This is a genomic window from Pandoraea sp. NPDC090278, from assembly GCF_044772185.1.
Taxonomy (GTDB): domain Bacteria; phylum Pseudomonadota; class Gammaproteobacteria; order Burkholderiales; family Burkholderiaceae; genus Pandoraea.
Window position 1 is genome coordinate 517,431 of the sequence record NZ_JBIVYJ010000005.1, and the last position, 99,271, is coordinate 616,701.

The following is a 99,271-nucleotide window of genomic DNA, read 5'->3' on the forward strand; positions in this document are numbered from 1 at the left end:
CGGCCGTGCAGTACTCGCTGCAAAGCGTCGATCTGTACGTCGGCTACCGTTACCTGAACGCCAAGGCCATCCACCTCTCGGCTCTGAACAAGAGCCCGGTGGAAGCGTCGAGCTACTACTGGATCGGCTCCACGTGGCACGCGACGCCGGCGCTCGACCTGTCGGCCACGGCCATGTACCAGGACTTCTACGGCACGAACCGCGACCCGCTGTCGTTCCAGGTCAGCGCCGACTACAGCTTCTCGAAGCGTACGGACGTCTACGTCAACATGGGCTACGTCGTGAACCGCAACGGCTCCGACCTCGGTCTGAACGGCTTCGGCACCAACGTCATCGCTGGCAAGAACCAGTTCGGTACGATGGCCGGTATCAAGCACACGTTCTGATGACGAGCGACGCTCTGCCTTCGCCGCAAGGCGTCGCAGTGTCGCTGCGCGCGCTGCACCAGACTTTCGGTGCAGCGCGCGTGCTCGACGGCATCGACATCGATGTCCCGGCCGGCACCACGACCGCTTTGCTCGGCCCCTCCGGATGCGGCAAGAGCACACTGCTCAAACTGCTCGCCGGTCTGCTCGCCCCCACTGGGGGCGAAATCCGTTTCGACGACACCGTTGTCGCCAGCGCCCGCGTCTGCCACGCCCCCGAACTGCGCTCGCTCGGCATGGTCTTTCAGGACTACGCCCTGTGGCCGCACATGAGCGTGGCCGCCAACGTGGCGTTCCCGCTGGAAATGCGCGGGGTGAAACGCACGGAGCGTGTCGAACGCGTCGAAGAAGCCCTCACGCTCGTCGGTCTTGCCGGTCTGGGCGCCCGCCGCCCGCAGGCGCTCTCCGGCGGCCAGCAGCAGCGCGTTGCGCTCGCGCGCGCCATCGTCTCGGCCCCGCGTCTGCTGCTGTTCGACGAACCGCTATCCAACCTCGACCGCGATCTGCGCACGCGTTTGTGCGCCGATATCGGCGCGCTGCTCTCGCGTCTTGGCACCACCGCCGTCTACGTCACCCATGACCGCGAAGAAGCCGAGGCGCTGGCCGACCAGATCGTGATCCTCGCCCACGGGCGCGTTGACAAACGTATTACGAGGTAGCCCATAATGCTCCACCGCAAAATTATCGCGACACTCACCATGGCCTTTGCTGCAAGCGTTGGCGTTCAACACGCGCACGCGCTGACCGTCTATACCGCCGGCCCCGGCAACCTCAGCAAGAAGCTCGCTGCAGGTTTCGAGAAGAAGACCGGCATCAAAGTCGATGTATTTCAAGCCACGACCGGCAAGGTGATGGCGCGCATCGAAGCCGAACAGGCCAACCCGCGCGCCGACGTCCTCATCTCGGCCTCGTGGGACACCGCGCAGGATCTCGAAAAGCGCGGCTGGCTCGCCCCCTTCCAGAGTGCCAACGCCTCGCGCGTGCCGGCCCCGTTCAAGACGACGCATTACGTCGCGCAAGGCCTCTCCGCGCTCGGCATCGTCTGGAACGCCAAGTCGGGCACGCCGGAACCGCATGACTGGCGCGATCTGACCAAGCCCGCGTATCGCAATCTCGTGACGATGCCGGACCCGGCCCTCTCGGGTGCGTCCGCCGACCTGCTGCTGGGTCTGCAAGCGCGTCTGGGCGGCGAAGCGTGGAAGCTCTTCGACGATCTGAAGCAAAACGGCATGGTCGTGTCCGGCCCCAACGCTCAGGCGCTCAACCCGGTGCTGCAAGGCGCGAAGGCCGCCGTGTTCGGCGCGGTCGACTACGTCGCGTATGCCGCCGCTGCACAGGGCGAAGCCGTGAAGGTGATTTTCCCGACGAGCGGCACGGTCATCGCGCCGCGTCCGATGATGATTCTGAACACGTCGAAGCAGCAGAACGAAGCGCGTCAGTTCATCGATTACGTGCTCTCGGAGGAAGGCCAGCAGATGGTGGCCGAAGCGTGGCTGATTCCGGCGCGCGAAGACATCGCCATCAAGCGTGCGTCGTTCAAGGATCTGCGTCTGCTGCCGCAAGGCGACGCGCAATCGTCGAGCGCCTCGCGCGCCGAGGTCCTGGCACGTTTCGCCAAACTTAACGGCCAGCACTAACGGTGAAATCGCTCCGACTACTGCCCACGGCGACCGTTGCAGCACTCGCCGTCGTGGTGGCGTTGCCGGTCGCGTTCGTTCTGTTACAGGCGGTCTTTCCGCATCTCGCGCAGGGATCGTTCGCCGATCCCTTCTCCGCTGTCTGGCCCACGCTGTCGCATGACAGCACGCTGCCGCTCGTCACCAATACGCTGAGACTCGGCGTGTCGGTGGCGCTCGGCACGGCGCTGGTCGGCGGCGCGCTAGGTGCGGTGCGCGGCCTGTTTCACGTACCGGGCGCGCGGCTCTGGGATCTGTGCTTCCTCCTGCCGTTTCTCGTGCCGCCGTATCTCGCGGCGCTCGGATGGATGCTGTTGCTGCAAACGGGCGGATACGCTCAGCAGCTCACCGGCATGGACGCCGGACAGTTCTTGTTCTCGCTGCCGGGCCTCGTCTTCGTGATGACGCTCAACATCTTTCCCGTAGTCTACTTCGCGGTCTCTCGCGCGCTCGCGACCACCGGCTCGCGACTGGCAGACGTGGCCCGCGTGCATGGTGCGTCCGCGTGGCGCGCGTTCGCGCGGGTGACGTTGCCGCTCGCGCTGCCAGCGTTCGCGGCCAGCCTGTTGCTCGCGTTCACGATGGCTATCGAAGAGTTCGGTGCACCCGCTGCCCTCGGCGCGCGTGCCGGATTCTCTGTGCTCGTCACGTCCATCGAAGGCCGCTTCGCCGACTGGCCGATCGACTTGCCGGGCGCGTCGATTCTGTCGGTCGTGCTGGCGGTGCTCGCACTCCTCGCCTTCGTGTTGCAACACCGGCTCGCGGCGGGCAAGGACTTCGAGACGCAAACGGGCAAGCCCATCGCATCGCCTCCGCGCGAACTGGGTCGCTGGAAAGGTCTCGCGCTCTTCGGCTTCGCCTTCGTGGCGCTACTGGCGACCGTGGCACCGTTGTTCTCGATTCTTGCCACGGCGTTCTCGGGCACGCTCTCGGGCGGCCTGTCGCTCGCCAACCTGACGACGGCGCACTTCGCGGCGTTGCTCGGTCAAGGCGCGGAAGGGCTTGAGGCACTGGCGACGAGTCTGTCGCTGGCGCTGGGCACGTCGCTCGTCACGGGCGTGCTGGGCTTCCTGTGCGCGTGGTGTGTCGTGAAGTCGACGATGCGAGGTCGCGTGCTGATCGACGGCCTGTCGCTGCTGCCGCATGCCTTGCCGGGCATCGTCGTCGGCGTGGGCCTGATCCTCGCGTGGAACCTGCCGTTCTGGCCCGTCACGCCGTACAACACCTGGGGCATTCTGCTGCTGTCATACAGTTGCCTGCTGCTGCCGTATCCGGTGCGATACACGAGCGCGGCGCTGCGACAGACGGCGGCGTCGCTCGAAGCCGCTGCGCGCGTGCACGGCGCACCGGCGGGTGTCGCGCTGAGACGCATCACGCTACCGCTGGTGATGCCCGCGCTCGGCGCATCGCTGATGATCGTGTTTGCGATTGCGTCACGCGAACTCGTGACCTCGCTGCTGCTCGCACCGAGCGGCGTGCAGACGGTCTCGATCTTCGTATGGCGTCAGTTCGAACAGGGTTCCATCGGTCAAGGCATGGCGATGGGCGTCGTCTCGATGGCCGTGAGCGGCACGTTGCTCATGCTGGCGTCCCGTCTCGGAAACAAGCGCGAGCGCGCCGCCTGATCCTGACACGGCGGCGACCACCTTCACCTATATCAGGCACGGCTTCCAGCAATGGAAGCCGTTTTTTTTCGTCCCGAGACTGGCCAAAAGTCCGCCAAACCAAATGCTTCGGGCTCCGGCGCAAGCCTGCGCATTTCGTCGCGCGGCAGCCACAGGGTGCTGTGGCATACTCACGGCCACCTGCAGTCCAAATAAATAGAAGCAATATGGATCAAGAAGCTCGCTGCATCATCGGGGTCGACCTTGGCACGACGAACAGTCTTGTCGCAGTCTGGCGCAATGGCATCGCGGAACTCATACCCAACGCATTGGGTAGCGCACTGACACCTTCCTGTGTCAGCGTACTCGACGACGGCAGCATCATCGTCGGTGCGGCGGCCCGCGACCGACTCGAATCGCATCCGAAAGTCACTGCCGCCGTTTTCAAGCGCTATATGGGCACGTCGCGCACCACGCGCCTCGGTTCGCAGGCCTTCCGGCCGGAAGAGTTGTCCGCCTTCGTGCTCAAATCGCTCAAGGCAGATGCCGAAGCCTTCCTCGGTCACCCGGTGACGGAAGCCGTCATCACAGTGCCCGCCTATTTCAACGATGCGCAGCGCAAAGCCACCCGCGCGGCCGCCGAACTGGCGGGACTGCAAGTGGCTGGCCTGCTCAACGAACCGACGGCCGCAGCGCTCGCGTACGGCCTGCACGAGAAGAACGAAAGCGGCTTTCTCGTGTTCGATCTGGGCGGCGGCACGTTCGACGTATCGGTGCTCGAACTCTTCGAAGGCGTCATGGAAGTACGCGCGACCGCTGGCGATAACCTGCTCGGCGGCGAAGACTTCGTCGACGCCCTGCTGTTCGCCTTTGGCGAGGCCAGCGGACTGATCGCCGACCTGCGCGCCGACAAGCCCGCGTCGTACGAAAAGTCGCTCGAAGTCTGGCCCGAATCGCTGCTCGTCGAACTCCGCCCTCAGGCGGAGCGCGTGAAGCGCTCGCTCACCGATAACGCGAGCGTGTCCATGCAGTGCGAATGGGCGGGAAAGACCTACCAGTGGGACGCCTCGCAAGACGCCTTTGCCGAGCGTTGCGAGCCGCTGCTCGCCCGACTGCGCGCCCCGGTCGAGACGTCATTGCGCGATGCGCGCATCCGCCCCTCGTCACTCAATGCCATCGTTCTGGCCGGTGGCGCCACGCGCATGCCGATGGTGCGTCGGCTGGTCAGCCTGATGTTCGGCCGCTTCCCCAACATCGAACTCGATCCCGATACCGTCGTCGCGCTCGGGGCTGCGGTGCAAGGCGGTCTCAAGGCACGCGACGCCGCGCTCTCCGAGATCGTCATGACGGATGTCGCGCCGTACTCAATGGGCATCGACACCGCTATCGAAGTGCGCCCGGGACATTTCTCGTACGGTCACTACATCCCGCTTATCGAACGCAACACCACCGTCCCGGCGAGCTACGTGAAAACGCTGGTGCCGCTGCAAGACGGTCAACGTGAAATCGAATTGCGCGTGTTTCAGGGCGAGGCTCGCCACGTACAACACAACATCCTGCTCGGCAAAGTCAACGTACCGCTGCCCAAGCAGGTGACGCGCGACACGGGGCAAGTGGATGTGCGCTTCACGTACGACGTGAACGGCATTCTCGAAGTCGAAGCGAAGGTGCTCGCCACCGGTCAGACCCATCGCCTCGTGATCGAAGAAAACCCTGGCGTGCTGACGGCCGACGAAATCCGCGAACGACTCGACGCGCTCTCGCGCATCAAGATTCACCCGCGCGATCAGTCCGAGAATCAGGCACTGATCTCGCGCGGCGAACGCCTCTACCTACAGGCGCGCGGCGACATGCGGGCGGCAATCGACAATGCGCTCACCCATTTCCAGGCAGCGCTCGAGACGCAGGACGAAGCACGCATTCGTGAGGTCCGCCCTCAGATCGCCAGCCTGCTGGATCGGATCGACCACGACGTCTGGCAATAGGTGTTCTCGGCAGCACAGCTAGCGAAGGCCCTGCGGGGCCAACCGTTCATCGCCATTCCAAGCTTCCTAACGACATGACGCATCCGATCCCCTTCGCCGCGTGGTGGCAAGCGTTGCAGATTGAGCAGACCACCGATGTCGCGCTGATCCGGCGCGCCTACGCCGCCCGGTTAAAGCAAGTCCGTCCCGAGGACGACCCGGAAGGCTTCCAGCGCCTGCGCGGTGGCTATGAAGCCGCGCTTGAGTGGGCGCGCAGTCAGGCACGCGAGGCCCCCGTAGTCGAGGCAGTCGATGCTGTCGAGGCCGTCGATAGGGTCACCCAGCCGGACAGCGCCGCATCGTCCCTTGCCGACACCGCAAGTCCTGCCAGCCCACGTGAATCGGCAGACGCCGTCAGCGACGAGCCCGCCGAGCCGGGAACCGAGGCCTCCCCCGCCATCGACATCGTCCAGCAAGCGTTCGTCGCCTTCGACGGCTGGCTGCGCAGCTTGCCGGAAGAGGTCTGGCAGTACGACCGAAAGACGATCGGTCAACTCGCGCAGGGTAACGATTCGCGCGTGGTGGACTCGTTCGCGGAAGTACGGGCAACACCCGCCTTCGTGCAGTTGGAATTTGCAGAGGCGTTCGAATACCACGCCATGCGCTTCGCGGCCCATCAGGGCAGCGCACCGGCCATCCGGATGGCGCTCGCCGACCTTTACGGCTGGGCGGAAGACTACCGCTCGGCGAGCCGCTTCGGACAGGACCTGGCCAACGAGGCGCTCTGGCGAACGACCGTCGACAATATGTTCGCGAAGTTCGTCCACAGCCGCAGGCATTCCTCGGCAGCGGGCTTGCTGCTGGATGGCAAACGTCCGTTGCCGACGTGGCGCATCATGGACAACGGTGCGCTCGCGGACATGCGCAAGACGCTGATCAGTCTCGATGGCGAGCTACGTGCCATGCGCGATCAGGCGTTCGAGCCGGAGTTGCTCGACGCGTGGCGGGCCGCCGTGCAGCGCCCGCGCGTCACGCAGGCGTGGATCGCTTATATCGCTGCGTTCGCCATCGTGATCACCACGCTCTTCGGCGTGCGCATTGCCACGACGCCCGACAGCGAACTGCTCGCTTACATGCGATCCCTGTCCGATGGCATGGCTGTGGCGTTGATCGTGGGTTACTGCGTCACGGTCAGCGCCGTACTCGGGGGCATCACCCTTTGGGTCACCTACCGATACGGCCCACAGATCGACAGACACCTTCGGAAGCTCCGGGAAGGCTGGAACGCCAACGTCGGCCAGCGGCTCTGGTTCCACTTCGGGTGGTATGGCGTGGCAACGCTCACCGGCGTGCTGTCTATTACCGGAATCGGCGGCACTGAGCTGGGCACCCCCACTGCCGTCGTGGCGCTCTCGCTCATCGGCGCAATATGGGCCGTGGTCGCGTCCTTCCCACTCTTCGCCCAAAACCTGCTGGGCATCGTGGGCATCCTGTTCTTCTACACGGTCGCGACGACAACGGTCTGGGTCAGTCTCGTGGGCCGTCTCGACAACTGGGAGATGCTCAACTGCACCACGATGGCGTTAGGCGCGGTGCGTCTGCTGCCGTACGTGCACGAGCGGCTGCGCCAGAAGCACGAGAACGCGCTGGCGGGGGTGCTTGCGGTGGTCATCGCCATCGGCATTGCCGGGGTCTTCATGGGTGACTCGCTGGGCTGGACGATGCCGACATGGCTTCAGGTCAGCGTCTGGCTCTGGTGCGCCATCGTCAATCTGCTGATCACCATCTTCTTTGCCTCACGGGTGCATCACTGGGCCCTGTTGTACTTGTTCTGGGTCGTGCCCGGCACCGGGATCGCGTTGACGTCGAAACTCGTGCCGCCCTACTACGCCATGATTGTCGGCGTGGTCCTCGTCGCGCTCGTGACGCTGCTGCTGGAAATGTGGCGCGTGTGGATGGCGAAGCCGGTCACGCGTCGCGCACCGACGTCCTGACCGGTCGGACAGAAGGGGCGCGCTGCCGGTAGCCGGTCAGCGCGTCCCTTTTTCATTTCATGCGGGACAAACCGCTATCGACTTAACGACGCCAGCGCAGCGGCCGACGCAACGGGTGCCGTTGCGGCCCCGTCGCCATCCACACCGGCCCCGCGCCGACCATTGATGCGGGAGCATCGGACATCGCAGCCGCCTCGTCCGCTTCGTCCTTGTCGACGGTCTTGCTCGTGTCGATGAACAGCGCGGCGATAACGCCCGTGCCGAGCAACACCGCCGAAATGGCGAACGGCACGTTGTAGCTGCCGCTCGTCTCGATCAGGTAGCCGAACGCCACCGGCGAGATCATGCCAGCCAGCCCGAAGCCGGTGTTCATCATGCCGCCCGCCGTGCCCGCATACTTGCCCGCGATATCGAGCGGCAACGTCCAGAGCACAGGATTCGTGATTTCGAGGAAGAAGAACGACGCCGAGAGCAGGAACACCGCCACCATCGGGTCGGACACCATCGTCATCGGCAACAGGAACGCCAGCGAGCCGCCCATGCCGACAACCAGCACCGACACACGAGCGAAACGCAAGCGTCCCGTCGCCTTGTAGAGCTTGTCGGACACCACACCGCCCAACGTGTCCCCGACCACCCCGGCGAGCAGCGGCAGCGCCGTGAACAAGGCCAGTTGCTTGAGATCGAAGCCCTGCGACTCGCGCAGATACGACGGCATCCACGTCAGATACACCCACAGCAGCCAGCCGTAGCAGAAGTCGACGAACGTCACGAGCCACATGCGTCGAATGAGCTTGCGCCACGGCGTCGACGCACGCTTGGCCCGTTCACAATCCCCCGGTCGGTAGCCGATCTCGGCGGCCTCCTCGGGCGTAACGCGTCGGTGTTGCTCAGGCGTGTTGGTGAACACCTTCATGTAGAGCGCGGTCCAGATCAAGCTCACCACACCCAGCACGATGAACGCCTCACGCCAGCCGAACGCCACCACGATGGCGAGCACGACCGGCGGCGTAATCGCCCCGCCCAGACGCGCAAAGCTGTGCGTAATGCCCTGTGCAAAGCCGCGCTCGCCAACGGGCATCCAGTAGGTGAAGGCGCGCGTTGCCGTCGGGAACGCACCGCCCTCCCCGATGCCCAGCAGGAAGCGCAACGCCACGAGCGCCGCGATACTGCCCGCAAAGCCGGTCGCCAGCGTCGCCACGCCCCAGATGAGCGAAAGCACCGTCAGTACGAGCTTGGGCCCGTAGCGGTCCGCCAGCCATCCGCCGAAGATCTGCATTGCGGCATACGGATAGGCGAAGGCAGAGAACACGAGTCCCAGTTGCACCGTCGTCAGTCCCATCTCCTGTCGGATGAAGGGGCCCGCGACGGCAATGTTGACGCGATCGATGTACGAGATGAAATACATCAGGCACATGACCGCAAGAATGATGTGGCGCGTTTTCACGCGACCGGTACGCTTGTCCATGTTGTCTCCTATGTATTTACGTCGCACACGTCATGCGCATGCGATCGTGTCCTGCACCCGGGAAGCGATGGCCGCCTCGGGTCGTTACTGTTGCAGCAGTTTGAGTCGTTGCACCTTGCCCGACGGGCCACGCGGCAACTCGGTGACGAAGCGGAACTCCTTCGGGGTCTTGTAGCGACCAAGCGTTTGCAGACAGTGCTCGCGCAACGCCTGCACGTCGGCAGACGCGCGCTGGGCGTCGCCTGGTTCGCGCAGCACTACGAACGCCACGATCTCCTGTCCGTAGGCCGGGTCGGGCACGCCGACGGCAGCCGCCTCCAGCACATCGGGATGCCGCAGCAGCGCCTCGTCGATCTCGCGCGGCGCGATGTTCTCGCCGCCTTTGATGATCAGTTCCTTGGCGCGTCCGGTGATGTAGAAGTACCCGTCGCTGTCGCGATGACCGAGATCGCCGGTGCGCAACCAGCCATCGGCCGTGAATGCGTCGGCAGTCTCGTCCGGACGTTTGTAGTAACCGCGCATGATCTGCGCGCCACGCAGCACCAGTTCGCCGGTCTCGCCAGCATCGGCTTGCGAGCCGTCGCGACGTATTACTCGCGCATCACCGCCCGAGGGCAGTCCCACACTGCCGATGCGGCGCAAGTGCGCATCGAACGGATTGCTGAAGACGGGCGCGGCGGTCTCCGTCATCCCCATCGTCTCGATGATGCCGATGCCGAAGCGCGCCTCGAACGCCCGATGATGGTCGGCGGGTAACGCCGCCGATGCACTGCGGCAAAAACGCAGCCCGGCCAGCGCAGCGCGCGCCGGGGCGTCGCCTTCGAGCAGGTAGGCGACGATGGTCGGCACGACGTTGATCCATGAGCACCGCGTGGCCGTGACGTCGCGCCAGAACGTGCTCGCAGAGAAGCGCGGCGCCATCACGACCGAGCCGCCGTGGAACAGCGGCGTCAGCAACGTCACCACCAGACCATTGATGTGATACAGCGGTAGCGAGGCCAGCACGCGGTCCTCATGCGTGAGCCGATGCTCGGCGCTGATGAACGCAGCGTTGGCAAGCAGGCTCCCATGCGTGAGCAGCACGCCCTTGGGCACCCCTGTCGTTCCCGACGTGTACATGAGCAGCGCGACTTCGGCCAACATCGACGACGCTGGCGAGGCCAGCGACGGTACCGCCGCCATCGACGGGATCTCAGGCAGAGCCGTGGCATCGGGCGACGTGCACACCAGCGCCACCGCCCGCGTCATCCCCTGTTCGCGTGCGGCGTCCACCGCTTGCGTGAGCGCTGGCAGCATCGTCTCGGAGACAAAGATCAGCCGCGTGTCCGAGTGCTCGACGATGTATTGCAACTGCGTCGGCTGACAAAGCAGATTGATAGGATTGACGATCAGGCCGCTGTACATCGCAGCGAGGATCATGCGTGCCGACTGCGGACCGTTGCCCATGCACACGGACACAATGTCGCCCGCGCGCAGGCCAGCCGCTGCAAACCGCCTCGACAGCTCCTGGCAATCGTCACGCAACGCACGGAAGGTCAGCGGAACGGCATCGCCGTTTTCATCTCCATCGGTCAGCGCCAGCAAGTACGGACGTTCGCCGTGCGTGTCCGCCTGCCGCTCAATCAGATCACGCAACGTACTTGCGTTCGCGACGAGCGATTCATGCGCTGCGGCAAGGGCAGCGGAGACGGGGTTCATGGGCGCGTTCATCGTCCGAATCTCCCGAAATAGTCGGCGAGCAGATCGTCGGCCTCGGGCACTTCGGCGGCGATGGGATAGGCCACGCGCGTGACGTTGAGGTATTGGCGGTAGCCGAGGTTGTCGGTGAAGTTGTTCCGGCCCCAAGTGCCGCAGCCCATCGACAGCGAGAACGGCAGACCGTTGTCGAAATTCCCGCCGGTGGCGAAGCAGTGCGCCTGATTCACGATCACGCGCGCGACCGGCAACGTCTCACCCAGTTGCAAGGCTTGCGCCCTGTCGGCGCCATGCAGGCCGACCGAGTGACCCGCGCCCATGTAGCGGTAGATGTTCGAGACGAGCGACACGGCATCGTCGAAGTCGCGGGCACGATAGACCGTCAGCACCGGCGAGAGCTTTTCACCCGAGAACGGGTAATCCGAGCCGGTGCCCGACTCCTCGACCATCAGGAATTTGGGATGCTGAGCCGCGACGTCTTCGAGTCCGGCCAGACGCGCAATCCGCTCCGCCGACTTGGCCGTGCAAGCGCCGGAGAGCTTGCCGTCCACCCACATGACGTGTGCCAGCGCCTGCTTCTGGTCCGCGCTCAGCAAGACGCCACCGGCGGCGTGTAATGCATCGATCATCGCGTCGTAAACCCGGCTTTCGATCACGACACTGTTCTCCGACGAACAACTTGTCGCGTTGTCGAACGTCTTCGAGCGGGCGATCTTGACGGCGGCATCCGGCAGATCGGCGCTCTGTGTGACGATCGACGCGACGTTGCCCGCGCCGACGCCGAACGCCGGTGTGCCGCTCGTGTAAGCCATGCGCACGTTCGCCTGCGAGCCGGTCGCCACGATCAGGTCGGCCTGACGCATGAGCGCCGCCGTAGCGGCCTTGCTGATCGGCTCCGGCAGCATCTGTACGAGATCCGGCGAGAGACCCGCTTTGACGAGTTCTGCATGCACAAAGCGCAGCAGCAACGCGCACGCGCTGTAGCCCTTGGGCGACGGCGCAACGATCACCGCATTGCCACACTTAAGCGCATTGACGATCTTGTTTGCCGGTGTCGCAGCCGGATTGGTCGACGGCGTGATCGCAGCCACCACGCCCACCGGACGCGCGATCTCGACAATGCCCTTGCTCGCATCCTCGGCAATCACGCCGTGCGTCTTGCGGCCGTGCAGATCGCGCAGCAGGCCGAGCGTCTTGCGGAAGTTCTTCTGAATCTTGTCGTCGACGTTGCCCAGCCCGGTGTCGTGCACCGCCAGTTCGGCGAGTTGGCGGTTGCGCGCCGGTTCCATGATCGCCCACGCCGCCGCGCTCGCCGCCGTGTCCAGCGCCTGCTGTCCGGCAGCGGCGAAGTCGCGTTGCGCGGCCCTTGCCCGCGCGATGAGCTGCGCAACCTGTGCCTCGACGTCGGCCGTATCGTTGCTCGCGTGCGGCGCTGACGTGCGAGCGTCCGACGGCGGAACGACAGCTCCGAGAGCCCGTGAATTCATGAGACGCCTCCTGATGGTTTTCGATTGGGTTCGCGTAACCAATCTAGCCAACACACGACGCGTCGCCGGTCTCAAATTCCCGGTCAAGCCGGACACCTTCGGAGGGTGTAAAGGGTGGGTCGAAATTCGGGACCGCATAAGTCCGCAAAAGTAATCAAACCGATGCAGAATTGCGGTAACGGGCGAGAGAATGAGAGAACAACGACAAGACTTCGCCACAGGCAACGTCAGATTGCCGAGGGGGACATAGCAACACTCAGGAGACGACATGGCCGCATCGAATCAATCGAACGCCGCCGCAGTGCGCGCGTTTCGCGTGCTCGAGACCCTCGCCGACGCAGGCGGTCCGCTATCGATGATGGATCTCGTGAACGCGCTTGGACTGCCCAAGCAAACGGTGCATCGCATCCTCACGCAGTTGAAGGATGCATGGCTGATCACCCGCAGCGACGACGACCGGCGCTACGAATGCTCGCCACGCGTGCGCGCACTGGCCATCAATGTGTTGATGCAGACGGGGCCTGCTGCAGCGCGTCATGGTTTGCTGGAGCAACTCGTCGCGCGCATCGGCGAGACGTGCAACCTGACGATGCTCTCGGGCAACGATGTGATCTACGTGGACCGTGTGGAGACGGAGTGGCCGCTACGCATGCATTTGCAGCCCGGCTCGCACGTCCCGCTGCACTGTTCGGCGAGCGGCAAGCTGCTGTTGAGTTTCCTGCCGAAGGAACGTCGCGAACATCTGATCGACACACTGCCGTTGCGCCGTTTTTCCGACCAGACGTTCACCGACCGCGGCGCATTGCGCGCCGAGCTGCAACAGACGCGGCGTCGCAAGATGGGCATCAACAATCAGGAGCATTTGCAGGGGCTGATCGCAATTGCCGTGCCCGTCATGCTCAATCGCAACCGGGCGTGTGCCGCTATCGCTGTGCAGGCCCCCATCGGTCGGCTGACGCTCGACGACCTGCTGGCCTTCGAGCCCGAACTACGCTTCGCAGCAGAAGAGACCGCACGCACCTTCAAGCACTGAGCGGCCCTCGCTCGCCGCATGTCATCGCCCCGCCCTGCGCGTGGCGCGCTTCACCTTCCCTCCTGGCGACACCCGCGCGCACACCTGTCCATTATCTGAACAGGTGTCATGCCTGCGGACGCCCGTTCGCCCCCCGAAAAGTCCCCTCAATCGTCTAGATTCTTACGTTTCGAGACGCTGGCATCGAACTTGCTGATCCCTGTGGGCGACGACTTGAAAGTCGCGCCGCATTCCCCCTCGCACAGGTTGATTTCAACATCGTTATCACAAGGATGCCTATCGTGGACAAGATCGAACATCTCGAACGTCAGATCAAGGAACATCACGCGACGCTTGCACATCACCCGGTATTCCATTCCATCGAATCGATGCAAGGTTTGCAGACGTTCATGGAGTGGCACGTGTTTGCCGTCTGGGACTTCATGTCGCTGGTCAAGCGTCTGCAGGCCGACCTCACGACGATCACGCTGCCGTGGATCGCACCGCGCAATATTCATGCCGCCCGTCTGATCAACGAGATCGTGCTCGGCGAGGAATGCGACGAGACGCCGCAAGGCCCGATGAGCCACTTCGATCTGTACCTCGCCGCCATGCGCGACGTCGGCGCCGATACGCGCCAGATCGAGAAGCTGATCGACCTGCTCGTCAAGGGCCATAGCGTGAGCGCTGCGCTCGCCGCCGTCGACGCCCCCGCGCCGGTGCTGCGCTTCGTCAACTCGACGTTTGCGACCTGCTACGAAGGCAAGACGCATCAGGTGCTCGGCAACTTCTTCTACGGCCGGGAAAACGTGATTCCCGACATGTTCCGCACGCTGCTCGACGGCTGGCAGATCGATCCGAAGAGCGTGCCGCTGCTCACCTTCTATCTGGAGCGTCACATCGAAGTGGACTCCGGCGAACACGGTCCCGCTGCGCGCGCCATGATCGTCGAGGCCGCCAATAACGACGAGCGTCTGATGATCGAAGCGCTGGAAGCGGGCCTGCGCGCTATCGACGAGCGCCTGCGTCTGTGGGACGGGCTGCACGAACACATCGTGGCGTCGCAGAAGGAAGCCGTCGCTGCATAAATCGTTTGCGCGATTCGTTTGCGAGCACCTTTTTATGAGGCAGGACGGTCGGGGGACCGGAGGGGCGCGGCCGGCAGCACGTGCTGTCGGCCGCACGCGCCCCCTTACATCCTTACACCCCTCACCGCATGCCGCATGCGCTCCCATCCGAATCCTGAGTCGCAGGTCCTCTGCCGTCCCCCATATTCCGAGGCAACGCCATGTCATTGCAGAGTTACGTCAGCCACGCTGACCAATGGGAACAACGCGCCACGATCCGTTCCCGTCCGCGCCGCATCGTCGAAGACGACGACCTCAGCTACTACCCCGTCGAGCGTCAGCCGCTGTACGCCCACCCCGCCGTGATCGACGCCGGCCGCGAGGTGCAGGACTACATCCTGCTGCAAAGCTTCTACAAGTACATCAACGACGTCATCATCTTCGAGACGGAGATCGTGAACCGCACGGCGCTGGCTATCGCCAAGTCGCGCTTCCCGTTCGAGTTTCCGTTCGCGTGCCGCAGCGACGCCATGTCCGTGGTGATCGACGAGAACTACCACGCTTACGTGGCGATGGACTACCTCGACCAGGTCGAGCGCAGCACCGGCATCGGCCCCATCGAGCAAAACCGCGAGATCGAACTCTCGCGCGCCATTCCCCGCGCTATGGAATACGTGCCGCCGCAATACGCCGCCGGGATGGAATTGCTTGGCGTCGCGATCTCAGAGAACACGGTGACGGCCGAGGTTGCCGCCTTCTCGCGCGACACCACGCTCAAGCGCTCGGTCAAGGGGGTCATGGCCGACCATCTGGCCGACGAGGGCCGCCACTCGGTCTTCTGGATCAATCTGGTCAAGCTGTACTGGTCGGAGATCGACGAGACGGCGCGCATCGAACTCGGACGCGGCCTGCCGTTCTTCCTGCGCGAGTACCTCACCAACGAGTTGCAACTCGAATTCGACCGCCGCCTGATCGGCACGCTCGATCTGCCCGCCGCCACGCGCGAACAGATCGCGAAGGACATGGTCGGCGCATACCCGATCACCAACCAGCACCCGATGATCGTCAACATCCGCAAGTTCTTGAAGATGGCGGGGCTGCTCGAACACGAACCCACTCGCGCGGCCATCGCGCAATACCTGTGAGGAACGAGTCATGAGAGCGATTTCCTTCGCCATCGCGGGCAACAACCGCCTCGGCGCACGTCTGTTCGCCGCGCTCCACGACATGGGGCACGACGTGGTGCCGCTGTCGTACAGCAGCGGCCCGCTCACGGAGACGGCGGCGCAACTGGGCGCAAGCGTGCCTACGCCGGACAGTGGACCGCAGCGCGTCGAGTGGCGTATCGACTGCGGCGACGCCGCACCGGAAACCGCCTGTGCCGCCACGCACATCATGACGTTCCGTGCCAGCGCCCCGGCGCTTCCGCCGGTCACGTCCACACTCGCCTGGCAGTGGCACGGCCCGCGCGGCGAGGTCGACGTCGCGACTACCGCCTGCGCCTTCGACAACTTGCGCTGCGGCGCGGACATGGTCGCGCAGATCGATGCCGAGGCCGAAGCCATGCTCGTCGACATCGTCAGCCAGCTCGGTCGCGACGTTCTGACCACCGATGCGCTCGCGTCGCGCCCGGTGGCCGAGGATGCACCGGGGAGCGTGGTGCTCGACCTGCATCGCCTGTCCGGCTGGCATGCGACGAACGAGACGGTACGCGAGATGGCGTTGGAGCCGTCACTGCCCGAGATGATTTCACGTCGCGCGCTTGAGGCCCCGTCGGCCATCGCACTGCGCGATGCCAACGGCGACGTCAACTACCGCACCTTCGTCGCTGCATCGATGAAGCTCGCGCTCGACATCGCCGCGATGCTGCCCGTGCAATCGCCCGACGACCGTACCCCACAGGTCGTTGCAGTGCGACTGCCCAAGTCACGATTGCTGTACACCGCGATTCTCGGCGCCATCGGCGCGGGCGCGGCCTATGCGCCGCTCGACCCGTCGTTTCCTGCCGAACGCGTGCGCCAGATCGTCGAACAGAGCCGCGCGACGTGCCTGATCACCGATGACGATTTCGACGCGAGCGCGCTCGACGGGCTGAACGTCAGAATCATTCGTCTGCGCTCGCTCAATGTGGCAGACGTGAACATCGGCGTGACGGCATGGCCCGTCTCGCGCCTGCCCGACCGCGCGAGCCGCTGCGCCATCACGATCTTCACCTCCGGTTCGACGGGCGTGCCCAAGGGCGTGATGCTCACGCACCGCAACATCGTGCACTTCTGCCACTCGTATCGCGACTACATCGGGCTGGACGCCAGTTCGCGCGCGCTGCAGTTCTGCACGGTGGCGTTCGACGTCTCGCTGCTCGACATCTTCCCGACGTTCCTCGCCGGTGCCATACTGGTGATCCCGACCGAAGCCCAGCGACACGCGCTCGACGATCTGAGCGCGCTCATCGAGCGCGAAGCCGTGACACACGCGTTCCTGCCGCCCGCGCTGCTTGGCGTGATGCCGGATGCGCGATGGCCTGCGCTGCGGCATCTGCTCACCGGCGGTGACGTCTGTTTCCCGGAGACGATTGCCCGCTGGAGTCAGGGCCGCGAGTTCCACAACATCTTCGGCCCGGCGGAATGCACCGTCTTCGTCACCGTCGCGCGACTGAAGGCGGGCGACAGCAACCGGTTGATCGGGCGGCCGCTCGCGAACGTGCGCTGCTACGTGCTCACCGAGACCGGCGAACCGGCGTTGACGGGGGAAGCGGGCGAACTGTGCGTGGCCGGTGCCGGCGTAGCAGATGGCTATCTGCATCGTCCCGATCTGACGGAGCGCAGCTTCGTGCCCAACCCGTTTGCCGATCCGAACGGTAGGTGGCCATCGGCCCACGACGAACTGCTGTATCGCACGGGCGACATCGTGCAATGGGATGAGTACGGCGCGCTGCATTTCGTCGGACGCCGCGACGCGCAAGTCAAGATTCGCGGCTTCCGCGTAGAACTCGGCGAGATCGAATCGGCCGCACTCGCCACCGGCCAGTTCGGTCAGTGTGCGTGCGTGGTCGACGACCGCAAGCGCATCCGTGGCTTCGTCGCCCGCCCGCTGGCGGCATCGGTGACGGGCGATACGCTGCGCGACCTGCTCGTTGCCCGTCTGCCGGACTACATGGTGCCCTACGAGATCGTCGTGCTCGACGCACTGCCTGCCACCAACAACGGCAAGATCGACCGCAATGCGCTTGGCCGCATTCCGGCGCAGCGCGCACGTACGGAAGACGACACCGCCCAGGAACCGCTCACTGAGACGGAAACGAATCTGCGTGCCCTGTGGGCACGGCTGCTCGATCTGGAGCCGTTCGAAATCAACCGCGACGATTCGTTCTTCAACCTCGGTGGCCACTCGCTGCTGGTCTCGCGGCTCATGCTGGCAGTCAAGAAGGAGTTCGGCGGCAATGCACCGCTCGCCCGCTTCATGGAACGTCCGACCATCGGCGCGCTGGCGTCGCTGCTCTCAAACGACGACGTCAACAAGGGCGAGCGCATCCCGCAGCGGGTCTTCGACGACATGGTGCTGCCCGACGACATTCGTCCAGTCGACGGTCTGCGTCCCAATGCCGACAGCGCACGCGCCATTCTGCTCACAGGCGCGAACGGCTTCCTCGGCACCTTCATCGCGGCCGAGCTGATCGCGCAGACGTCCGCCACGATCCATTGCATGGTGCGGGCGGCGAGTCAGAAGGAAGGCGAAGCGCGTCTCGCGCAGGCGTTGCAGGCCAATGGGCTGGGCACGCTCGCCGGTCATCCACGTCTGAAAGTCGTGCTCGGCGATCTGGCGAAACCGCGACTCGGTGTATCGCCGGAGATGTGGCGAACGCTGGCGCACGACATCGATGCGATCTATCACAACGGTGCTCACGTCAATCACGTCTACGACTATCCGTATCTGTACGACGCGAACGTCGGTGCGACGCTCGAACTGTTGCGCCTTGCCTGTGAGTTCCGCAACAAGTCGATGCACTTCGTCTCGACGTTGTCTGCCGCGAGCGCTGTGAACGCCGACGGTCACGTGCTCGAGGAAGGCCCGGCCCGCAATGCGCCCGCCTTCGTGAACAACGGCTACAACGTGACGAAATGGGTCGCGGAGCATCTGGTGTGGGAGGCCGCCGAGCGCGGCGTCGACGCCACGATTCTGCGCCCCGGCAACATCACCGGGGTGTCCGGCACGGGGCTGTGTCAGCCGACGCGCAACCGGATCCTGCTGCTCGTCAAAGGCTCTCTGCAACTGGGTGCGGCCCCCGCCGGGGACACGGATTTCGACTTCACACCGGTCGACTTCCTGGCGCGCGCGATGGTCCGCTGCACGACCGACCCGCAGCGCGAGTTACGCGTCTTCCACCTCCAGAACCCGCAACCGCTGACGTGGGAAGACTACCTCGGCGCACTCGCCCGATGCGGGTATTCACTCGCCCTCGAAGAACCGGCGGACTGGCGCAATCGCCTGACGTCCATCGACGAGACCAACGCGCTGTTCGATGTGGTCGCGTTCTACCTGGACGACAGTCAGGAGGACATCGGCGACATGGCGCGCATTGCGCACCGGGAGTCGGCGCAAGCGCTTGCGCGTCTGGGGCTGGCGTATCCGCGCAAGGACGACGCTCTGCTCATGCATCACTTCGGCTATCTGATCGAAAGCGGTTTCCTGCCCGAGCCGGGCGGCAGCAATGCCCGGCGTACCGAAGCCAAGGCGAGTCAGGCGGGTAAGTCGGGTATGGCAGGCAAGTCCGACGAGAAAGAGACGGCCTCCGTCGCCTGATCGGCGTGTGTTGTCTCTCAGTTACTTGTTGCACCTTTTTTCGCGCAGTCCATTTTCTTCATCGAGGAGTTCATCATGCTGCAAAAAGTCCGCACCGAACTGCAACCCGACACGCTGATCCACAATCTCACGACGACTGTGCACGCCGGGGTAGCCGACCTGAATGCGTCTGCACGCGACGTGTGGAACATCGTCGGCCGCTTCGACGGCTACAACCGCTTCGTGACCGATCTCGAATACATCCAGATGACCGGCACGGCGACCGGCCCGCGCTCGCTGCGTCACAAGCACTTCACGGGGGGCGATCTGGTCGTCGAGCAACTCAACACGCGCAACGACGACGCCATGACCATGAGCTGGACGCTGATCTACACGACGTTCGACATCGGCAACATGTGGGCGTCGATGGAAGTGGTGCCGCGTGGCGACAAGGCGTGTACGGCGACGTATCGCATCGTCGGCGAAGCACGCTCCGGCAGCCCGAAGGACCAACCGGCGTTTGACGACTTCGCCGTCGGCTTCCTGAAGATGGCGATGGATAACCTGCGCAAGATGTTCAACGAGTAAAACGCGGGTTGCCCGGCATCGATCTCATCGATGGTATTGCGCCCTCACGGCTCGCGTCGTGAGGGCGTCCCACTTCTTCGTTGCGGACCGCACAATGGACAGACATCTCCCGCCCGCCGGTCGCTGGCAACTCGCGGCGCGCGCGCAACGCATGCAGCCGTCGGCGCTGCGTGAACTGCTCAAGGTCGCCGAGCGGCCTGACATCATCTCGTTCGCGGGCGGCCTGCCCTCGCCCTATGCGCTGCCGGTCGAACGGCTTCAGGCGTCGGTCGACCGGATCTTGCGGCGCGACGCCATCGGCGCGCTGCAATACGGGCCGTCCGAGGGCTATCTGCCGCTACGCGAGGCCATCGCCGCGCGGCTGACCCGGCAGGGCGCGGCGGTCAGTCCGTCTCAGGTGCTCATCACGACCGGCTCACAGCAGGCGCTCGATCTCGTCGCACGCGTGCTCGTCGATCCCGGCTCGCGTGTGCTGATCGAGACGCCCACCTATCTCGGCGCGGTGCAGGCGATCGCGCAGTACGAGCCCGCGTTCGAAGAGGTGGCGACGGACGCGGCAGGCCTGTTGCCCGAACGGCTCAACGAGACGTCGATGCGCAGTGCTCGCCTGCTCTACACGCAACCGAACTTCCAGAATCCCACAGGACGCACGCTCCCGCTCGACCGGCGCATGACGCTGGCGTCGCTGGCCATCCGTCACGGCTTACCGATCGTGGAGGACGACCCCTACGGCGAACTCGTCTACACCGGCACGACCCTGCCGTCGCTACTGTCGATGGCGCCCGACAACGTCGTACACCTCGGCTCGTTTTCGAAGGTCATTGCACCGGGCCTGCGCGTGGGCTACGTCGTCGCGCCGGAAGCGCTCATGATCAAGCTGTTGCAGGCGAAGCAGGCGAGCGACCTGCACACGACCGGCATCACGCAGCGGCTGGCGCATGCGCTGCTCACAGACGGCGAGTACGACACGCACCTCGAAGCCATTCGTCTGCGGTATCGGGCGCAATGTGCGCTTATGCTCAAGTGCCTCTCCGAGCATATGCCGGACGGCGTGAGCTGGACGCGCCCCGCAGGCGGCATGTTTCTGTGGGTGACGCTACCGCCCGACATCGACAGCGCGAGTCTGTTCGAAGACGCGTTGGCGCGCGGCGTGGCGTTCGTTCCAGGCGCGTCGTTCCACGCCGTCTCACCGAAGGCGAACACGATGCGGCTGACGTTCACGACCGCCACGCCCTCGCAGATCGAAACCGGGATTGCACGCCTGGCGCAGGCTATCGAGGCGCGGTTTCGCAAGACCGAAACCTGCCTCACGGTCTCCTAGGTTCCACTACACCGACACCGGCACTTCATGCGCAGGCTTGAAGTGCCGCGTCCGACGGCTCGAACAGTCCGATGTTCTGCGCCGTCTGAACAAAGCGCTGTACGCACGGGTTGCTGCTGGTCGCGCTCCATACCAATGCGACGTCGATATGCGGCGCATGCAGCAGCGGCACGAACTGCACATTCTCGGCGCGCGTGCTGCGCATCGAGCTGTGCACCAGCGCGACCCCGAGGCGCTGTCCGACCAGATTCACGATCGTCTGCTGGAAGTTCGTCTCCAGTCGAACACGCGGTGAAAAGCCCGCCTGGCGGCAGTGGTCCGTGATGGTGTTGTGGATGAACGGCGACGCTTCGCGCGGCGAGATGATGAAGGCATCGTCACGCAATTCGGCAACCGAAATGGCCGAGCGCGCCGCTAGCCGATGACTGGCGGGCAGCGCCGCCACCAACGGTTCGCGGAAGATGGTTTCCGTGCATAGCTCGTCGGATGCATCGGAGGAATACATGATGCCCACGTCCACCTTGCCGCAGCGAAGTTCGGCGGCGAGGTCCGTCGGAATCGATTCTTTGAGTTTGACCTCGATACGCGGAAACGCCGCAGCAAATGCCCGCGTGAGTACGGGAAGCACGCTGCATGCGACGGCGAACATGAAGCCCGCGCACAGCATGCCCGAGTCGCCGACTTCGGCGGCGCGTGCGTGAGAACGCGCCTGATCGAGCGTTGCGAGCACGGAGCGTGCGTCGCGATAGAAACGCTGTCCTGCCGCAGTGAGCGCCACGCTGCGCTGTGTGCGTTGAAACAACACGACCCCCAACTCCTCTTCGAGCATCGCGATCTGGCGCGACAGCGGTGGTTGCGAGATGTGCAGCAAATTCGCCGCACGCCCGAAGTGGAGTGTTTCAGCCAGTACTACGAAATAGCGAAGTTGCCTCAGTTCCATGGAGCCTTCCCCCTTAAAAGAACATCGGTTTCTATTCATAGCGAACCGGTATCAGTCATCGCATCATATGGTATTGGAGACCGCTCGCGAATCGAACTATGCTTGGTCTTGCTTTATGGAGCACCCCCCACGGCATTCGCCATGATGCGATACCGCGCCGCCAAACGCAGCGCCCGCCAATTCCAATAAAGTCAATGAGAGACGCTATGTACGCCCACGATCCGCTGGACCGTTCAAACGCAAACTTTCAGTACTCCTCCCGGCCAACGATTGACCGGCTCTGCGGCAGCGATCCCTCCATGCTGGCCACCCTCGCGCGTGCCAGACTGCTCATCGATCGCCAGCTTCCCATTCTGATTCTCGGAGAAACCGGTACCGGCAAGGAGTACCTCTCACGCGCCCTGCATGACTACAGCGCACGCCGTCAGGCGAGCATGGTGTCGGTCAACTGCGGCTCGATTCCCGAAAACCTTATCGAAAGCGAATTGTTCGGATACCAACGCGGCGCTTTCTCCGGCGCCCTCAATACCGGCATGAAGGGCAAGGTCGTACAGGCCGATGGTGGCACGTTGTTCCTCGACGAAATCGGCGATATGCCTTTCGCACAGCAGACACGTTTGCTGCGCGTACTCTCCGAGCGGGAAGTCACGCCCATCGGCGCGTCCGCGCCGGTTCCCGTCGACCTGCAACTCATTTGTGCGACGCACCAGAATCTCGAATCCCGCGTGCAGACGGGGGCGTTTCGCGAAGACCTCTATTACCGAGTAGCCGTCGGCATCGTGCATCTGCCGCCGCTACGTCTGCGACAGGACCGCAGTTGGCTGCTCGACGCAATGATCGTCGCCGAATCTCACGGCAAAGCCAGTTTCGAATCCCTCGATCGCGAGACGCGTGAACTACTGCTGTCCTATGCGTGGCCGGGCAATCTGCGTCAGATGCGCGCGGCCGTTCAGTACGCTTGTGCAGTCAGGAGCGGCGACACGATCCGTGTGTCCGACCTGCCAGCGAATCTGCTGCAAAGTGCGATGGCTCCGGCCATTGCACCGGCGATGGCACCGGCAGCCGTCTCGCCGGGCGCGCCTGGGCCATCGGGGCCTGCTGGCAACATCCAGATCGCACCGCTCGCGTCGCTGTCGGCCATCGCCAACGGCGAGCGCGAGATCATTATTCGAGTGCTGTCGTCGCGACGCTGGAATATCTCCGCCGCCTCACGCGAACTCGGCATTTGCCGCACGTCGCTCTATCGCAAACTGCGTGAACTGCATATTCCTCATGTGCGCGATATGGGCAGCGACGTGCTGCTCGGACCGGATCGCTGAAATACACCGCTATGCACCGCTACGCCGGATCCGCCAACAGCGCCATCATGGCGGTCGGCTTGTAGCGGTTTCCGGAAGTCGCGTTCGCGCCGAAATGCGCTTCGAGCACGCGCACCATGCCCGGGTCGAGATGTACACTCGCCGCCCCAAGGTTCTCCTCAAGACGGCTGATGCGACGCGTGCCCGGAATCGGCACGACGTCGTCGCTGCGTGTGAGCAGCCAGGCCAGCGCCAGTTGTGCGGGCGTCACGCCGATTTGCGCCGCATAGCCCGCGAGGGTCTGTGCGAGCTTCACGTTGGCATCGTAATTCTCGCCTTGCAGACGCGGGTCCGACGTGCGGCGCGAGTCGCCTTCCGGAAAATCTTCGGCGCGCCGCGCGGTGCCCGTCAGAAAGCCACGCCCGAGCGGTCCGAACGGCACGAGTCCGATACCCAGCTCACGCAGGCAAGGCAGAATCGACGCCTCGATATCGCGATGCCAGAGCGAGTATTCGCTTTGCAACGCACTGACCGGATGCACGGCGTGTGCGCGACGGATCGTGCGCTCGCTGGCCTCCGAAAGTCCGAAGTAACGCACCTTGCCCGACTTGACGAGGTCGCCGACGGCACCCGCCACGTCTTCGATCGGCACATTGGGATCGACGCGGTGCTGATACAACAGATCGATGTAGTCCGTGCCGAGTCGCGACAGGCTGGCGTCGACCACTTCCCGGATATGCTCCGGTCGGCTGTCGGCCCCCGTGACCGCACCGTTTTCGAAGCGAAATCCGAACTTCGTCGCAATGATCGCCTTCTCGCGACGGCCCTTGAGTACGCGACCGAGAAGACGCTCGTTTTCGAACGGGCCATACACTTCCGCCGTATCGAAGAAGTTGCAACCGAGCGCAAGTGCCCGTTCCAGCACGCGAACCGATTCAGCCTCGTCGGAAGGCCCATAGGCGTAGTGCATGCCCATGCAACCCAGCCCAATGGCGGGGACTTCCAGCCCCTGTTTCCCCAACCGGCGTGTTGGCAGCATTGTCGAACTCCTGTGAAGTGGTCGTAGGTCCGGCGTCTGTCGGTCGACACCGGTACGTCGTCTTCACCATGCAAGTTTCGATCCATTGTTTTGTCGGCAACGTCGGCATTTCATTCGAATCGCCTCATTGAACCGAGCCCCCCTCGCGTAACCCGCATGTCTGCACGCAACACGTCCGGCCGCACGCTTATCGCGACGAACAATGTGGCGGTTAGAACGCGCGTTCGACATCGCATGCGTGCGCAAACAGCTGTCCGAAGCTGCGACACCTGTCGCACCCTGCGACAGGTGTCCGCGTACGCGATGCGGTGCCGAAGTCGCTGCCCATACATGAAACACGCGGCTGTCGATATGGCATCCAAATTGCTTGGAGTCCGTCATTTGTCTTCGCCGATTACAGGCGCACGACACACGATGAACAATGACAAGAACGCCGTGCAAGCGGGCACGGGACTGGCGCTTTACGGGGCTTCGGGGGATGTATTGGCGCGCTTCAGGGGATGGGCTGCGCATCTGAGTCCGGACGAGCGCAGACGGGCCGACGCGTTCTCCCGACCGGCCGATCGGGAGGATTATGTTGCAGCGCATATTCTGGCGCGGGTCGCTGCAGCGCGCATTACCGGCAGTCCGGACAAGCCCGGCCCCGCTGCGCGCACGTACGTGCTCGTGCAGCGCTGCGAGCAATGCGGCGGCGCACATGGGCGTCCACGTCTGCCCGCGCATCCGGGCTTGCATGTGAGTCTGAGCCACACCCGGGGCGCAGTCGCTGCTGCGTGCGCGATCTCGCCCGTCGGTATCGATGTCGAACACTGGGACGAAGCGCTCGCCCCGGATGCCGACCTACCCGGCCTGAACGAGCGCGAGCGCAGGCGGCTGGGCGCGTTTGCCAGCGTGGCCTGCACGCATCATGCGCCGTCGCCGCGCGCGCTGGCATGGCTGCGCCTCTGGACGCGCAAGGAGAGCCTGATCAAAGTCGGTGGTACGACACTGGACGAGATGAGCGGTATTGACCTGTCGGCCCTGCCGATGAGCGAAGCGCCACTGCGCGCCTGGCAACGTCGCGTGGCGCATGGCGTGTGGGCGATGACCGACTGGCTGGACCCGGCGCTGCGCGTGACGGGTACCGTCTCAAGTGTGGGGGGCGTGAGCGTCGAACGAATCGATGCATAAAGACGCATAAAAATAAGCCGCCCGAGGGCGGCTTATTTCATGACAACGACAATGACGCGATGGATGTTCAGGCCACGGCGGCTTCGTTCTGCTCGGCCTCGATTTCATCTTCGACCGAGCTGAGCATCAGGTGTTCGAACGCGCCGACCGATGCCTTCGCGCCTTCGCCCACCGCAATCACGATCTGCTTGAACGGCACGGTCGTCACGTCGCCTGCGGCGAACACGCCCGGCACCGAGGTCGCGCCCTTGGCATCGACTTCGATCTCGCCATGACGCGAGAGCGCCACCGTCCCCTTGAGCCATTCGGTGTTCGGCACCAGCCCGATCTGGACGAACACACCCTCGAGCGCGATTGTCGAACGCTCGCCCGTGGCTCGGTTGAGGTAGGTCAGGCCGTTCACCTTCTGACCATCGCCGACGATCTCGGTCGTTTGCGCATTCATCAATACGCGCACATTCGGCAGGCTGCGCAGCTTGCGCTGGAGCACCTCGTCGGCGCGCAGTTGGGCACCGTATTCGATCAGCGTGACTTCCTTGACGATGCCCGCCAGATCGATGGCCGCTTCTACGCCCGAGTTTCCGCCGCCAACCACGGCAACGCGCTTGCCCTTGAAGAGCGGACCGTCGCAGTGCGGGCAGTAGGCCACACCGCGATTGCGATACTCGCGCTCGCCCGGCGCGCCGATTTCGCGCCAGCGTGCACCGGTGGCCAGCACCACGGCGCGGGCCTTGAGCACCGCACCGCTAGCCAGATGCACTTCATGAATCTTGCCCGGGATCAGCGCTTCGGCACGTTGGGTGTCGATCACGTCGACGTCGTACGTCTTCACGTGCTGTTCGAGCGCCGTGGCGAATTTCGGCCCTTCGGTGTGCGTGACGGAGACGAAGTTCTCAATGGCCATCGTATCGAGTACCTGACCGCCGAAACGCTCGGCGACGACGCCCGTCGCAATGCCCTTGCGAGCGGCGTAAATCGCGGCCGCCGCACCTGCGGGGCCACCGCCCACGATCAGCATGTCGTAGACCGGCTTGTTTTCCAACGCTTTCGCTGCGCGCGCCGTCGCGCCCGTGTCGAGCTTCGCCAGCAGTTCCTTCACGCTGGTACGGCCTTGCGTGAACGATTCGCCGTTGAGGAACACCGTCGGCACAGCCATCACTTGACGCGCTTCCACTTCCTTCTGGAACAGCGCGCCGTCAATGGTGACCTGCTGGATACGCGGATTGATCAGCGCCATCACGTTCAGCGCCTGCACGACTTCCGGGCAGTTCTGGCACGACAGCGAAATATACGTCTCGAAGCGGAAGTCGCCGTCGAGTGCGCGAACCTGTTCGATGGTGTCATCGTCAAGCTTGAGCGGGTGACCGCCGACCTGCAGCAGTGCCAGCACCAGCGACGTGAACTCATGGCCCATCGGCAACCCGGCAAAGCGAATACGCGGAGCCTCACCCGGCGTGCCGATCGCGAACGACGGACGACGCTCGTCGGCATCGGTGCGTGCCACGACGGCGATCTTGTCCGACAGCGGGGCGATCTCTTCGACCAGCGCCTTCATTTCCGCGGCCTTGGGGCTATCGTCGAGCCACACGGCGATTTCGATGGGGCGCGTGACTTTCTGGAGGTACGTTTGCAACTGGGCTTTGAGGTTCGCGTCCAACATGGCTGTTTTTCCGTCTCGATAGGGTGAGCGAGGTCCACCGCGTCGGCCGGGGGCTGGCGCAGGTAAGCGTCGGGAATTCGGGGTTGGGTGCCGGCGCAGCGGGCTTTAGGGGGGGACCCGCGCGCCGGCAGGTGACGCCGCTGCGTGACACGAGCGGCGCTTGCTGCGGTACTACCGGTGAGACTCTGGGTGGTGCTTAGATCTTGCCGATCAGGTCGAGCGACGGGCTCAGCGTTTCAGCGCCCGGCGTCCACTTGGCGGGGCAGACTTCGCCCGGGTGAGCCGCGATGTACTGAGCCGCCTGCACCTTGCGCAGCAGTTCCTTGGCGTCGCGGCCAATGCCGTTGTCGTGGATTTCGCACAGCTTGATCTCGCCTTCCGGGTTGATCACGAACGTGCCACGCAGCGCCAGACCTTCTTCTTCGATCAGCACATCGAAGTTGCGCGAGATGGCCAACGTCGGGTCGGCCACCATCGGGTACTGGATCTTCTGGATCGTGTCCGACGTGTCGTGCCAGGCCTTGTGCGTGAAGTGGGTGTCGGTCGACACGCTGTAGATCTCTACGCCCAGCTTCTTGAATTCTTCGTAATGGTCGGCCAGATCGCCAAGTTCGGTCGGGCACACGAAGGTGAAGTCGGCCGGGTAGAACACCACCACCGACCACTTGCCCTTCAGGGTTTCGTCGGTCACGGTGATGAAGTCGCCGTTTTGGTAGGCGTTGGCTTTGAACGGCTTGATCTGGGTGTTGATGATCGGCATGTCGTAGTCTCTGGGACGGGGTGGAAAGTGTTGCTAGTATGCCGAATGCTATCGATTGATAGAAATTGATTATTGAAATCTATGCGATTAAGTCAGGCTATCGGGGCCGATAGCCTGGCTGCTATGACGACCGTCCCCGTCCGGACGGCCAAGGGATTCGGGCCCTGTCAGCGATTCGCGCCCTTCGGGTAACGCACGGCGCGCACCTTGCCGCTGGCGGCACCACCGCAGTAGAACGTGCCGTGGCCGTCGTACTCCAGCCCGCTCACGACCAGACCGTCCGGCATCTGGACACGCGCGAGGACTTCGCCGCTGACGGCATCGATCTGGCGCAGTTCGCTCTCGTCGTTCTCCCACGTGCCGTGCCACAGTTCGTCGTTCGCCCACGTCACGCCGGTCACAAAGCGGTCGGACTCGATGGTGCGCAGCACGCGTCCATCGCTCGGGTCGACTTGCAGAATGCGTCGGTTCCGATACTGTCCGACCCACAAGCTGCCCTCGGCCCACGTCAAACCGGAGTTACTACCGCGCTCTGACGGTGCAGGAATCGAATGCACCACGCGGCCGGTGGACGGTTCGATCTTGTCGATGCGCGACTCGGCGATCTGGTACAGATGCTTGCCGTCGAAGGCGGTGCCCGCGTCGCTCGGTGCATCGACGGTACGACGGACCTCGCCGTTCGCGGGGTCGAAGGCGACGAGCGTCTCACCTGTCGCCGCCCATACCTGCTGGCCATCGAAGGTCACGCCGTGGATGCGATCGATGCCAGGGAAAGGACCGTATTCGCTAATGATGTCGGCTGCGCTCACGGCGGCCGTGCGGAAGTTTCGTTGCGGTGTACTCGTCATGTCAGGCTCCGGTTGTTACGCCGCGTTCGGCGTGCAAGTCCACTCTAGCCAAACGACCATCCGGCAGGGAGTAACAAAATTGTCGTGAATTCGGTGAGCGGCGGTGCCATCCAGCGCCTCGCCCGCGCGAGGCCTACCGCACGCACGCGCCCTTCCGCTTCGAGTTCGCCAAGTGCGCGCTGGACGGAACGCTGGCTCGCGTTCAATGCGAGTGCGAGCGCCGACGTCGACCACGCTGCCCCGTCTGCCAGCAACGCGACGAGCGAGGCGCGCTCACCGTCGATGGGCGGTAGCAGGACGGCGACGGAAGGTCTGGCGATGTCAGGATCGGCGGGCGTCGTGATTCGCTCGGTCGTGTGAGTTCGCCGGTGAGCGTCGAGGGGGCGCAAGGCAAAGCCGCGCGGTGTTGCATCGATCTCGGCGATGCCTTTGAGCACAGCGCGCAAGCGTCCGATTTCGACACGCAGGCGCGCCCGATGCGTCTCGTCGGGACGACGCAGGCGGAACGCCTCGGCAATCAACGTCTCCCTGTCGATATCCCCCGGCCACGCACGCGCCAGATGTAGCGCGAGCGTGAACAACACCGGCCGTCTGGCCAGTGGACGCCACACATTGCCCGTCCCGATGCCTCGACGACAGGCGTCGACCACCAGGGTGTCCGAGTGCAGAAGCGTGGCCGCCTCCGAGAGCGACAGCATCTGCTCGCCATCGCGATGCCACCGTCTCGCCGCCAGACGCCCCATCGTTTCGCGAAGACTCCGGACTTCGGCACTGAGCGCCGGAACGTCGGCCGTCGCCGCCGCGGTCTGCGCTTGAGCGAGCGCGGCATGCGCGTCGGCGATGCGTAGCGTACGCAGAGCGAGTTCCGCCGTCGTCAATGCATGGACGGCCGTCAATCGTGCGGGGACGTGGGGCAACGGCGCATCTTGCAGGGCCAGTGCTGCGGCATCGAGTTTGCCCAGCAGCAACAGACGCCGCGCAACGATCAGCCGAGCGAGCATGGCGTTGGGGAAGTCGGCGCGTTCGGAAAGCAGTGATGCAGCGGCTTGTAGCGTCCGGTGGGTGCCACCGAGGTCTCGCATGGCGAGCGCGACCTCGGCATCCGCAACGACACACCGTGCACGGGCGACCGACTCATGCGTGCCGAAGCCACGCGCAGCGCGCTTGAGCAGATCCCGGGCGCGAGCGAAATCCCCAAGCTGCGCCATCGCAATCCCACGCAACGCAAGGGCTGGTGGGTCATCGCGAAGCGCCACACGACGCAGTGCGCCGAGCGGATCGCCCGACGCTAACGCGCGGGCCGAAGCGGCAATGAGGGAGTCCATCGCGGGATATTACCGCGCGCGACAGCGACGTCCGGGATCGGGTCCTGTAGAACGGTTGCACGACGGATGCAAAGCCTGAGACCCACTAACCGTTAAAATTGGGGTTTTCGTCCGGAATACGTCCATGTCTTTTGACTCGCTGGGTCTGATCGATCCGTTGCTGCGGAATTTGCAGGATCTCAACTACGAGACACCTACGCCGGTGCAGGCGAAGGCGATTCCTGCCGTCCTCGCGGGCAAGGACGTCATGGCGGCCGCGCAGACCGGCACGGGCAAGACCGCAGGTTTCGCGCTGCCGCTGTTGCAGCGCCTCGTGCAACTCGGACCGCAAGTGTCCAGCAACCGGGCACGCGTACTGGTGCTGGTGCCCACGCGTGAGCTGGCGGAGCAAGTGCTGCAAAGCTTCGTCGAGTACGGCAAGGGGCTTGGTTTGCGACTTCTCGCTGCCTACGGCGGTGTGAGTATCAATCCGCAAATGATGAAGTTGCGCAAGGGCGTGGATGTGCTTGTAGCGACGCCGGGTCGTCTGCTGGACCTGAATCGTCAGAACGCCGTGCAGTTCGATCAGGTGCAGACACTGGTGCTCGACGAAGCCGACCGCATGCTGGATCTCGGTTTTTCTCGCGAACTCAACGCGGTGTTCGCGGCGCTCCCGGCCCAGCGTCAGACGCTGCTGTTCTCCGCGACGTTCACCGACGACATTCGCGCGATGGCCGCGAACATTCTGCGCGAGCCGGTCGATATCAGCGTGAGTCCGCGCAATGCCACGGCCAGCAAGATCAAGCAGTGGGTCATCCCGGTGGACAAGCGCAACAAACCGGCGCTCTTCATGCATCTGGTCGCCGAGAACGACTGGAAGCATGCGCTGGTGTTCGTCAAGACGCGCAATGGCGTGGACTATCTGGCGGGCGTTCTGGATGAAGCGGGCTACTCGGTCGACACCATCCACGGCGACAAGCCGCAGCCAGCACGACTGCGCGCGCTGGAGCGTTTCAAGACGGGCGAAGTGCAGATGCTGGTGGCGACCGACGTCGCCGCGCGCGGACTGGACATCGACGACCTGCCGCTCGTCATCAACGTCGATCTGCCGATCGTGGCGCAAGACTACGTGCACCGCATCGGTCGCACCGGCCGCGCCGGGGCGAACGGCGTGGCAGTTTCGCTCGTGTGTGCCGACGAAGCGCCACAACTGGCCGCCATCGAAGCACTGATCCAGCAAACGCTGCGTCGCGAGGAGGAACCGGGGTTCGAAGCCGAACACCGTGTGCCGGAGACCAGCGCAACCGGACAGGTCATCAAGAAGCCGAAAAAACCGAAGAAGCCGAAGGTGCCGCAGACCGGCGTGGGCACGCAGCCCGCGTCTGGCAAGAAGCCGAACCCACAACACGGCGAGAAGCCACGCAAACCTGCGACACAGCGCCCTGCATCGACGAGCAACAGCCCGAAGCCCGCCAGCGGCAACCCGTTCAGTGGACAAAAGGCGCGCAGCAAGCCTGCGAAAGACTCCGTCGCGAATTTGCTCAAGCCTGCCGGTAAACCGGCGGGTGGTCGCGGTAAGCGATAGTCTCGAAACGCGAGCCCGCGCGCGTGTTATGACTGACGTCGTTATGAATCGCGCCGATTTTTTCAGCGACATCGCTTAACAATGTGTAGGTGGCATCGGGCGTCGTGTGCGACGGGGCCTCCTTGCGAGTATTCCGGTGCGCAATCCAGTCTCGATATTTCTTGATCTGCTTTACCCGTCCGATTTTCTCGGCGCCCACGTCCGGCTTGAATAGATCCAGAACCTCATCGAATCGCCAATACTCCACCTCACTCCTGAACTTCTCGGCGAGCCTCCTCGAATACGCTGAGGGATAGCCTGAAGTCAATCGCTCGTGAGCCGTCTGCAAATGTTCGACAACGTACCTTTCGAACGCAACAAACAACGCGAACACGGCAAGCTCGCACGCTTGTTGTTCGGCACTCTCCAATGCCGTCGTCGCGTCGTTCGGCTTTGAGGCTCCCAGTTCGGTGCGCCCAACGGGACGCCCATTCCGTCGTCGGGCAGCTCGCTTCGCTACGTTAAGCGTCTCATGCGACACGAGGTAAGCCTGGTAAACCGCTTGAAGAGAGTTGTCACAGGTCATAGTCGGATACGTCGGTGACTAGATCAATGAACAGATCTTCATCGACGCGCACTGCGCGGCGCACGTTCGATTCAAGCCAGTACCACCCATCCTCTTTAACGCCCCGTACCAACCGTGCAGTCGACGCGCGATCCGGATGATGCGTAACGATCGTTGCACACTTGGGCGCCAGGATTTCCTCACTGACGAACAACAGGTAGCGAGATCCCAACCACCCTACGATGTCCACACGACCGTCGGCACCAATGATGTCCTTCCCTATCGGGACAAGCTTTGCCAGCAACGTGCCGTCTTTGAAAATGTGTAGAGCCGTGACCTCATACTTGCCGTCGTCCTGATCTTCCACGGTGTGGGGCCTGCTCTCGACCTGAAGCTCATGCTTAAGACACCATGCCCTGGCATCGCTAAGCAAGGTGCCGACGCGATTGAGATATTGCTCGCGCAGTGAAATTTCTACCTGATGTGAATCGCTCATTCCGAAGCTCCTTATGTATGACCATCGCGGCGGCAACTGCGCGGCGCGCCGCGATGTCAGCGATGAAGAAGTCGGAAGCGTAAGGGAAGTAAGAAAGCGTGCGACGACGGCTTTGCGTTTGAAGAATGCGTCGACGCGGCTACGGCCGGAAACTACGGCCCGTAGACCGCACAGTGGCACTTGATCCGAGCGACATAGTTGAGACGAAAATCGGAAATTGCTGGGCTTTTCACAAAGCCCTACGCAATTTACTCAATACCCCGTCACCACCGCGAACGCAAGCGCGCCGCCCGAAAGCAACAGCAGCACCAGAAACAGCGGCAGGATGAACTTGATCCACTGGCCGAACCCCACGCGCGCTGTGGCGAGATACGCGAGCAGCATGCCGGAGGTCGGAGTAATCATGTTCGTCAGTCCGCCGCCGAGCAGGAACGCCAGCACCGACGTCTGCGGACTGACGCCCGAGAGCTGCGCAATCGGTCCGATGATCGGCATGCTCACCGCCGCCTTGCCCGACACCGACGGAATAAAGACGTCCAGCGCCATCTGCACTCCCATCAGCCCGTTCGCCACCGCGACCGCCGACTGTCCGCGCACCGTGCGCGTGAAGTCGTTGATCAGCGTATCGAGCACATAGCTGCCATGCAGAATGATCTCGACGGACGCCGCGAGACCGATCAGCAACCCGGCGAGCATCATGCCCTTGAGTCCCTCGACGAACGCATCCGCCGCCGTGCGCGAATCGAGACGACCGACAACGGCCGTCACAAGACTCGTCAGCACGTAAAAGGCCGACAACTCCAGATTGCCCCACTTCAGTTCGCGCGTGCCGTAGACGAGCATCGCAGCCGCCACAGCCAGCACAAGCAACGTCGCCTTGTGACGCCCCGACAACCGCGCGTGCAGATGCGCCACCGTCGCCATCTGTGCGCGCGCCTCGCTCAAGCGGTATTCACTGCGATACACGTGCCACAGGAAGTATGCGATGCCCAGCGCCAGAAACACCACAAACACCGCAATACGCAAACCGATCCCGGAAAACAGCGGCAAGCCGACGAGCGGCTGCGCCACGGCCAGTGCCAGCGGGTTCGTCACCGACGCGATGTAACCGATCTTTGCCGCAATCGCCACCAGCGCGACGGCAAACAGATTCGACAGTCCAAGTCGGCGCGTGAGCACCATCACCATCGGAATGACGACGAGATACTCGGAGATGAAGCCGAGCAGCGTGCTGCCCAGCGCGATCAGCACCATCAGTAGCGGTGCGAGCACATACATGTTGCCTGACGTGAGTTGCAGCAGCCGGTCGATACCTGCGTCGATGGCCCCTGTCTTGCGCATCACACCGAACATGCCGCCCACGAACATCACCATGAAAATGAGCGGCGCGTTCTTCACCAGCCCTTGCGGCACCGAAAGAAACGCGGAGACGACGTTCGCCGGCTGTGCCTGCTCAGGCGTGCTGTGCGTGGCTTTGGGTGCGATCAGCATGCCGATGTCGTGCGTCTTCGGCACCACCTCGTACGTGCCCGGCACCACGAGCTTGCCGTCGCGCTCGAAGCGTCCGGCATCGACCCACCACGTCATCGCCACGGCCATCACGAGCACCCACAGCATCATGATGACGGGATGCAACATCTTGCCGTGCGGCTTCTCGGTATGCCCCGCGGGCGGGTCCGGCAATTCGGATTGCTGGGATGCGGGGTGCCCGTCGACGGGCGTCGGCGCGAGTGCTGTCATGTCTGTCCTGCCTGTTGTCTCTTGTTGTATTCGTGAAATGACGTCGCACCGCGCCTGAGGCGGCCGACTACGCCACCTTGTTGGCTTGCGCTTCGAACGAGGCCTGTGCGGCAGCGCCGCCCGTGTAACCCAGTTCTGCGGAGATCTGGCGGCTGCACGCTTGCAGACGCTCCAGATAGTCCGGGATCTCGATACGGCTGATGCGCGCTTCCGGCCCCGAAATCGAGAGGGCTGCCACGACCTCGCCCGACACGTCGCGCACCGGCACCGCAATGGCGACAGCACCACTCGTGACTTCTCCCGCACTCATCGCATACCCCTTGCGCGTAACGGCGGCGAGTTCGTCCGCAAACGCCATCGCGTCGGCTGCGACCGGCACGTGCTTCATCCGTGCAAAAAACTCGTTGCGAATGGCGTCCTGCGAAAACGCGAGCAGCAATTTGCCCGACGCCCCCGAACTGAGCGGACGACGGTTTCCGACCGAGCCGACCGAGCGCACCTGATGCGTGGTCTCACAACGTGCGACGCACACCGTTTCCAGCCCTTCGGGCACGCGCAGCACGACGGTCTCGTTGATCGCCTGATTGAGCGTCAACATGTGCTTCTGCGCCGCGCGTACAAGAATGTTCTGCTGCGACGCGGCCACCCCGATCACGAACGCCTGCGGACCGAGCGCGTAGGTCGTCGTGCGCTCGTCCTGCAACACGAAGCGGTTGTGCTCCAGCGTGCACAACATGCGATAGGTGCGCGACTTGTTGATGCCCAGACGGTTGGACAACTCGGTCACGCCCAGCCCCGGATGCTCCGCAACGAGCGAGAGCAGTTTCAGGGCGCTGTCGACGGAATCGACGATGTAGTTCATGGGATTTCCTTCGGGCTTGACTGCGAGCGGACCCACCGGGCGAGCGCAGCCGTGAACGTTTCCAGATGGCGCCCGAGCGTATCAAATCCTGCGTGCTTCACAAAGCGCGCCTCGTCCATGTACAACGCGCGGTTGATTTCAATTTGCAAGCTCGAACGGCGACGGGCCGGATCGCTCACCGCCGTGAGCAGATCGCCGCCCTGATACGGCGTATTGACCTGAACCCGATAGCCCAGTTCGCGCAGCTGGTCGGCGACCCACTGCGTGAACACCGGATCGGATGTCGTGCCCAGCCGGTCGCTCACGACCATGTCGGGACGCGCCGCACCGTCGTCCACATTCATGGCGTTGCCACGCGACTTCATCGAATGACAGTCGACGTGCCACAACGCGCCGTGACGCGCATAGGCGTCCTGAGCCGCATCGATCAGCGCCTGACGGTACGGCAGGTAATACGCGTCGATACGATGACGCACCTCGGCCACCGTCAGCTTCCGGTCGTACATCGGCATGCCCGGCAGGGCATAGCGGCGCAGCAGCCCCATGCCGCGCGCCGAGTACTTCTCCGGCGCGATCGGACCGGGCCAGGGTGCATCGAGCATGTCGGTGTCGATGTCGGTCACGGCGCGATTCGCGTCGATGTACATGCGCGGGAAGTTCGCGGCGATCAACGTGCCGCCGTGGCGCGGCACACACGCCCAAAGCTGGTCGACGAAGGCGTCCCAGCCGGTAAGGAGCGCCTCATGCGGCACCGACGTGTGGAAGTCGTCCGGCATGCCAACGCCGCTATGCGGCGAGTCGAACACGATCGGCAGGCATACGTCGGACGCGCCCGCAGCCGGACGCGTGACGACGCACGCTTCGCTACGCGACACGCAAATGTCTGCCGACGAAACCGTGGTGAGGTTCGCGACTTCGGCCTTGTTGTTTTCTTGCGTCACCATCAAAAATTTTTTCCGCGTTCCCACGACCGCTGACCGGTCGAAATCGCTACCCATCGAAGCTCACAAATCCCTGTTGTTTTATTTGTTAAAACAACGTATTAAAAATTAAACCTCAAAAATTTGAGGCGGTCAATTGAGGAATCTGTCATCGACGCAGGAGATGACCAATACCTCACCCGCCATCACAGCGAAAGCCAATGCCATCAAGCATGTTTTAGTGATTGAAATACAAAAATCGGCAATCCCCTCTCCTCCCATCCGCTCGATTTTTTTCTCGATGGTTGACGTTTCAGAAGCATCGACTCGATAATTTTCAAAACATTGTTTTAATTATTAAAACATTTGTAACAAACCGAATTTCACACAAACACCCGGAGGGGGGATATGAAGCACAAGGCCTGGCCAATCGCTCGCGTGGCCGTCATGGGGATGGGAATGGCACTGACGGGGCTCAGCACATCGGCGCTCGCGCAATCCAACGTCACGCTTTACGGCCTGATCGACAGTGGGGTGACCTACGTCAGCAAAGTCGCAGGACCGACGGGGACTGCCACGGGCAGCCGGTTCAGCGTAGACAGCGGCGATCTCCAGCAATCGCGCTGGGGCATGAAGGGGACGGAAGATCTCGGCGGCGGCTTGAAGGCGCTGTTCATTCTTGAGGGCGGCTTCTCGGTGGCCAACGGCACGTCCGGTCAGGGCAATCTGCCGCTCGGACGCACGTCCGTCGTCGGCCTGTCCAGCCCGTACGGGACGGTGCAGATCGGCCGTCGCAAGGATTACATCGACGAGATCGCCACCTGGTATTCGAGCGTCTACAACTTCGGCGTCTTCATCAACGGCGTTCACGACAACAACCTCGACCGCGTGGGTGGCAATCGCGCCAACAACTCGATCCGTTACGACACGCCGGACTTCCGCGGGCTCACGGCCAACGTGACGTACGGCTTCGGCGGCACCGCCGGGTCGATGGCCACGGGCCAATCGCTGGGCTTCGGCGCGAACTACAAGTACGGTGGTTTCGGTGTGGGCTTCGGCTACTGGCAGTCACGTCTGGGCACAGGCACGGCGAGCACGAACACGTCGAGCGATGTGGGCGCGTCATCCGGTGCAGGCTGCGATCCGGCCTATGGCAATGCAGGCGCAGTGTGTATCCGCACGTGGATGGTCGGTACGAGCTACAAGTGGGATAAGGCGCGCGTCTACGCGTCGTGGTCGCGCACGTTGCAGCCGCTCGCACGCTTCGGCGGCACCGCTGCCCCGTTCGCCACGACGTTCACCAGCACCGCAAGCAGTGGCGCATTCGCGGCCGCCGGGTCGAACAACAACGCGACGAACGTTTTCGACGTGGGTGTGAACTACTGGGTACTGCCGAATCTTGAGCTGATCGGCGCAGTGCTGCACTCGCGCTATTCGTTCGTCGGCGCACCGGCGACGGGTCGTCTGCTTCAGTTCAACGTTGGCCTGGACTACTTCCTGTCCAAACGCACCGACATCTACACGTACTTCGCCAACTTGCGCGCGACGGACATGTACAACCCGGGCATCACGGGTGGCGCACCGGGACGCGACGCGACCCAGAACGCCATGACCATCGGCATGCGTCATACGTTCTGACACGGTCGTGATGAAAGGTAGGAAAGCGCAGGAAAGCCGCACCCTGCAACGGGGTGCGGCGGTGCATTACCGGACATCAGCGGGGAGGCGACTCCCCGTCGTCCCGGCAATCGCTTCCGGAACAGCGTGACGGCGCACCGCGCGCATGCGCGGCATGTCCGGACGACGTGCCCTGACGTCCGAAGCCGATCTGCTGAAAAACACCGCCACCGATCTCGAATCCGGTGGCGTAGTGATAAGCGGCAACGGTCGAACCAAGTGCCACCGACAGCAACAACAACGTACCCGTACGCCAGCGGCGTCGGACCGTGGAAGCCATGTCTCCTCCCTGTCAGAGGTCGGCCCGCTCGGAAGACGTCTGTCGCCGGTTCCCGGTGAACAGCACTCCGGCACTGCTACGTCTTGGCGGGGATCGAGTTTCCAGTTACTACTGAGTCTCGTTTTTTCGCGATTCTGCACGTATCGGCCGCGAATTGTCACCCCGGCTATCCCTAAGCCCAAGCATATATATCGTGATGTGATATATTTTTTGGTTTTCGGACACATCCCATTTCCCTAACGGCCGACTTATGACTGCATCGACTCCGCCGAACGCACCGATCACAGGCGACGCGCTGACCAAGAGCGACTTCGAAGCGCTCTCCGAGTTTCGCTATCGCCTGCGCCGCTTCCTCAATTTCAGCGAGACGGCGGCACGCGAAGGGGGCATCACGCCCCAGCAGTACCTGTTGCTGCTGCACGTCAAAGGTATCCCGGGACGCGAGTGGGCGTCCATCAGTGAATTGGCGGAGCGCCTTCAAGCGGTTCACCACAGCGTGGTGGCCCTCGTCGCCCAATGCGAAAAGGCCGGGCTCGTGACCCGCCGCCAGAACGAGAGCGACCGGCGCGTGGTCGAGGTGCATCTCTCGTCGGCCGGCGAAGCCTGTCTCGCGAATCTGGCCGCGCAGCACCGCAACGAATTGAGCACGTTTGCGGACATCTTCCACATTCGTGGCGTTCATCTGTAATCCCCGAGACTGTCATGGCATCCGCTTCTCAACCGGCTTCTCAACCTGCTTCGACGCACGCGTCGAACGCGCATCACTCACCGCTCGCGCCCATGGCCTTGCCGGAACACGCCCGCGACTTCGCGCGTGCGCCCGGGCTGCCGCGTCTCATCGCGCTGGCCGCCGTGATCGGCTTCTGCGGCGTGCCCGCTGCCTGGTTGCTGCTGAACCTGATTCAGGGCTTCACCAACCTCTTCTTCTATCAGACGCTCTCGTTCGCCCCGCACTCGCCTGCGGGCAACACGCTCGGTGCCATGGTCATCGTGCTGCCGGTCATCGGCGGTCTGATCGTGGGCGCGATGGCGCGCTTCGGCAGCGACAAGATTCGCGGCCACGGCATTCCGGAAGCGATCGAAGCGATTCTCTTCGGCAAGAGCAAGATGTCGCCGCGCGTGGCCGTGCTCAAACCACTGTCGTCCGGCATCGTGATCGGCAGCGGCGGACCGTTCGGCGCGGAAGGTCCGATCATCATGACGGGCGGGGCCATCGGCTCGCTCATCGCGCAGTACTTCCACCTGAGCGCCGCCGAACGCAAGACACTGCTCGTGGCTGGTGCCACTGCGGGCATGACGGCCGTGTTCGGCACGCCGGTCGCCGCCGTGCTGCTGGCTGTCGAACTGTTGTTGTTCGAATGGCGTCCGCGCAGTCTGCTGCCGGTGATCGTGGCGTGTGCGGTGGCCGGTTTTGCGCGTCCGTTGCTGCTCGAAGCCGGACCGCTCTTCCCGATGACGACGCCCGCCGTCGCGCCGATTGCACTGGTGTCGTGCGTGATCGCGGGCGTGTGCGCGGGGCTGCTGTCGGCCGGAATGTCGCGCGCGCTTTACGCCATCGAAGACGCCTTCCACAAGCTCCCCGTGCACTGGATGTGGTGGCCTGCCATTGGCGGCCTCGCCGTGGGTATCGGCGGCTACCTCGAACCGCGCGCGCTGGGTGTCGGTTATGACGTGATCGCCGACCTGCTCGCCGGTCACTTCACGCTGCATGCAGCAGCGGCGCTGCTGCTCGTCAAGGCGTTGATCTGGGCGATTGCGCTCGGCTCGTGCACCTCCGGCGGCGTGCTCGCCCCGCTGCTAATGATCGGTGCCGGTCTCGGGACATTGCTCGCACCGATTCTGCCCGGTGGCGACATCACCTTGTGGGCGCTCGTGTGTATGGCCGCCACCCTCGCGGGCGTGCTCGGTGCCCCGCTCACGGCCATCGTCTTCGCATTGGGACTCACGCACGATGTCAATGCGCTGCTGCCGTTGTTGCTCACTTGTGGCGTGTCGTACGGCGTGACGATCTGGATCATGCCGCGCTCGATCATGACGGAGAAGATTGCGCGGCGCGGACGTCACATTCACCGCGAGTACGGCGTCGATCCGCTGGAACGTCTTCACGTCGGCGAGTTGATGACCCGCGAGCCGGAAGCGCTTGTCGCCGACATGACCATCGACGAAGCGGCGCAACGCGCCTTTGGGGCAACGCAACGTCACCGCGCTTATCCTGTGATCGACGCCACGCGCGCCGTGCTCGGCATGGTCGACCGTCAGGCGCTCACCCGGGCGCAGGAACAAGGTCTGCAAACGCTGGGCCAGCTATACGGCGTGAATCCGCCGCTCGTCGCCCTGCCGTCAGAAACCGGACGCATCGTGTCGGCCCGCTTCGCGGCGCACCATCTGGAGCGTCTGCCGGTGGTGAGCGACGCCACCTCGCGCAAGCTCATCGGCATCATCAGCCGTAGCGACCTCGTCAAACCGGCCGAACACTGGCGCTCGGAAGAGGAAGTGCGCGAGCGCATGCTGCACCTCGGACGCAAACGTCGCTGAGGGTCAGCGCTCGCATGCGTCATGAGCCGGGCGCGCGTCAGCACCATTGACGCGCGCCCGGCCGTTGATCCACCATCGGGGCTTCCTCCCACCGAATGCGCACCGGCGCGTGCGCCTCGACCCGATGGCGACGACCCGATCCTCCAAAGCTTCGTCCTCCGCAACAACGCCGCCCAAAGCTTCCGACACACGTATTCGCATCGGCGTCGGCGGCTGGAACTTCGCGCCGTGGCAAGGCACGTTCTATCCCGAGAAGTGGCCCAAGCGACGTGAGCTCGAATACGCGAGCCGTCACCTCACGTCCATCGAAATCAACAGCACCTTCTACGGCTCGCAAAAGCCTGCGACTTTCCGCAATTGGTTCGACGAAACGCCGGACGATTTCGTGTTCTCGGTCAAGGCGTCGCGCTACGCCACGCACCGGCGCGTGCTGGGCGAAGCCGGTGAATCCGTCGCGCGGTTTTTCGACAGCGGTGTGTTGGAACTCGGCAAGAAGCTCGGCCCGGTGAACTGGCAATTCGCGCCGACGAAACAGTTCGACGCCGAAGACTTCGAGCACTTTCTGAGTCTATTGCCGACGTCCGCGAACGGACACACGATTCGCCACGCCCTTGAAGTACGACACGAGACTTTTGCCGTGCCCGAGTTCGTCGCACTCGCGCGCAAGTACAAGTTGGCCATCGTGCTCGCCGGAGACGCCAAGTTTCCGTGTATTGCTGACGTCACCGCCCCCTTCGTCTATGCACGACTCATGGGCACCGAGGAACGCTACAAACTCGGCTACGCGCCCAAAGCCATGACGCAATGGCTAGACCGCGCGACCACGTTCGCGAACGGCGGCGTTCCCGACGATCTCGATGCGGTGACCAAAGCCCCGCCGAAGGCCAAGCATCGCGACGTCTTTCTGTATGTCATCAGCGGCTTCAAGGAACGCAACCCGGCTGCTGCAATGACGATGATCGAGACACTCGCCAAGCGAAAATAAAACGCCCATAAAAAACGCGGCGCTCAAGGCGCCGCGTCGGTACATCTACTGCTACGGTCAATCGTTTAGCCGCATAGACGTCGCACGTCAGTGCATCGCGGCCGAATTACGTGCCTCGCTCGCGCTCTGCGCCGGGCGGTTGCCGCTCGAACGCTCCCATGCGTTCTTGGCGAGCAACGCGACGGTCGCGATCACCGCCGGAATTGCCAGCAGCGAGAACGTGGCCGAAAAGCCGAGGTGACGACGCACCAGTTCGGCACCGAGCAGTGCACCGGCAATGCCGCCGAAGCGGCCGATGCCAAGCATCCAGGCCACGCCGGTCGCACGACCGTTCGTCGGATAGAACATCGCCGCCAGCGACGGCATGGACGATTGCGCGCCGTTCATCGCCGTGCCCGCAAGGAAGATCAGCGTCACCAGCATGCCGATGTTGCCGATCGCCTGTCCGACGGCATAGACCAGCACAGCCGTCAGCGCGTAGCCCACGGCCACGACCTTCTGTGCGTTGAACTTGTCCATCAGCCAGCCCGACAGAATCGTGCCGATGCCACCTCCGAGCGGGAACAGTGCCGTGATCAGCGCAGCGCGCTCGATCGTGAAGCCCGCGTCCTTGAACAGAATCGGCATCCAGCTCGTGAGCAGATAGAAGATCACCAGGCCCATGAAGTAGGTGACCCACAGCATCAGCGAGCCGAAACCGTATTGCTTGGACAGCACCACCCCCATCGCCGACCCGGCACGCTTCGGTGCGGCTTCCACGACGGTGAATGCGCCAACGTCATCGAGCGATTCGCCCGAGATGCGCGACAGAATGCGACGCACACGCTCCACCGGCTTCTGCTTGACCACAAGAAACTTCACCGACTCCGGCAGGCAGACGATCAGCAGCACCGACAGCACCAGCGGCAGTACGCCACCGAGCACCAGCACGCTATGCCAGCCGAAGTGCGGAATCAGCCACGAGGCGACGAACCCGCCGACCGATGCGCCCAGCGGAAAACCGCAGAACATGGTGTTGACGATCACTGCACGGCGCGCCTCCGGCGCGTACTCAGAAATTAACGTCACTGCGTTGGGCATGGCCGCGCCCAGACCAAGGCCCGTGAGAAAACGCAGCACAGTCAGCGTCTGGAGATCCTGCGCGAACGCCGTCGCGAGACTGGCGATGCCGAAGAACACCACCGACAGCACGAGCATCGTCTTGCGACCGACCTTGTCGGCGAGCGGCCCGGCGAAGATCGCGCCACCCGCCAGACCGAAGAGCGCCGCCGAGAGTACCGGGCCGAGCGAGCCCTTGTCGATGTGCCATTGCTGCACCAGCGACGGCGCGATGTAACCGATGGCCGCCGTGTCGAATCCGTCGATGGCCACGATGAAGAAACACAGGATCAGCACCAGCCACTGATAGCCGGAAAATCGCTGTGCGTTGATGTAGGCGGGCACGTCCACCGTGCGCGGTTGATTCATGACGCTGTCTCCTCGGGGCGATGCCGCCCCGTTGTTCATTCCATTATTTTTTTGAAATCGTCGCCGCCGACGCGCACCCAAGTGTCGGGGGGTGGTGCACGTGTGAGAGTCCGGCCCGATAGCTGCCCGCCGTCTTGATGCGGCATTGCAGCGAAGCGGATTTCTGCCGCTAATGTACGTCCTTACCTTGCCTGTCGAAATGATCTTTCGTCAAGCCATCCATAACTGCCCGTTATGGATGGCTTGACGCCCGTAACGCTCAGGCCAGCGGCAGCCCGACGTAATTCTCCGCCAGCATGAGCGACGCCGCGCGCGAGCTGACCACGTACTCCAGCTCCGAGCGCTGCATCTGCTGTTCGAACGGTGTCGCATCGTCGATCCGATGCAGCATGCGCGTCATCCAGTACGAGAAATGCTCTGCGCGCCAAATGCGCTTGAGCGCCGCCTCCGAATAGCCCTGCAACGCGGTTTCACTGTCGCGATGAAAGAAGTCGTCGAGCGCACGCGCGAGACGCCACACGTCCGCCACCGCCAGATTCATGCCCTTCGCACCGGTCGGCGGCACGATGTGCGCGGCGTCGCCCGCCAGGAACAGACGCCCGTACTGCATCGGCGTCGCCACGAAGCTGCGCATCGCGACCACGTTCTTCTGGAAGATCGGTCCTTCCTTGAGACGCCAGCCGTCGTCGCTCTCGGTACGCGCATGCAGTTCTTCCCAAATGCGCGCGTCGCTCCACTCCTCGGCGCGCTCATTCGGATCGCACTGGAAGTACATGCGCTGCACCGTGGGCGAGCGGGTACTGATCAGCGCGAAGCCACGTTCGTGCGCGGCATAAATCAGTTCGTCAGACGAAGGCGGGGCCTCGACCAGCACGCCGAACCAACCGAACGGATACACGCGCTGGTACTCCTTGCGCACCGACGCAGGCATGGCCGGGCGGCAGACGCCGTGGAAGCCGTCGCAACCTGCGATGAAGTCGCACGTCAGTCGACGCGGCTGACCATCAACCGTGAATTGCACACTCGGTTGCGTGCTATCGATGTCGTGCACCGAGACGTCGGACACATCGAACAGAATCTCCCCTTGCGCCGCTTCACGTGCAGCGATCAGATCCTTGATGACTTCGTGCTGTGCATAAACGGTGATCGCGCGGCCGGTCAGCTCCGTGAGCGGGATACGGTGACGCTGCCCGCCGAACGCCAGCTCGACACCGTGATGCACTGCACCTTCGCGACGCATGCGCTCGCCCACGCCGGTCTCGTTCAGGATATCCATCGTGCCCTGCTCCAGCACACCGGCACGAATGGTCGATTCGACCGCGGCACGCGAGCGCGATTCGAGCACGATGGACTCGATGCCTTGCAGATGCAGCAGATGGGACAGCAGTAGACCGGCAGGACCGGCACCGACGATGACGACAGGGTAATGGGTGCGCATGAGTTGTCTCCTTTCATTGTACCGCCCGCGTCCGGCACACCTGCGCCAGACATCTCGTGACAGGAAAACTGCATGTCGGCGGATTGCATTTCTTGGATGCTTCACGCCAACCGCCCCAACTTAGGACTGCGCGTAAACGAGCATGTCCGAAGTCATTTTGATGCCTTGTCACGAGGGGCGAATGCGTCATATCTTATGGAGCGCGCACGTCGCGTTGAATGGATGAATCGACGACTTTCTTGTACTTTTTCGACAACTTCGACCAAGGGAAAACCAGTATGTCAGGCGCGTCATCCCGGCTGCGCGCGGCGCGCGAGACGATTCCAGAATTCTCCTTGTACGGCGAGTTGACCGAAACCGACAGCGGCGACTTCGTCCATATCGAATGGATCGAGACACGCAGCCGCCTTTACGACTGGCATATCGATACGCATCGCCATCTGGGGTTGTTTCAGGTGCTCGCGATTTTCGAGGGCACGGTGGAAGCCAACGTCGACGACGCGACGTGGGAAGTCGAGGGCCCGGCCGTGATCACGGTGCACCCGTCGGCCGTGCACAACTTCCGCTTCTCGCGCGGGGCGCATGGCTTCGTGCTCACGATGGCGCAAAGCGTGCCGTTCGATGCCGCCATCGGGGCGGATGCCGACATGGCGTCGCTGCTGCGAAAGCCGTGGCTATTCCCGCTGGCCGATGCCCCTCAGACACGCGACCGTCTCTACACGCTGCTGGGCCTCGTCATGGATGAGTTCTCGCGCCCGCAACTGGGGCACGCGGAGATGGTCGGATGGCTCACGCGCAGCGTGCTGTTGTTGCTCGCCCGTCTGCATGCGCATCACGATTCGGCCACGCGCACAGGACGTACCGAACTGGATCTGTTCGCGCGCTTTCGCGCGTTGGTGGAGGCGCATTACACCGAAGCGTGGGCCGTCCCGGCGTATGCGGAACGGCTGCATGTGACGGAGAGCAAGCTCAATCGTCTGTGTCGACGCATCTCGGGCAAATCGGCCTTCGATCTGGTGCAGGACCGCTTGATGCTGGAGGCGCGGCGCAAGCTGATCTACATCCCCGCGCCCGTCTCACACGTCGCCTACGAATTGGGGTTTCAGGACCCCGCCTACTTCTGCCGCGTATTCAAGCGGCATGTCGGCGTCACGCCGTCAGCCTTCCGGCGAACGGCGCAACACGCGCATCTGGGCGACGACGCCGATCTTGCGGCGGAGCTCGTCGCTGCCATCACCGAATAATCATCCGCGCAGGAAGGTCAGCAGCGCCTCTGTCACCGCCGGTGCACACTCGATGTTCGAGAGGTGTGCGCCCGGCACGATGACCTGCTTCGCGCCCGGAATGCGCTCGACCATCGCCGTGGACATCGCAGGCGGCGTCGCCAGATCGCCCGAGCCGGTAATGACCAGCGTCGGCGCAGTGATCGCAGCGATCTCGTCCAGCTGATTCATGTCGCGCACCGCCGCGCAAGCGGCCGCGTACCCGGCGGGTGCGAGCGAGCGGAACATCGCCTTCATGCGCTCGACGGTCGAGCTCTCGCGCTCGGCGAACTCGGGCGTGAACCAGCGCGAGACCACGGCGTCTGTCACAGCGTTCATGCCGTCGGCCTGCACGGCGCGAATGCGGCCGTTCCAAACGTCTTCCGCACCGATGTGCGCCGACGAACAGACGATGGCGAGACGATTCAGACGCTGCGGTGTGTGAATGCCCAGCCACATGCCCGTCATGCCGCCCATCGACACGCCCGCGAGGCTCGCGCGTTCGATGTCCAGGACATCGAGCAAGGCCACGACATCACGCCCCAACTGGTCGATGACGTACGGTCCCGGCGTGACGGACGAACCGCCATGCCCGCGCGTGTCGTAGCGAATCACACGGAACTCGCGCGCGAGCGCGGGCACTTGCGGCGCCCACATGTCGAGCGTCGTGCCCAGCGAGTTGGACAACACCAGTGCAGGCGCATGGTCATCGCCATCGATGGCGATGCGCAACTGGGCATCACCCACGTCGATCAGACGTTCTACCGTCATTTGCTTCGTCTCCTCAGGCGGTCTTGTCGTCACCCACGTCGGGCACGCGCGTGGTCGATCCCGGGTCAGCGGTTTCCATCTCCGCGAAGACCTTCTCGGCATCGTGAATCGCCTGATTGGCGGCGGGCAGTCCGGCGTACAGCGCGGCGTGCATGAACAGTTCCTTCATCTCCTCGCGCGTCACGCCGTTGTTGAACGCCGCGCGCACATGCATGCGGAATTCGTCGCCGCGATTGAGCGCGATGAGCAGCGACAGCGTGATCATGCTGCGCATGTGGCGCGTCAGGCCCGGACGCGTCCAGATATCACCCCAGGCGAAGCGCGTGATGAAGTCCTGAAAGTCGTCGTTGAAGTCGTTGCGGCGCGTGAGCGTGCGGTCAACGTGCGCGTCGCCGAGCACACCGCGTCGCACTTGCATGCCGTTGTCGTAGCGTTCCTGATCGTTCATTTGGATGTCCTGACTTGTTGAGTCGACGGCACCGCCGCATCTGCGAGCGCAAGTACCTGACTCACGAACGTATCGGCAGCGCCAAGGTAATGTTGCGGGTCCGTCAGACGTTCTAGGGCTTCGGCAGACAGCACGCGGGTGATCTCGGTGTCTTCACGCAGGACGTCGAGCAGATGCCGCTGTTGCGCGAGCGCGTCGCGGCAGCGTGCTTCCACGCGACGATGCGCTTCGAGACGTCCCATCGATTCGCCCAGAGCCATCGTCACGGCTTCGGCCATGATGAGCCCATGTGTGACGTCGAGATTGGCGCGCATGCGGTCCGTATCGACGGTCCAGTCATTCACGAGCGTGCGCGCCGTCGCCAGCGCACCGCCGCATAACATGAGCAGCTCGGGCAGCGTTTCCCACTCGGCGTGCCAGGTGCCTAGTCCGCGCTCGTGGTCCTGCTGCATGGCCGAGAACAACGTCGCGACAAGTTGCGGCGTGCGCGCGGCAGCCGCGAGGATGGCCGCGCAACCGACCGGATTGCGCTTGTGCGGCATGGTGGACGAACCGCCACGTCCCGCGCCGGAGGCTTCGGCGATCTCGCCGACTTCCGTTTGGGTCAGCAGCGCCGTGTCGCGTGCGAACTTGCCAAGCGAGCCGGTCAGCGTTGCCGCCCAGCTACCCACCCGCACGATGCGATCGCGCTGGCCGTGCCACGGCGTCGCGCCTTCGGACAGGCCGAGATGACGTGCAAGCGCCGCCGCGACGGCCGGACCTTGCGTGCCAAGCGACGCCAGCGTGCCCGCCGCGCCACCGAACTGCACGCAGAGCACCTGTTCGCGCACGCTGGCGAGGTCGGCGCGCGCGCGCACCAAAGCGTCGAGCGTACCGGCAAGCTTCAGTCCGAAGGTGATCGGCAACGCGTGCTGAAGCCACGTGCGGCCGATCATGACCGTCGCACGATGTTGCCGGACGTGCTCGGCGAGGGTAGCGATCAGCGCGTCGAGATCCGCACCGAGGTCGTCGAGCGCACCGCACACTTGCAGGATGAGACCGGTATCGATGGCGTCCTGACTGGTCGCGCCCCAGTGAACGAAGCGGGCGGCATCGGCGTCATGCGTCTTCACGCGCGCCGTCAGTTGCTTGACCAGCGGAATGGCGAGGTTGCCCGCGCAGGCGGCGGCGTCGCGCAAGGCCATCCAATCGAGATCGCCCGCACGGGCGGCCGCAGTGATCGGGGCGACGGCGGCGGCCGGGATCAGGCCGACTTCGGCTTCGGCGGCAGCGAGCGCCACTTCGAAGTCGAGCATGCCCTGCAATGTGGCGTCGCGGGAGAATCGCGCCGACACGGCAGCGCCGCGCAGTAGAGAGTCAAGCAGTTCCGTCATCAGAGAATTCGATGCGTTGCAACAATGCAGATACGGCCACGGGCTGCCGGCATTCGCATGCCAGCAGCCCGAAGCCGCGCCAGATTCAGCGTGACATGACAGACGTCAGAGTTCGAGGAACACCGTCTCCTCGTCGCCCTGCATGCGAATGTCGAACCGGTACGACACACGCCCGCCGTTCACCTCACGGCGTGCAATCAGCGTGTGACGGCGCTCGGCTGGCACTTGTTGCAGCACGGGGTCGGCCGCATTGGCCGCTGCCTCATCGTCGAAATAGATACGCGTAAACAGGTGATTGAGCAAGCCCCGCATCGTCAGAATCACGTCGATGCGCGGTGCCTCTCCCTGCGCAGCCGCGCCAGGCTTGACCGTCTCGATGACGAAGCGGTTCTCGGCGTCTGTACCCGTACCGCAACGGGCCGCGCCCGCGAAGCCGGTGCGCTCGATGTCTTCGGCGGTCTCGACGTAGCGGCCGTGGGCGTCCGCCTGCACGATTTCGATGAGCGCGTCGTTGACCGGATTGCCCGCACCGTCGAACACTTGCCCGATCAGACGGATGTGCTCACCTTCGGCGCGGTCGGTGGCGACCACCGGCGTAAAGGCGCTCTTGAAGTCGTACAGGTACTGCTCCGGCGACAGGCCATAAGCGAAGTAAGGGCCGACGGTCTGCGACGGCGTTTGCTTGAATTCGGGAGTAGTGGACATGGCTCAGGACTCCATCGGCGTTTGGTCGGCACCGCGCAGGACGATGTCAAATTCGTAACCCAGTGCGTACTCCGGCTCGGTGATGTCCATCGAGAAGCGCGCGATCAGGCGGTCGCGGGCGTGGGCCGGCGTCGCTTCGAAGATCGGGTCGTAGGCGAGCAGCGGATCGCCCGGGAAATACATCTGCGTGACCAGACGGGTCGCAAAGTAATGGCCGAACACCGAGAAGTGCAGATGCTGAGGACGCCACGCGTTGTGGTGGTTCTTCCACGGATACGCGCCCGGCTTGATCGTCAGGAATTTGTAACGGCCTTCGGCGTCGGTCATGGCACGACCGGCGCCGAGGAAATTCGGGTCGAGCGGCGCGTCGTGCTGGTCGACCTTGTGGACGTAGCGCCCGCACGCGTTGGCCTGCCACAGCTCCACGAGCGTGTTCGGCACCGGACGTCCGCCTTCGTCGAGCACGCGGCCCGTGACGATCATGCGCTCGCCCAGCGGCTCGCCGTTTCGCACGGCGTTACGTGTGAGGTCGTTGTCGAGCGCACCGATGATGCCGTTGCCATAGACCGGCGAGCGCAGGTCGGCCAGATTCTGCTTCACCGGCACGAGCAATTGTTTGGGGCCGCGCAGCGCCGTGGACTTGTACCCGCTGTCTATGAGCTTGGGATGCGAATCCCAGTCGCGGGGGCGCAGGACGGTTGTCGTCTTCGACATGGTCTCACTCCATTTTGTGTTGACTGATCTGGCAGGCGCGTCGGCCGGTCACCAGCTTGTTTTCGACACTATATCCATAATCAACGGATATATTTATTGACATTTTCTTAGGCTTTTCATAACTTTTCGGCATGGAAAGACATCTACTCGACGGACGCATCAAGCTGCGTCATCTGCAATGCCTGCTGGCCGTCGCCCAGCACGGCAGCTTGCAGCGCGCGGCGGAAGCCCTGTCCATTACGCAGCCCGCCGTCAGCAAGACGATTGCCGAGCTGGAAGCGCTGCTGGGCGTGCGTCTGTTCGACCGGGGCCGTAACGGGGCCCGGCCCACGGCACAGGCCGAACTGTTCCTGCGCCATGCGGGGGCGAGCGTCAGCGCGTTGCGTCAGGGCATCGACGTGCTGTCGCGTGCCGTCGGCCAGACCGGCGGCGTGATCGAGATCGCCGTGCTGCCCACGCTCGCGGCCGCGATGATGCCCGGCGTGCTCGAAGCGTTCCGGCGCGAATGGCCCGGCATCGTTGTACAGGTTCATACCGGTGCCAACCAGCAACTGCTCACGCAACTGAAGTCCGGTCAGGTCGCGTTGGCGCTGGGGCGGATGTCCGACCCCGAAGGCATGGCGGGGCTGACGTTCGAACATCTGTGCGCCACGCCGCTGTGCGTCGTCGTGCGACCCGAGCATCCACTGGTGCAGCAGCGCAGCGTGTCGATGGCGGACATCGCCCACCATCACGTGATCCTGCCGCCGCACGGCACGATCCTGCGTCACACGGCCGACAGCTTTCTGCGTGCGCATGGCGTCGGCACGCTCGACGACTATTCCGAACTGCTCTCGATGTCGCTGGCCCGCGCGATGACCTTGCGCGACGACGTCGTCTGGATCGCCTCGGAGATCACCGTGCAGGACGACCTCGCCGATGGCGCACTGTGCGCCCTGCCCTTCGCGACGAAAGGCACCGAGGAGTCCATCGGCATTCTGTGGCGCAACGACACCGTGCCCACGCCGCCCGAGCAGACGCTCATCAGCGCCATGCGCGAGGCCGCACGCGTGCGTTACGGGATGCCGGGGTTGCGCTGAAGACATCTCGCCTCACGCCTCGGCGGCGGTCGTCGCATCCGACACGGCCGTCAGCCCGAGCATGCGCACGGCGTTGTCCTTGAGCAGCAACGGTTTGACCTCGTCGCGAAAGCCCGCCGTCTCGAAGTCCTTCAGCCAGCGATCCGGCGCGATGAGCGGGAAGTCCGAGCCGAACAGCATCTTCTCGCGCAGCAACGAATTCGCGTACTGAATCAGTTCCGGCGAGAAGTACTTGGGCGACCATCCCGACAGATCGATGTAGACGTTCGGCTTGTGCAGCGCGATGGACAGCGCCTGCGATTGCCACGGCCACGACGGATGCGCGATCACGATGTTCATGTCCGGGAAGTCGGTCGCCACGTCGTCGAGGTGGATCGGCTCCGAGTACTTCAGCCGTAACCCGCCTCCCCCCGGCATGCCCGAGCCGATCCCCGAATGCCCGCTGTGGAACACCGCCGTGAGCTTGTGCTCGGCGATGAGTTCGTACATCGGGTACGCCATGCGGTCGTTGGCGAAGAAGCCCTGCATCGTCGGATGGAACTTGAACCCGCGCACACCGAATTCCTCCACCAGCCGACGCGCCTCACGCACGCCCATCTTGCCCTTGTGCGGGTCGATGCTCGCGAACGCGATCATGATGTCGGCGTTCTCCTGCGCGAAGCCCGCGATCTCCTCGTTCGGAATACGACGTCGGCCGATGTTCGCCTCGCAGTCGACGGTGAACATCACGAAGCCGATATTGCGCTCGCGGTAATGCGCGATGGTCTCGGGAATCGTGGGGCGGCGATTCTGCTTGAGCACCGTGCCGAAGTACTTGTCGGCCGCTTCGTCGAACGCTTTGCCGAAGAGGTCCGGCGGCTGACAGCAAGACACTTCCGCATGCACGTGCGTGTCGATGGCCACGAGATTGTCGAGGTTCATTCGGCGGTCTCCGGATCCTGAATCTGCGATGCCACGATTGCAATCGCGCGGCGCGTCTGCGGCAGTTCGAACTTCAGCCAGTAGCGTGCGGCGCGGCGTTTGGCGTCGGATGGGATGCCCGCCGTGGCCTCCGCCATCGACGCCTGCGCCCATAGCCCGGCCATCGATAAGCCGTGAACTGCCTGCATCACCTCTTCTGTGACGCACAGCGCGGCACGTGGCGTCGCGCGCGCCAAGGCGATGAGCGAAGGCATCAGGTCGGTCCACGCATCGTAGGCACGAACCGTGTCGTCGAATCCGTTCAATCGATCCAGTGCACTCGCCGCCCTCACCTGCGTCTGCGCCCACGCCAGCCACTGCGACAGCGTCACACCGTCGTCTTTGACGATCTTGCGCATCAGCAAGTCGATGGCCTGAATCTCGTTGGTGCCCTCGTAGATCATCGGAATGCGCGCATCGCGTACGAACTGCGAGATGCCCGTCTCCTCGACATAGCCGTAGCCGCCGAAGACTTGCAGCGCGTCGCTTGCCCCATGAAATGCCTGCGCCGTCGCGGTGGCTTTCACGATGGGCGTGAGCAGCGCCGCCAGTGCATCGGCATCAGCGCGCATGGCTGCGGTGGCCGCGTGATGGGCCTCGTCGATGGCAAGTGCTGCGCGATACAACAGCAAGCGCGCACCCTCCACGCCGACACGCTGCCCTTCTAGCAGACGCCAGACGGCCGGATGTCCGGCAATCGGCGTCCCGGCGTCTGCGCCCGGCACGCGCGATTGGACGCGCGCGTGCGCATGACGCACCGACATCTCGTAAGCGCCTTGCGCCAGCCCCACCGCCGACGCACCGACGTGCAGGCGTGCCGAATTCATCATCGCGAACATCGCTTCCAGCCCCCGATGCACTTCGCCGACGAGATACCCCGTCGCCCCTTCGAATGCCATCGAACAGGTCGCACTGCCGCGAATGCCCATCTTGTGTTCGATGCCGGTGCAGCGCACGTCGTTGCGGTCGCCGTTCGCGAGAATCTTCGGCACCAGAAAGAGCGATAAACCGGCGCTGCCTGCGGGCGCGTCAGGCGTACGCGCCAGCACGAGATGCACGATGTTCAGCGTCAGATCCTGCTCGCCGCCGGAGATGAATATCTTCTCCCCCGTGAGGCGCACAGTCTCCTGTTGTTCGTCAGTCCAGACCGCGCGCGTACGAATCTGCCCCAGATCGCTGCCCGCCCCCGGCTCCGTCAGACACATCGTCGCCAACCACTCACCGCTGACCAGCGGCGCGAGCCATGCGTCGCGCAACGCTGCGCTACCGAAGCGATGCACGCACTCGTACGCACCGTGCAGAATGCCGGGATACATCGTCCAGGCGAGATTCGCGCCCGCCGTCAGTTCTTGCACGACAATCTGTGCGACGAGCGGCAGTCCTTGCCCGCCCAGCGACGGATCGCACGGCAATGACGGCCATCCTGCGTCGCGATACTGACGGTAAGCGTCGGCGAACCCTGCCGGCGTGCCGACTTCACCATCGCGCCAAATGCAGCCCTCACGGTCGCCGACCGCATTCAATGGGGCGAGTACCTCGCGCGAGAAGCGGGCCGCCTCTTCGACAACCTGCACGAGCGTCGCCGTATCGAATTCCTTGAACGGAGCGAGACGCGTCAACGCCTCGCCCACCCCAAGCGTCTCCAGCACGAACGCGATGTCCTCGGCCGCGCTGCGCAATTCCGGTGGATGCATGACGGCGCCCTATCGACGTGCGGGCGCAAGGATCGCGCGCGGGTCACCTGCGGTGGCGGCGTGGAGCGCGTCGACCGTCGCGGACCGATGGTCCTGCACCGCGCGCTGATTGATCGAGCCCTTGTCCGTCACCTCGCCCCGGTCGAGCGATGGCGGCGTGTCGAGCAGCAGCAGACGGGCAACGCTCGTGGCGCTTCCGCTCGCGTTGGCATTAAGGCGCGTCAGGAGCGACGCGAACGTCTCGCGCACCGGCACCGACGCCAGCACGTCGGCCAGCGACGCGTCCTTCGACAGACCGCTCAACCGGCGGCAATCGTCCACGCGCGGGAAGATCATCAGACCGATGTCGTCGCGATTGATGCCAGTGATCACGGCGTCCTGCACGTACGGCGCACCTTCGGAGATCACGCGCGCCCGCAACGGTCCTACGCTGACGAAAGTGCCCGAGCTGAGCTTGAAATCCTCGGTGATGCGGCCGTCGAACTGAAGGCCCGCCTCAGGGTTTTGCACATCGACGAAGGTCGCGGCATCCCCCGTGCAGTAGTAGCCCTCTTCGTCGAACACCGGGTCCGACGCTTCGTGACGCCAGTACCCCACCATGACGTTCGGGCCGCGAAAGCGTACTTCGAGCTTGCCGCCCACCGGCGCGAGCTTCACCTCGCACCCCGGCGCGGGCAGACCTATGTAGCCCGCGCGCATGACCGGTCCCGTGGTGAACATGCAACTCGGCGACGTCTCCGTCATCCCGAGACCGGACATGATGCGAATCCGTTCGCCGCAATGCGTTTCGGTCACGCGCTCCAGCCGGTCCCACGCCGCTTGCGACAATCCCGCACCGCCGAAGAAATAGAGATTCACACGAGCGAAGAAGCGCTCGCGCAGCGCCGCGTCGCGCTCCAGCGCAATCGCCAGGTCTTCCCAGCCCTTGGGCACATTGAAGTAGACGGTCGGGGAGATCTCTCGCAGGTTGCGCAGCGTCTCCTCGAATTTGCCTGCGACGGGCTTGCCGTCATCGATGTATAGCGTGCCGCCGTTATAGAGCGCGATGCCCACGTTGTGACTGCCGCCATACGTGTGATTCCACGGCAACCAGTCCACGAGCACGGGCGGTGCTTCGCCAAACGTCGGGAACGTTTGCAGCAACATCTGCTGGTTGCTGCACAGCATGCGTTGCGTCGTCGGCACGGCCTTCGGCTGACGCGTCGATCCGGACGTGAAGAGAATCTTGGCGACGGTCTCGCCGTTTACCTTCGCATGCACGGCATCGATGTCGCGCGGCACCACGTCCGCCAGCGTGTCGAACGGCATGGTGCCAAGATCGCCGTCCGCCGTGACGCGAATCACCTCGTCGCCCAGCACAGCGTCCATTGCGGGCCCGTAAGCCGTCGCATCGCTCGCGTACACGAGGCCCGGCTTGAGCAGACCCAACGTGTGACGCAGCTTGCCGTAGTCCGTCGATACGATGGAGTACGCGGGCGAGATCGGGGCGAACGGCACACCCGCATACATCGCACCCAGCGCCAGTTGGAAGTGTTCGAGATCGTTACCCGAGAGAATGGCGATGGGACGCTGCGCCGACAGCCCCCGGTCACGCAACGCCTGCGCTATGGCGCGCACGCGTAACAGCATCTGTGCATAGGTGATGCCGACCCACTCGCCTTGCGCGTCGCGGCGAGCAACGAGCCATCGTGTCGGATGCTTCGCAGCACCCGACACGAGTCGGTCCGTCAGACGTTCGGGAAAATCGCCAAGCGCCTCACGCGAGCGCAGATACCAGAACTCGCCGTCGCGCTTCACTGCGACACCGGGATTGCCGATGGCGACGTGCCGGTAGCGATGCCCGGCCATGTTGTTGCCTTGATTCAACACACTGTCTCCTGCTGGGTCATGCATTCGCCCGGTACGACGCGCTTTTTTTCTCTGGGCAGCGTTCGTGCGCGGGGTTCAGATGGGATAGTGACGCGGTGTCGTCTGCACGGTGATCCAGCGCAGCTCTGTGAACTCACCGATGGACGCTTTACTGCCGAAGCGTCCGTAGCCGCTCGCCTTCACGCCGCCGAACGGCATCTGAGCTTCGTCGTGCACCGTGGGGCCGTTGATGTGGCAGATGCCCGACTCGATACGTTTGGCCAGTTGCAGCGCGCGCGAGACGTCGCGACTGAAGATCGCCGCCGACAGGCCGAACTCGCTATCGTTCGCGACACGCACCGCTTCGTCGTCGCCGCTCACGCGCTGGATCGTCACGACCGGGCCGAACGACTCCTCGCGATACAGGCGCATCGCGGGCGTCACGCCATCGACAATCGTCGCCTGCATGATGGCGCCGTCGACACGACACCCGAGCGGCAGTCGCGCACCGTGTTCGCGCGCATCCTCGACCAACGCCGCGACACGCGACGCCGCCTGTGCGCTCACCATCGCACCGAGCACGCTGTCGGGCGACGTCGGCGAACCGGCATGCAGCTTGGCGGCCTTCGCCGTCAGCTTCTCCACGAACGCATCGGCAATGCGTGCATCGACAATCACGCGCTCCGTCGACATGCAGATCTGCCCTTGGTTGAAGAACGCACCGAAGGCGACGCCATCGACGGCGGCATCGAGATCGGCGTCGTCCAGCACCAGCACGGGGGCCTTGCCGCCCAGCTCCAGCAACGCAGGCTTGAGATGCTCGGCCGCCAGACGCGCGATGATGCGGCCGACGTGCGTCGACCCGGTGAAGTTCACGCGACGCACCGCCGGATGCGCAATCAGACGCGCCACGATGTCACCGGCGTCCTGCGGGGCGTTCGTCACGATGTTGACGACGCCATCGCCCAGTCCTGCTTCATGCAGGCAAGCACCGATCAGCGCATGCACGCCGGGACATTGCTCCGACGCCTTGAGCACCACGGTATTGCCACACGCGAGCGGCATGGCAAGTGCGCGCGTGGCCAGAATCACCGGCGCATTCCACGGCGCGATGCCAAGCACCACACCGACCGGCGAGCGCACCGCCATCGCGAGACTGCCGGGCACGTCGCTCGGAATGACGCTGCCGTCGATCTGCGTCGTCATCGCTGCCGCTTCGCGCAACATGTTGGCAGCGAGCATGACGTTGAAGCCGTACCAGTTCGCCATCGCACCGATCTCGGCGGCGCCAATCGCGATGAACTCAGCCGCGCGGGCGTCCATGCGCTCGGCCGCCGCCAGCAGACGCTGACGGCGCGCCGTCGGAGAGAGCGCCGCCCATGCGGGAAACGCGGCCTGCGCGGCATCGACGGCCGCGTCGGCATCGGCCAGCGTGGCCGCCGGAGCGCGCGTCGCCACGTCGCCCGTCACTGGATCGATTCGCTCGAACGTCGCACCGCCTTGCGCGCCGCGCCACTGGCCGCCAATCAGCATCTGCACTTCATGCATCGCAGTCTTCCTCGGTGTTCAACGCTTGTAGGCTTGCAGGCCCGGCTTGATCGACTTGTCGTCGAGGAACTGCTTCAGGCCCTGTTCGCGACCATGCTCCGGATCGCGCAGTTGCGCCTGATCGAGCTTGGCGTACAGATAGTCTTCGCACTGCTCCCACGTGAGTTCGCGCGAACGCTTGAAGCCGTGCTTCGCCGCACGCAGCACCACCGGGTTCTTTTCGAGCAACTTGGCGGCGAGCGCCAGCGTGGCGGCGCGCAATTCGGCGAGCGGCACGCTCTGATTGACGAGGCCCATGTCGGCGGCTTCGCGGCCCGTGAACGTGTCGCCCGTCATGATGTAGTGCAGCGCGCGACGATGGCCCACGGTGTCGGCCATGGCTTTGCTCACCAGATTGCCCGGCGGAATGCCCCAGTTGATTTCCGACAGACCGAACACGGCGTCGTCGGCGGCAATCGCCAGATCGCAGGCCACCAGCGGCGAGAAGCCACCGCCGAAGCACCAGCCGTTGACCATCGCGATGGTCGGCTTGGCGTACATGCGCAGACGACGCCATTGCCAATCGGACGCATCGCGACGAATGCGCTCCTGCACGATTTCCGGTCCGCCGTCGATCTCGCGGAAGTATTCCTTCAGGTCCATCCCCGCCGTCCACGCGGCACCTGCACCGGTGAGCACGACGACACGCGCATCGCTATCGAGTTCGAGCGCGTCGAGCACCTGATTCATCTCGGTGTTCAGCGTCGGGCTCATGGCGTTGCGCTTGTCCGGACGATTGAAGGTCACCCAGCCAATGCCGCCCTCCACCTTCACGTCGACCGTCTTCCAGCGTCCTTCGTATGCATTCATTTTGCGTAATTCCCAAATGTCCGGGGCAACCGGACCGCGCGCCGGGAGTGGCGCGCGGCGTTGCCGACAGACACAATTTAATATCAGGTTACCTTACATTGCAAGCGCGACGACTTCAGGGGAAACCCTGAAGATCGGTCCGCGCTTGAGATCAGAGCATCAGAACGTGTGACGCATGCCGAGCATCACGCCCGCCTGCCCCTCGCCTGCGGGCGGCGTGGTGCCACCACCACCGCCACTGACCGAATAGGCAGCGCGCGCGCTGTTGAAGAGGTAGGCGGCCTGTGCATAGACGGCCGTGCGCACGGAGAGCGAGTACGTCGCACGCAGCGTGGTCATCGTGCCGCGCGTGTCGTGGTCGCTGTTGATGATGCGATAGACCTGTGCGTCCATCAGCCATGCGGGCGTGACGCTGTACGCCGCGCCGAGATAGAACAGGTTCGAATGGGTGTTGACCGCAGACGTCGACACGCGACGTCCCAGCCAGCCGCCGCCGACCTTGAAGGCACCGTACTTGTAGTACGCGCCGAGCGTGGTGCGTGTGTCTTTGTCGCCGCTGCTGGTGAAGACGGATGTGGCTTGGCCGTCGAAGAAGTTGGCGGCCGCATTGGTGCCCCCGCGCTGCTCTTCGTACGACGCCGCCACGCCGAAGTTGCTCGCGTCGTACTTGAGCATGACCGACCAGTCGCGACACTGAACCGACTGACCCGGCACTTGTCCGGCGCAGGTGCCTTGCCCCGGCGAATTGCCGGTGCCCGCCGAGTCGCGACCGAAGGAATAGCCTGCGCCGAACGTCAGACCCTGCCAGCCGACCTGATACGTCACCGAGTTGTCGGTGCGAGCGTTCGGGATGTAGGCGTCGAACGACCCCATGCCGTAGATGTCCGGCCCGAGAATGTCGGAGCCCAGCAGCGCGTAATACGTCATGGTGTATTGGCGGCCGAACGACAGCGTGCCATACGGTCCTTTCACACCGACGAACGCCTGACGGCCGAACAATCGGCCGCCTTGACCGAGATCGCCGCCACGAATGTTGAAGCCGCTTTCCAGTTGGAAGATGGCCGCGAGTCCACCGCCCAAGTCTTCGCTGCCACGCAGCCCCCAGCGCGACGGCAGTTCGCCGGTCACGCCCGGCATGCGCACGACCGAGCCGTTCGGGCTCGCATGCGAGACGTACTCAATGCCGGTGTCGACGATGCCGTAAAGCGTGACGTTCGACTGCGCGCTAGCGATGGACGGTACCGCCAATGCGGCGACCGCTGCCAATGGCGCAAGCGTGTGACGTGAAATGCGAAAAGCCATGAAAGTCTCCAAATTATTGATGTCGTTATGTGTGCTACGTGAATCGGGCGAGGCGTCCGGCGAAGCGCCAGAAAAAACGCGACGGCGGCTTTTGAATGCCGTCCGTCGCGCACAAGCGAGGCCGAGTCGAGTCAACCTTTCGGGCCAACTCGTGAAGCGAACTCAATCGGCCGCGCGGGGACGACGGATCAGCGTGAGTGCCGCGAGCGCGGCGACGATGGTCACGGGAATGCTTGCGCCGATCACCACGGCCGCGCTGCTGCCCACCGCGAGCAACATGCCAGCGGCGAGCGGGCCCACCACGGAGCCGATGCGACCGATGGCGACCGCTGCGCCCACGCCGGTGCCACGCATGGCCGTCGGGTAATAGGCGGCGGCGAGCGCATAGAGCACCGACTGGCCGCCGATGATGAACATGCCCGCGAAGAATGCTGCTGCAGCGAGCACACCGAAACCGTGTGCGGCGGCCAGACCGACGAGCGACGCGATCATGCCGAGATACATACCGCCGATCACGAACGACATGCGCGCGCGGTCCATCAGATAGCCCAGTCCCAGCACGCCGACGGCGCTACCCACGTTGAAGAGAATCTGCACCCAGCCGATTTCGCCACGTGCAAGGCCACGCGACCCCATCAGCGACGGCAGCCAGTTGAGCAGGAAATACAGCACGATCAGCGTGCAGAAGTAGGACAGCCAGAGCTGCACCGTCGAGAGGCCGCGCCCTTCGGAAAACAACACCGACATCATCGGTGCAGGCGTGGCGCGTTGTCCTTGCGACGTCGCCGCAGCGAATGCACGCGACTCCGGCAGGAACCAGGCGAGCAACGGCAGCAGTAGGATCGGGCCCAGGCCGCCGACGTAGAAGATGTGCCGCCAGTCGGCGTCGCTTACCGCCAGCATGCCGATCGTCGCCGCGACGCCGCCTCCCAGCGGAATGCCGCAATACATGATGCTCACGGCCGTGCCGCGCAGACGCGGCGCCACCGCCTCCGACGACAGTGCGATGAGGTTCGGCATCGCGCCGCCGAGTCCGACGCCTGTGAGCATGCGCACGATCACCAGCATCCAGAAATCCGACACGAACGCGGTGGCGATCGACAACACGCCGAACAGCGCTGCACTCAGCATCAGTACACGCTTGCGGCCGATGCTGTCGGCAAGGCGTCCGCCCACTATCGCGCCCGGCAACAAACCGAACGTACCCGCTGAGAACGCAATGCCCATCTGCGCGACGCTCAGGCCGAACTCCTTCGACATGCCACGCGCCGCGACCCCGACCGACTGCAAGTCGAGCCCTTCGAGCAACGCCACCGCGAAGCACAGCGCGAGCGTGAGTGCGACGGAATTCGCCGCACTACCGACCCCGCCAGTCCCGTCATCTCCCAACGGCAACGCCTGCGCGCCGCCCTCCCGATTCGATTTCATGGTGTCTCCTGTCATCTTCTTGATGGATGTCGGTTGCCACCCCGCACGGTCCACCGACATCGGCAACGAACGCGTATTACGCAACCATTTAATCAGGTAACCTGATATTAAAGGCGCACGTACGACGGACGTGACAACGCCGCGAGAGCGTTGCATCGCTTTCGTCTTACCGGGTCACTGGGATTCGGTCGCGCGCTTATTTTGCGTCGATAGACTGCCGTCGACGGGGCGCGATCCGGTTAGCCGCCGGTCGGCATACGACGATGCCTACCGGGGTGACGGACTCCATTTAATATCAAGCAACCTGACAATACAAGCCATTGACCGGTCGGGACAAACCCGGAGTCAGTCGCGCAGATTGCGCACGAACAATTCGAGATGACGTTGCACGGCAGCGGCGTCTTCGCGCGCCACACCGACACGCATGCGCGTGTCGATTTCCTTGGCGACGGCTTCGCATTGCGCGAGCACGCGCCGACCTTCGTCGGTCAGTTGCAGCAGTACGATCCGGCCATGATTCGGATCCGGTTCGCGGGTGATCCACTGACGCGATGCCATGATGCTCACCACTTCATTGGCAGACTGCGGCGTGATGAACGAGCGTTGCGCGAGTTGCGCGTTGGAGAGCTTGCCGCGCGCATCAAGCACAGAAAGCGCGGTGAATTGCGCGAGCGTGAGGCCCAGCGGCGCGAGCGCTTCCGACATGTGTCTGCGCAGCAAACGGTCGAGACTGGCGATGACGTAGGTCAGGCGCAGCTTGGAGCGGCGCGGGCGGGTGTCGTTGCCTGTTGCATCGGCGGAGGCCGCGGATTCTGCCTCGCCATCGGCCGCAAGCGCGATGCTGTCCGGCGTGTCGTGCGAACGTGAGTCGCTGGCGGAAGCTGCAGCGGCAGTCTTCTTCTTCGAGGGTACGACGCTCATGATGAGTCAGCGAGAATGCGGGGATTTTCGCGTAATGCGGGAAAGTCAGCAGTGTAACGCCGCCACCGGGGCGGTGGCGACGGTCTACCCGCGATTCATCCCGACGATGAGCGGCGCTCGTCGCCTGACCGGTTCGCCGAAAGCCCCCTCAGACCTCCGGCGCGGCCAGCAAGTCGGTATCAGCTGGCGAGCTTGCGGAACGTTTCCAGCACGGCGTCGCCCTTGAACGGCTTGACGATCCAGCCCTTCACGCCAGCGGCCTTGCCGCGTTCCTTCATGGCCGGGCTGCTTTCGGTCGTGAGCATCACGACATTGACGGATGCGTTCGCGAGTTCGCCGCGAATCTTCTCGACCATCGTCAGGCCATCCATATTCGGCATGTTCACGTCGCTGATGACGAGACGCACGCCCGGGCTGGCCTTGATCTTGGCGAGGCCGTCCTTGCCGTCGACGGCAGTGTCCACGTCCAGGCCGTTCTTGCGCAGGAAACCGGCGACTTCGTCGCGCACGGTGCTCGAATCGTCGACCACGAGAATCTTCGACATGGTGTTGTCCTTTGTGTGTAAGAGAGAGTGAATTGGCGAGCCGGGATCTCAGAACATTTCCAGCGCCCCGGTCTCGACGGGCTCAGCCGCGCTCTGTGCCGCCTCGCGAAACGCTTCGGGCGACCAGTTCAGGCTGAATACAAAGTGCTGATGCAGCGTGACGATCTGACCGTTGACCGGATCGGTCAGGCGGTAGACGAAACACAGCTGCGGGTTATCGGTGCCGAAGGTGATGTACTTCTGCTTGTGGTTGATGAGCAGCGGCACTTGCACCTGCGTGCGGTCCACGGCGAGCGGATCGCCCATGTAGCGGTTCTTGAACGCGCCCCAGACGAGGTTCGTCAGTTCGCCCAGCATGCCGTTGAGTTCGCGAAAACCGGCCTGCCCTTCGCAGCGACCGGTGTGCTCCAGCAGTTGCATGAACGGCACCTGCTCGGCCTGCATCATCATGTAGCCACGGCACCAGGCGCTTTCGAGCGGAATCAGGCTGAACACTTCGCCGAAAATGATGCGGTCGCGCACTACGCTGGGCGAATCGCAGGTCACTTCGACGTCGCCGAACAGGCCACGGAACACGCCGTCGGTGATGTCGATCATGCCGCGGACCAGCGCGTCCGGGTACTCATGCTCGACGCTGTCTTCGAGGATCAAGAACTGGCTGACCGACTCGCGGGGGGTGCTTCGGTTCATTGTGGTGGTTTCCTAAAGCGTAATTCGTGAGAGGCGATGGGGTGCGACCTGAAGCGATATCCGGTGCGCGAGTCGCGTCAAAACATTTCCAGTTCGCCGCCGCTGTCCTGCGTCACGCTGACATCGGCGTTGAAGTCCAGCGGTGCATGCGCACACACGCACAACGTGGCCGCAAGACTGACCGAACCGTCGAGCGTGATGTCCCACGACGCCAGATGGTTCGGCTTGAGCTGCATGAGGTGAGGCACGCAGCGCGCGCTGAGCACGTAGGGCGTGGACATGCCCAGATCGGGGAAATAACCCAGCAATTCCTGGTTGATCGCCCCGCAGCACAGATTGCTGATTTCGAGGAAAGCTTCGCGAAACGACTTCTCCTGATCGTCGCCCACGAAGTACGCGCGGGTGGCGTCGTCTTCGTCGAAATGCAGCACGAGCAGCATGCGAAAGTCGATGCCCGAGATCGTGAGCACGACCACGTTGGTGTGGCGGACCTTCAGCTCGATGTTCGTGGTCGTATCCGACGCGTCGGCCTGCTGCACGGCGAGCGGTGCAATCTCGCACGGTGCGTCGGCCGAGCGGGCAAGCCGCGTGCGCGCCGCCTTGTGAAGGATGCGTTCGAAACTGTCGCGTGCGTGAGCGCTGATCACAACGAAACCTGCCTGCTGAGTGCTTAGTGGAGACGGGAATGCAACTGCTGCGCCAGCGATTCGACGCTGGAGAGCGACGCCGCAATCATCTTGCCGCCGGCCTGAATGTCCTGGAACGTCGCCGTGGTCGTGACGTCGTTGCGATGCAGGCTGTCGCGGTAGCTCTTCGAGAGTTCTTCCGAGCGCGTCGCCAACGCGCGCACTTCGCTCGCGACGATGCCGAAGCCACGACCGGCCGTGCCCGCGCGCGCCGCTTCGATGGACGCGTTGAGCGACACGATCAGCACATGGCGCACGATCGACGCGAGTTCGTGGTTCTTCGCGTGCATGTCCTGGTTCTGCGTCATCAGCGAAATCATCTGCTCATGCCAGCGCTCGAACGTGGCGGCCAGACCGCGCAGGCGAGCAGCTTCGCCCGCGATACGTTGCGCTTCGCCCTGCCACATCGCCTTGTCTTCCAGCACCGACGCTTCCGACTTCTGCGCGGTCTGCAGGTCCTGCTCGGCCTGCGTCAGGCGCGCCTGCAATGCGGCGATGGCATCGTCATGCGACTGCTCGAGTGCGTCCTTGTCTGCGACAGCGACGCGCTCGCGCTCAAGCGCCTGCTCCAGCGCTTCGTCGTGCGTTTTGGTCAGCGCACGCCAATGCGCCGTGGCCTGCGCCATGCGCCAGCGATGCACGACGTAACCCGCAACACCTGCACCGATGAGGCCCGCCGCCGCACCGGCGAATAGCCATTGAACTGCTTCCATACTCGATCCATCTCCGATAGCGGCGCGGCGGCCGCAAACCCGTCAGGTCTGCGCCGCCTCGCCGATCGTCCTAACGCCGGGAGCCCGACGCTGTTTCAGTGCCTCAGACCTTGCCGGTTTGCGACAAGTCGTCGCGCGACGTGTCCTGTGCCGCCGTCAGACCGTTCGACCCGGCGCGCGAGGCACCGTCTTCCAGCGCGGGCAGGTCGACGGCATCGGCCGCCACGCTGTTCAGATCGAAGCCATCGACCACGAGGTTGTCGGGAAGGCACACCACCGTCTGGAACTGACGGAATTCCGCGCCCTTACGTTCGTCCGTGAAGCGCAGTTCGATGCGTCCGTGTTCGCGGCGCACGAAGTCCTGCACAGCGTCCATGCCAACACCACGCCCCGACACCTCGGTCACGCTCGACGCCGTCGAGAAGCCCGGACGGAAGATGAACTGCGCGATCTGCTCATCGGTCACGTACGTCTCGGCGGTGATCCAGCCGCGCTGCACAGCGATGCTGCGAATGCGATGCAGGGCAAGGCCACGACCGTCGTCGGTGAGCGTGACTTGCAGCATGTTGTGGTCGAGACCCACCTCGATATCGATGGTGCCTGCCGCAGGCTTGCCCTTCGCACGACGCTCGTCTGCGCCTTCCAGACCGTGATCCATCGAGTTGCGCAGCAGGTGCATGAAGACGTCGCGCAGAATGCGCACGGCCGGGGCGCGCAGACGGTAGCCATTATCGTCGATACGCACGGCCGGGGCCGATTTGCCGAGTTCGCCTGCGAGCGACGGCAGCGAATCGAGCACGCCACCCAGCGCTTCGCCCACGCCTTCGGTGCCCAGCAGACGCAGCGTCTGGTGCACAGCGTCGCGCATGGCGACCAGTTGATGCGGATCGTTCGGATCGGCGGCTTCGAGCATGCGCAGGCTGGCGCGGATGTGGGCGCGGTCCACGACCATCGACTGCTCGTCGGCGGTGCGACCCGGACCCTTGCGACCGAGGCTCATCTCGTTGATGTGGGCATACGTGTCGACGGCGTCGCGCACGCGCTCGAGTTCGCGCATCAGGCCGTCCTGATCCCACAGACGCGCTTCGTCCGGCGCACGCAGATCGTGATAGCGCTGCTCGGTCTCGTGCACGACGTTCGTCAGGTATTGCAGGTTGTACGTGCGCGCATTGCCCTTGATCGTGTGCATGTTGCGGAACAGCTCGGCAATGGCCGCGCTGTCGGCTTGCGAGTGCTTGCGGATGATGCGTTCGTTCTCGCGAATGAAGCCCGTCGAGCTTTCGATGAAGTGATGGAACTTCTCCTGACTCACCGCCAGAATCTCGCCGATCATTTCCAGACGCTGCTTCTGCTCGTTCGCTTCGGCCGCGAGTTCGCGCAGTTCGGTCACGTCGCGCACGCACAGCATCAGGCGCAGGATCGTGTCGGTCTCATCGGTGATCGCCGACCACGTCAGATCGAGCTGCTTGATGCGGCCGTCCGGCATGCGCTTGCCGATCTCGCCGACCAGCAGGTGCTCGTTGAACGCGAAGTTGATGGCGTCCTGACCGATGCAGGCGTCGATGGCCGCTTCGACTTGCGAGACGGCGTCGGACCCCAGATCGCTGTCGGCGAAGACGAGATCCATGACGCCACGACCGGCGATGTCCTGCGTCTCGAAGATCGCTTCGAGGTAGGCGGAATACTCGCCGTGCACCTTCGAGCCGTCGACGACCGTCAGAATGCCCTGCTGCATGTTCTGCAACATCGCCTGAATGTCGGCGGTCTTCTGCTTGAGTTGCGCGGAGCGCTCCTGAATCTTCTCGATCATCCCGTTGAAGGCGACGATGGAGTGCCCGATTTCATCCATGCGGCCGACCGGCACGCGACGGGTGAAGTCCTGGCTGTTCGCGATCTCGCTCATCATGGCTTGCATGCGCGAGAGCGGACGCGTGATCTGGCGATACAGCAACGCGCCGATGGCCGTGAGCAACACAATGGCCAGCCCCGTCACGATGCCAATGGCCGTCGTGGTGGTCGAGAGCGTGTCGTTGAGCGTGGCGATGGCCGAGTCTTTCTGGCGGTTCTTCTCGACGCGCAGCGTGTTGACCACGCCTTCGAGTTCGTCGCGGTACTGCGCGACCATCGCGAAGAGGAACGCCTGCGCCATCTCGGTCTTGCCCGCCTGCTTGAGCTTGGCGGTGTCGTTGATGGCGTTGAAGTAATTGTCGACGCTCTCGCGTGCCTGCGTTACCAGCCCCTTCTGGGCGTCGCTTGCAGCGCCTTCAGCCTGACGGGCGAGCGACTGATCGATCTCGCCGCGCAGCTTCTTGAGATTCTCGAGCGCCTGTTCCACGACGGTTTCGTCGGGCGCGTAGACCAGCGTCATCGTGGCGATCTGCACCGCCTTGACTTGCGAGACGAGATCGGCGGAAGCGAGTGCGCTGGGCACCACGCCTTCCGTTACCTGCCGTACTTTGTGAGCGCTGGCGCGTGTCTGATAGACCGCGTAGCCACCAATGATCGAGAGCGCGACAAACGTCAGGATCACCAATAGCGTTATTCGATGACGGATGGTCATTGCGTCATTTCCCCGGGTCGCACCGGCGCCCGGTGCCACGCGTGAGTTGACGCAGTAGATCGGCCGCCGAATTAGTTTGTAGATTCCTCGTGCGCCGTGATTATTGCGGGTGAACTGTGACGATTCGATGAATCAACAGAACCTTCACGTTACCTCGATGCCGTAGTGCCGTGTAGGAATCCGAGATGAGTGAGTGCGTACTGACGAGACCGACATCCTTAGACCATCAAGATTTCGGTCCTCACAACGTCCCCCATCCTTCGCGTTGCAACCGCCCCCCCCAGTCAGTACTAACTTCTGTGCTCGTCCGCGATGGCATCGATGCGTTGCAGCGACTCGACGACCCGCTCTGTGAACTGCCGCCACAGTTCGGGCTTGGCACGCCCTCGCTTCACGATGCGATGGAAACCCAGTGTGACCTCCGGGTCAGTGAGTACCTCCCAACGTACCGCGCGATGACGGCACGCCGCTAGCGCGAACGTCGGCACGATCGCGGTGCCGATACCGGCTTCGGCCATGCCGATCAGTGTCTCGAAGCGGCGAAACGCCGCGCGTGGCTCGTCGGCCCGGTCGATGCGTGCGAGATGCGTCTCGACGAGTTGCTGAATCGGGTTGTCCGACGGTAGACCGATCAGCGTTTCGTCCCGTAGTGCGTCCCATGACGCGTCGCCCGCCTCAGCTTTGGGGCTTCCCGTTTTTCGGGCAGGCCGCTTCGTCGCCGTCACGCGCATCAGACGAAATGATTGCAGCAGCGTTCGCTCAATGCCGTGCGATGCCTTGGTGAAAAAACCGAAGCCCATGTCCGCCTCGCCCTGCTCGACGAGCGCATGCACCTGCGCGAGTTCGGTTTCATGCAGACGCAGGTCCACATCGGGGTTCGCGCGTTGAAACGTACCGAACCATTCGGGCATCAGATGCGACGACACGAGTGGCGTGGCCGCAATGCGCAGCGTCTTGCGCGACACCTGCCCGAACGTCGCGATCTGTCCGGCGACGGCGTCGAGCTGACTGACGGCCGCGCTCGCGACCGGGAGCAACGCATGACCGGCGTCGGTCAGCGTCACGCTGCGAGTAGTGCGGTCGAACAGACGGCTGCCGAGTTGCGTTTCGATCTCGCGCATCATCACCGACAAACCCGCCTGCGTGATGTGCAGCCGCTCGGCCGCACGTGTGAAATTACCCAGCGTGGCCACGAGTACGAACGCTTTCAGTTGACGCAGTGAGATGTTCATCGTCAATTCATAACTGATCCATATTAATTCATATAATAGTCAAAATTCCCTGATGACTGACGACGCGCTTTAATGGTGGCCATTCCCGAACCATTCGCGCATTCGCGCTCAGGAGACTTTCCCATGCCCCCATCGATCGACGTGGCCATCATCGGCGCAGGTATCGGCGGTTTGACGCTCGCGCTCAATCTGCATGAAGCCGGTATCGCCTGCCGCGTGTTTGAGGCCGTCCCCGAAATTCGTCCGCTGGGCGTTGGTGTGAACATCCTGCCGCACGCCGCGCGCGTGCTCGACGGGCTGGGCCTGACGCCCGCCCTGCGCGACGTTGCCGTGACGACGCGCGAGTCGGCATTCTTCAATCGCTTCGGCCAGTTCGTCTACAGCGAACCCGCCGGAGAACATGCCGGTTACGCATGGCCGCAGTTCTCGATTCACCGGGGTGATCTTCAGGGCGTGTTGCTCGCCGCCGTGCGAGAGCGCCTGGGAGATGACGCGGTCGTCGTGGGGCATCGCTGCACCGGCTTTCTCCAGGACGACGACCAGGTCACGATCTCGTTCGAGTCGCCGGAGGGCGACACCTTGGCGCCGGTCACGGCACGCCTGCTGGTCGCCGCAGACGGCATCCACTCGGTCGTGCGCAAGCAGTTCTATCCGACTGAGGGCGCGCCGCGATACTCCGGCGTGAACATGTGGCGTGGCAGCGTCGTACTGCCGCCGTTCCTGAGCGGCGCATCGATGGTGCGCGCGGGCTGGCTGTCGGTGGGCAAGATGGTGATCTATCCGATTCGCAACAACGTCGACGGTCACGGCAATCAGTTGGTGAACTGGGTCGCGGAGATCGAAGCGCCACGCCCGGCGCGTCGCGACTGGAACGGCGTGGGGCGTCTGGAAGACTTCTTCCCCGCGTTCGCCGACTGGCACTTCGACTGGCTCGACGTGGCAGGCATGATCGAGGCGACCGAGACGATTCTTGAATATCCGATGGTCGATCAGGACCCGCTGCCGCGCTGGGGCTTCGGGCGTGTCACGTTGTTGGGCGACGCCGCGCATCCGATGGTGCCGCGCGGCTCGAATGGCGCGGGGCAGGCGATTCTCGACGCGCCGTGTCTGGCCGCGCAATTGCGCGAGCATGGCCTGACGCCCAAGGCGCTGGAGGCCTACGACGGCATTCGCGGCAAGGCGACCGCCGACGTCGTACTGATGAACCGCAAAGCGCCGCCTGACGCAATCCTGCAAACAGTGCACGAACTGAGCGGCGACAAGCCCTTCACACATATCGACGATGTGATCAGCGCCGCCGATCTCGCGGAGATTTCGAATCGCTACAAGAACGTTGCGGGTCTGAACCGGGAGGTACTCAACGCCGCACAGACCGGTCGTTGAGTCACCCGCAACCGACTGCCGATAATGCGTGCGCGCCCCCGGGTGCGCACGCTTTTGCCTATTAGACAGAGCCTCGCCAACGAGGCCGATCATGGAGACAGTGCCATGCCCCAACCCAGCATCGATCTGCGCGCGCTCATCGACGAGCGTCCCTTCGGCCGTTACCAGATATTCGTCACAGCGCTCTGCGGGCTGATCGTCCTTCTAGATGGCTTCGACACGCAAGCCATCGGCTATGTGGCCCCCGCCATCGTGCATGCGCTGGGCATCGATCGCTCGGCGCTCAGTCCCGTGTTCTCGGCCAGTCTGGTCGGCCTCACGCTCGGCGCGCTCGTCGGCGGACCGGTGTCCGATCGCGTGGGGCGGCGTCCGGTGCTGATCGCGGGCATGTTGATCTTCGGGGCGATGTCGCTCGCGACGGCGTTCGCGTCGTCCGTCACGTCGCTGCTGGTGCTGCGACTGCTCACCGGCATCGGCCTGGGCTGCGTGATGCCCAACGCGATTGCACTGACGGGCGAGTTCGCCCCTGAGCGCGTGCGCTCCACCGCCATCATGGTGATGTTCTGCGGATTCTCGTTGGGCGCGGCGCTCGGCGGACTCGCTGCGGCTGGGCTGATTCGCGATTACGGATGGCCGTCCGTCTTCATCGTGGGCGGTTTGCTGCCGCTCGCCGCCGCACTGCTCGCCTGGCGGCATCTGCCCGAATCGCCGCGCTTTCTCATCGTGCAGGCAAAGCATCCGGCACGACTGCTCGCCGTCTTACGGAAACTCGCCCCCGATCTGCCGGAAGACGTGCGCATCGACAGCGGTGCCGACGTGCACGCCAAGGGGCATGCCAGCGTGTCCGCCCTCTTCGCGGACAAGCGTGCACGGATCACCGTACTGCTGTGGGTGATCTTCTTCATGAGTCTGATGGATCTGTACTTCTTGTCGAGCTGGCTGCCGACGGTGATTCACGATGCAGGCATCGCACTCGATACGGCGGCGATCATCACCTCCATGCTGCAAATCGGGGGCACGCTAGGCACGCTCACGCTCGGACGCGTATTCGACCGCGTACCGCCCTTCAAGGCGCTCGGCGTAGTGTATTTCGGCGCAGCAGTTTGTGTCGTGCTAGTGGGACTGGCGGGCACATCGGTCGCGGTGCTCGCGGCGACGATCTTCGGGGCAGGGTTCTGTGTCGTCGGCGGCCAGATCGGCGCGAACGCACTGGCCGCACGCACCTATCCCACGACGATTCGCGGCACGGGTGTGGGCTGGGCCTTGGGGATCGGGCGCATCGGCTCCATCGCCGGGCCGATTGTAGGTGGTGTGCTGCTGGCCCTGCATTGGGACCCACAGCACCTGTTCATGATGGCCGCCGTACCGGTAGCTATCGCCGGGGTGGCGGCCTTCACGATCAGCGCTGTCGTGCAACATGAAGCGCGGCTTGAAGCCCGTCGCGTCGCCCGCACTGCGAGCGACGCTATCTGACAAAGACGGGACTCAGCGAACTCAGTAGCCCGCAGCGAGGCCGTCGCGACGGCTGTCGCTCGCGGCCACGTAGCCGCGCTCCGGATCGTTGCGATCCAGACGCCAGATGTACTGGCCGGAGCCGAAGTCCATGTACGGATCGTCGATGGACTTGAGCTTGTGGCCCAGCGCCACGAGACCGGCGACCGTCTCGCGGTCCATCGTCGATTCGATATCGACGGTGAAGTCGCGATTGACCTTCCAGCGCGGCGCGTCGCAGGCGGCCTGCGGTTGCTGACCGTAGTCGAGCATGCGCACCACCGATTGCAGATGGCCTTGCGGCTGCATGTCACCGCCCATCACCCCGAAGCTCATCACGGCTTCGTGCTGACCGTTGACCTTCTGCGTGAGGAACGCCGGAATGATCGTGTGGAACGGGCGCTTGCCGCCCTCGACCACGTTGGCCGACTTCGGGTCCATCGAGAAACCGCAGCCACGGTTTTGCAGCGCGATGCCGTAGTCCGGCACCACGACGCCCGAGCCGAAGCCCATGTAGTTCGACTGGATGAAGCTGACCATCATGCCCTGCTCGTCGGCGGCGGTCAGATAGATAGTGCCGCCGGACTTCGGCATGCCGAAGTCGAAGTGCGTCGCCTTGTCCGGATCGATGAGCTTCGCGCGCTCGGTCAGGTACGCGTCGTCGAGCATCTGCTCCGGCGTGACTTCCATCGAGCGCGGATCGGCCACGTACTTGTAGAGATCGGCGAAAGCCAGCTTCATCGCTTCGATCTGCAAGTGTTGCGAATGCACGCGGTCCACTGCGAGGCTGGAGACGTCGAACTTGTCCAGAATGCCCAGCGCGATCAGTGCCGCAATGCCCTGCCCGTTCGGCGGAATTTCGTGCACGGTGTAGCCGCGATAGTCCTTCTCGATGGGCTTGACCCAGTCCGCACGGTAGTTGCGCAGATCGTCGGTCGTCATCGCGCCGCCATGCTCTTTGCTCCAGGCTACGATGCGCTCGGCGATCTCGCCCTCGTAGTACGCGCGCGGACCTTCCTTGGCCAGCAGACGCAGCGTACGGGCGTGGCCCGGCATGCGCATCATCTCGCTGGTGGTCGGCGCGCGGCCGTTCGGCATGAACGTCTGTGCATATCCCGGCTGGTTCTTGAGTTCGGGCACCGCAGCGGCCCACTTGCGCGCGACGATGTTCGCGACCGCATGACCGCGTTCGGCAATCTCGATGGCCGGGGCCATCAGGTCGGCGAACGGCAGCTTGCCGAACTTCGCGTGGAGCGTTTCCCAACCGGCGATCACGCCGGGAATGCTGACGGAGTCGACGCCACGAATCGGCTGTTTGGCGATGCCCTTCTCCTCGCCGTACTTCTTGCGGAAGTAATCGACGTTCCATGCGCCGGGTGCGGTGCCGGAGGCGTTCAGGCCATGCACCTGCTTGCCGTCCCATACCAGCGCGAAGCAATCCCCGCCCAGACCGTTGGAGACCGGCTCGACGATGGTCATGCACGCGGCGGCGGCAATCGCTGCGTCGACGGCATTACCGCCCTGCCACAGAATGCGCAGACCGGCTTGCGCGGCGAGCGGGTGCGACGTCGACACCATGTTGCGGGCGAACACCGGCAGGCGCGGCGTCGGGTACGGGTTTTGCCAGTTGAAGTGCGTCATGGGAATCGCTGATGACCTCTGTCTCGATGGGTTGGAATAAGTCTGCCGGAGCGTGATGTAGCTTTGGTTACGTGACGTTTATTGTTCGCGAGGATCCAGCGCGTCGCGCAGTCCGTCACCCAGCAGGTTGAAGCCGAGTACCGTCAGGAAAATGGCGATACCGGGAAAAATGGACATCCAGGGCGCCTGCTCGACGAAGTCTTTGGCCGTATTGAGCATCGAGCCCCACGACGGCAACGGCGGCAATTGCCCCAGCCCGAGGAACGACAGGCTCGCCTCGGCGATGATCGCGGTTGCGACCGTGAGACTGGCCTGAACGATGATCGGCGGCAGCACGTTTGGCAGGATGTAGCGCACGATGATGCGCGTGTCCGTCAGGCCGATGGCACGTGCGCCCTCGACATACTCTTCCGCCTTCACGGTGAGCGCCTGCGCGCGCGCAAGCCGGACGAAACGCGGCATGGCGGACACGCCGATGGCGATCATCGCGTTGGTGAGGCTCGCGCCGAGGAACGCCGCCATCGCGATGGCCAGAATCAGGAACGGGATGGACAGCAGTGCGTCGGCCAGCCGCGAGACGATGGCGTCGACCCAGCGGCCGAAGTAGCCCGCCAGCAGACCTAGCGGCACACCGACGATCACCGCAATACCGACCGACACCACACCCGCCGCCAGCGACGCCTGCGCGCCGTAGATCATGCGTGCGAGAATGTCGCGGCCCAGCTCGTCGGTGCCGAACCAGTGCAGTGCGCTCGGTGCCTGACGCACCGTCATGAAACTCGTGGCAATCGGGTCATAGGGCGAGATCCACGGCGCGAGCAGTGCAACGAGCACCGCGAACGCGACGATGATCGCTCCGGCGACCGCCGCCTTGTTGCGCGCGAACTTGCGCAGCCCGCGATAGCGACGGCGCGGCAGGCGCTCGGCGCTCACGGCAACGGCTACCGGCGCGACAGTAGGATTCGCGTCTGGGGTCGAAGAGGATGACGTCTGTGTCGTCTGCATAGCAGCCATGTTCTTGGATTCTCAGGCGCGACGCAGGCGCGGGTTAAGCAGGACGTAAAGCACGTCGGCCAGCAGGTTCAGCACGATGAAACTGACAGCGGTCACCAGCACCACACCCTGCACCACCGCATAGTCGCGGTTGAACACGGCGTCGACGACCAGCTTGCCGAAGCCCGGAATCGTGAAGACCTGCTCGGTGAGCACCGCCCCCGCCAGCAACTCGCCGAACAGCAGCGCCAGCACCGTCACAATCGGAATCAGCGCATTGCGAAACGCATGCTTGAGCACCACAGTGCCACGCAACAGCCCTTTCGCGCGCGCCGTACGAATGTAGTCGGTGCGCAAGACGCCTAGCATGGCGCTGCGCGTGTGACGCATCAGTTGCGCGCCCAGCGCCGCCCCGAGCACGAAGGCAGGCATCACCATCGTCTTGAAGCTCATCCACAAGTCTTCGCTCGGCGGCACGTAGCCCGACGACGGCAGCAACTGCCAGCGCACGGAGATGAGGAAGATCAGCAGAATGCCGAGCCAGAAGTTCGGAATCGACATGCCCGAGAGCGCCAGCACGTTGGAGCCGTAATCGATGGCTTTGCCACGATTGGCCGCCGAGAGAATCCCCAGCGGAATCCCGATGCCAATGGCGATCACGAGGCCGAACATGGCCAGTTGCAACGTGACGGGCAACTTCTGCGCGATGAGTTTCGTCACCGGCTCGCCCGTGCGCAACGAGTTGCCGAGATCGCCGCGCAGCACGCTGCCGATCCACAGCGCGTACTGCGTCGGCAGCGGCTTGTCGAGGTGATACTTTTCGCGCAGGGCGGCAATGACCTGCGGGTTCTGATCCTCGCCAGCCATCGCGAGCACGGGATCGCCGGGCAGCATCTTCTGCAACCCGAAGATCATCATCGACACGATGATGAGCGTGGGAATGGCAACCAGCGCACGATGGACGACGAGGCGCAGCATGGCGGCAGTCCCCTTAGCCCTTGATGGTCACGCCGCGCAGACGGATCAGACCGTCCGGGTAGGCCACAAAGCCCTGCACCTTCTTCGTGAGCACATACGGCCACGGCTGCACGTACAGGTAGAGGATCGGGTCTTCGTCGGACAAGATCTTGTTCGCAGCGTCATACAACGGCTTGCGCTCGGCGACGGTGGACTTCACGCGTGCGTCGTTCAGCAGCTTGTCGACCTCGGCGTTACAGTACTGGCCGTAGTTCAGGTTGCCCTTGCAGGAGACGAACTGGTGCAGGTTGCCGTCCGGATCGACGCGTCCCGACCAGCCGTTGTAGAGCACGTCGAAGTCACCGCGATGGGCCGCGTCGAGCGCCGCCGCGTAGTCCATCGGGCGCAGCTTAAGCGTGATACCAGCTTCCGCAAGCATCGCTTGCAGCATCTGCGCCATCTGATTGGAGACGGTGCTGTTGCCAAAACTCAGCGTCACGTTGACCTTCTCGAAGCCAGCCGACTTCAGCAGCGCCTTCGCCTTCGCAACGTCGCGCTTCGTGGTCTTGATCGACGTGTCGTAATACTGTCCCGAGTGCGGCAACGCCTGATTGGCGGGCGTGAAGATGCCGCCGCCGATCACCTGATTGATGGCGTCGCGGTCGATGGCCAGATCGAATGCCTGACGCACGCGCTTGTCACGCAGCGCCTTGTTCGCACTCGGTGCGACGTTGAACGTCAGGCCGTAGTAGCCGAGGCCGTCCATCGAGATGAAGGTGAGGTTCGCGTCGCGCTTGACCGACTTCACGTCGGACGGCGAGAGACGCTCCAGCATGTCGAGCGAGCCGGAACGCACGTTCGCGAGACGCACCGTGGTGTCGGGAATCGGCAGGAAGATGACCTTCTGGATGGGGTACTTGTCGGCCTCCCAGAAGCCCGGGAATTTCTCCAGCACCACGCGATCGTTCTGCACGCGCTGCACGAACTTGTACGGGCCGGAACACACCGGCTTCGATTGCACGCTCGCGTCGTCGGCCAGCGTCTTGGGCGCGAGCATCATCCCCGCGCGGTCGGACAGCGTGGCCAGCAGCGCCGAGTCCGGAGCCTTGAGCACGATGTTGACGGTCGAGTCGTCCACCACGTCGACATGGTCGATGGACGACAGCTCACTCTTGCGGTTGCTCGCCTGCATCGTGCGCGCACGGTCGAGGTTGGCCTTCACAGCGGCGGCGTTGAACGGCTCGTCGTCGTGGAACTTCACGCCTTTGCGCAGCTTGAACGTCCACGTCTTGCCATCGGCGCTCACATTCCAGGCGGTCGCCAGCATCGGCACGAACTTCAGATCGGTGCTGATATCCACCAGTGAGCTGCACAGCGAGCGCAGCACCATGCGGTCGACGACCTGCGAACTGCGCGCAGGATCGAGCGAACCGATGTCTTCCTGCAAGCCAATTCGGATAGTCGATTGCGCCATGGCCGAAGCCGCGCCGGTCGTCAGAGCCGCCGCCAATACAAGATCGAGCAGAACGTTGCGCATGCGTGTGATCCCTTGTCTGTGTGATGGTGTCGTGAAGGTGTTCTTATGCACTCGTGCGGGCCGCGGCCGCATCGGCCTGCGACTGTCGCGCCCGGTACAGCGCGAGCCGCTCGCCCAGCTTCTCGCTCGGTGCCGCCGCCCGCGCCGGGCTTGCCCCGGCGTTCTGAATCTCGCGCCAGAAGTGGCAGGCGACCTGTCGGCCGTCCGGCAGCACTTCGTCGACCGGCTTCTGCTCCCGACATGCCGCGCGCGCATGCGGGCAGCGCGGGTGGAAACGGCACCCCGGCGGCGGTGCAGTCGGGCTCGGCAGTTCGCCGCCCAGCGGCGCGCGCTCACGTCGCAGATGCGGACGGCTCGCCGGAATCGCCTGAAGCAGCGCCTGTGTGTAGGGATGCAGCGGGTTGTCGAAGAGCGCATCGGCGCTCGCCAGTTCGACGATCTCGCCGAGGTACATCACCGCCACGCGGTCGCTCATGTGGCGAATCACCGCCAGATCGTGCGCGACCATGATGAGCGTGAGGCCGAAGTCGTGCTTGAGCCGCTCGAGCAGGTTGATGACCTGCGCCTGCACGGAGACGTCGAGCGCCGATACCGGTTCGTCGCCGATGATCACGCGAGGCTCACCGGCCAGTGCGCGTGCGATGCCGATGCGCTGGCGCTGCCCGCCGGAAAACTCATGCGGGAAACGTTGCGCGTAGTCCGGTTGCAGGCCGACGGTGCGCAGCAGTTCGGCGACGCGCTCGTCGCGGGCACGGCCATGAGCGAGGCCGTGCAACGCAATCGGCTCACCGATCAGGCCGCCCACGGTCATGCTCGGATTGAGCGACGCGAACGGGTCCTGGAAGATGATCTGGAGTTCGCGCCGTAGCCGTCGCATCGCGCCCGCCCCCAGCGTCATGATGTCTTCGCCCTGATAGCGCACTTCGCCGCGTGTTGCGTCGAGTAGTCGCAGCAGCAGACGTCCTAATGTGGACTTTCCGCAGCCCGATTCGCCGACGATGGCGAACGCCTCACCCGCCTGCACGGCGAACGACACGCCGTTGACGGCATACACCGTGGGGGCACGTGAGAAGCCGAGGCGATGGCCGCCGAAGTGCTTGGTCAGATCGCGCGCTTCGAGCAGCGGGGTCATTGTCGAGGGTGCATTCATGCTTCGGCCTCCTCGCGCACGGACGGCGGCGGGGTGAGCGACTCGACCGGCGCGAGCCAGCACGCCACGCGGTGCGCGCCGGACAACGTTCGCTCGGGAGGCGCCTCACGGGTGCAACGCGCCTCGGCGAACGGGCAGCGCGGCGCGAAGCGGCATCCGGCAGGCATGCGCTCCGGCGAGGGCACTGCGCCGCGAATCGTCGCCAGCGTGCCTTCGCGTTTGCCGATGGACGGAATCGCGCCCATCAGCCCGATGGTGTATGGGTGCTGCGGATCGTCGAAGATCTCGCTCACGGTGCCGTACTCGACGATGCGCCCGGCGTACATCACGGCCACGTCGTCCGCGACCTCGGCCACCACGCCCAGATCGTGCGTGATGAGCACGACGGCGGTGCCGGTTTCGCGTTGCAACGTCTGAATGAGCGTGAGTACCTGCGCCTGAATCGTGACGTCGAGCGCCGTTGTGGGCTCATCGGCGATGAGCAACGCGGGCCGGTTGGCGAGCGCCATCGCGATCATCACGCGCTGGCGCATGCCGCCGGAGAGTTCGTGCGGATAGTTGTCGAGCCGGGTTTCGGGCGCGGGAATGCGCACGAGCTTGAGCATGTCGAGCGCTTCGGCACGCGCAGCGCGTCGGTCCAACCCTCGATGTCGCCGAATGCCCTCCTCGATCTGATGGCCGATCGTGAAGGACGGATTGAGCGACGTCATCGGCTCCTGAAAAATCATCGCCAGACGATTGCCGCGCAGGTCCGCGAAGTCGCGTTCGTCCAGCGCCAGCAGATCGCGGCCTTCGAAGACGGCGCGTCCGGCCACGAGGTTCGCTGGCGGGCTGGGCAGCAAGCCCATGAGGGCCAGCGACGTCACGCTCTTGCCGCATCCGGATTCGCCGACGATGCACAACGTCTTGCCGGGGTGCACGGCGAAAGAGACGCCATCGATCAGATTCGGCGCGTCGGGTGCCTTGGAGAATTTCAGCGACAGTCCGGTGACATCAAGCACCGGCCCAGCATCTGCGGGCATGGTCATGGGGCGCGTTGTGTGGGTCGGCCACCCGCTCATGCGGGATGTGCATGACACGATTATGTCTTCCCCGCACGCAAAGGAAATATTAATATTTCTTTTTCATGCTTAAGTTATTTTTACTTCCCAAATGCTCACGCTGCGCATGTTGAAGACGTTTCGTCTGGTGGCCCAAACCGGCTCGTTTGCGGCGGCGGCCGAGCGCGCCGCATTGACGCAGGCGGCCGTCAGTTTGCAGATGCGCGGACTGGAAGACGCCGTCGGTCAGCGACTGTTCGACCGGCGCGGGCGGCAGATCACGCTCACGCGTCAGGGACGCGAACTGTTTCCCCGCGTCGAACAGATTCTCGCGCTCACGGCCGAGCTGACCACCTCCCCCGTCGATGCGATGCAGGGCCCCGTGACCATCGGCGCGGTGGTCTCGGTCATCGGTGCGCTCTCGCTCGTGGTCGCCGAATTGAAGACGGCGCATCCGCAGCTCGATGTGCGGCTGACGTCCGCCCGCTCGGATGAGCTGACCGACCTCGTCGAACAGGGCGAAGTGGATATCGCCGCAGTGGTCGCACGCGCGGACGACGCCCGCGCCGACGGACTGGTCTGGACGCCGCTCTACACCGAGCCGATGGTGATGGTCGTCAATCGCGACATCGCGGAAACCGATCCTCAGCAGATTCTCGACGCGCACGCCTTCCTGCGGTTCGACCGTCGCGTGCGAACCGGTCTTGTCGTCGAGCAGGCGTTGCGCGCAGCAAAACTCAGCGTGACGGAATACCTGGAGCTGAACTCCATCGAGACGATCGTCGCGCTCGTGCGCAAGAACGTCGGCGTGTCGGTATTGCCGTTGCTGCATCGGGGCGATTGGCACGCAGACCCGCTACTGCGCATTGTCCCCATTGCCGAGCCGCCGCTGCTTCGCACCGTCGGCATGATTCATCGCGAGCACGACTCGCGCACGCACAACATCACCGCAGCGATTGCAGGCATGCTGTACGACGTCTGACCCGGTTTGAACGGGTTTGATACGCACGAACAAGTCGCACAAATGACAACGGCGCGAACTTTGTCGCGCCGTTGGCGGGAAACAACGTGAGGAGAAAATGTTGAGCGGCGTTCAGTCTTTCGTTTCGAGCGCCTTGTTGATGCGCAGTGCGAGCAGCGTGCAGACCGTGCCTGAGAGCAGATAGCCACTCACGGCGATCAGCCCGAACTCCGCCGACAATCCCAGTGCGACGAGCGGTGCGAACGCTGCACCCAGCAGCCACGCGAAGTCCGTTGTGAGCGCCGCCCCGGTGTAGCGAAAGCGCTGCTCGAAGTTGGACGTCACCGTACCGGCCGCCTGTCCGTACGACAGACCGAGCAGGCCGAAGCCGACCAGAATGAAGATGTCCTGCCCCACCGAACTGCCGCCCATCAGGAACGGCGCGAACAGGGCGAAGACACCGATAAAGATCGCGAAAAGGCCCAATGTCGTGCGTCGGCCGATACGGTCGGCGATGCGCCCGGAAATCACCGTGCAGATGATCGCGATGACCGCGCCGCAGAGCTGCACGATCAGCACGTTGTTCAGATCCTGCGTGTTTTGCAGCGAAATCCACGACAGTGGGAACACCGTCACCAGGTGGAAAAGTGCATAACTCGCCAGCGCTGCGAACGCGCCGAGGAAGATGTTGTAGCCCTGCGAGCGCACCATCTCCCGCGTGCTGATCGGCTCCAGTTGCCCCTCTTCGAGCATGGCCGTGTATTCGTTCGTCACAACCAGACGCAGCCGCGCGAACAGCGCCACCACGTTCACGGCGAAGGCGACGTAGAACGGATAACGCCAGCCCCAGGTGAGGAAGTCGTCCGGATCGAGGCTCCAGTGCAGGAACAGGAACAGCGACGCCGCGATGATGAAGCCGATCGGCGCGCCCAACTGCCCCATCATCGAATACCAGCCACGACGCTGCGGCGGGGCGTTCATCGCCAGCAGCGACGGCAGGCCGTCCCACGAACCGCCAAAGCCGATGCCCTGTACCAGACGGAAGAAAGCGAGCAGCCAGATGGCCTTGTCGCCGATCACCGCATGGCCCGGCAGGAAGGCCATGCCCGCCGTTGCCGTACCGAGCACGAACAGCGCCGCCGTGAGCTTGACGCTGCGTCCCCAGCGGCGCTGCACGTTCATGAAGAGCGCGGTGCCGAACGGGCGCGAGATGAAGGCGAAGGAGAAGATCGTGAACGAGTACAGCAACCCGTGCAGGCCGTCCGCAAACGGGAAGAAAACGTGTGGAAAGACGAGGACGGCAGCGATGCCGAACACAAAGAAGTCGAAGTACTCGGAGGCGCGTCCGACAACGACGCCGACCGCGATTTCCTCAGGCGCGATGCGGGATTTGCTCCCGTGATCGTGCGCTGTCGGCGCGCCGGGTGCCCCCGGTTGCGTCGGCGATTGATGAGCACTGCTTGACATTATCGGACCCCCTCGCGGATCGGGATGACGATGACACTCGTGCCAGAAAAGCATCGCAGGTATCTCGAATTGCCGCTATAGGGTTTACCCTAAATTGATGCATCAGAAAGTGCAGTCCATGATGGGTACGGTCTAAGGCTACGGTTCCATCGATCGCAGCATGACTTCCCCCAAGTTCCTCCGCGGGGTACTTTTACTCCCCGCCTTCGCGCTGCTGTCCGGCTGCAATACCGTATTGATGTCGCCTTCGGGCGATCTCGCGGTAAGGCAGCGGGACATCATCATCGTTTCCACCGTTCTGATGTTGCTGATCATCGTGCCGGTGATCGTGCTGACATTGCTGTTCGCCTGGCGATACCGGGCATCGAACAAGAACGCCGTCTACACCCCCGAATGGGATCACTCGACGCTGCTCGAACTGCTGATCTGGGCAGCTCCCCTGCTGATCATCATCGCGCTGGGGGCTCTCACCTGGGTCAGCACCCACAAGCTCGATCCTTACCGGCCGCTTGAGCGCATCGATGCGAAACGGGAGATTCCGCCGGACACGCGTCCGCTCACGGTGCAGGTCGTGGCGATGGACTGGAAGTGGTTGTTCTTCTACCCCGACCAGGGCATTGCGACCGTGAACGAACTGGCCGCGCCGGTCGACCGTCCGATCCGCTTCGAAATCACGTCGACCACGATGATGAATTCGTTCTTCGTCCCAGCACTCGCCGGTCAGATCTACGCGATGCCGGGCATGGAGACGAAGCTGCACGCGGTCATCAACAAGCCCGGCGTGTACGACGGCTTCTCCGCGAACTACAGCGGTGCGGGCTTCTCCGGCATGCGCTTCAAGTTCCACGGCATGACGGCGGACGAGTTCGACGCGTGGGTGAAACAGGTCAAGACGAAGGGCGAAAACCTGTCGCGCGACAAGTACGAGGCGCTCGCGAAACCGAGCGAGTGGGTGCCGGTGAAGTACTACGCCGACGTGGCCCCCGATCTCTACGACGCGATTCTTAACCGTTGTGTTCAGCAGGGGCAAACGTGCCTGAAGGACATGATGGATCAACCGAATCACGCGCACGCCAGCCGGGCCGGTTCGCGCAAGACCGATGCGTTGCTCGCCGACGCGATGTGTACCGCACAGAACACCGTGCAGTTCGCCGCCGACGCGCAACGTGCCCCGGGGACTGCGCTCGCGCAGTGACTTCGTGAAGCCGATTCGCGACGACCTCCCCGTGACGCGCACTGCGCCTAACCGTCGACAATGATGCGCCTCGCGCGCGAATGATCCCAGGTTCGAGCTTATGGACATCGTCAAGCTGATCTTCGGTCGCCTCACGCTAGAGGCGATCCCGTACCACGAACCGATCCTCCTCGCGACCTTTGCGGGGGTGGCGATCGGTGGCGTCGTGGTACTGGGTGCCATCACCTACTTCAAGCTGTGGGGCTACCTGTGGCGAGAGTGGTTCACGAGCATCGATCACAAGAAGATCGGCATCATGTACGTGATCCTCGGCATCATCATGTTACTGCGCGGCTTCGCCGACGCCGCGATGATGCGCCTGCAACAGGCGGTCTCGTTCGGCGACAACATGGGCTATCTGCCGCCGCACCACTACGATCAGATCTTCACCGCGCACGGCGTGATCATGATCTTCTTCGTGGCGATGCCGCTCGTGACCGGTCTCATGAACTTCGTGGTGCCACTTCAGATCGGTGCGCGCGACGTGGCCTTCCCGTTCCTCAATAACTTCAGCTTCTGGATGACGACCAGCGGCGCGGTGCTCGTGATGATGTCGCTGTTCGTCGGCGAATTCGCGCGCACCGGCTGGCTCGCGTATCCACCGCTCTCGGGTGTGTTGCAAAGCCCCGACGTGGGCGTCGATTACTACATATGGGCCTTGCAGATTGCGGGTGTCGGCACCTTGCTCTCGGGGATCAACTTGCTCGTGACGATCGTGAAGATGCGCGCTCCGGGCATGACGATGATGCGCATGCCGGTGTTCACGTGGACGTCGCTGTGCACCAACGTGCTGATCGTGGCCGCCTTCCCGGTGCTCACCGCCGTGCTCGCCCTGCTCGCCCTCGACCGCTACGCCGGGACCAACTTCTTCACGAACGACCTCGGCGGCAACGCCATGATGTACGTGAACCTGATCTGGATCTGGGGCCACCCCGAGGTCTACATTCTCGTGCTGCCGGTGTTCGGCGTGTTCTCGGAAGTGGTGGCGACGTTCTCGGGCAAGCGACTGTTCGGTTATGCGTCGATGGTCTACGCCACGGTCGTGATTACGGTGCTGTCGTACCTCGTGTGGCTGCACCACTTCTTCACGATGGGCTCGGGCGCGAGTGTGAACTCGTTCTTCGGGATCACGACGATGATCATCTCGATACCGACGGGGGCCAAGATATTCAACTGGCTCTTCACGATGTATCGCGGACGCATCCACTTCGAAGTGCCGATGCTCTGGACCATCGGCTTCATGGTGACGTTTGTGATCGGCGGCATGACCGGTGTGCTGCTCGCCGTGCCGCCTGCGGACTTCTCGCTGCATAACGGCCTGTTCCTGATTGCCCACTTCCACAACGTGATCATCGGCGGGGTCGTGTTCGGCGTGTTCGCCGCCATCAGCTACTGGTTCCCGAAAGCCTTCGGCTACAAGCTCGATCCGTTCTGGGGCAAGTGCTCGTTCTGGTTCTGGTTCATCGGCTTCTACGTGGCGTTCATGCCGCTCTATCTGCTCGGCCTGATGGGCGTGACGCGACGCGTGAGCCACTTCGACGATATGTCGTTGCAGATCTGGTTCCAGGTCGCCGCCGTGGGCGCGCTGCTCATCGCCATCGGCATCGGTTGCTTCATCATCCAACTGGTGGTGAGCTACATGCGTCGCGATCAGCTGCGCGACGAGACGGGCGATCCGTGGGGCGGACGCACGCTGGAATGGTCGACGTCGTCGCCGCCGCCGGTCTACAACTTCGCCTTCACGCCGCTCATTCACGACAACGATGCCTGGTGGCAGATGAAGCAGCACGGCTTCAAGCGCCCGATGGACGGCTTCATTCCGATTCACATGCCGAAGAACACCGGCGCAGGCATCATCCTCGCGGGGCTGGCGACGGTGTGCGGCTTCGGGCTGATCTGGCATATGTGGCTGGTGGTGATCGTGGCCTTCGTCGCATTGATCGCGACGGCCATCGGACACACGTTCAACTATCACCGCGACTACTACATCCCGGCCGATCAGGTCGAACACACGGAGGCAGCGCGCACGCGACTGCTCGCCCAGAATGTCTGACACGACCGCTCCGTTCCCTGCCGGAGGCGTGCCGCTCGGCGGCGGCGCCCACGCCCCCTCGCCGCCGCGCGAGGGCGACCTGAAGTTCATGATGTCGACGGACTACCACCCGCCGGGTGGCACGTTGCTCGGCTTCTGGATTTATCTGATGAGCGACTGCCTCGTCTTCGCCTGTCTGTTCGCGGCGTATGGCGTGCTCGGTCGCAACTACGCGGGCGGGCCGACCGGCGCGGAGCTGTTCGAACTGCCGCTCGTAGCGGTCAACACCACCTTCCTGCTGCTCTCGTCGATCACCTACGGCTTCGCGATGCTGGAGATGCAACGGCGCCGCCAGAGCGCCGTGACCGGCTGGCTGATCGTGACGGGACTGCTCGGCGCGGCGTTTCTCTCACTCGAACTGTACGAATTCGCCACGCTGATTCATGAAGGCGCCGGGCCGTGGCGCAGCGCGTTCCTGTCGTCGTTCTTCACGTTGGTGGGCACGCACGGGCTGCACGTCACGTTCGGCATCATCTGGCTCATCACGCTGCTGGTGCAGATCGGCAAGCACGGGCTGACCGCACCGAACCGTCGGCGGCTGATGTGCCTGTCGATGTTCTGGCACTTTCTGGACGTCGTGTGGATCGGCGTCTTCACGTTCGTCTATCTGATGGGAGTGCTGCCGTGAGCACCCACGACTCGACTTTGCATGATGCCCACGGGCACGACCATGATGATGATCATGGGAACGAGGGGCCGCACAGCACGCTGCGCGGCTATGCGACCGGCTTCATTCTGTCGGTGGTGCTCACCGCGATCCCGTTCTGGTTCGTGATGGGTGGCGTGTTCGAGAAATCGAGCACGACCGCGATCATGATCCTGTTCCTCGCGGCGATCCAGATCGTGGTGCACATGATCTACTTCCTGCACATGAACGCGAAGTCGGAGGGCGGCTGGAACATGCTGTCGCTGATCTTCACGATCGTGCTGGTCGTGATCACACTCTCAGGCTCGCTCTGGGTGATGTATCACCTGAACCAAAACATGATGCCGGGTATGATGCAGGATACGAAAAACCTCCCTTGAACGGCATTTCCCTTGAGCAGCGATCGACTTCACGATTCGGGGGACGCACAGCGTCCCCCGCGCGCTTCTGGCGCACCCTCCCGCACCTCCCCCCTTCGCGTGGTGATTCTCGGCGTCATCACGCTGGTGCTGATTTCCCTCTTCGTCTCGCTCGGCACGTGGCAACTGCAACGCCGTGCGTGGAAACTCGATCTGATCGAACGCGTGAATTCGCGCGTGCATGCACCGCCGTCCGCTGCACCAGCGCGCGCGCAGTGGGCTGACGTCAACGCCGAGAAGGACGAGTATCGCCACGTCTCGCTCACCGGCACCTATCAGTTCGACAAAGATACGCTCGTGCAGGCGGTCACCGATCTGGGCGGCGGCTACTGGGTACTCACGCCGCTGCGCACAGCAGATGGTGGAGAAGTGCTGGTCAATCGCGGCTTCGTGCCGCCGGGCTGGAAAGAATCGGTGCCACCCGCCCCGACAGGTGAAGTCACGGTGACGGGTCTGCTGCGCATGCCCGAGCCGGTCGGCGGCTTCCTGCGCAAGAATGCGCCCGCTGAGAACCTCTGGTATTCGCGTGACGTGGTGGCGATTGCGGCGGCACGAGGCCTCAATGCGTCCGACGTCGCGCCGTATTTCGTGGACGCTGACGGCAAGCCGGGCGCGAATGCGGGTGCCGGTGCGAACGCCATCACCAACGACGCCGAAGCCATGACCAGCAAGGTGCAGTCACAGGATCGCGACTATCCCGTTGGCGGCCTGACCGTGGTGCAGTTCCCGAACAACCACATGAGCTATCTGCTGACGTGGTACGCGCTCGCGATCATGTCGGCCGTCGCAGGCTGGTTCGTCATCCGACTCGAACTTCGCAAGCGCGGCGAATAAGCGGAATAAGCGTCGCGATACACGTCGCAATCTCCGGCAGCCGCGCATCGTCGAGCGCGGCGTAGCCGAGTACCAGCCCCGGGGGCACCGTCTGCGCCCGGGTGAACTCCCTCAGTCCTTCCACGAACACGCCTTGCGCGCGCAACGCTGCAACGAGCGCCGCCTCGTCCACCTGCGACGGGAGCCATAGCACGCAGTGAAAGCCCGCGTGGTCGCCGGTGATGCGGCACGGCGTCGTCATCTGTGCACGCAACGTCTCCAGTAGCAGATTGCGACGTCTGAGATACACGCTGCGAGACGCGCGCAGATGCCGCGCGAAATCCCCGCTATCGATATAGCTTGCGAGCGCCATCTGCTCGATGAGGCTGTTCGAGCGTCCCGACGCAGAGCGCTGCCCCGCAATTCGCGCAAGCAATGCTGGCGGGGCCAGCAGATAGCCAATACGCAGCGACGGAAACAGCGACTTGTTGAAGCTGCTGCAATGGATCACGCGCGCCTGAGTATCGATGGCCTTGAGCGCAGGCAGCGGCGCGCTCCCGTAGCTAAACTCGCTGTCGTAGTCGTCTTCGACGATCCAGACGTCGCGCGCGCTCGCCCACTCCAGCAGTTGCATGCGGCGATTGATCGACATCGTGGTGCCGAGCGGTGCCTGATGCGCGGGCGTCACATAGGCGATGCCGGGACGTCCCCCGCCCGCATGGTCGGCGGCTTCGACGACAAATCCCTCGTCGTCGACCGGCACGCTCACGCAACGCTGCGACGGCGCGCGCACCAGCGTCGATAGATTCTTGTAGCCGGGATCTTCGAGATAGAACGCCGTGGTGTCGTCCGCAAGGACTTCCGTGACGAGATCGATGGCATGGCGGATACCCGTCGTCACGACGATCTCATCCGCTTCGCAGGCGATACCGCGCGTCATGCGCACATAGCGGGCGATGCTCTCGCGCAGCGGCAAATAGCCGCGCGGGTCCGTGTCGGCCAACAACTCGGGGGTGACGGCTCGCAACGCACGGTTCATGTGCTTGCGCCAGACGGGTAGCGAGAACAACGCGGCATCGGGCGACCGACCGGTTTTCGACGCTAGCGATGCGGCGTTCTCAGGCAGCGGCTGCGTCGGCGGTGCGGTTTGATCGGATGCAGCCGGTGTCGCCATCGCCCCGGAGAAGTCCGCAACCACTTCCGTGCCTGCGCCAACGCGACTCGCCACATAGCCTTCGAGCGTCAGTTGCTCGAACGCCAGCTCGACGATGCCGCGCGACACCCCCCAGCGCTCCGCCAGCGTGCGTGTGGACGGCAGACGATCACCGCGTCGCAACTCGCCCGCGACGATGCGCTCGCGCACGCAACGGTAGACCCATGCCTGACGCGTCTCCTTCTCGTGACGAGCGGAGAGCGGCAGTTCCAGCGGCTGGCTGAGGTGGCGTCGGCGCATGAGGCGGCTGCACGAAGGGGTTGGAGAGCGGTAGTGTCGCACCGGGCGCTGGCCTTTCACCGCGGTCGAATCGTCGATCCGATCCAAAGTGGCCCAACCCATCCTGCGACAAATGGCGCTTCGAATTATACAAGTTAGGTCTTATCCTAAACGCCATGACGTCTGTTCCGCAGGTTGCAACGTGACTGGCGTTCCCCCCAAATCAGAAAAACCAGTGGAGAAATTCGATGGAGTTGACGGAGTTAGTTCGGCGCGAAGCGGTCGGAACCAAGTACAGCGTCGAAGCGATGCAACGTGCGCAGGCGCTCACGTGGGAAGCCACCGAGAAAATCGCCGCCATGATCAAGCCCGGCATGCGCGAGTCGGAAGCCGTCGCTGCAAGCAAGACGCTGCTCGGCACGCTCGGCATGGACCGTATCTGGCACCCGGTGCTGATCCGCTTCGGCGAAAACACGTTGCGCACGTTCAGCGAGCGCAGCGATAACGACCCGGTACTCGGCGACGACGACATCTATTTCATCGACATCGGCGTGGTGTTCGGGGCGCACGAAGGCGATTGCGGGTTCACGCGCACGACCGGCAGCGATCCCGAAATGCAGCGTTGCGCGGACGACGCCAAGCGTCTGTTCGACATCGTCCACCAGCATTGGCGCGCCGAAGGGGTGAACGGTCAGGCCCTGTACGAGTTCGCTAAGGCACAGGCCGAGGCGATGGGCTGGATGCTCAATCTCGACATCAAGGGTCATCGCGTGAGCGACTTCCCGCACGCCATCTACAAGGGTGGCAAGCTCGGCGATTTTGAAGGTACGCCCAACGGCGGCCTGTGGATTCTCGAGATCCAGATCGCGCATCCGACGCGTGCGTTCGGTGCCTTCTACGAAGACCTGCTGATCTGACAGCCAGCGAAGACGCGAGCGCCGCCGGGGGCTCGCGTCACTCATCGCGCACCAAAACTCAACACGCAGTTCAATCCTGCTCAACACGGCGATATCTCCCCGTTTTTGCCTGTTATCTGTGCAATTCACGCTGTTGCCCCGACTTCGATTCGCTAATACTCGGGTCACATGACAGCGTGGTGATCGCGCAACAACAACGAGTGGATTCCGAACTTTTCGCGCCGTTTCGCTTCGTGATCCCCTCTGTTTCGACGGACAAACCTCCATCGACATCTGACCCCATATCGACCGAAGTTCGCGTCGCACAAGGCCTGCGCGGGCGCGCACGCGATTTCGCGAATTGTCCAGAGCCACCTGAAGTCGCGTCGTGGCCCGTCGCCCGGACTTTTGGCGCATCTTTCCCCAATTACCCGTTATGCGTTAACGTTCGATGGTCGACGGGATTGTTCACGCACGTCGTAACGTTGTACAGGCAGCGGAGACGTCGCCCCGCCACCGTGTCGCCCGCTGAGGCACATGGGCGAGGGCGAGCTGCCCGTCGTGCGTCCGTCGCTAGCGCAGTTGAAGCTCCTGCAGTTGGAGCGCCCTCTATCTCGCTCACGATAAGAACCACAGAAAGACGATGAAAAACCCAACCTTCACCAAAGCGCTCTTAGCCACAGCTCTGAGCTGCGCGCTGTTCAACGTTCACGCGGCATCGCAGGCACCGGTCGGCGCGCAGAACGGCATGGTCGTCACCGCCCAGCACCTCGCGTCGAAAGTCGGCGTCGACGTGCTCAAGGCTGGCGGCAATGCCGTCGACGCCGCGGTTGCGGTCGGTTACGCACTCGCCGTGGTGTACCCGGCAGCGGGCAACATCGGCGGCGGCGGCTTCATGACGATCCAGCTCGCCGACGGCCGCAAGACCTTCCTCGACTTCCGTGAAAAGGCCCCGCTCGCCGCGACGGCCAACATGTACCTCGACAAGGACGGCAACGTCATCAAGGGTGCCTCGACGACCGGCTATCTCGCCGTCGGCGTGCCGGGCAGCGTGTCCGGCATGGAATACGCGCGCGAGAAGTACGGTACGAAGACGCGTCAGCAACTGCTCGCACCGGCCATCACGCTCGCCGACAAGGGTTTCGTCCTCGATCAGGGCGACGTCGACATGCTGTGGACGTCCACCAAGGACTTCGAGAAGGACCACGCCAACTCGGGCGCCATCTTCCTGAACAAGGGTCAGCCGTTCCAGCCAGGCGAACGCCTCGTGCAGAAGGACCTCGCCCGTACGCTAAAGCTGATCAGCGCCAAGGGCACCGACGGCTTCTACAAGGGTGAAGTTGCCGACAAGCTGGTGGCGTCGATGAAGGCGGGCGGCGGCATCATCACGCAGGCCGACCTCGATCAGTACAAGACGCGCGAACTGGCTCCGGTCGAGTGCGACTATCGCGGCTATCACGTGGTGTCGGCCCCGCCCCCGAGCTCGGGCGGCGTGGTGATCTGCGAGATCATGAACATTCTCGAAGGCTACCCGATGAAGGAGCTGGGCTATCACTCGGCTCAGGGCGTGCACTACACCATCGAGGCCATGCGTCACGCGTACGTCGACCGCAACAGCTATCTGGGCGACCCGGACTTCGTGAAGAACCCGATCGCACAGTTGCTCGACAAGAGCTACGCCGCGAAGATTCGTGCCGCGATCAACCCGCAAAAGGCTGGCATCTCGCAAGAGATCAAGCCGGGTGTGCCGCCGCATGAAGGCAGCAACACGACGCACTACTCCATCATCGACAAGGACGGCAACGCCGTATCCGTCACCTACACGCTCAACGACTGGTTCGGCGCGAAGGTCATGGCCAACGGCACGGGCGTGCTGCTCAACGACGAAATGGACGACTTCACCTCGAAGGTGGGCGTACCTAACATGTACGGTCTGATTCAGGGTGAGGCGAACGCCATCGGCCCGGGTCGTCGTCCGCTGTCGTCGATGAGCCCGACCATCGTCACGAAGGACGGCAAGCCGGTGATGGTCGTCGGCACGCCGGGTGGCAGCCGCATCATTACGGCTACGCTGCTGACGATGCTCAACGTGATCGACTACGGCATGACGTTGCAGGAAGCTGTCGATGCGCCGCGTTTCCACCAGCAATGGATGCCGGAAGCGACCAACATCGAAGCGTTCGCACTGAGCCCGGATACGCAGAAGATCCTGGAAAGCTGGGGCCAGAAGTTCGCAGGCCCGCAACCGGCTAACCACATTGCAGCGATTCTCGGCGGCGCGCCGTCGCTCGGCGGCAAGCCGATCGGCAAGAACCGCTTCTACGGTTCGAACGATCCGCGTCGCAACACGGGTCTCGCACTCGGGTATTGATGAGTGAACGGATTCGGCGTTGCGCCGGATCCGGGTAGCGAATGAAAAGAGGCCGCAGATGCGGCCTCTTTTTTTGTTGGATGCGGCCAGTCTTCGGTGTTCAGCGGCGATGATCCACGCGACGCGCCAGACGCTCCCCCGCGAACTGCACCAGCGTCACGAGTGCCACGAGAATCACGATCACGTTGAACATCACACTCGTCTCGTAGCGCTCATAGCCATACCGCACGGCGAGATCGCCAAGACCACCTGCCCCGACCGCGCCCGCCATCGCTGATGCCCCGACCATCGCAATCACCGTCACCGTGGCACCACCGAGAATCGCGGGCAACGCTTCGGGTAACAGCACGTGACGCACGATGTGCCAGCGACGGCAGCCCATCGCGCACGCCGCTTCGATCAGTCCCGGGTCGATCTCGCGCAAGCCGACCTGCGTCACCCGCGCGAAGAACGGAATCAGATGGACGGCGAGCGGCACCACGGCGGCCCATGTGCCCATCGTCGTGCCGACGATCCAGCGCGTGACCGGCAACAACGCCACCAGCAGGATGATGAACGGTACCGCGCGGAACAGATTCACGACGACCGACAACGCACGGTTGAAGCGCGGACGCGGGACCAGCCCGCCCGGTGCGGTGATCACCAGCACAATGGCGATCAACATGCCCACCGCAAAAACGATGGCGCACGCGCTTGTAACCATTAACAACGTTTCGCCGAAGGCGCGCAGATATTTGTCGAGCATGACGATTCCGGAGGAATTAGACGGCCTGGGCCTGATGGCGCTGCGCACTGTGCGCGAGGCGTCCCTGCCAGGTGTGTTGCAAAGGGCGTAGCAGCGCGCGCGTCGCCTCGGCCAGCGGATTCGCGAAGACTTCGTCGACCGGACCGAGTTCGGTGATGCGTCCCTGATCGAGCACCAGGACGCGGTCGCAGGCCTGATGGATCACGCCCATGTCGTGCGTGATGAGGACGACCGTCAGGCCGAATTCGCGCTGCACGTCGCGCAACAACGAGAGAATCGAATCGGTCGTCTCGGGATCGAGTGCGGACGTCGCTTCGTCGCACAGCAGAATCTCCGGACGATGCACCAGTGCACGGGCTATCCCCACGCGCTGTTTTTGTCCGCCGGAGAGCATGGCGGGATACGCATCGGCTTTGCCCGGCAATCCCACGAGCGCGAGTAACTCGCTCACGCGCGGCGCGATCTGCGCTTTCGGCACGCCTGCCACGCGTAGCGGCAGGGCCACGTTTTCGAAGACCGTCTTCGCCGACAGCAGGTTGAAGTGCTGGAAGATCATGCCGATGCGCCGACGCAGACCGACCAGCGCCGCTTCGTCGAGTGACGCCACATCGACGCCGTCCACCTTCACGTGCCCCGTGCTCGGCAACTCCAGCGCGTTGATCGTGCGCAGCAGCGTGGACTTGCCCGCACCACTGCGTCCGATGATGCCGAAGCTCTCGCCACGATGCACGGCGAACGCGATGTCCTGCAACGCCGCACTCGATGCCCCGGGGTAAATCTTGCCGAGTCCGTCGAAGGTGATGTGTGCGACTTCGCGTGCCGCCGCCGTGGGCAAACGGGTCACTGTGGTCACGGGTGCCGTGGAAGTGTGCCGGGTTGTCATCGACGGAGTCCTCGCTGATGAAAGTGATGAGTGAGCGATCAGAACGCCGGGACGACCGAGCCCTGATACTTCGTCTCGATGAACTTGCGCACTTCTTCCGACTGATAGGCCTTCACGAGCGGCGCAACCCACGGCGCGTTCTTGTCCTTTTCGCGCACGGCAATGATGTTCACGTAAGGATTGTTCTCGCGCTTTTCGACCGCGATGCCGTCGCGCGTGGCGATCAACCCGGCCTGATACGCAAAGCTGTTGACGATGGCCGACGCGTCGACGTCCGGCAGCGAGCGCGCCAGCACGACCGATGCGCTTTCGATGAACTGAAGCTTGCGCGGGTTGGCGGTGACGTCCGAGAGCGTGGCCGTGCCGGTGTACGGGTCGAAGCCGTCGCGCAGTTTGATCAGGCCGTGATCGCGCAGGATCACGAGCGCGCGGGTCTGGTTGCTCGGGTCGTTCGGCAGGCCGATCTTCGCGCCTTCGGGCAGCGATTCGAGCGACTTGTACTTCTTCGAATAGAACGCGATGGGCGAGATCAGCGTGTCGCCGACCGACACGAGCTTGTAGCCGCGTTGCTTGATCTGGTCGCGCAGGAACGGAATGTGCTGGAACGAGTTGGCGTCGAGATCGCCGTTGTTCAGCGCTTCGTTCGGACTGGCCGTGCCGCTCACCACCACAGATTCCACGTTCAGGCCACGCGATTTCGCGACCTTCGTGACCACTTCCCAAATCTCTTCGTCGACACCTCCGCGCACACCGACCTTGAGCGGCTTGTCGGCCGCAAGGGCGCTCGTCGAGCCCAACGTACCGAGCGAGCCGATGGCCAGTGCGAGCGAGAGAGTGCCGAGCAGACGAAACAATTGGCGGCGTTGCATATCGAATTCCCCTTGATTTAGGTATGGGTGGTGCCGATTCAGGCGAACGCTCAGTCTAGGAAGTGGGGAGCGGCAGCGTCCAATAACCAATTGCGCAAAGCTAAGTTGCCGAGGGGCGCAGAGCATTCGTACGCCGAAGGTTCTGCACTTGTAACTTTTTGTAATACGTCGCCGAAAAACTCAGGAACTCCTCTTCTGATCGACGTCCAACAGGTTTCCCCGTGGATTGCGTCTATCTCTCGTGTGGCGGTTGCCGTCGCGCGAGCGGAGCATTTTTGTTCGACGCACATCGCCCTCTCGTCACTTCTCTCTACGGAACCGCGCGAAGATGTCTGCCCTGTGGTACCCGCTGCTCAGCCCGTCCCTGCCCCGCCTTTACCGGATGCCACCACGTGCGATTGCCATTGCGCGCCTCGTGTTGTTCGGCGTCATTCTGCTCATCGCGGGACTGCCGGTCAGCGACGCGCTCGCCGCAACCGCGCATCAGACGAGCACAGGCAAGCGCAAGCACGTCGCCGTCAAGAAGAAGAAACCAGTGGCGAAAAAAGCGAAGGCGGCACCGCAGCGCAAGGCGACGGCAGCGAGCGCGTCGCGCAAGCGTTCGGCGACTCACGCGGCAAAGGGACGCACGAGTCGTACCGCGAAGAAGGCAACACCGCCGCGTCGCGCCAAGGTGACGAAGTCCGCAGCGAAGCGGTCGCCGACGGTGGCCCGACGCAAGGCCGCACCGAAGGCTGCTGTGGCGGCAGGGGCTGCGGCGGGTGCTACAGCGGCGACCGCGGCGAAACCTGGCGCAACGGCGGCGACAGCCCAAGTGAGCACTGACGCCCAACCCCGGCTGCTCGCCCGTTGCGGCTTCACACCCGCATCACGCAAACGACTGTTCTCGAAGGCGGTGTACATCGTCGACGAGAAGACGCACACGCCGCTGTTTGCCCTGAATGCCGATCAGGTGCGTCCCATCGCGTCGCTCTCGAAGTTGATGACGGCCGTCGTCTGGCTCGACAGTGGCCCGGCCATGCGCGCGCCGCTCACCGTCACGAATGCGGATCTCGACACGCTGAAGTTCACGCATTCGCGTCTGGCCGTGGGCTCGACGCTCTCGCGCGCCAACATGCTGCACATCTCGCTGATGGCCTCCGAGAACCGTGCGGCCGCGGCGCTGAGTCGTGACTATCCGGGCGGGCGACCCGCGTTTATCTCAGCAATGAACGCCAAGGCACGCTTGCTCAACATGCCCAATACGCGCTTCGAAAACTCCACGGGACTCTCGCCGCGCAATGTGTCGACGGCGCGTGAACTGGCGCGGCTGGTGCGCGCGTCGAACGGCTATCCGCTGATTCGCCGCTACTCGATCGATCATCAGCAGTTAGTGCCCACTGGCAAGGGACAGTTGCAATACGTCAATACGAACCGGCTGGTGCGTTACGGCAAGGTAAACGCAAGCGTGCAGAAGACGGGCTTCATCAACGAGTCGGGACACAACATGGTGATGCGGGTGATGGTGCACAAGACGCGTCCCGTGATCGTGACGATGCTCGGCAGCGACACCCCCGAAGGTTCACGTCTCGATGGCGTTCGTATCGCGCATTGGTTGTCGTGCTCGTTGCGTTGATCTCACGTTACATCGCGGGACAAAGAAAAACGCGCGCTCACGAGTGGGTGAGCGCGCGTTTCGGTGACGATGAGCAGGGGTCGGTTAGTGCTTACGTGCGTGCCAGCGTCCCCAGATCGCCGTGGCAAAGAGTAGGAACGCGCCCGCACCGATCACGGCGTCGAACCCATGATTGAACGCGGTGTTGGAGAGCATCGTCAGCGCATCGGCAGCCACCGGCGGTAAGTGCTCGGCGACGATCTGCGCTTCGTCAAGGCTGTCGCGCACGGTGTCCGGGAGCGTCGCCACCTGCGGCACATCCATCGAACGGCCGTAGACGAACGTCAACAGGCTGCCCATGAAGGTCACGCCCAACGCGCCGCCGAGTTCGTACGAGACCTCTTCGACCGACGCCGCCATCCCGGCGCGCTCGGGCGGTGCGCTCTGCATGATGGTGCTCGACGCCGCCGTCATGGTCGCGCCGACGCCAACACCGAGCGTCGCCAGTGCCAGTGCGGACAGCACGAGGCCCGAGTCACGCAGGATTAGATAACCGGCCATACCCACCGCCGACGTCAGCAGCGAGATGAACAACATCTGCGCGCTGCCCATGCGGGGGAGCATGCGTCCGGCAATCGGTCCTGCGACGAAGGCGGCAATCGATAGCGGCATGCCCGCCCATCCGGCTTCCAGCGGCGAGTAGCCCATCGTCAGTTGCAGACGCTGGCTGAACACCAACTGCATGCCGATCAGCGCCGCTGCGGCCATCAGTGCCGCTGCCACCGCACCGGCGAACACCGGGTTACGGAACAACGCGAAGTCGAGCAACGGATGCGCGCTGCGCTGCTGCCGTTTGACGAACGCCCACAGGAACGCAACACCCACGACGACCGCAATGGCGACCGTCGCCCAGTCGGGGGACAGCTTGCCCGCGCTCTTGATCGCGTACGTCACGCCGATCAGACCGACCATGAAGAGCAGCGAGCCGAACCAGTCCCACGGTTGGGACGACGTCGCACCACCCTTCGGAATCAACCACCAGGCCACAGGCAATGCGATGAGTACGATCGGGACGTTGATCAGGAAGACCGAGCCCCACCAGAAGTGTTCGAGCAGCGCGCCGCCGACAATCGGGCCGAACGCCGCACCACCTGAAGCGACGGACGCCCAGATACCGATAGCGAGCGCCTGCTCACGGGGATCGGCAAACGTCAGGCGAATCAGCGACAGCGTGGCGGGCATCATCATGGCCGCGCCGACCCCAAGGAAACCTCGGGCGACGATCAGGACGTTGGCGCTCGGCGCAAAGGCGGCGGCGAGCGACGCCACGCCGAAGACGACCAGACCGGCAAGAAACAGCTGCTTGTGGCCAAGACGGTCGCCGAGCGTACCCATGCCGAGCAACAGACCCGAGACTACGAGCGCGTAGGCGTTGACGATCCACAGCTTGGCGGAGGCCGTCGCTGCCAGATCGTGGGTCAGACGCGGCAGTGCCGTATAGAGCACCGTCATGTCGATCACGATGAGCAGCAGCGCCACCGACACGATGGCCAGCACCAGCCAACGGCGTGCGCCGCTTGCGTGAGGTACCGGATGTGTTGAGGTATGCAGACTGGACATCGGAAAAGCTCCTTTCCTTTTTGGTGCGCACCGCCCGTTTTCCCGACGAGGGTTGCGTACTGACTTTATTTCTAGGGAAAACCCGCATCATCCATCAATAAATCGATTAGGAAAAGTTGGATTCCATCTGATAAGTGGATGGATTTGAAAGGTTTTTCCGTTTAGCGACCGGCAGATGCGGATGCCGACGATTTGGCGGGTGTTAGGGTCAGATTCGAACGGTCGTTCTAGTGCGCCCGTCAAGACTGGCGGTGCACCACGCAGGCGCATACAATCTGCGCCACATTCCCATTGGGCGAAAAATCCCCCCTATTCGTACATGGCATCTCATCCGACCCGAATTCCCGACGCCGTCTCGCTCCCCGAGCTGACGGTACGCGGCATGATCCTGGGCGCACTGATCACCGTAGTGTTCACCGCCTCCAACGTTTATCTCGGCCTCAAGGTCGGTCTCACGTTTTCGTCCTCCATTCCTGCGGCCGTGATTTCGATGGCGGTGCTTCGCGCGCTACGTGGCGGCAACATCCTCGAGAACAACATGGTGCAGACGCAGGCGTCTGCGGCTGGCACGCTCTCATCGATCATCTTTGTGTTGCCCGGCTTGCTGATGATCGGGCACTGGCAGGGCTTCCCGTTCGGCCTGACGCTGGCGATCTGCGCCTCGGGCGGCATTCTTGGCGTGCTGTTCACGATTCCATTGCGTCGCGCGATGGTCGTCGACAGTGATTTGCCGTATCCGGAGGGTGTGGCGGCGGCGGAAATTCTGCGCGTCGGCAGTGAAGGTGACGAAGGCACGTCGTCCACCAACGGGAAGGCAGCGACGGGTAACGAAGCAAGCGGCGTGCGGGAGATTGCCTTCGGCGGGATTGTTTCGGCGCTGTTCGCATTTGCGACGGCTGGCCTGAAGATTCTCGGCGAGAGCATTACCGCGTGGCTCCCGGCGGGCGCTGCGGTCTTCCGTCTGACGACCGGCTTCTCGCTCGCGTTGATCGGTGCGGGTTATCTCATCGGCATCGTGTCGGGTCTGGCCATTCTGCTCGGCTTCGTGCTCACCTGGGGCATTGCCGTGCCGGTGCTCACGGCCATCACACCGAATCCCGATGGTCTGGCGATGACGGCGTTCGCGAATGGACTGTGGCAACACAAGGTGCGGTTCATTGGGGCAGGAGTGATCGGTGTGGCCGCTATCTGGACGCTCATCACCTTGGCAAAGCCGATGGTCGATGGCGTGAAGACGTCGTTCACGGCATTGGGCAAGGCGCGTGGCGCACGGGGTAAGTCTGGTAACGGACAGGCGCTGGGTCGCACGGAGCAAGATCTGTCGCCGTACTGGGTGATCGGTCTCACGTTGTTGTGCGTGGCGGTGTGGGTCGTGACGTTCGGTGTGTTCCTCGCGGATGCGCCGCTGTCGTTCGGCGGTATCGCGACGCTGGTGATTTGCAGCGTGGTGTTCGCCGTGGTCTTCGGCTTCCTGGTGGCTGCGGCATGTGGCTATATGGCGGGGCTGGTGGGATCGTCTGCCAGTCCGATTTCGGGCATCGGGATCGTTGCGGTGGTGTTGGTGTCGCTGCTGATTCTGAGCGTCAGTCAGGCGAGCGGGCTGCTTGATACCGCTGGCGGCAGCAAGCTCGCCATTGCGCTGGCGCTGTTTACGACGGCTGCGGTCATCGCCATTGCGACGATTTCCAACGACAACCTGCAGGATCTGAAGACGGGTTGGCTGGTGGGCGCGACGCCGTGGCGTCAGCAGGTGGCGCTATTGGTGGGCTGTGTCGTGGGCGCTGCGGTGATTCCGCCTGTGTTGAACCTGCTGTACAACGCTTACGGGTTCACCGATGCGTTGCCGCGCGCGGGGATGGACCCATCGCAGGCGCTGTCGGCGCCGCAAGCGATTCTGATGACGGCGATTGCTAAGGGCATCTTCACGCACCAGCTCGACTGGTCGATGCTCGGCATCGGCGCGGTGCTGGGGCTCGCGTTGATTGCGATTGATGCAGCGTTGGCCAAGCGTGGCGGTGTTGCGCGTGTGCCGGTCATTGCGGTGGGCATCGGTATCTATCTTCCGCCGACGATCGGCTCCGTGCTGGTCATCGGTGCGGTGCTGGGTTGGATTGCACAGCGCGTTCTGAAGGCACGTGCCAAGGCGCAAGGAAAGGACTTCGGACCGTATGCGGAAGCGGCCGAGCGACGCGGCGTGTTGCTGGCATCGGGCCTGATCGTGGGTGAGAGTCTGGTGGGCGTTGCGATGGCGATGGTCGTCGGCTTCACCGGCTCCGACGCCCCGCTGGCTATCGTTGGCAGCAGCTTTGCCCCGACGTCGGAATGGCTGGCCCTACTGGTCTTCGCTGGGATTTGCGTCGTCATCGTCCGCCGAGTCTTGTCGACAACGCGGTCGGCGTGATTGACGTAATGAGCAGTACACACGCTACTACGCTCAACGGTAAGTTCTAGCATCATCCTGTGAGTCGATAAGCGCACCTATGCGTATATCGACTCACAACATCTCCCTTCCGCTCCATCTCCCCTGTTCAAAGCACGCACCAGAGCGTCCAAACGTCGTTCATGGACATGTCGCGTCACGAGCACACGGTCTAGCATTCGCCTCCCAGAAATGCGCTTCGCAGGTGACCAAACCCGCTCGTACTGAAGCACGCCACGTTAGGAGAGAATTTCACGCCATCTGACGAAGACGGCGATGGAGCGTCGTTGAATCGATGTTAGCGAGGACAATACGGCTGATCGTAGTCATGGATGGACTCATGTGCCAATGCGCGCTGGGATGATTTCCGCGGTAGAAACACAAAACGCGCTGTCCGATGGACAGCGCGTTTTCTTTTGAGTGTAAGGATGTGAGGCGTTTGCTTCCGACACAGACACCAACAATGTCGATCCTCGGCGGCTCCACGAAGCGTGGCCACACCGGCACTGCATGAGTGAGATGCGTTAAGAACGGAGGATGTCCGAGAGCGCACAGAGTGCTCGCCACAAAGCAAAAACCCCTTGCTACGTTGGTAGCAAGGGGTTTTTAAGGGGAGCCTGACGATTACCTACTTTCACACGGGTATCCGCACTATCATCGGC

The 99,271-nt window shown here is 63.6% G+C and carries 80 protein-coding genes and 1 pseudogene (1 of these 81 running past the window's edge); 33 read left to right on the forward strand and 48 right to left on the reverse strand.

From position 1 onward, the window contains the following. From ACIQWO_RS20160 to ACIQWO_RS20185, 6 genes are all read left to right on the forward strand, one after another. Positions 1–386 carry the 3' portion of a porin gene (locus tag ACIQWO_RS20160; protein WP_402828012.1) on the forward strand. Its footprint begins 751 nt before the window's first position, so 386 of the gene's 1,137 nt are visible here — the last part of the coding sequence; its start codon lies beyond the left edge, outside the window; the stop codon is at positions 384–386. Further along, positions 386–1,084 carry an ABC transporter ATP-binding protein gene (locus ACIQWO_RS20165; protein ID WP_402828014.1) on the forward strand — a complete coding sequence of 233 codons (699 nt, stop codon included), beginning with the start codon at positions 386–388 and terminating at the stop codon, positions 1,082–1,084. The genes ACIQWO_RS20160 and ACIQWO_RS20165 overlap by 1 nt, the downstream gene beginning before the upstream one ends. Positions 1,085–1,123: 39 nt before the next feature. Further along, a complete protein-coding gene (locus ACIQWO_RS20170; protein ID WP_402828017.1) occupies positions 1,124–2,062 on the forward strand; it encodes an ABC transporter substrate-binding protein in 939 nt (312 codons plus the stop codon). Positions 2,063–2,064: 2 nt separating this feature from the next. Further along, positions 2,065–3,726 carry an ABC transporter permease gene (locus ACIQWO_RS20175; RefSeq protein ID WP_402828020.1) on the forward strand — a complete coding sequence of 554 codons (1,662 nt, stop codon included), beginning with the start codon at positions 2,065–2,067 and terminating at the stop codon, positions 3,724–3,726. A gap of 206 nt (positions 3,727–3,932) precedes the next feature. Further along, on the forward strand, positions 3,933–5,690 hold the full coding sequence (locus ACIQWO_RS20180; protein WP_402828023.1) for an Hsp70 family protein: 1,758 nt from the start codon (positions 3,933–3,935) through the stop codon (positions 5,688–5,690). A 74-nt stretch (positions 5,691–5,764) separates the two neighbouring features. Beyond that, positions 5,765–7,663 (forward strand): hypothetical protein, encoded by a 1,899-nt coding sequence (locus ACIQWO_RS20185; protein WP_402828026.1) that lies wholly within the window; start codon positions 5,765–5,767, stop codon positions 7,661–7,663. Positions 7,664–7,745: 82 nt separating this feature from the next. Here the strand turns inward: ACIQWO_RS20185 and ACIQWO_RS20190 are convergent, their stop codons facing one another. From ACIQWO_RS20190 to sauS, 3 genes are all read right to left on the reverse strand, one after another. After that, on the reverse strand, positions 7,746–9,131 hold the full coding sequence (locus ACIQWO_RS20190; RefSeq protein ID WP_402828029.1) for an MFS transporter: 1,386 nt from the start codon (positions 9,129–9,131) through the stop codon (positions 7,746–7,748). Positions 9,132–9,215: 84 nt separating this feature from the next. Continuing rightward, positions 9,216–10,829, reverse strand: a complete 1,614-nt coding sequence (locus tag ACIQWO_RS20195; protein ID WP_402828262.1) for an AMP-binding protein — start codon at positions 10,827–10,829, stop codon at positions 9,216–9,218. 8 nt (positions 10,830–10,837) lie between these two features. Beyond that, positions 10,838–12,313, reverse strand: coding sequence for an acylating sulfoacetaldehyde dehydrogenase (sauS, locus tag ACIQWO_RS20200; RefSeq protein ID WP_402828032.1), 1,476 nt, complete (start codon positions 12,311–12,313; stop codon positions 10,838–10,840). 268 nt (positions 12,314–12,581) lie between these two features. Between sauS and ACIQWO_RS20205 the strand changes: the two genes are divergently transcribed. From ACIQWO_RS20205 to ACIQWO_RS20230, 6 genes are all read left to right on the forward strand, one after another. Further along, entirely contained in the window at positions 12,582–13,346 is a 765-nt protein-coding gene (locus ACIQWO_RS20205) for an IclR family transcriptional regulator (RefSeq protein WP_402828035.1), read from the forward strand. 281 nt (positions 13,347–13,627) lie between these two features. Continuing rightward, on the forward strand, positions 13,628–14,413 hold the full coding sequence (locus ACIQWO_RS20210; protein ID WP_150738834.1) for a DUF3050 domain-containing protein: 786 nt from the start codon (positions 13,628–13,630) through the stop codon (positions 14,411–14,413). Between the two features lie 200 nt (positions 14,414–14,613). Then, a complete protein-coding gene (locus tag ACIQWO_RS20215) occupies positions 14,614–15,537 on the forward strand; it encodes a diiron oxygenase (protein WP_402828040.1) in 924 nt (307 codons plus the stop codon). A 10-nt stretch (positions 15,538–15,547) separates the two neighbouring features. Continuing rightward, complete coding sequence (locus ACIQWO_RS20220; protein WP_402828043.1) at positions 15,548–19,192, forward strand: amino acid adenylation domain-containing protein; 3,645 nt, start codon at positions 15,548–15,550, stop codon at positions 19,190–19,192. 75 nt (positions 19,193–19,267) lie between these two features. Beyond that, a complete protein-coding gene (locus ACIQWO_RS20225; protein WP_402828046.1) occupies positions 19,268–19,759 on the forward strand; it encodes an SRPBCC family protein in 492 nt (163 codons plus the stop codon). Between the two features lie 94 nt (positions 19,760–19,853). Then, positions 19,854–21,080, forward strand: a complete 1,227-nt coding sequence (locus ACIQWO_RS20230; RefSeq protein ID WP_402828049.1) for a PLP-dependent aminotransferase family protein — start codon at positions 19,854–19,856, stop codon at positions 21,078–21,080. 25 nt (positions 21,081–21,105) lie between these two features. Here ACIQWO_RS20230 and ACIQWO_RS20235 read toward each other — a convergent pair whose 3' ends face one another. Beyond that, positions 21,106–22,020 carry a LysR family transcriptional regulator gene (locus tag ACIQWO_RS20235; RefSeq protein WP_402828052.1) on the reverse strand — a complete coding sequence of 305 codons (915 nt, stop codon included), beginning with the start codon at positions 22,018–22,020 and terminating at the stop codon, positions 21,106–21,108. Between the two features lie 299 nt (positions 22,021–22,319). Here ACIQWO_RS20235 and ACIQWO_RS20240 point away from each other — a divergent pair, with 299 nt between their 5' ends. Further along, positions 22,320–23,339, forward strand: coding sequence for a sigma-54-dependent Fis family transcriptional regulator (locus ACIQWO_RS20240; protein ID WP_402828054.1), 1,020 nt, complete (start codon positions 22,320–22,322; stop codon positions 23,337–23,339). 19 nt (positions 23,340–23,358) lie between these two features. Here the strand turns inward: ACIQWO_RS20240 and ACIQWO_RS20245 are convergent, their stop codons facing one another. Next, positions 23,359–24,357 (reverse strand): aldo/keto reductase, encoded by a 999-nt coding sequence (locus tag ACIQWO_RS20245; protein WP_402828057.1) that lies wholly within the window; start codon positions 24,355–24,357, stop codon positions 23,359–23,361. A 414-nt stretch (positions 24,358–24,771) separates the two neighbouring features. On the opposite strand from ACIQWO_RS20245, the gene ACIQWO_RS20250 reads away from it, so the two are divergent. Next, positions 24,772–25,527, forward strand: a complete 756-nt coding sequence (locus ACIQWO_RS20250; RefSeq protein ID WP_402828060.1) for a 4'-phosphopantetheinyl transferase family protein — start codon at positions 24,772–24,774, stop codon at positions 25,525–25,527. Positions 25,528–25,594: 67 nt separating this feature from the next. Here ACIQWO_RS20250 and ahpF read toward each other — a convergent pair whose 3' ends face one another. From ahpF to ACIQWO_RS20270, 4 genes are all read right to left on the reverse strand, one after another. Continuing rightward, positions 25,595–27,187, reverse strand: a complete 1,593-nt coding sequence (ahpF, locus tag ACIQWO_RS20255) for an alkyl hydroperoxide reductase subunit F (protein ID WP_402828063.1) — start codon at positions 27,185–27,187, stop codon at positions 25,595–25,597. A 196-nt stretch (positions 27,188–27,383) separates the two neighbouring features. After that, entirely contained in the window at positions 27,384–27,947 is a 564-nt protein-coding gene (gene ahpC / locus ACIQWO_RS20260; RefSeq protein WP_039372199.1) for an alkyl hydroperoxide reductase subunit C, read from the reverse strand. Positions 27,948–28,114: 167 nt separating this feature from the next. Continuing rightward, positions 28,115–28,795, reverse strand: a complete 681-nt coding sequence (locus ACIQWO_RS20265; protein WP_402828067.1) for a hypothetical protein — start codon at positions 28,793–28,795, stop codon at positions 28,115–28,117. Between the two features lie 44 nt (positions 28,796–28,839). Beyond that, the gene (locus ACIQWO_RS20270) at positions 28,840–30,120 is read right to left on the reverse strand and encodes a helix-turn-helix domain-containing protein (protein WP_402828070.1); all 1,281 of its coding nucleotides are present in this window, start codon (positions 30,118–30,120) and stop codon (positions 28,840–28,842) included. A gap of 124 nt (positions 30,121–30,244) precedes the next feature. Between ACIQWO_RS20270 and ACIQWO_RS20275 the strand changes: the two genes are divergently transcribed. After that, on the forward strand, positions 30,245–31,684 hold the full coding sequence (locus ACIQWO_RS20275) for a DEAD/DEAH box helicase (protein WP_402828073.1): 1,440 nt from the start codon (positions 30,245–30,247) through the stop codon (positions 31,682–31,684). Here ACIQWO_RS20275 and ACIQWO_RS20280 read toward each other — a convergent pair. The 5 genes from ACIQWO_RS20280 to ACIQWO_RS20300 all read right to left on the reverse strand — a co-directional run bounded on the left by ACIQWO_RS20280 (position 31,641) and on the right by ACIQWO_RS20300 (position 36,270). Then, positions 31,641–32,249, reverse strand: a complete 609-nt coding sequence (locus ACIQWO_RS20280) for a hypothetical protein (protein ID WP_402828076.1) — start codon at positions 32,247–32,249, stop codon at positions 31,641–31,643. The two genes, ACIQWO_RS20275 and ACIQWO_RS20280, sit on opposite strands and share 44 nt — an antisense overlap. Beyond that, positions 32,239–32,724 carry a hypothetical protein gene (locus tag ACIQWO_RS20285; RefSeq protein WP_402828079.1) on the reverse strand — a complete coding sequence of 162 codons (486 nt, stop codon included), beginning with the start codon at positions 32,722–32,724 and terminating at the stop codon, positions 32,239–32,241. The genes ACIQWO_RS20280 and ACIQWO_RS20285 overlap by 11 nt, the downstream gene beginning before the upstream one ends. A gap of 252 nt (positions 32,725–32,976) precedes the next feature. Then, a complete protein-coding gene (locus ACIQWO_RS20290) occupies positions 32,977–34,464 on the reverse strand; it encodes a YfcC family protein (RefSeq protein ID WP_402828082.1) in 1,488 nt (495 codons plus the stop codon). A 67-nt stretch (positions 34,465–34,531) separates the two neighbouring features. Continuing rightward, positions 34,532–35,326: an IclR family transcriptional regulator gene (locus tag ACIQWO_RS20295; RefSeq protein WP_402828085.1), complete on the reverse strand. Its 795-nt coding sequence runs from the start codon at positions 35,324–35,326 to the stop codon at positions 34,532–34,534. Then, the gene (locus ACIQWO_RS20300) at positions 35,323–36,270 is read right to left on the reverse strand and encodes an N-formylglutamate amidohydrolase (protein WP_402828088.1); all 948 of its coding nucleotides are present in this window, start codon (positions 36,268–36,270) and stop codon (positions 35,323–35,325) included. The genes ACIQWO_RS20295 and ACIQWO_RS20300 overlap by 4 nt, the downstream gene beginning before the upstream one ends. Before the next feature lie 384 nt (positions 36,271–36,654). Here ACIQWO_RS20300 and ACIQWO_RS20305 point away from each other — a divergent pair, with 384 nt between their 5' ends. Further along, positions 36,655–37,884 (forward strand): porin, encoded by a 1,230-nt coding sequence (locus tag ACIQWO_RS20305; protein ID WP_402828091.1) that lies wholly within the window; start codon positions 36,655–36,657, stop codon positions 37,882–37,884. A gap of 76 nt (positions 37,885–37,960) precedes the next feature. Here the strand turns inward: ACIQWO_RS20305 and ACIQWO_RS20310 are convergent, their stop codons facing one another. Then, positions 37,961–38,203: a hypothetical protein gene (locus ACIQWO_RS20310; RefSeq protein ID WP_039400430.1), complete on the reverse strand. Its 243-nt coding sequence runs from the start codon at positions 38,201–38,203 to the stop codon at positions 37,961–37,963. Between the two features lie 250 nt (positions 38,204–38,453). Here ACIQWO_RS20310 and ACIQWO_RS20315 point away from each other — a divergent pair, with 250 nt between their 5' ends. From ACIQWO_RS20315 to ACIQWO_RS20325, 3 genes are all read left to right on the forward strand, one after another. Further along, positions 38,454–38,891 (forward strand): MarR family winged helix-turn-helix transcriptional regulator, encoded by a 438-nt coding sequence (locus ACIQWO_RS20315; RefSeq protein ID WP_402828094.1) that lies wholly within the window; start codon positions 38,454–38,456, stop codon positions 38,889–38,891. 92 nt (positions 38,892–38,983) lie between these two features. Next, positions 38,984–40,738 (forward strand): chloride channel protein, encoded by a 1,755-nt coding sequence (locus ACIQWO_RS20320; RefSeq protein WP_402828265.1) that lies wholly within the window; start codon positions 38,984–38,986, stop codon positions 40,736–40,738. Between the two features lie 124 nt (positions 40,739–40,862). Further along, positions 40,863–41,723, forward strand: coding sequence for a DUF72 domain-containing protein (locus ACIQWO_RS20325; RefSeq protein ID WP_402828268.1), 861 nt, complete (start codon positions 40,863–40,865; stop codon positions 41,721–41,723). A gap of 87 nt (positions 41,724–41,810) precedes the next feature. On the opposite strand, the gene ACIQWO_RS20330 is transcribed toward ACIQWO_RS20325, so the two are convergent. Continuing rightward, positions 41,811–43,190, reverse strand: a complete 1,380-nt coding sequence (locus ACIQWO_RS20330) for an MFS transporter (protein ID WP_150577568.1) — start codon at positions 43,188–43,190, stop codon at positions 41,811–41,813. 259 nt (positions 43,191–43,449) lie between these two features. After that, positions 43,450–44,628: a 4-hydroxybenzoate 3-monooxygenase gene (pobA, locus tag ACIQWO_RS20335; protein WP_402828098.1), complete on the reverse strand. Its 1,179-nt coding sequence runs from the start codon at positions 44,626–44,628 to the stop codon at positions 43,450–43,452. A 278-nt stretch (positions 44,629–44,906) separates the two neighbouring features. On the opposite strand from pobA, the gene ACIQWO_RS20340 reads away from it, so the two are divergent. Next, positions 44,907–45,872, forward strand: coding sequence for a helix-turn-helix domain-containing protein (locus tag ACIQWO_RS20340; RefSeq protein ID WP_402828101.1), 966 nt, complete (start codon positions 44,907–44,909; stop codon positions 45,870–45,872). Here the strand turns inward: ACIQWO_RS20340 and pcaD are convergent, their stop codons facing one another. From pcaD to pcaH, 5 genes are all read right to left on the reverse strand, one after another. Next, positions 45,873–46,661, reverse strand: a complete 789-nt coding sequence (pcaD, locus tag ACIQWO_RS20345) for a 3-oxoadipate enol-lactonase (protein ID WP_402828104.1) — start codon at positions 46,659–46,661, stop codon at positions 45,873–45,875. It lies immediately after the preceding gene. A gap of 13 nt (positions 46,662–46,674) precedes the next feature. Next, on the reverse strand, positions 46,675–47,109 hold the full coding sequence (pcaC, locus tag ACIQWO_RS20350; protein WP_402828107.1) for a 4-carboxymuconolactone decarboxylase: 435 nt from the start codon (positions 47,107–47,109) through the stop codon (positions 46,675–46,677). Further along, complete coding sequence (locus ACIQWO_RS20355; protein ID WP_402828110.1) at positions 47,106–48,482, reverse strand: 3-carboxy-cis,cis-muconate cycloisomerase; 1,377 nt, start codon at positions 48,480–48,482, stop codon at positions 47,106–47,108. The genes pcaC and ACIQWO_RS20355 overlap by 4 nt, the downstream gene beginning before the upstream one ends. A gap of 105 nt (positions 48,483–48,587) precedes the next feature. Then, entirely contained in the window at positions 48,588–49,187 is a 600-nt protein-coding gene (gene pcaG, locus ACIQWO_RS20360) for a protocatechuate 3,4-dioxygenase subunit alpha (RefSeq protein ID WP_402828113.1), read from the reverse strand. Positions 49,188–49,190: 3 nt separating this feature from the next. Next, a complete protein-coding gene (pcaH, locus tag ACIQWO_RS20365; RefSeq protein WP_150577561.1) occupies positions 49,191–49,901 on the reverse strand; it encodes a protocatechuate 3,4-dioxygenase subunit beta in 711 nt (236 codons plus the stop codon). Positions 49,902–50,032: 131 nt separating this feature from the next. Between pcaH and pcaQ the strand changes: the two genes are divergently transcribed. Beyond that, positions 50,033–50,980, forward strand: coding sequence for a pca operon transcription factor PcaQ (gene pcaQ, locus ACIQWO_RS20370; RefSeq protein ID WP_402828116.1), 948 nt, complete (start codon positions 50,033–50,035; stop codon positions 50,978–50,980). Positions 50,981–50,992: 12 nt separating this feature from the next. Here pcaQ and ACIQWO_RS20375 read toward each other — a convergent pair whose 3' ends face one another. From ACIQWO_RS20375 to ACIQWO_RS20440, 14 genes are all read right to left on the reverse strand, one after another. Then, entirely contained in the window at positions 50,993–51,901 is a 909-nt protein-coding gene (locus ACIQWO_RS20375) for an amidohydrolase family protein (protein ID WP_402828119.1), read from the reverse strand. After that, complete coding sequence (locus tag ACIQWO_RS20380; RefSeq protein WP_402828122.1) at positions 51,898–53,634, reverse strand: acyl-CoA dehydrogenase family protein; 1,737 nt, start codon at positions 53,632–53,634, stop codon at positions 51,898–51,900. Before ACIQWO_RS20380 ends, ACIQWO_RS20375 begins: the two co-directional genes overlap by 4 nt. Before the next feature lie 9 nt (positions 53,635–53,643). Beyond that, a complete protein-coding gene (locus tag ACIQWO_RS20385; protein WP_402828271.1) occupies positions 53,644–55,482 on the reverse strand; it encodes a feruloyl-CoA synthase in 1,839 nt (612 codons plus the stop codon). A 96-nt stretch (positions 55,483–55,578) separates the two neighbouring features. Beyond that, complete coding sequence (locus ACIQWO_RS20390; RefSeq protein WP_402828125.1) at positions 55,579–57,030, reverse strand: aldehyde dehydrogenase; 1,452 nt, start codon at positions 57,028–57,030, stop codon at positions 55,579–55,581. Between the two features lie 18 nt (positions 57,031–57,048). Next, positions 57,049–57,879 (reverse strand): p-hydroxycinnamoyl CoA hydratase/lyase, encoded by an 831-nt coding sequence (locus ACIQWO_RS20395; protein WP_150665270.1) that lies wholly within the window; start codon positions 57,877–57,879, stop codon positions 57,049–57,051. A 159-nt stretch (positions 57,880–58,038) separates the two neighbouring features. Then, the gene (locus ACIQWO_RS20400; RefSeq protein ID WP_402828130.1) at positions 58,039–59,181 is read right to left on the reverse strand and encodes a porin; all 1,143 of its coding nucleotides are present in this window, start codon (positions 59,179–59,181) and stop codon (positions 58,039–58,041) included. A 162-nt stretch (positions 59,182–59,343) separates the two neighbouring features. Beyond that, entirely contained in the window at positions 59,344–60,609 is a 1,266-nt protein-coding gene (gene mhpT / locus ACIQWO_RS20405; RefSeq protein WP_402828133.1) for a 3-(3-hydroxy-phenyl)propionate transporter MhpT, read from the reverse strand. Positions 60,610–60,954: 345 nt separating this feature from the next. Next, positions 60,955–61,530 (reverse strand): MarR family winged helix-turn-helix transcriptional regulator, encoded by a 576-nt coding sequence (locus tag ACIQWO_RS20410; RefSeq protein ID WP_402828136.1) that lies wholly within the window; start codon positions 61,528–61,530, stop codon positions 60,955–60,957. 179 nt (positions 61,531–61,709) lie between these two features. Continuing rightward, positions 61,710–62,075: a response regulator gene (locus ACIQWO_RS20415; protein ID WP_039400475.1), complete on the reverse strand. Its 366-nt coding sequence runs from the start codon at positions 62,073–62,075 to the stop codon at positions 61,710–61,712. A gap of 48 nt (positions 62,076–62,123) precedes the next feature. Beyond that, positions 62,124–62,765 carry a chemotaxis protein CheX gene (locus ACIQWO_RS20420; protein ID WP_233328733.1) on the reverse strand — a complete coding sequence of 214 codons (642 nt, stop codon included), beginning with the start codon at positions 62,763–62,765 and terminating at the stop codon, positions 62,124–62,126. 77 nt (positions 62,766–62,842) lie between these two features. Further along, positions 62,843–63,412, reverse strand: coding sequence for a hypothetical protein (locus ACIQWO_RS20425; protein ID WP_402828141.1), 570 nt, complete (start codon positions 63,410–63,412; stop codon positions 62,843–62,845). Positions 63,413–63,435: 23 nt separating this feature from the next. Continuing rightward, a complete protein-coding gene (locus ACIQWO_RS20430; RefSeq protein WP_402828144.1) occupies positions 63,436–64,164 on the reverse strand; it encodes a methyl-accepting chemotaxis protein in 729 nt (242 codons plus the stop codon). A 103-nt stretch (positions 64,165–64,267) separates the two neighbouring features. Further along, on the reverse strand, positions 64,268–66,724 hold the full coding sequence (locus ACIQWO_RS20435; RefSeq protein ID WP_402828147.1) for an MCP four helix bundle domain-containing protein: 2,457 nt from the start codon (positions 66,722–66,724) through the stop codon (positions 64,268–64,270). 290 nt (positions 66,725–67,014) lie between these two features. Continuing rightward, positions 67,015–67,956: a LysR family transcriptional regulator gene (locus tag ACIQWO_RS20440; protein WP_402828150.1), complete on the reverse strand. Its 942-nt coding sequence runs from the start codon at positions 67,954–67,956 to the stop codon at positions 67,015–67,017. Positions 67,957–68,079: 123 nt separating this feature from the next. Between ACIQWO_RS20440 and ACIQWO_RS20445 the strand changes: the two genes are divergently transcribed. Together ACIQWO_RS20445 and ACIQWO_RS20450 are read left to right on the forward strand one after the other, a co-directional pair. After that, positions 68,080–69,339: a flavin-dependent oxidoreductase gene (locus ACIQWO_RS20445; protein ID WP_402828153.1), complete on the forward strand. Its 1,260-nt coding sequence runs from the start codon at positions 68,080–68,082 to the stop codon at positions 69,337–69,339. Positions 69,340–69,444: 105 nt separating this feature from the next. Then, positions 69,445–70,812: an MFS transporter gene (locus ACIQWO_RS20450; protein WP_402828156.1), complete on the forward strand. Its 1,368-nt coding sequence runs from the start codon at positions 69,445–69,447 to the stop codon at positions 70,810–70,812. Positions 70,813–70,833: 21 nt separating this feature from the next. Here ACIQWO_RS20450 and ACIQWO_RS20455 read toward each other — a convergent pair whose 3' ends face one another. The 6 genes from ACIQWO_RS20455 to ACIQWO_RS20480 all read right to left on the reverse strand — a co-directional run bounded on the left by ACIQWO_RS20455 (position 70,834) and on the right by ACIQWO_RS20480 (position 78,130). Further along, on the reverse strand, positions 70,834–72,471 hold the full coding sequence (locus tag ACIQWO_RS20455) for a gamma-glutamyltransferase family protein (RefSeq protein ID WP_402828159.1): 1,638 nt from the start codon (positions 72,469–72,471) through the stop codon (positions 70,834–70,836). 78 nt (positions 72,472–72,549) lie between these two features. Further along, positions 72,550–73,476: an ABC transporter permease gene (locus ACIQWO_RS20460; protein WP_402828274.1), complete on the reverse strand. Its 927-nt coding sequence runs from the start codon at positions 73,474–73,476 to the stop codon at positions 72,550–72,552. A gap of 21 nt (positions 73,477–73,497) precedes the next feature. After that, positions 73,498–74,442: an ABC transporter permease gene (locus tag ACIQWO_RS20465; protein WP_150577545.1), complete on the reverse strand. Its 945-nt coding sequence runs from the start codon at positions 74,440–74,442 to the stop codon at positions 73,498–73,500. Between the two features lie 13 nt (positions 74,443–74,455). Further along, positions 74,456–75,958 (reverse strand): ABC transporter substrate-binding protein, encoded by a 1,503-nt coding sequence (locus ACIQWO_RS20470; RefSeq protein WP_402828163.1) that lies wholly within the window; start codon positions 75,956–75,958, stop codon positions 74,456–74,458. A 43-nt stretch (positions 75,959–76,001) separates the two neighbouring features. Continuing rightward, the gene (locus ACIQWO_RS20475) at positions 76,002–77,108 is read right to left on the reverse strand and encodes an ABC transporter ATP-binding protein (protein ID WP_402828166.1); all 1,107 of its coding nucleotides are present in this window, start codon (positions 77,106–77,108) and stop codon (positions 76,002–76,004) included. Then, positions 77,105–78,130, reverse strand: a complete 1,026-nt coding sequence (locus ACIQWO_RS20480) for an ABC transporter ATP-binding protein (protein ID WP_402828169.1) — start codon at positions 78,128–78,130, stop codon at positions 77,105–77,107. The genes ACIQWO_RS20475 and ACIQWO_RS20480 overlap by 4 nt, the downstream gene beginning before the upstream one ends. 130 nt (positions 78,131–78,260) lie before the next feature. On the opposite strand from ACIQWO_RS20480, the gene ACIQWO_RS20485 reads away from it, so the two are divergent. Beyond that, the gene (locus tag ACIQWO_RS20485; RefSeq protein ID WP_402828171.1) at positions 78,261–79,130 is read left to right on the forward strand and encodes a LysR substrate-binding domain-containing protein; all 870 of its coding nucleotides are present in this window, start codon (positions 78,261–78,263) and stop codon (positions 79,128–79,130) included. Positions 79,131–79,241: 111 nt separating this feature from the next. On the opposite strand, the gene ACIQWO_RS20490 is transcribed toward ACIQWO_RS20485, so the two are convergent. Continuing rightward, complete coding sequence (locus ACIQWO_RS20490; protein WP_402828174.1) at positions 79,242–80,576, reverse strand: MFS transporter; 1,335 nt, start codon at positions 80,574–80,576, stop codon at positions 79,242–79,244. A gap of 160 nt (positions 80,577–80,736) precedes the next feature. On the opposite strand from ACIQWO_RS20490, the gene cyoA reads away from it, so the two are divergent. The 5 genes from cyoA (at position 80,737) to ACIQWO_RS20515 (ending at position 85,801) form a co-directional block, all read left to right on the forward strand. Further along, the gene (gene cyoA / locus ACIQWO_RS20495) at positions 80,737–81,771 is read left to right on the forward strand and encodes a ubiquinol oxidase subunit II (RefSeq protein ID WP_052253061.1); all 1,035 of its coding nucleotides are present in this window, start codon (positions 80,737–80,739) and stop codon (positions 81,769–81,771) included. Positions 81,772–81,871: 100 nt separating this feature from the next. Then, positions 81,872–83,863, forward strand: a complete 1,992-nt coding sequence (gene cyoB, locus ACIQWO_RS20500; RefSeq protein WP_150810522.1) for a cytochrome o ubiquinol oxidase subunit I — start codon at positions 81,872–81,874, stop codon at positions 83,861–83,863. Continuing rightward, entirely contained in the window at positions 83,856–84,530 is a 675-nt protein-coding gene (gene cyoC / locus ACIQWO_RS20505) for a cytochrome o ubiquinol oxidase subunit III (protein ID WP_402828178.1), read from the forward strand. Before cyoB ends, cyoC begins: the two co-directional genes overlap by 8 nt. Next, on the forward strand, positions 84,527–84,928 hold the full coding sequence (gene cyoD / locus ACIQWO_RS20510) for a cytochrome o ubiquinol oxidase subunit IV (protein WP_039400513.1): 402 nt from the start codon (positions 84,527–84,529) through the stop codon (positions 84,926–84,928). The genes cyoC and cyoD overlap by 4 nt, the downstream gene beginning before the upstream one ends. A gap of 12 nt (positions 84,929–84,940) precedes the next feature. Further along, positions 84,941–85,801, forward strand: a complete 861-nt coding sequence (locus tag ACIQWO_RS20515; protein ID WP_402828181.1) for an SURF1 family protein — start codon at positions 84,941–84,943, stop codon at positions 85,799–85,801. On the opposite strand, the gene ACIQWO_RS20520 is transcribed toward ACIQWO_RS20515, so the two are convergent. Beyond that, the gene (locus tag ACIQWO_RS20520; protein ID WP_402828184.1) at positions 85,767–87,233 is read right to left on the reverse strand and encodes a PLP-dependent aminotransferase family protein; all 1,467 of its coding nucleotides are present in this window, start codon (positions 87,231–87,233) and stop codon (positions 85,767–85,769) included. The genes ACIQWO_RS20515 and ACIQWO_RS20520 overlap by 35 nt on opposite strands. Positions 87,234–87,460: 227 nt before the next feature. Between ACIQWO_RS20520 and ACIQWO_RS20525 the strand changes: the two genes are divergently transcribed. Beyond that, entirely contained in the window at positions 87,461–88,129 is a 669-nt protein-coding gene (locus ACIQWO_RS20525; protein ID WP_402828187.1) for a M24 family metallopeptidase, read from the forward strand. A gap of 727 nt (positions 88,130–88,856) precedes the next feature. Next, a complete protein-coding gene (gene ggt / locus ACIQWO_RS20530; protein ID WP_402828277.1) occupies positions 88,857–90,479 on the forward strand; it encodes a gamma-glutamyltransferase in 1,623 nt (540 codons plus the stop codon). A gap of 100 nt (positions 90,480–90,579) precedes the next feature. Here the strand turns inward: ggt and ACIQWO_RS20535 are convergent, their stop codons facing one another. The 3 genes and pseudogenes from ACIQWO_RS20535 to ACIQWO_RS20545 form a co-directional block, all read right to left on the reverse strand. Then, positions 90,580–91,224 carry a methionine ABC transporter permease gene (locus ACIQWO_RS20535; RefSeq protein ID WP_402828190.1) on the reverse strand — a complete coding sequence of 215 codons (645 nt, stop codon included), beginning with the start codon at positions 91,222–91,224 and terminating at the stop codon, positions 90,580–90,582. Positions 91,225–91,294: 70 nt separating this feature from the next. Continuing rightward, a pseudogene (locus tag ACIQWO_RS20540) lies at positions 91,295–92,107 on the reverse strand (methionine ABC transporter ATP-binding protein); the annotation flags it as partial. Between the two features lie 38 nt (positions 92,108–92,145). Next, positions 92,146–92,976 (reverse strand): MetQ/NlpA family ABC transporter substrate-binding protein, encoded by an 831-nt coding sequence (locus tag ACIQWO_RS20545; protein ID WP_402828193.1) that lies wholly within the window; start codon positions 92,974–92,976, stop codon positions 92,146–92,148. A 328-nt stretch (positions 92,977–93,304) separates the two neighbouring features. Here ACIQWO_RS20545 and ACIQWO_RS20550 point away from each other — a divergent pair, with 328 nt between their 5' ends. Next, positions 93,305–94,591 carry a serine hydrolase gene (locus ACIQWO_RS20550; RefSeq protein WP_402828196.1) on the forward strand — a complete coding sequence of 429 codons (1,287 nt, stop codon included), beginning with the start codon at positions 93,305–93,307 and terminating at the stop codon, positions 94,589–94,591. An 84-nt stretch (positions 94,592–94,675) separates the two neighbouring features. Here ACIQWO_RS20550 and ACIQWO_RS20555 read toward each other — a convergent pair whose 3' ends face one another. Continuing rightward, complete coding sequence (locus tag ACIQWO_RS20555; protein ID WP_402828199.1) at positions 94,676–96,190, reverse strand: MFS transporter; 1,515 nt, start codon at positions 96,188–96,190, stop codon at positions 94,676–94,678. A gap of 319 nt (positions 96,191–96,509) precedes the next feature. On the opposite strand from ACIQWO_RS20555, the gene ACIQWO_RS20560 reads away from it, so the two are divergent. Continuing rightward, entirely contained in the window at positions 96,510–98,591 is a 2,082-nt protein-coding gene (locus tag ACIQWO_RS20560; protein WP_402828202.1) for an OPT family oligopeptide transporter, read from the forward strand. The last annotated feature ends 680 nt before the right edge of the window (positions 98,592–99,271 follow it).

Bases quoted from the DNA above. Each gene is read 5' to 3' on its own strand.
- ACIQWO_RS20395 (WP_150665270.1), bottom strand. From the start codon at position 57,879: ATGAATGCATACGAAGGACGCTGGAAGACGGTCGACGTGAAGGTGGAG.
- ACIQWO_RS20475 (WP_402828166.1), bottom strand. From the start codon at position 77,108: ATGAATGCACCCTCGACAATGACCCCGCTGCTCGAAGCGCGCGATCTG.
- ACIQWO_RS20310 (WP_039400430.1), bottom strand. From the start codon at position 38,203: ATGGCTTCCACGGTCCGACGCCGCTGGCGTACGGGTACGTTGTTGTTG.
- ACIQWO_RS20215 (WP_402828040.1), top strand. From the start codon at position 14,614: ATGTCATTGCAGAGTTACGTCAGCCACGCTGACCAATGGGAACAACGC.
- ACIQWO_RS20440 (WP_402828150.1), bottom strand. From the start codon at position 67,956: ATGAACATCTCACTGCGTCAACTGAAAGCGTTCGTACTCGTGGCCACG.
- ACIQWO_RS20285 (WP_402828079.1), bottom strand. From the start codon at position 32,724: ATGAGCGATTCACATCAGGTAGAAATTTCACTGCGCGAGCAATATCTC.
- ACIQWO_RS20295 (WP_402828085.1), bottom strand. From the start codon at position 35,326: ATGAACTACATCGTCGATTCCGTCGACAGCGCCCTGAAACTGCTCTCG.
- ACIQWO_RS20545 (WP_402828193.1), bottom strand. From the start codon at position 92,976: ATGCAACGCCGCCAATTGTTTCGTCTGCTCGGCACTCTCTCGCTCGCA.
- ACIQWO_RS20265 (WP_402828067.1), bottom strand. From the start codon at position 28,795: ATGACGAGTACACCGCAACGAAACTTCCGCACGGCCGCCGTGAGCGCA.
- ACIQWO_RS20190 (WP_402828029.1), bottom strand. From the start codon at position 9,131: ATGGACAAGCGTACCGGTCGCGTGAAAACGCGCCACATCATTCTTGCG.
- ACIQWO_RS20300 (WP_402828088.1), bottom strand. From the start codon at position 36,270: ATGGTGACGCAAGAAAACAACAAGGCCGAAGTCGCGAACCTCACCACG.
- ACIQWO_RS20480 (WP_402828169.1), bottom strand. From the start codon at position 78,130: ATGCCCGCAGATGCTGGGCCGGTGCTTGATGTCACCGGACTGTCGCTG.
- ACIQWO_RS20520 (WP_402828184.1), bottom strand. From the start codon at position 87,233: ATGCGCCGACGCCACCTCAGCCAGCCGCTGGAACTGCCGCTCTCCGCT.
- pobA (WP_402828098.1), bottom strand. From the start codon at position 44,628: ATGCGCACCCATTACCCTGTCGTCATCGTCGGTGCCGGTCCTGCCGGT.
- ACIQWO_RS20435 (WP_402828147.1), bottom strand. From the start codon at position 66,724: ATGACCATCCGTCATCGAATAACGCTATTGGTGATCCTGACGTTTGTC.
- pcaH (WP_150577561.1), bottom strand. From the start codon at position 49,901: ATGTCGAAGACGACAACCGTCCTGCGCCCCCGCGACTGGGATTCGCAT.
- pcaQ (WP_402828116.1), top strand. From the start codon at position 50,033: ATGGAAAGACATCTACTCGACGGACGCATCAAGCTGCGTCATCTGCAA.
- ACIQWO_RS20185 (WP_402828026.1), top strand. From the start codon at position 5,765: ATGACGCATCCGATCCCCTTCGCCGCGTGGTGGCAAGCGTTGCAGATT.
- ACIQWO_RS20270 (WP_402828070.1), bottom strand. From the start codon at position 30,120: ATGGACTCCCTCATTGCCGCTTCGGCCCGCGCGTTAGCGTCGGGCGAT.
- ACIQWO_RS20315 (WP_402828094.1), top strand. From the start codon at position 38,454: ATGACTGCATCGACTCCGCCGAACGCACCGATCACAGGCGACGCGCTG.
- ACIQWO_RS20325 (WP_402828268.1), top strand. From the start codon at position 40,863: ATGGCGACGACCCGATCCTCCAAAGCTTCGTCCTCCGCAACAACGCCG.
- ACIQWO_RS20430 (WP_402828144.1), bottom strand. From the start codon at position 64,164: ATGGAAGCAGTTCAATGGCTATTCGCCGGTGCGGCGGCGGGCCTCATC.
- ACIQWO_RS20245 (WP_402828057.1), bottom strand. From the start codon at position 24,357: ATGCTGCCAACACGCCGGTTGGGGAAACAGGGGCTGGAAGTCCCCGCC.
- sauS (WP_402828032.1), bottom strand. From the start codon at position 12,313: ATGAATTCACGGGCTCTCGGAGCTGTCGTTCCGCCGTCGGACGCTCGC.
- pcaG (WP_402828113.1), bottom strand. From the start codon at position 49,187: ATGTCCACTACTCCCGAATTCAAGCAAACGCCGTCGCAGACCGTCGGC.
- ACIQWO_RS20170 (WP_402828017.1), top strand. From the start codon at position 1,124: ATGGCCTTTGCTGCAAGCGTTGGCGTTCAACACGCGCACGCGCTGACC.
- ACIQWO_RS20550 (WP_402828196.1), top strand. From the start codon at position 93,305: ATGTCTGCCCTGTGGTACCCGCTGCTCAGCCCGTCCCTGCCCCGCCTT.
- ACIQWO_RS20165 (WP_402828014.1), top strand. From the start codon at position 386: ATGACGAGCGACGCTCTGCCTTCGCCGCAAGGCGTCGCAGTGTCGCTG.
- ACIQWO_RS20330 (WP_150577568.1), bottom strand. From the start codon at position 43,190: ATGAATCAACCGCGCACGGTGGACGTGCCCGCCTACATCAACGCACAG.
- ACIQWO_RS20445 (WP_402828153.1), top strand. From the start codon at position 68,080: ATGCCCCCATCGATCGACGTGGCCATCATCGGCGCAGGTATCGGCGGT.
- cyoA (WP_052253061.1), top strand. From the start codon at position 80,737: ATGACTTCCCCCAAGTTCCTCCGCGGGGTACTTTTACTCCCCGCCTTC.
- ACIQWO_RS20380 (WP_402828122.1), bottom strand. From the start codon at position 53,634: ATGCATCCACCGGAATTGCGCAGCGCGGCCGAGGACATCGCGTTCGTG.
- ACIQWO_RS20450 (WP_402828156.1), top strand. From the start codon at position 69,445: ATGCCCCAACCCAGCATCGATCTGCGCGCGCTCATCGACGAGCGTCCC.
- ACIQWO_RS20525 (WP_402828187.1), top strand. From the start codon at position 87,461: ATGGAGTTGACGGAGTTAGTTCGGCGCGAAGCGGTCGGAACCAAGTAC.
- ACIQWO_RS20415 (WP_039400475.1), bottom strand. From the start codon at position 62,075: ATGTCGAAGATTCTCGTGGTCGACGATTCGAGCACCGTGCGCGACGAA.
- ACIQWO_RS20280 (WP_402828076.1), bottom strand. From the start codon at position 32,249: ATGACCTGTGACAACTCTCTTCAAGCGGTTTACCAGGCTTACCTCGTG.
- cyoB (WP_150810522.1), top strand. From the start codon at position 81,872: ATGGACATCGTCAAGCTGATCTTCGGTCGCCTCACGCTAGAGGCGATC.
- ahpF (WP_402828063.1), bottom strand. From the start codon at position 27,187: ATGTTGGACGCGAACCTCAAAGCCCAGTTGCAAACGTACCTCCAGAAA.
- ACIQWO_RS20485 (WP_402828171.1), top strand. From the start codon at position 78,261: ATGCTCACGCTGCGCATGTTGAAGACGTTTCGTCTGGTGGCCCAAACC.
- ACIQWO_RS20235 (WP_402828052.1), bottom strand. From the start codon at position 22,020: ATGGAACTGAGGCAACTTCGCTATTTCGTAGTACTGGCTGAAACACTC.
- ACIQWO_RS20180 (WP_402828023.1), top strand. From the start codon at position 3,933: ATGGATCAAGAAGCTCGCTGCATCATCGGGGTCGACCTTGGCACGACG.
- ACIQWO_RS20355 (WP_402828110.1), bottom strand. From the start codon at position 48,482: ATGACGGAACTGCTTGACTCTCTACTGCGCGGCGCTGCCGTGTCGGCG.
- ACIQWO_RS20560 (WP_402828202.1), top strand. From the start codon at position 96,510: ATGGCATCTCATCCGACCCGAATTCCCGACGCCGTCTCGCTCCCCGAG.
- pcaC (WP_402828107.1), bottom strand. From the start codon at position 47,109: ATGAACGATCAGGAACGCTACGACAACGGCATGCAAGTGCGACGCGGT.
- ACIQWO_RS20465 (WP_150577545.1), bottom strand. From the start codon at position 74,442: ATGCTGCGCCTCGTCGTCCATCGTGCGCTGGTTGCCATTCCCACGCTC.
- ACIQWO_RS20240 (WP_402828054.1), top strand. From the start codon at position 22,320: ATGCTGGCCACCCTCGCGCGTGCCAGACTGCTCATCGATCGCCAGCTT.
- ACIQWO_RS20460 (WP_402828274.1), bottom strand. From the start codon at position 73,476: ATGCAGACGACACAGACGTCATCCTCTTCGACCCCAGACGCGAATCCT.
- ACIQWO_RS20195 (WP_402828262.1), bottom strand. From the start codon at position 10,829: ATGAACCCCGTCTCCGCTGCCCTTGCCGCAGCGCATGAATCGCTCGTC.
- ACIQWO_RS20305 (WP_402828091.1), top strand. From the start codon at position 36,655: ATGAAGCACAAGGCCTGGCCAATCGCTCGCGTGGCCGTCATGGGGATG.
- ACIQWO_RS20205 (WP_402828035.1), top strand. From the start codon at position 12,582: ATGGCCGCATCGAATCAATCGAACGCCGCCGCAGTGCGCGCGTTTCGC.
- ACIQWO_RS20225 (WP_402828046.1), top strand. From the start codon at position 19,268: ATGCTGCAAAAAGTCCGCACCGAACTGCAACCCGACACGCTGATCCAC.
- ACIQWO_RS20385 (WP_402828271.1), bottom strand. From the start codon at position 55,482: ATGGCCGGGCATCGCTACCGGCACGTCGCCATCGGCAATCCCGGTGTC.
- ACIQWO_RS20535 (WP_402828190.1), bottom strand. From the start codon at position 91,224: ATGCTCGACAAATATCTGCGCGCCTTCGGCGAAACGTTGTTAATGGTT.
- ACIQWO_RS20420 (WP_233328733.1), bottom strand. From the start codon at position 62,765: ATGAACCGAAGCACCCCCCGCGAGTCGGTCAGCCAGTTCTTGATCCTC.
- ACIQWO_RS20250 (WP_402828060.1), top strand. From the start codon at position 24,772: ATGAACAATGACAAGAACGCCGTGCAAGCGGGCACGGGACTGGCGCTT.
- ACIQWO_RS20230 (WP_402828049.1), top strand. From the start codon at position 19,854: ATGGACAGACATCTCCCGCCCGCCGGTCGCTGGCAACTCGCGGCGCGC.
- ACIQWO_RS20320 (WP_402828265.1), top strand. From the start codon at position 38,984: ATGGCCTTGCCGGAACACGCCCGCGACTTCGCGCGTGCGCCCGGGCTG.
- ACIQWO_RS20390 (WP_402828125.1), bottom strand. From the start codon at position 57,030: ATGCATGAAGTGCAGATGCTGATTGGCGGCCAGTGGCGCGGCGCGCAA.
- mhpT (WP_402828133.1), bottom strand. From the start codon at position 60,609: ATGAAATCGAATCGGGAGGGCGGCGCGCAGGCGTTGCCGTTGGGAGAT.
- ACIQWO_RS20555 (WP_402828199.1), bottom strand. From the start codon at position 96,190: ATGTCCAGTCTGCATACCTCAACACATCCGGTACCTCACGCAAGCGGC.
- ACIQWO_RS20375 (WP_402828119.1), bottom strand. From the start codon at position 51,901: ATGAACCTCGACAATCTCGTGGCCATCGACACGCACGTGCATGCGGAA.
- ggt (WP_402828277.1), top strand. From the start codon at position 88,857: ATGGTCGTCACCGCCCAGCACCTCGCGTCGAAAGTCGGCGTCGACGTG.
- ACIQWO_RS20490 (WP_402828174.1), bottom strand. From the start codon at position 80,576: ATGTCAAGCAGTGCTCATCAATCGCCGACGCAACCGGGGGCACCCGGC.
- ACIQWO_RS20290 (WP_402828082.1), bottom strand. From the start codon at position 34,464: ATGACAGCACTCGCGCCGACGCCCGTCGACGGGCACCCCGCATCCCAG.
- ACIQWO_RS20220 (WP_402828043.1), top strand. From the start codon at position 15,548: ATGAGAGCGATTTCCTTCGCCATCGCGGGCAACAACCGCCTCGGCGCA.
- ACIQWO_RS20470 (WP_402828163.1), bottom strand. From the start codon at position 75,958: ATGCGCAACGTTCTGCTCGATCTTGTATTGGCGGCGGCTCTGACGACC.
- pcaD (WP_402828104.1), bottom strand. From the start codon at position 46,661: ATGACGGTAGAACGTCTGATCGACGTGGGTGATGCCCAGTTGCGCATC.
- cyoC (WP_402828178.1), top strand. From the start codon at position 83,856: ATGTCTGACACGACCGCTCCGTTCCCTGCCGGAGGCGTGCCGCTCGGC.
- ACIQWO_RS20455 (WP_402828159.1), bottom strand. From the start codon at position 72,471: ATGACGCACTTCAACTGGCAAAACCCGTACCCGACGCCGCGCCTGCCG.
- ACIQWO_RS20400 (WP_402828130.1), bottom strand. From the start codon at position 59,181: ATGGCTTTTCGCATTTCACGTCACACGCTTGCGCCATTGGCAGCGGTC.
- ahpC (WP_039372199.1), bottom strand. From the start codon at position 27,947: ATGCCGATCATCAACACCCAGATCAAGCCGTTCAAAGCCAACGCCTAC.
- ACIQWO_RS20340 (WP_402828101.1), top strand. From the start codon at position 44,907: ATGTCAGGCGCGTCATCCCGGCTGCGCGCGGCGCGCGAGACGATTCCA.
- ACIQWO_RS20275 (WP_402828073.1), top strand. From the start codon at position 30,245: ATGTCTTTTGACTCGCTGGGTCTGATCGATCCGTTGCTGCGGAATTTG.
- ACIQWO_RS20410 (WP_402828136.1), bottom strand. From the start codon at position 61,530: ATGAGCGTCGTACCCTCGAAGAAGAAGACTGCCGCTGCAGCTTCCGCC.